Consider the following 112742-nt stretch of genomic DNA (forward strand, 5'->3'; position numbering starts at 1 on the left):
CTCGCTGATCCAGCAGGGCGATGGTCGTCCCACCGTGATTGTGCTCGACAACGCGAGCGTTCACCACAGCATCGATCAGCACACGCTGGACCGCTGGTTTCTCGAACACAAGGCGCTCCTGTTCTATCTACCGCCGTACAGTCCCGAACTCAATTTGATTGAGATCGTGTGGAAGCACATGAAATACCACTGGCGGCGTTTCGTCACCTGGACAAAGGAAACCATCGACGCCGAACTCGCCGCGCTTCTATCCGGCTATGGCACCAAATTTCAAATCAATTTCTCGTGAACACTTATCGGACCCTTTAAAAACAACCAAAAAGCCGCAAATAATTGGTTCCGTTTCTGAAAAAATCTTACTGATGATTGCGATTTCCTGCTTCAGGCGATGGATGCTACGCGTTCGGTAGAGAACTAGCAGACGAGGTACAATACTATTGAGATGTGAGTTTTGATAGATAACTGGGAACTCAGATGCCCCTATGGGCTCTAAGTATTAGCACTCCGCATACGAGAGTGCTAACATCCATCGTGGTCTGGCTTTGCCGGATCTTTGTCTGAATAAAGGAGTTTGCTACGTGAGCAACACATTGACCCTTCCGAGTACTCTGAGCCCGTCGTCGGCCAAGGCCGGTTCGGCAGGTGCACTGACGCTCTCGCATGCTTCTCTTCTGCCCGGCCACCTGGGCAATATCGACGCCTACATCCAGGCCGTGAACCGGATTCCGATGCTGACGCCGGCAGAAGAGCGCCAGTTCGCCACCGAATACCGCGAGGACAACAATCTCGACGCCGCGCGCCGGCTCGTTCTGTCGCATTTGCGGCTGGTCGTGTCGATCGCGCGCAACTACCTCGGGTATGGTCTGCCGCACTCCGACCTGATCCAGGAAGGCAACATCGGCCTGATGAAGGCCGTGAAGCGCTTCGACCCGGAGCAGAACGTGCGCCTCGTGTCGTATGCGATGCACTGGATCAAGGCTGAGATCCACGAGTACATCCTGCGCAACTGGCGCACGGTGAAAGTGGCGACGACCAAGGCGCAACGCAAGCTGTTCTTCAACCTGCGCAGCCACAAGCAAGGGTTGCAGTCGTTCACGCCGGACGAGATCGACGGTCTCGCGAAAGAGCTGAACGTGAAGCGCGAGGAAGTGGCCGAGATGGAAACACGTCTGTCGGGTGGCGATATCGCGCTCGAGGGACAGGTCGAGGACGGCGAAGAAGCATTCGCCCCGATCGCCTACCTGGCCGATTCGCACAGCGAGCCGACGGCCGTGCTGGCTGCGCGCCAGCGCGACCGTCTGCAAAGCGACGGTATCGCGAGCGCGCTGGAGTCGCTCGATCCGCGCAGCCGCCGCATCATCGAAGCGCGCTGGCTGCAGGTGGAAGACGACGGGTCGGGCGGCTCGACGCTGCACGAGCTCGCCGATGAATTCGGCGTGTCGGCTGAGCGCATCCGTCAGATCGAAGCAAGCGCGATGAAGAAGATGCGCGCCGCGCTAGCCGAGTACGCGTAACGTCGGAGAAACAGTCAGAGAAGCATCGGGTGGCCGAAAGCCGCATCGAACCTGCACCGAGCCCTGCCTTTCGAAAGAAGGCAGGGCTTTTTCTTGGTTCTTCGAAAGCTGCGTCACTGCGAGTCACCCGCGAGCGCTCGCCTTGACCTGATGCGGAACGTGGCCTATTAGTGGTGAATCACCGCCCGGCGGCTCGCGACGCGATGACGCGCCACCAGCCGACAGACTATTCCTACAATCGTTATGCATGCGCCAGTGCGGCTGTCTTGGGCACTGGGTCCTGCCGGAACATCCGGCGCGATGTCGTTACCAATCGATCATGGCCATAACGCTCAATCATAGGAATCCTTCACGCCGCGCGCTCAGCAGCCGCATCGTCGCGTGGGCCCGCGGCCCGACCTTCGCACGCGACATCGCTATCGTCCTCGCCGTCAAATTCGCACTTCTGCTCGCGCTCAAGTTCGCGTTCTTCGATCATCCGCAGGCGCAGCACATGTCGCTGCCGCCCGCACAGGTCGCTCAGGCACTGCTTTCCGTGCCCGTCTCGCCTCCGTCCCAAGGTGACAACCATGCCCGCTAGCGATGTCGTCGACCTTTCGCGTCTGCAGTTCGCCGTCACGGCCCTGTATCACTTTCTCTTCGTACCGTTGACGCTCGGATTGTCGTGGCTGCTCGTCATCATGGAGAGCGTCTACGTGATGACGGGCAAGCCCATCTACAAGGACATGACGCAGTTCTGGGGCAAGCTGTTCGGCATCAACTTCGCGATGGGCGTCACGACGGGGCTCACGCTCGAATTCCAGTTCGGCACCAACTGGTCGTACTACTCGCACTACGTCGGCGACATCTTCGGCGTACCGCTCGCCGTCGAAGGGCTGATGGCGTTCTTTCTCGAATCGACCTTCGTCGGCCTGTTCTTCTTCGGCTGGAACCGGCTGTCCCGCGTCCAGCATCTGATGGTCACGTTTCTCGTCGCGCTCGGCTCGAATCTGTCCGCGCTGTGGATTCTCATCGCGAACGGCTGGATGAACAATCCCGTCGGCGCTGAGTTCAACTACGAGACGATGCGCATGGAACTGTCGAACCTCTTCGCCGTGATCTTCAACCCGGTCGCGCAGGTGAAGTTCGTGCACACGGTATCGGCGGGTTACGTGACGGCGTCGATGTTCGTGCTGGGCTTGTCGTCGTGGTATCTGCTCAAGCGCCGCGACACCGAGTTCGCGCTGCGCTCGTTCGCGATCGCAGCGGGCTTCGGCCTCGCGTCGACACTGTGTGTGATCGTGCTCGGCGACGAATCGGGCTACACGACAGGCGAAGTCCAGCAGATGAAACTCGCCGCGATCGAATCGGAATGGGAAACGGCACCGCCGCCCGCGCCGTTCACGATTTTCGGCATCCCGAATCAGCAGGAAGAGCGCACCGACTACGCGCTGCGTGTGCCCTACGCGCTCGGCATCATCGCGACACGTTCGCTCGATGAACCCGTCGTCGGGCTCAAGGAACTGATGGCGCGCAACGAAGCGCACATCAGGAACGGCATGATCGCGTACGGCGCGCTGCAAAAGATCAAGCAGGGCGACACGAGCGACGAAACGCGCGCGTCGTTCGACGCGCACAGGCAGGACCTCGGCTATGGCCTGATGCTCAAGCAGTTCACGCGGAACGTCACCGACGCCTCCGCCGATCAGATCAGGCAGGCCGCGAAGAAAGCGGTCCCGCCCGTTCTGCCCGTGTTCTGGTCGTTCCGGCTGATGGTCGGTCTCGGCCTGCTGTTCCTCGCGACATTCGTGCTCGCGTTCTTCTTCTGCGCGCAGCGCACGCTGCTGCGCGACAACCGCCGCTGGTTCCTGCGCTGGGCCGTGTGGGCGATTCCGCTGCCGTGGCTGGCGGCGGAATTCGGCTGGGTCGTCGCCGAACTGGGACGCCAGCCGTGGACCATCGCGGGCATTCTGCCGACGTCGCTCTCCGCATCGAGTCTGACGGCGAGCGACCTGTATCTGAGCCTCGCCGGTTTCGTCGTGTTCTACACCGCGCTCTTCATCATCGAGATCACGCTGATGTTCAAGTACGCGCGGCTCGGTCCGTCGTCGTTGCACACGGGGCGCTATCACCACGAGCGGACCGCGACGGCGACAGTCGGCGCAAACACGGCCGCATGAGCGGCATCGGCACGCTTGCATCAAGGGATATCACGCTATGGATTACGCAACTCTCAAACTGATCTGGTGGGCGCTCATCGGCGTGCTGCTGATCGGCTTCGCGCTCACCGACGGCTTCGACATGGGCGCCGGCATGCTGCTGCCGTTCATCGGCAAGACGGACGCAGAGCGGCGCATCGTCGTGAATACCGTCGGCGCGACGTGGGAAGGCAACCAGGTCTGGCTCATCACGGCTGGCGGCGCGATGTTCGCCGCGTGGCCGCTCGTCTATGCTGCGTCGTTCTCGGGCTTCTACTTCGCGATGCTGCTCGTGCTGTTCGCGCTGTTCTTCCGCCCCGTCGGCTTCGACTACCGGGGCAAACGCGACGATCCGCGCTGGCGCAGCGCGTGGGACTGGGCGCTGTTCGCCGGAGGTTTCGTGCCCGCGCTGGTGTTCGGCGTCGCGTTCGGCAATCTGCTGCAAGGCGTGCCGTTCGCCTTCGATCAGGAACTGCGCGTCGCCTATCACGGCAGCTTCTTCGCGCTGCTCAACCCGTTCGCGCTGCTGTGCGGACTGTTGAGCGTGTCGATGCTCGCGGCACACGGCGCGGCGTTCGTGAAGATGAAAGCGGATGGCATCGTCGCGCGGCGCGCGTCCGTCGCGTTGCGCATCGCGTCGCTTGTCGCCGTCTCGCTGTTTCTGATCGCGGGCGTGCTGGTCGCGACGCTGATCGGCGGCTATCAGATCAGCGAGCCGGCCCCGTTCGATACCGTCGCAAATCCGTTGCTGAAAAACGTGATCGGCGCGCCAGGGCTGTGGCTCACGAACTACTCGCTGTATCCGTGGATGACCGCAGCGCCTTTGGCCGGCATCATCGGCGGCGTGCTCGCGCTGGTGCTCGCAAGCTCTCGCTTCGAGCGCACGGCGTTTCTGTCGACGTCGCTAATGGTGATCGGCGTGATCCTGACGGCGGGCTTCTCGATGTTTCCGTTCATCATGCCGTCGTCGCTCGATGGCCGCAGCAGCCTCACCGTCTGGGATTCGACGTCGAGCCAGATGACGCTGCAGATCATGCTCATCGCCGTCATCGTGTTTCTGCCCGTCGTGCTCATCTACACGAGCTGGGTGTATCGCGTGCTGCGCGGCAAAGTGACAGCCGAAGCGATCGAGCAGAACTCTCATTCGATGTACTGACGCACGACTCGCCAGGAGGAGCCGACCATGTGGTACTTCAGCTGGATTCTCGGGATTGGCCTCGCGCTCGCGTTCGGCATCATCAACGTGATGTGGCTCGAAGCGAACCATGTCGTCGATGGCGACGCGAACGAGAGTTGATTCGACGAGAGCCGCGTGCCGTAAACGCGAATCGGCGCCCCGAGGGGCGCCGATTTTTTATCGCAAGACGCTCAGACGGCCAGGCGCTTCAAGCCGTTGCCGTCAGACGCGTCGACAGTTGCTGCGCGTAACGCTGTGCCGAATCGCCGACGACGATATGGAACGTATCCGTCGATACCCACGCGACGTTCAGCGTATCGAGCCGCTGGCGATCGACAGCCGACGGATCGCGCACGACGATGCGCAGGCGCGTCGCCGCCACCGCTTCGAGCGAGGCAATATTCGTCGCGCCACCGAGCACAGCGAGCCAGCGCAGCGGGTCCGGATCGAGCGGACCGTTGCCCGCCGCATAGGAAGCATCGGCAGCCGTAGCCGTGTTGCCCATCGAAGCCGCCGACGAAGCCGCCGAAATGACCGCCGCCGTCGTATCGCCGTTCGCGATCGTTGCGCGGATTTCATCGGCGATGATGTCCGCTTCCGGCCCGATGATGACCTGCACCGCGCCCGCGCCGCGCTTCAATACGCCGCGCGCGCCGATCGACTTCAGTTCGTTCTCCGACACCTTGTCCGAATCGACAACCGACAAACGCAGACGCGTCGTGCAAGCATCAACCACCGACAGATTCGCCGCGCCGCCCAACGCAGCGATATAGCGCTGCGCGCGCGTCGACGACTTCGCCGCCGCGCCTTGGACGGGCGCCACATAACCGGCCGGCGCGTACGATTCCGTGGCGGCGTCAGCCGTTTCCGACTCGCGGCCCGGCGTCGCCATGTTGAACTTGCGGATGAAGAAGCGGAACAGACCGTAGTAGACGACGGCATAGGCGAAGCCGATGAGAATCGCTTCCCAGCCCTTCGTCGACAGGCCGTAGTTCAGCACGTAGTCGATCGCGCCCGCCGAGAACGTGAAGCCGAGCTTGATGCCGAGCGCCGAGCAGATCGCAAGCGACAGGCCCGTCAGCACCGCGTGGATCGCATAGAGCACGGGAGCGAGGAACATGAAGCTGAATTCGATCGGCTCCGTCACGCCCGTCAGGAACGACGTCAGCGCCATCGAGAACAGCAGGCCGCCGACCACCGCGCGGCGCTCCTTTGGCGCTTCATGGAGCATCGCGAGACACGCGGCCGGCAGACCGAACATCATGATCGGGAAGAAACCCGTCATGAACGTGCCCGCCGTCGGATCGCCCGCGAAGAAGCGGTGCAGGTCGCCCGTCACAGCCGCGCCGCCCGGTGGCGTGAAGGTGCCGAACACGAACCATGCGAGCGAGTTCAGGATGTGATGCAAGCCCGTGACGAGCAACAGACGGTTCAGCAGACCGAACACGAACGCGCCGATCGCGCCTGCCGTCGTCAGCCAGTGGCCGGCGGTGTCGATTGCACCCTGCACGGGCGCCCACGCGTATCCGAAGACTATGCCTAGCACCAGACACGCGACCCCGGTGACGATCGGCACGAAGCGCTTGCCACCGAAGAACGCGAGGTAGTCGGGCAGCTTGATGTCCTTATACCGGTTGTACAGCATCCCCGCGACGATGCCGGCGATGATCCCCGACAGCACGCCCATGTTGAGCTTGTCGTTGATGTCCTTCATCACGGCGACTTCGATCAGATAGCCGATCGCGCCCGCCAGCGCCGCAACACCGTTATTGTCCTTCGCGAAGCCGACAGCGACGCCGATCGCGAACAGGAGCGGCAGGTTGTCGAAGATCGCGCCGCCGGCGTCGGCGATCATCTTGATGTTGAACACATCGGGCTGACCGAGGCGCAGCAGCAGGCCGGCCACGGGCAGTACCGCGATCGGCAGCATCAGTGCGCGGCCAAGGCGCTGAATCTTCAGAAACGGATTCCCATCCATTGATACCTCCACTCCTTTGTCTCGTGTAATAGAGTCGTTGCTTTATATGCAGGTTGAAATGTCGAGCCGACGGGCTCTGTCCCAAGACGGATTGCGCAAATGTCGCGATCAGTCTTGCGGCCAGAGTTCGCGGCTCAGGGCTCTTACCGCCTGTGCCGATTCGAGCGCCAAGGTGTCCTGAGCGCGCTGACGGCACAGCTGATAATCGAGTTTGCGCACACGCGCCTTGATGCCCGGTACGGACACGGGATCGACCGACAGCTCAGTCACGCCGAGCCCGACGAGCAGCGGCACCGCGAGCGGATCGCCGGCGAGCGCGCCGCACACGCCGACCCACTTGCCATGCTTTTCCGCGCCCTGCACCGCTACCGAAATGAGGCGCAGCACAGCGGGGTGCAGACCGTCCGACTGAGCGGCGAGATCGGCCTGGCAGCGGTCCATCGCGAGCGTGTATTGGGTGAGGTCGTTCGTGCCGATCGACAGGAAATCCGCGTGCTTCGACAACTGATCGGACAGCAGCGCAGCCGACGGCACTTCGATCATCACGCCGACTTCGATCTTGTCGGTGCGGCCTGTTTCGGCAGCGAGTTCGTCGATCCGCTTGCGCAGACGCACAAGTTCACCCACGTCCGTCACCATCGGAAACATGATGCGCACCTTGCCCGCCGGCTGAACGGCCAGCAGGCCGCGCAGCTGGTCTTCGAGCAGATCGGGGCGCACCTGCGCGAGACGGATGCCGCGCAGGCCGAGCGCCGGGTTCGGTTCGGGCGGCAGCGTCAGATAATCGACCTCTTTGTCCGCGCCGACGTCGAGCGTGCGGATGATGGCCGTGCGGCCTTGCAGCGCGTTGACGATCGACTGATAGCTCTGACGATGCTCGTCGACGGTCGGCGCGGCCTGGCGATGGATGAACAGCAGTTCCGTACGCAGCAGGCCGACGGCATCCGCGCCGTTTTCGACAGCGGCCGTTGCGTCGTCGAGCGTCGCGATGTTGGCGGCCACTTCGATCGCGCGGCCGTCGCTCGTCGCCGCCGCTTGCTGCGACGTGCGACGATTCGCTTCGCGCACGCCTGCAAGACGCTGGCGTTCGGTGCGCGCGCGTTCGATATCGAGCGAGCTCGGCGCGTACTCGAAACGGCCCGCTGTCGCGTCGACCACGACCTGCGTGCCGTCGGCGATCGAATGCAGCGCGTCGCCCAGCGCGACGATCGCGGGAATGCCCGCCTGACGCGCGATGATCGCCGCGTGCGACGTCGCGCCGCCGCGCGCCATCACGAGCGCCGTGACGCGCGTGCGATCCAGCGACGACAGGTCCGACGGCGTGAATTCGTCCGCGCTCAGCACGGCCTCGTCGGGCAGCGAGCGCGCGGCCGCGTTCGAGTACCCGAGCGCACGCAGCACGCGCTTTTCGATGTCGCGCAAGTCGGCGGCACGCTCGGCGAGCAGCGCATCGTCGACTTTCGACAGCACGTCGATCTGTGCGCGAATGGTCTCGCGCCACGCGAAGCCCGCGCTCTTGCCGAGACTGATCAGATCGCGCGCCGCGTCGATCAGCGTCGGGTCTTCGAGCAGCACGCGATGCACCGCGAATATGCCCGCTTCGCCGTGCGCGCCGCGTTGCGAAGCGTCACGCACGGTCGTGTTCAGTTCGGCATCGACGGAAGCGAGCGCCTTGTCGAGTTGGCGGCTTTCGGCGGCGGGCGTGTTGCCCGTCGTCTCCGGCGGATCGATGTCGGCATCGTCCCAGCGCACCAGCTTGCCCACGGCGATGCCGGGCGCCGCGCACACGCCCGCGAGCGTGTTCGGCGCGAGCTGCACGCCGCCCGCTGCCGTCGCGGGCGCGACCGCGACGGGCACGGGCGAGATCTCGCGCGCCGGCTTTTCTTCCGCTTCGCCGTGCGCCTCGCGCGTCAGTTCGCGCACGACGGCAACGACCGCCGCCGCAGCCTGCGCGCCGATGCCGACGATCTCGACCGTTGCGCCCTGCCCCGCGCCCAGCCCCAGCAAACCGACCACGCTTTCAATCGCCGCCTTCTTGCCCTCGAAGCGCACTTCGACGCGTGCATCGAGACCGCGCGCCGCTTCGCGCGCACGCGCCGCCGGACGCGCATGCAGACCGCCCGCATGCGTCAGCACGATCGATTGCCGCGCTTCTTCGGTGACGCTCGACGCCTCGCGCGACGCAGCGACGGCATGGCCGTCTCGCGCACGCAGCACGAGCAGTTGCGATTCGCCTGCTTTCAGCGTGCCGCTTTCGGCGCGCTCGACGATTTCGAACGCATCGGAATTGGCGATCGCAACCACCGACACGAGGCTCGGCGCATTGCGCGCGACCGTATCCTGGTCGAACTCGATCAGCACGTCGCCCTTGCGCACCTTCGCGCCCTGTTCGACCATCGGCGCGAAGCCCTTGCCGTTCAGCTCGACGGTGTCGATGCCAATATGCAGCAGCACTTCGGCGCCTTCTTCCGTCGTGATCGTGACGGCATGACCCGTGCGCGCCAGATGCATCACGACGCCGTCGCATGGCGCGACGAGCTTGCCTTCCAGTGGATCAATGCCGATTCCATCGCCGAACATGCCGCCTGAAAACACAGGATCGGGCACGCTCGCGAGCGGGACGACGGGCCCCGTCATCGGCGCTAGCAGAACAATTTGGCCTTCGGAATGGCTCTTCAAAACGGACTCCTCGACACGTCGCATCTGCATCTCTCGATCAGTGAGTTTCGGTGACTTTCATCAGATGGCGCGGCGCATCGGGATTGCGTCCGCGAGCGGCGGCAAGGCCGGCAGCCATCACGTAGAAAGAAAGGATTGCGGCAATCGGATCGAGTGCGGCATGCTCGGTCGATACGAGCGGCAACGCGGCTTCGGGCATGTCGCCTGGCGAGGCGAGCAGCACGCGCGCGCCGCGTGCCTGCATGTCGCGCGCGAGCTGCAGCAGGCCCGCCTGTTCCGGTCCTCGCGGCGCGAACACAAGCAGCGGATAGTCGCGGTCGATCAGCTCCATCGGACCGTGACGCACTTCGGCGCTCGAAAACGCCTCGGCCTGAATGCCCGAGGTTTCCTTCAGCTTCAACGCCGCTTCCTGCGCAATCGCGAGACCGAGGCCGCGACCGATCACGATCATCCGTTCGACGTCGCGCAGTTCATCGACAGCCTTCGACCAGTCGAGCGCGCCCGCGCGCGCGAGCGCATCGGGCAGCGACTTCAGCGCGCCGAGCAGCGCTTCGTCCTTTTGCCAGTGCGCGACGAGGTGCGCGGAGACGGACAGCATCGCGATATAGCTCTTCGTGGCCGCGACGCTCAGCTCGGGACCGGCGACGAGCGGCAAATAGAACTCGCATGCCGCTTCGAGCGGCGAGCCTGGCACGTTGACGGCGGCCACGGTCAACGCGCCCGCTTCGCGCAGCGCCTGCATCGTGCCGACCAGATCGGGGCTCTTGCCCGATTGCGAAAAACCGAGCGCAAGCTGGCCGTGCACTTTCAGCGGCGCCTGCTGGAGTGTCGCGACCGACATCGGCAGCGACGCAACGGGCAGACCGATGCGGCTCATCGTCAGCGATGCGAAGTAACTCGCCGCGTGATCCGAACTGCCGCGCGCGACCGTCAGCGCGACATGGCGCGGCTCTTGCGCGAGCCGTGCAGCTAGCGCTTCGACGCGCGACGTATCGTTGAGTTGCGCGGCGACCACGTCGGCGGACGCCAGCGCTTCCTTAAGCATATTCGACAATCGATTCTCCTTCGACGTAAGTTGCCGTCAGCGCCAGCTCACGGTCGAACACGACGACATCGGCCCACGCGCCACGCGTGAGACGGCCGCGGTCTTCGAGGCCGAGGTAGTCGGCGGCGTAACGCGACATACGGTTTGAAACGTCGGCCATCGGCAGGCCGAGCGATACGAGATTGCGCAGCGCCTGATCCATCGTCAGCGTGCTGCCTGCGAGCGTGCCGTCGGCAAGGCGCACGCCGCCGAGACACTTCGTGACGTGCTGGCTGCCGAGGCGGTACTCGCCGTCGGGCATCCCCGTCGCCGACGTGCTGTCCGTCACCACGTAGAGACGCGGAATCGCGCGCATCGCGGCGCGGATCGCGCCCGGATGGACGTGCAGCAGATCGGGGATGATTTCCGCGTATTCCGCATGCGCCAGCGCCGCGCCGACCATGCCCGGATTGCGGTGATGCAGCGGCGACATCGCGTTGAACAGGTGCGTGAAGCTGCGCGCGCCGTGCTTCATCGCGGCGACGGCGTCGTCATAGGTGCCGAGCGAGTGGCCGAGCTGCACGCGCACGCCGCGCGCGGCGATCTCCGAGATGATGTCCATATGGCCGGAGATTTCCGGCGCGATCGTCACGACGCGGATCGGCGCGATCGACAGATACTTCAGCACTTCGTCGAGCACCGCCGACACGGCCGCGTCGGGCTGCGCGCCGAGCTTGCCGGGATTGATGTACGGGCCTTCGAGATGCACGCCGAGCACGCGCGAGCCGCCTGGCACGCGATTGCGCGCGACATCGCCGAGGCCGGCCACGACGCTCATCAGCTCGTCGCGCGGCGCGGTCATCGTCGTCGCGAGCAGGCTCGTCGTGCCGTAGCGCGCGTGTGTGCGGGTGATCGCCTCGATCGCGTTGCCCGCTTCCATCACGTCGGCGCCGCCGCCGCCATGCACGTGCAGATCGATGAAGCCGGGCAGGATGTACGGCGCGTCGTTCGTCGATGGATCGGCTGCGTCGCCCTTGATAGCCGTGATGCGGCCGTTTTCGAATTCGATCGTGCCGTGGATCCAGCCTTCGGGGGTGAGTATGTTTCCGGTCAGCATGAGTCTCTCTGATGTTGCGTTATCCAGTGCGTAACTGATTCGTGCCGCGTGGGTTTCGTGCGTCTTGCTGTTTTGTACGTCGTGCATCAAGCCCGCTTCCTTTGCATGCGCAGCTCACAGCCGCAGTTCGGCGACGAAGTCGTAGTAGTCGTCCAGGCAATAGGTATCCGTGAGTTCGATCGCGCGCTGGTCGGCGCTATAGCCGACGCGCGTGATCAGCAAAAGCGCGCCGCCCGGATCGATATCCATCAGCGACGCGATCTCGCTCGACGCGTTGACGGCGCGAAAGTGCTGCAGCGCGCGCACGACGGGCGCACCGCGTTGTTCGAGATAGCTGTAGAGCGAACCGCCGATCCCCTGAGGATCGGGCACGATCGAAACGGGCAGCGACGAATGTTCGACGGCCATCACGATGCCGTCGGCGCGCCGCAGACGGCGCAGGCTCGCGACGGAAGCGCCCGGCGACAGGCCCAGATGCACGATCTCTTCGCGAGTCGCCGTGCGGATGTCGCGCTCGAGCCAAACGGAGTCCGGCCGGAAGCCTCGCTGCTCCATCTTCTTCGTGAAGCCCGTGAGGCGCGACAGCGGATCCTCGACGCGCGGCGTGATGAAGCTCCCTGCGCCGCGCGCCCGGCGGATCAGCCCTTGCTCGACCAGCAGCGCGATCGCCTTGCGCGCCGTGATGCGCGAAACGCCGATCGCGTCGGACAACGTGCGCTCCGACGGCAGCGCTTCCCCCGCCGACCATACGCCGCAATGGATCGCCGTCGCCAGGTTGCGGGCGAGCTGCAGGTACATCGGGGTGACGTTGTGGACGTCGGGTGTCAGGGCGGACCAACGGGTTTCCATAGGGCTCGGTCGGGATCGTGAGGAAGGTGTGACCTACGAAATCGGAGCCCATTATATAACCACAATAATACCAGTCAACGAGCTGGTATCTAGCTGGTCTATCTCGGCTAAAGCCTTGTCGCAAAAGGCACTGTGCGAATTAAGCGGATTTCCACTGACACCGATCTGGCATTAGGGCATACCCGTATTTGAGACCAGTTGCCAGATTGGTCTCCATCGATCGTCTGTCAACTTGCGTGCGTTAAGCTGCAAATGTCATACCTCTTAATTAACAATCTGGTGCAAACTTCGGAATTCGGGCGCTATCACCCGATCGACAGACACACAAGCTTGGTGAACAAATGACAGGCCAATACGGGGAACGGACACGGTGAACGATCCCGCTACAGTCCGGGCGGAAGCCGTCCGCCATTTCAATCGCTTTTACACGCAGCACATCGGCGTGCTGCATGAGCATTTGCAGAAAAGCCCGTTTTCGCTGACGGAAGTGCGCGTCATGCATGAGCTTTCGCGCGGCCAGCATCAGACGGCTGCCGCGCTCGCGCGCAACCTCGGCATCGACAGCGGCTATCTGAGCCGTCTGCTCGCGAGCTTCGAGCGGCGTAACCTGATTACGCGCCGCCCGTCGGAAGTCGACGCGCGCCAGTCGCTCGTCTCATTCACCGACGAAGGCCTCGCCGCCTGGCGGCCGCTCGATGCCGCGGCCGTCGACGAAGTCTCCGCCGTGCTGGCCCGGATCGCGCCGCAATCGCAGGATCAGCTGGTCGGCGCGATGAAGCTGATCGAGCGGCTGCTCGACGAACGGCCGCGACGCAGCATCGTCACGTTGCGCGCGCCGCGAACGGGCGATTACGGCTTGCTGATCTCGCGACAGGCGCAGCTGTTCGCGGCCAGCCACGGCTGGGATCACACGTTCGAGGCACTGATCGCGCAGCAGATCGGGCAATTCGCGCAGCGCCACGATGCACAGCGCGAAAACTGCTGGGTCGCGGAACAGGACGGCCTGATCGTCGGGTCGGCGCTGGTAGTGGCTGCGTCGGATGCACAGGCACAGGTGCGCATGCTGTATGTCGAGCCGGACGTGCGGCGGCTCGGCATCGGCACGCAGCTGATCGACGAGTCTTTGCGCTTTGCAAGGCGCGCCGGCTATCGTGCGCTATGCATCGAAAGCGAAAGCACGCTCGACAATGCGCGCCGGCTCTTCACTCAGACAGGCTTCTCGCTCGCCTCGGCGACGCCTGAGCGGCGCTTCGGGCGCGATCTCGTGATCGAGCGATGGGAGCGCGCGCTGTAAGCTCACGCGTGCTGGCCTTTTCCCGGAGCACAAAAAAAGCGCCACGGTTTCCCGTGGCGCTTTGCACATCGACAGGTCGACTGACGCCGCTTAGAACGACGGCACGACCGATCCCTTGAACTCGGTCTTGATGAACTGGCGCACGTCTTCCGACTGGTAAGCGGCGACCAGCCTCTTCACCCACGGCTGATCCTTGTCCTTCGTGCGCACGGCGATCAGATTCGCGTACGGGCTATGCACGTCTTCGAGCGCGATCGCGTCCTTCGTCGGCTGCAGGCCCGCGGCCAGCGCGAAGTTCGTATTGATGGCGGCGGCGTCGACGTCGGCGAGCGAGCGAGGCAGTTGCGCGGCATCGAGTTCGACGAGCTTCACCTTCTTCGGATTGTCGGCGACATCGAGCGGCGTCGCGTTGCTGCCGTTCGTGCCCGCGCCCGCCTTCAGCTTGATCACGCCTTGCGTTTGCAACAGCAGCAGCGCGCGGTTTTCATTCGACGGATCGTTCGGCACCGCGACCTTCGCACCCTGCGGCAGATCCTTCACCGACTTTAGCTTCTTCGAATAGATGCCGAGCGGCGAGATGTACGTCAGGCCGGCGTTGACGATCTTGTAGCCGCGCTGCTTGATCTGGCTGTCGAGATACGGCTGATGCTGGAAGCTGTTCGCGTCGAGATCGCCGGCGTCGAGCGCGGCGTTCGGCTGCACGTAGTCGTTGAACTCGATGACCTTGACGTTCAGGCCTTCGCGCTTTGCGACCTTCTGCACAACCGACCAGATTTGCGCGTCGGGACCGCTGATCGTGCCGACCTTGATGACCTTGTCGTCGGCGCGCGCGCCGAAGCTGGTGACGAGTGCCGCCGAAGCGAGCGCTGCGGAAAAAACCTTGATGAGTGTTCTGCGCTGCATGTGATTCTCTCTTGACTGCCTTGTTTCAGATTCGTGTCAGACGGCGGGCAAACGGGCGCTGCCCAGGGTCCGCCGAGCGTGGGATGGTCTCACAGGCGCGCAGCGATGTGAAATACAGGGATCGCATATGGGTATGCGCATGAAGCGCGCCCGGCCGCGCGCGGAGAATTCCGCTACGCGACAAGAGCACGCGAAGGCGTGTTCGCGAAGAATCACAGCAGCGCGATCGTCGATCGCAACCACTGCCGCCTGCAGGTCGGCAACGATGGTTGCGATCGACGGATGCGCAACTGGTCAGAATGTCGTCCAGTCGTCGTCGGAAGACTGGACCTTTGCCGGACGCGGCGGCTCGGCGGACTTTGCAGCGGACTTTGCAACGGGCTTCGTTGCGACGCGCGGCGCGGCGTCCGGCGCGGCTTTCGTCATGGGAGCAGCCGGCGTGGAAGGCGCGTACGGCGCCTTCGCGACGGTAGTCGCAGAGCTCTTCGCCGCCGATGCAACAGTCTTCGATGCAACGGCTGCTTCGCTGCCGTTCACCCGGAACATGCCGATCGCCTGTCGCAGGCGCGCCGCCTGATCCTGCAACGACGAGGCAGCGGCGGCAGCCTGCTCGACGAGCGCGGCGTTTTGCTGCGTCACTTCGTCCATCTGCGTGACCGCGCGGCCCACTTGCGAAATACCGCTGCTCTGCTCTTCCGATGCCGCTGCGATTTCACCCATTATGTCGGTCACGCGGCGCACGGCCTGCATGATGTCACCCATCGTCGTGCCTGCCTGCTCGACGAGCGTATAGCCGTTGTTGACGCGTTCTACGGATGCGCCGATCAGTTGCTTGATCTCCTTCGCGGCCGTTGCCGAACGTTGCGCGAGGCTGCGCACCTCGCCCGCGACGACTGCGAAGCCGCGCCCCTGCTCGCCCGCGCGCGCCGCTTCGACGGCAGCGTTCAGCGCGAGAATGTTGGTCTGGAACGCGATCCCCTCGATCACGCCGATGATCTCCGAAATCTGACGCGAGCTGTCGTTGATCTCCGTCATCGTGCTGATCACGCGATTCACGACCTCGTTGCCCTTCGTCGCGATCTCCGATGCGTTGTTCGCGAGTCCGCTCGCCTGGCGCGCGTTGTCGGCGTTTTGCTTGACGGTCGCCGTCAACTCTTCCATGCTCGCTGCCGTTTCCTGCAGCGAGGCCGCCTGCTGCTCGGTGCGCTGCGACAGGTCGCCGTTGCCCGCCGCGATCTGCTGCGTCGCCGTTGCAATCGATTCCGCCGACTGCCGGATCTCGCCGATCGCGCGCTGCAAGCGGCTTTGCATCTCGTTCATCGCGGCCATCATGCTCGACGAATCGTCGGTGCGCACGGACACGAGCTGCGTGAGGTCGCCCGTCGCGATACGTGACGCGAGACGCGCCGCATCCTGCGGTTCGCCGCCGAGGCTGGCGCGCACGTTGCGGATGATCAGCAGCATCGCGAGCGAAATCACCGCGCCGATCACCAGCACGACGATGAAGTGCTCGACGAGGTTCGCGTAGTAAGCGGTGTCGATGTCGCGCACGAACACGCCGCTTGTGATGTTCCAGTCCCACGGCGCGAAATGCACAACATAGCTGATCTTGGGCACGGCCTCTTCGCTGTGCGGCAGGCGTCCGCGATAGGCGGCGAAGCCGTTGCCCGTCGCCTTCGCCGCATCGACGATCGTCACGTACAGCAGCTTGCCGTCCGGGTCCTTGAAGTCGCCGACCTGCGTGCCGACCATCTGCGGCAATGTCGGATGCATCAGCACGACGGGCTTCGAATCCATCACGAAGAGATAGCCGGATTCGCCGTAGCGCATCGTCGCGAGCCGCGCGAGCGCGTCGCGCTGCGCGTCGGCCTCGCTCATCTTGCCGGCCTGCGCGAGCGCGTAATAACCGTTGACGACGCCTTGCGCCGCTTCGACGAGATTCACCATGCCGGCCTTGCGCTCGTCGAGCATCGTCGCGCGCGTTTCGACCGCGCTCCACAAGCCGACGCCCAGCAAACCCAGCCATACGAGCGCAAGCGACAGCCACAGCTTGCGGTTCAGACTCATCCTGCTCATTGTGTTGGTCTCTTTTGGTGTGGTCACTTCTTTGGCAGATCGCCGGCTTTGGGTGTGCCGTCAAAGCAAACGATTGCCATCTTGGATAACGGCAGCCTGGCGCACTGACTTGAGATGACTTGTGAGGGACACAACGAGCGGCGTCAGCGAACGGAGCCGGCGCAGAATGAAAAAAGGCCGCACGTCACCGTGCAGCCTTTCATCGTCGAAACGCGGAGTGCAGTTGTCGCGCCGCCGTTCAGCCCAGAAGCAGCTTGAGATCGTGAACCCACGGCGACGCACCCTGGCCGTCCCGCGCAAAGAGGCGCAGCTTGCCGTCGGTATCGAATACGTAGCTGGCGGCCGTGTGGTCCATCGTGTAGCTCTCGGGCGTCTTGCCCGGCACTTTCGCGTAATACACGCGGAAGTCTTTCGTCACTTTCTCGAGTTGCTGCTGATTGGCAGGACGCAGGCCGACGAACGTCGGATTGAAAGCGGGCACGTATTGCGCCATCAGTTCAGGCGTGTCGCGCTCGGGATCGACGGTGACGAACAGCACCTGCACGCGCTTTGCGTCTTCGGGGCCCAACTGCTGAAGCGCCTGTGAGAGTTCAGCCATCGTCGTCGGGCAGACGTCCGGGCAGTGCGTATAACCGAAGAACAGCACGACGACCTTGCCCTTATAGTCGGCGAGCGAGCGCATCTTGCCGCTCGCGTCGGGCAGCGAAAAATCGGCGCCGAACTGCTTGTTGCCCGTGATGTCGACGTTCGTGAACGCGGGCTGTTCTTTCCCGCATCCCGAGATCAGCGCCGCGCCGCCGAGCGCACACGCGACAAGTGCAACGCGCGCCGCGCGCGCGAACCGTTTGGTGAGCATGGTGTTACGCGCCGATCAAGGCACGCGCATAGTGGTCGATCAACAGCGCCGCAAAGAGCAGCGACAGATAAACGATCGAATAACGGAAGGTCTTACGCGCGAGGGCGTCGGAATATTCCCGATAAATCTTCCACGCATACGCGAGGAACACCGCGCCCAACAGAACCGCCGATGCGAGATACACGATTCCGCTCATGCCCGAGATAAAAGGCATGAGTGTGACCGCAAACAGAATGACCGTGTACAGGAAGATATGCAGACGCGTGTACTTTTCGCCGTGGGTGTTCGGCAGCATCGGCAGACCGGCGTTCTCGTAGTCCTTGCGGCGATACAGCGCAAGCGACCAGAAATGCGGCGGCGTCCACACGAAAATGATCAGCACCAGAATCCACGCGTCACCGGGCACATGGCCCGTCACGGCCGCCCAGCCGAGTGCCGGCGGCATCGCGCCTGACGCGCCGCCGATCACGATGTTCTGCGGCGTGGCGGGCTTCAGCAGCAGCGTGTAGATGATCGCGTAGCCGACGAAGGTCGCGATGGTCAGCCACATCGTGAGCGCATTGGTGAACGTGTAGAGCGTCCACATGCCGAGGCCGCCGAGGATCGCGGAGAACAACAGAATTTGTGTGGTGGTGATTTCGCCGCGCGCCGACGGACGCCACGCGGTGCGGCGCATCTTGGCGTCGACTTTCTGCTCGACGAGACAGTTGATCGCGAATGCGGCGCCCGCCAGCAGCCAGATGCCGACGGCCCCGCCGATCAGCACCGTCCACGGGACCATGCCGGGCGTCGACAGGAACATGCCGATTACCGCGCAGAAGACGGCGAGCTGCGTCACACGCGGCTTCGTCAGCGCAATGTATTGGGAAATCCGGCTACCGGGCGAATGGGGGAGAGTTGTGCTGTCCATGAAGATCACGCTGGCGCGGCATCGCGCGCAGGAAAGACGGCGCGGCCGGGACGGCTATAAGCGATTCGAAAGTTTAGCATAACGAGCAGCAGCAGCAGGATTGCGGCCCCGCCGTTATGGGCGACGGCAACGGGCAACGGCCATTGCAAAACGATGTTCGACAGGCCTGTGACGAACTGGATCACGATCACGAGCAGCACGCCGTTCGCGGGACGCCGCAGCGACTCGAAACGGCGCATTCTCAGCGCGAACCACAGCAGATACGCGACGACGACGAACGCGAACGTGCGGTGCGTCCAGTGAATCGCGACGAGCGCGTCCTGCGTGATCACGTCGCCGTCGCCTGTCATGCCGAGCGCGCGCCACAGATGGAAGCCGTGTCCGAAGTCCATCGGCGGAATCCACTGGCCGTTGCAGGTCGGGAAGTCGGTGCAGGCGAGCACCGCGTAGTTCGTGCTGACCCAGCCGCCGAGCGCGATCTGCACGATCAGCAGTGCAAGGCCGAACAGCGCCGCGGTGCGCCAGCGCGCGGTTTCCGGCTCGTATGCGGGCAAAGGTGTCTGACGCGCGGCGAACCAGCCGAGCGTGCCGAGCAGCGCGAGCCCGAGCAGCAGGTGCGTGGTCACGATCACCGGTTGCAGCTTCATCGTCACGGTCCACGCGCCGAACGCGCCTTGCACGCAGATCAGCAGCAGCAGCGACGTCGGCCACCACGGCGACACATGCAGCGGACGGCGCCTTATACGTGCAACCCAAGCGATGATCGTCTGTGCGACGATCAGCACGCCGATTGCCATCGCAAAGTAGCGGTGAATCATCTCGATCCACGCCTTCGTCATGCTGACAGGGCCCGACGGCATGGCCTGAAACGCGGCGCTGATGGCAGCGTGCGCGATGAACGGCGACGATGTGCCGTAACAGCCCGGCCAGTCGGGACACCCCAGGCCCGAATCGGTCAGGCGCGTGAAGCCACCGAACATCACGAGATCGAGCGTCAGGAACGTCGTGACCCAGACCAGCTTGCGGAACTTGTTGTCGTCGGCGTTCACCCACACGTACGACATCGGCAGCAGCGCAATGCACAGTCCGATCAGTCCCAGTTGCAATACGAACATCTATCTTTCCTTCTTCCGCCTCGCGGCGCGATTCAACGTGCCCGGCGCACTCTAGCCGATACTCGAATACTTCAGCAGTTTCGTGACGTCACCCTTGATCTTGCTCGGGTCGGGGTCTTTCGGGAAACGCATCATCAGATTGCCGTTCGGGTCGACCATGTAGATGTGGTCGGTGATCCTCGTGCCGTCGTTGTCGACGGGCAGCCACGCGGTCACGTCCTTCGGATCGGCGATCAGCATCTCGGTGTCCTTGTACGCGTTATCGACGATCTCGGGCACCTTTCCGGCGTCGGTGCGCAGAAACACGTTGACGATGCGCTCGCGCTCGGCCCCTTGTGTCGCGCGCACCTGGCGCATGAAGTACAGCTTTGTCACGCAGGACTTGTCGCACGCACTGCTGTCGACGGAGACCATCAGCCAGTGGCCGCGCAGCGACGCGAGTTTCATCGGCTTGCCGTCTTCGCCCGTCACGACCAGCGATTCGGGAATCGGACGCTGCGGCTCGACCAGCTTGCCGTAGCTCGTCGTGCCGCCCGTCGGCTTGATGACGTAATACGCAATGTAGGCGCCGATCGCGGGCGCCGCGCAGACGAACGCGATCAGCAGCATCATCCAGCGACCGCGCTGCCATGAGCCCTTGCCGGCCGGCTGGCGACGCGTCGCGCCCTGCGTTGGCTTCTGTCCTGCTTGCTGGGAGCGGGGGTTCTGCGTCGACACTACTGATCCTCTTTCAATGATGGTGCTGTTGGCGGCGCCTTCGGATGTCGCCCGAAGCGCCGTCGAGCGTCATGCGTGCGGCGCCTTTTCGTTGCTGGCGCTGCCCTCGGGACTCGCGTTCTGCGCGAGCTTTTCGTGCTTCGCGGCACGTCGGGCCGCATACAGGCCGAACGCGACGGCGGCTGCGGCCATGGTCCACCACTGGAACATATAGCCGTAGTTGCGATCGACGCCCGAAGTCGGCGCGGGCCAGTCGCGCACGAGTCCGTCGCCATCGTCGCTGATCTGCTGGATCACGAAAGGCTGCAGCGTCAGGCCTGTTTCCGCGGCATACGACGCGACGTCGAGGTTCTGACGAATCGTCTGATGCGCGGCCGAGCCGCCCTCTCCGAGTTCGAATGCGCGGGTCGCGTCGGCGCGCGCGATCCCTTCGATTTCGACCTCGCCGTTCGGCGTGCCGTACGGCGCGATGGTCGTGCGTTCGTTCATGTTGCGCGGCAACCAGCCGCGATTGACGAGCACATAGCCGCCGTCGTGCAGTTTAAAGGGCATCACGACGTAAAAGCCCGGTTGGTCGTTATACGGGCGATTATCGAGGTAGACGACTTGCTGCGGCATAAACTGTCCGACGGCCCGCACGCGATGGAACTCGATCGCCTTCAACGCAATCGGCGCGGCGCCGACGGTCTGCGCGGGCGCGTTCTCGAACTGCGTGACTTGCGCTTGCAGCGCTTCCTTCTGATGCGCGCGGTCACGCTGCCAAAAGCCGAGCCGCACCGTCACGGCGACGACAATCAGAATCAGCAGCGTGGGGATCAGACGAATCTTCATCGGGCAATTTCGGCGAACAGACGAACCATTGCTCGCGGTGCGATAATGAGTTCGTTGCCTTCGCTTTCCTGAATTTCAGTTGCTTCCATGCACATTCTCGTTCCCATCGCTTTCGCTCTGATCATCGCCAGCATGGTGTCTGCGCTGTACTTCATGATGCACGACCGCGGCAGGACGAAGCGCATGGTGTGGTCGCTGGCGACGCGTGTCGGTTTGTCGATTTCTCTGTTCCTGTTCATCCTGTTCGCGCACTGGATGGGCTGGATTCAATCGACTGGCATTCCATACGGCCGCTGACGCATCCTGCCGCCAGTCCACGACGCGCTTCTGCAGACGCCGCGACATGCGCTTCATGACGCTTGCGCTGCGGCTGCCAACGCGTGCCGTCTCAATTTGACGGCGAAGTATGCCACTTATTTTCGCGACGATCCGGCAATCCACCCTTTCGCGATCGGCGAAATTTCCACTCTAGCAAACAAAACGCCGCCCCGACGGAGTCGAGGGCGGCGCTGCTGAGACCCTTGCGTGACTGCTTTCAGTGCCGCGCACCCGTCACTCGAGCCGCGTCAGCTACCGGAAGGCTGCGGCGTCTTCTTGCGTCGATATGACGCACGGCGCGCAGGCCCCCGAAGCTCACAAAGCAACGCTTACAGCCAGTACACGACGACGTACAGACCCAGCCATACGACGTCGACGAAGTGCCAATACCATGCCGCGCCTTCGAACGCGAAATGATGGTCCGCCGTGAAGTGGCCGCGGATCAACCGGATCATCACCACAGTCAGCATCGTGCCGCCGAGGAACACGTGGAAGCCATGGAAGCCCGTCAGCAGAAAGAACGTCGAGCCGTACACGCCCGACGCGAGCGTCAGGTTCAGTTCGTTGTACGCGTGGAAGTACTCGAAGCCCTGCATGAACAGGAACGTGACACCCAGCACGACCGTCGCGGCGAGCCATGCGATGGCCTTCGTGCGATGGTTCTCGCGCAGCGCGTGGTGCGAGACCGTCAGCGTCGCGCCCGACGACAGCAGCAGCGCCGTGTTGATGGTCGGCACGGGCCACGGCGTCATCGACTTGAAGTGGGACACCAGATCAGCCGGGCCGATGTTCGGCCACACTGCCGAGAAGTCCGGCCAGATCAGCTTGTAGTCGAGGCTGCCGAGCTGATGCATCGCGATCGCGCGCGCATAGAACAGCGCACCGAAGAACGCGCCGAAGAACATGACTTCGGAGAAGATGAACCAGCTCATGCTCCATCGGAACGACGTGTCGACGCGCTTGCCGTACATGCCGCCTTCCGATTCGGAGATGGCGTCGCCGAACCAGTGATACAACACGAAGAGCAGCCACAGCAGACCAATCAGCGCCGTGATGGGCGCCCACGGCTCGCCGTTCACCCACGACGCAAACGATCCGAGCAGGATCAGCAGCCCAGCCGCCGCGCTGATCGGATGCCGCGACGGATGCGGTATGAAATAGTACGGGCTATCGTTTTGACCGCTCATTCTTGATTCTCCACTTCAGTCCAGTTGTTCCGCTTGGTCCGGTTGGCTCCGCAGCCGCCCGCGCCGCTCTCCGGCTCTCTCTGCAACGTCCGACGGCGCGCTGCGCTGCGCCGCCCCTCTCCGGCCCGTCCGGGCGTCGATACGACCGCCCTTGCTCCACCGCATCGCCTAGCCGACCACCGCGCGCACGATCAGGATCAACACCCCGATAAAGACCGCCGCGCCGATCAGCGCCGCGATGATCACATGCAGCGGGTTGAGCTGCGCTGCGTCCGCTTCCAGGTCGCGCCGCTTGCGCACGCCGAAAAACGACCACATCACGGCTTTCATCGACTGGCCGAAACTGCTCTTCCTGCCGCCGCCACCGCTATCGCTCATATCCTCGCCTTCTTTGGGCAAGCGTTTCTGTTACCTGTCAGGCGGGGTTCGACGCCTTCGCGTTGTCAGCCGCCTGACCTTCCGTGCCGCGCGGCGCCGCCGCCGGCGTGTTCAATTCGAAGAACGTGTACGACAGCGTGATCGTCTTCACGTCCTTCGGCAATTTCGGATCGACGAGGAACACCACCGGCATCCGCTTCGATTCGTTCGCCTTCAAGGTCTGCTGCGTAAAGCAAAAGCACTCGATCTTCCTGAAGTACTCGGTGGCCTGCTTCGGCGCGTAGCTCGGAATGGCCTGAGCCTGAATCGTGCGCCCCTGCTGGTTCGTCACGTCGTACATCACCGTCGTCACTTCGCCCGGATGCACGTCGATGCTGTTCTGCTCCGGCTTGAAACCGAGCGGGCCGCGCGCGTTCGCGTCGAACTCGATCGAAATCGTGCGGCTCATGTCGACCTGCGTGTTCTTCGCCTCGCGCGCCGTTGCGTCGCGCTGCACGAGATTGTTAATGCCCGTGACCTCGCAGATCGCGCGATACATCGGTATCAGCGCAAACCCGAAGCCGAACATCAGAAACGCGACGACGACGAGCTTGAACAGCATCGAACGGTTAAAAGAACGATCGGCCCCAGCGGGCGGTTGCGTCGACATCGAACTTCCTCAACAGATCGCGTGCACGGGTGATCAACTCATCACGACAGGTCACGAAAACCAGACCTGCTTGACGATGGCACCCAGAAAAAAGACGGCGACGATAACAAGCAGAATCTGACCGAGTCGCAGATTGCCAGCGCGAATTTCTTCGGGCGTACGTCTTTTTTGTGGATTCCGGGTCATGCTGAACTTCTCGAACCTTCGTTGCTGCGCAGTGTTTCGGTTCAGCGTTCCGCTCCGGCGCTGCGTTTGCCGGAGCGGAGCTTCGAAGACTGCCTGATCGCTTATTCGACCGTCGGCGGGTTTTCAAACGTGTGGAACGGAGCCGGGCTCGGCACGGTCCATTCGAGGCCCGTTGCGCCGTCCCACGGCTTGTCCGATGCCTTTTCGAGTTCGCCGCCGCCACGGTAAGCGGGCAGCGCGACCGCGAACAGGAAATACACCTGCGCAAGACCGAAGCCGAACGCGCCGATCGTGATGACCTGGTTCCAGTCGGCGAACTGCGCCGGGTAGTCAGCGTAGCGACGCGGCATGCCGGCCAGACCGACGAAGTGCATCGGCAGGAACGCGAGGTTGAAGAAGATCAGCGACGACCAGAAGTGAATCTTGCCCCGCGTTTCGTTGTACATCCAGCCCGTCCATTTCGGCGACCAGTAGTACCAGCCGGCAAAGAGCCCGAACAGCGACCCCGCCACCAGCACGTAATGGAAGTGCGCGACCACGAAATACGTGCCGTGATACTGGATGTCGAGCGGCGCCATCGCGAGCATCAGCCCCGTCAGGCCGCCGAACGTGAACACGAACAGGAAGCCCACCGCGAACAGCATCGGCGTTTCGAACGTCAGCGAACCGCGCCACATCGTCGCGACCCAGTTGAACACCTTCACGCCCGTCGGCACCGCGATCAGCATCGTCGCGTACATGAAGAACAGCTGGCCCGTGACAGGCATGCCCGTCGCGAACATGTGGTGCGCCCAGACCATGAACGACAGGATCGCGATCGAAGCCGTCGCGTACACCATCGAGCTATAGCCGAACAGCGGCTTGCGCGCGAACGCCGGGATCACCTGCGACACGATCCCGAACGCCGGCAAGATCATGATGTACACCTCGGGGTGCCCGAAGAACCAGAAGATGTGCTGGTACATCACCGGGTCGCCGCCGCCTGCCGCGTTGAAGAACGACGTGCCGAAGTGGCGGTCGAACAGCACCATCGTGATCGCGCCCGCGAGCACCGGCATCACGGCGATCAGCAGGTACGCGGTGATCAGCCACGTCCATACGAACATCGGCATCTTCATCAGCGTGAGGCCGGGTGCGCGCATGTTCAGGATCGTGACGACGATGTTGATGCCGCCCATGATCGACGACGCGCCCATGATGTGGACCGCGAAGATCGCGAAGTCCATGCCCGGGCCCATCTGCGTGGATAGCGGCGCGTACAGCGTCCAGCCAGCGGCCGTCGCGCCGCCCGGCGTGAAGAACGAACCGACCAGCAGCACGGCAGCAACAGGCAGCAGCCAGAAGCTGAAGTTGTTCATCCGCGCGAAGGCCATGTCCGATGCGCCGATCTGCAGCGGAACCATCCAGTTCGCGAAGCCGACGAAGGCCGGCATGATCGCGCCGAACACCATGATGAGGCCGTGCATGGTGGTCAGCTGGTTGAAGAACTCGGGACGCATGATCTGCAGGCCCGGCTCGAACAGTTCGGCGCGGATTGCCAGCGCCATCACGCCCCCTGACAGGAACATGATGAACGAGAAAATCAGATACAGCGTACCGATGTCCTTGTGGTTGGTCGCGAACAACCAGCGACGCCAGCCGTGCGGCGTCGCATGCGCGTGATCGCCGTGGACGTGCTCGTGCCCCGCGGTTACATCGTGTCCGATGCTAGACATGACAATCTCCTAAATCGAATGCTGCTTTTCTCTGACCGTGACACGTCAGGCCGCTGGGCTGATCTCGACCCGGCGCGCTTCCTTCGCGTCCGCACCGCCCGTGATCGTCTCCGGCTTCTTCAAAATAATATGGTCTTCGGCGATGCCTGCTGCCTTGAGCGCATCGCGCACGGCTTCGGCACGCGCCTTCGCGAGCTTCGCGTTCTTGTCGGCGGAACCCGTTGCGTCCGTGTAGCCCGACAGCGTGAACTTCGCATCGGGATGCGCCTTCGCGTACGCGGCGGCTGCATCGACGGCGGCTTTCGCGTCGGCGGGCAGCGTGCTCTTGTTCGTTTCGAAGTAGATCGTGGCGGGCAGCGACGCCTGGGGCGCCGATGCCGCTGCATTGTCCGAAGCGCCCGATGCTGCCGCGGGAGCCGATGCGCCCGCTTCGCCGCTAGCCGCTGCCGCGCCGCTTGCGCCTTCCGCTCCGCTCGCAGCCGTTGCATCCGACGCGGCTGCCGCCGCTGCGCCTGCCAGGTGATCGCCACCCGACGGCAAACGGCCGTTGCGCGCATCCGCGACCTGCTTCGGCTGCAGGATGTCGCCCGTGTGGTTGCCCCACGAATTGCGCTCGAACGTGATGACGGATGCGATCTCGACGTCGTTCAGCGTCGGCGCCCACGACGGCATCGCGTTCTTGCCCTTCAGCACGATGCTCACGTGATCGGCGAGCGGGCCGTTCACGACCTTGCTGCCGTCGAGCGCCGGGAACGCACCGCCGCCCTTGCCCGTCGGCTGGTGGCAGACCGCGCAGTTCGACGCGTACACCTTGCCGCCGCGCTCCGTCAGCTCGGCGAGCGTATAGGTCTTGTTCGGATCGTCCTGGCCCGCGGCCATTTTCTTCTTCTCGTCGTCGACCCACTTCGCGTAGTCGTCATCGGACAGCACGTTCACGACGACGGGCATGTACGCGTGCTCCTTGCCGCAGAGTTCCGTACAGAAGCCGCGATACGTACCGACCTTCTCCGCCTTGAACCAGGTGTCGCGCACGAAGCCGGGAATCGCGTCCTGCTTCACGCCGAACGCAGGTACGTACCACGAGTGAACGACGTCGTTCGCAGTGGTGATGATGCGGATCTTCTTGTTGACAGGCACGACGAGCGGGTTGTCGACTTCCTGCAGATAGGTATCCGTGATCGGCTGCTGGCCGTTGACTTCGCTACGCGGTGTGGTGAGCGTCGACAGGAAGCTGATGCCTTCGCCCGGACCCTTCACGTAGTCGTAGCCCCACTTCCACTGGTAGCCAGTGACCTTGACGGTCAGATCGGCATTGGAAGTGTCCTTCATCGCGACGACGGTCCGCGTGGCCGGCAGCGCCATCAGGACGACGATGATGAACGGGACGACCGTCCAGATGATTTCGACGGTGGTGCTTTCGTGGAAATTGGCGGCCTTGTGGCCCTTCGACTTGCGGTGCGCGAAGATCGAATAGAACATCACGCCGAACACGCCGACGAAGATCAACGTACAGAGGATCAGCATCAGCGAATGGAGGCTGTAGAGCTCCTCAGCGATTCTGGTCACTGGCGGCTGGAGATTGATCTCGTTGACGCTGGGGCCGCCTGGACTGTCGCCGACTGCAAGGGCGGCGCCGGCGAAGAGCAGCCCGCTACACGCCAGCACGCCCGTGAGGGCTCGCTTGATTGTTTTCATAGCTTCCTTACCCAAAATTTCCATTCAAACCCTCGACCCCGCTGGAAGGCTGCCCCTCGTCCTCTGGAATGGCGCGTGATTCAATGCGCAACTTTTGACGCCTAACACTGCCTGAGCCACAGACGCAGTTCGTCGGCGAATTGCGCGCGCCGATATTGCGCAAGATGCTGCCCGACCGTGACCGTCTCCCCCCGCGACACCAGCTTGATGTAATCGCGCGGCGTCGCTCCCGGTTCGACCCGCACCCAGCGCGGATTGAATTCGAACTGCGTGAGATGCTCGGCGCTGACCTGTTCGATCACGAGCCGGTCTGGAAACAGCCGGATGCGTTCGTAATCGACGGCATGGCGCGCATAGACCGCAAATGCGGCGCCGACAGCGAGCAACTCGATACCCGTGAACGGCAACACCAGCCACGCGCCGCACAGGACCAGCAGGAATGCTATCAACAGCGAGAATGCCGCGAGCGAGACATAGAAGAACACGAATTGCCGCGGCGACACCGAACAATTGCGCTTCATCGTCCAGTCCTTGAGGACGGGTTCCGACTCAGCAAGCAGATCGGTTGCATTCATCGCTGCCTCCCGCGAACCGCCAGTCATCGCATACCGCCAATGCCATTCACGCCCAGCAACTACGGCTGCCCGAACCGCAAACGCCCCGGGCCTGTCGCTCCAATTGTGGGAACATTGAGCGACAAACTGACGCATTATAGGGCCGATCTATGGCATCCACAAGCAACGCTCTATCGGCCGCCAAGCCAAGCTGCACAAGCCTCTGCGCCGTTTTGACGCAGTTTTTGACGTGGTAATCTCAGACATAACAGATGTCGTCTTTACCGCCTCAACGATTCTTCTGCCGACCCCGCCCTATGTCTTCGATTCGCACGATTCCGTGCCCTTCGGGGGTCATCCGGGGCACGGCCTTCCATGCGTGTCCGTAGATCACCTCGAAGGTCAGCGGGATCGTGCCATCGGCGCGCCGGCGCGCTTCGAGCGCGGCGAGCAGCGCCTTGTGCATGCGCCTCGACGCGACGCCCGGCAACCCTTCACGCTGCAACGGATAAGCGCCCCAACGGCGCACATCGGCAAGCAGCGACTCGGGTGACTTGTAGGTGATGGTCAGCGTCTCCTGGTCCATCACCGGGATTTCGAAGCCACTTTCGACAAGCATATCGCCCAGATCGTGCATGTCTACGAAGTCGATTACATGTTTGTGCGTATTGACGCCGTGCGCCGCTTCGATTTCGGCATAGGCGCCGCGCAGCTCTTTGAGCGTGTCAGGCCCGAGCGTGCTGAACATCAACAGGCCGTTGACCTTGAGCACGCGCTGCCATTCAGGGAATACGAGATCGGGCCGCGAATGCCAATGCAGCGCGAGGTTGGACCAGATGAATTCGAATGCGCCCGATGCAAAAGGCAGCGCGGAGAAATCGGCTTGAGCGAAGCGCGGACCGCGTGAGCCGAGTGCCTTGCCGAGCGACGCAGGCAGAAAGCGCCTCCAGCTGGTATCGGTGGCGTCGTGCCTGACGGCGCGCGCGAGCATCGCTTGCGAGAGATCGGTGCCGAACACGGGCGCTTCGGGAAAGCGCTCGCGCAGCGAAGGCAGGTCGTCGCCAGCGCCGCAGCCCGCATCGAGCACCTGCGCCGGATTCACCTTGATGTAGTCGAGCCGTTCGCGCATGCGCTGCGCGATCTCGCGCGGCAGGAACGCGACGTCGTCGAACGTGGCGGCCCGGCGGTCGAAAATCTTCCGAATGCGGCGCGAATCATAGGCCGGACGGCTAGTTTCGGTGACAGACACGGTCATTGGAGTCGTACGGACGAAGAGTGCGAAGTATACTCGCTCGATTCCGTCCCTTCAGTGTCAGCGGCCTTCGGAGGCGTGTCGATATGCCGAATTGGGCTTTCGGGTGGTCCCGCTCAGGCGGTTCGCGCCACTGGTTTCGCGAACGGTTCGTCCGCGTCGCGCAACGTTCGATCTCGACACTGCCGGCGCTCGCGCGGCTTGCGCTGCCGAATCCGTGCGCTTTGTGCGGCAATATGTCGCATCGAACACTGTGCGGCTTTTGCGACGAATCATGGTGGAACGAAGCGCGGCTGCGCTGCACCGTGTGCGCGGTTCCGCTAAGCGGCTTTCGGCGCGCGAGCGTCACGCGATATCGCTGTGGCAACTGCATCGCGACACCGCCTGCATTCGACGCGACGCTGGCGGTCGCCGACTATCGCACGCCGCTGGACGCGCTCGCGGTCGGGTTGAAGTTTCGCGCGCGGCTTGCGCTCGCGCACGAGTTCGCGCGGCGCCTCGCGTGGTCTGCGGCGGACTTGCTCGACGAACGCGACTGCCCCGATGTCGTCGCGCCCGTTCCGCTTTCGGCACGGCGGCTCATCGAGCGCGGCTACAACCAGGCGTGGGAAATCGCGCGCCCCTGTGCGAAATCGATGGGTGTTCGCAGCGATGCGGCGCTCGTGCGGCGCGTGATCGACACGGCGCCGCAATCGAAGCTCGATCGCGAGGCGCGCAGGCAGAATGTCGGCCGCGCGTTCGAGGTCGTCAAGCCGGTGCAGGACCTGCACGTCGCGATCGTCGACGATGTGATGACGACGGGCGCCACGCTCGACGCCTTGGCCCGCACGCTGAAGGCAGCAGGCGCGCGCCGCGTGACCAATCTGGTCGCGCTTCGGACGCCGAAAAACTAGTTTCCAGTTCACCCGCTTATGTTCAACGTCGTTCTCGTCGAGCCTGAAATTCCGCCGAACACCGGCAACGTGATCCGCCTGTGCGCGAACACGGGCGCGCGCCTGCATCTGATCGAGCCGCTCGGCTTTCCGCTCGACGACGCGAAGATGCGCCGCGCCGGTCTCGACTATCACGAATATGCGCAGATGCACGTGCATCGCGATTGGGATGCGCTGATCGAAAACGAGTCGCCTGACCTTGCGCGCATGTTCGCGTTCACGACGCGCGGCTCAAGTCCATTTCATTCGCACGCGTTCAAGCCGGGAGATTGGTTCGTGTTCGGCGCGGAAACGCGCGGCCTGCCGGACTCCGTACTGAACCGCTTTCCGAACGAACAGCGCGTGCGCCTGCCGATGCGTCCTGGCAATCGCAGCCTGAATCTGTCGAATACCGTGGCCGTCGTCGTGTTCGAGGCGTGGCGTCAGGCGGGGTTCGAGGGCGGCGCCTGAAGGCGTCGTTCGAATTCGGTCCGGTAGCGCGAGAACATCGTTTCGTCGAAACACGCAAAGATCACGCATTCGACGAAAGGCGCTTGCGGCAACATGTCGATCGTGGCTTGAACGGCGATGCGCACCGCGTCGTCAGCGGGGAAGCGGTAGACGCCGCAGCTGATCGCGGGAAACGCGATGCTCTTCGCGCTCGCGTCGTGCGCGAGTTCGAGCGAGCGCCGGTAGCACGAAGCCAGCAGTTCCGCCTCGCCGCGCTCGCCGCCGTGCCACACGGGACCGACAGCGTGAATCACATGGCGCGCCTTCAACCGGTAGCCGCCCGTTATCTTCGCGTCACCCGTCACGCAGCCGCCTAGCCGCTCGCATTCGCGCAGCAAATCGGGGCCCGCCGCGCGGTGAATCGCGCCATCCACGCCACCGCCGCCCAGCAATGACGTGTTCGCCGCGTTGACGATCGCGTCGACGTCGAGCGTCGTAATATCCACGACGCGCGTCTCGAGCGTGCAACTGCCAATGGTGAGCATGGGAAAACCTCCAGATCCGATACAGCATCGATAGGAGGTGGACAGCAAAAGAAGCGAGCCGTTCGGCGCGAAGCTTTACCGGCTGCGTAAAACACTTTCAGGCGTTTTGCAGCGATGAGGCTTCTACACGCCGATCGGCAACGGACACGCTGCGTTTCTATTCGGCCTTGGCGTCGCGGCGCAGCAGCGCGCTGACAGCATCGCGCGGCGCCACGCCGTTGAACAGCACATCGCAGACGGCCGACGTGATCGGCATGTCAATACCGTTGGCCTGCGCAATCGCGAGCACGCTGCGGGCGCATCGCACGCCCTCGGCGACATGCCCGAGCGCGTTGAGAATATCGTCGAGCGAGCGGCCGCTTGCGAGTTGCATGCCGACCGTGCGGTTGCGCGACAGATCGCCCGTCGCCGTCAGGATCAGGTCGCCGAGGCCGGTGAGACCCGTGAACGTCTCGGTGCGGCCGCCGAGCGCCGTGCCCAGACGCGACATTTCGGCCAGACCGCGTGTGATCAGCGCCGCGCGCGCATTCAGACCGAGACCGAGGCCATCGCCGATGCCCGTCGCGATCGCGAGCACGTTCTTCACCGCGCCGCCGACTTCGACGCCAATCACGTCGTCGCCACTGTAAATGCGCATCGCGCCGTGATGGAACGCCGCGACGGTCCGCTCGCGACACGCCGCCGACGCGCTCGCCACCGTCAATGCGACGGGCAGCCCCTTCCCGACCTCGCGCGCGAAGCTCGGGCCGGACAGCGTGCCGTTGCTCGTGTGCCCGCTCAACTCCTGCGCGACGACCTGATGCGGCAGCAGTTGCGTATCCGCTTCGAAGCCTTTGCAGAGCCACACGATATGCGCCGGCACCTTGCCCGAGTCGCGCATCGTGCACAGCATCGCGCGCAAGCCCGCGACGGGCGTCGCGATCACGCACAGTGCGTCATCAGCGAGCGCGTGATCCAGTGCGAGATCGAGATTCGCTTCGAAGCGAAGCGTGGACGGCAACGTGACGCCCGCCAGATAGCGGGTGTTTTCGTGCGATGTGGAGAGTTCGGCGATGAGCGCGGCATCGCGCGCCCAGAGCACCGTATTGTGCCGCGCGGCCAGATGGCCGGCGAGTGCGGTGCCCCATGCACCGGCGCCGAGAACGGCGACCTTCATACCCGGCACCGCCCGCATGCGTCAGTGCTTGGCGGTGCTCTGCGCGCCGCCTTCCTGCGCAGCGATCTGCGCGATGCGCTGCTCGTACAGCGCCTGGAAGTTGATTTCGGCGAGATGGATGGGCGGGAAGCCTGCGCGGGTGATCGCGTCAGCGATGTTCGAGCGCAGATACGGAAACAGGATGGTCGGGCATGCGATGCCGACGAGGGGATCGATCTGTTCGGCCGGGATGTTGCGAATGTCGAAAATGCCAGCCTGCTTCGCTTCGATCAGGAACGCGACCTTGTCGCTGACCTTCGCCGTCACCGTGCCCGTGACGAGAATTTCGAACACCGTGTCCGCGAGGCGCTCGGCCTTCACATCGACTTCGACTTCAACCGATGGCATTTCCTGCTCGAGGAAAATAGCCGGCGAGTTCGGCTGTTCGAGCGACATGTCTTTCAGGTAGATGCGCTGGATATTGAAGAACGGCTGGTTGTTCTCGTCGGACATGGTTCTCTACTCCCTAAATTTCGTTGCGGCGGACGGTTGCCGCCAGATCTCGTTGTACTGCGGGCCGCCCCGAGGGACGGCCTCAAACCGGCCGGTGCAGACGTTGCAGCTGTATTGCCCGACCTTGTGTTGTTCGCGACCGCGTGCCGCGACGGACGTGGCGCGCGAGACGTGCGATTGATGCCTCGAAGCCGCCTTCTTGCAACTGCCTCGTTGCGACTGCCTCGTTACGCGGCAGTTTCGAGCAGCGGCGTCAGACCGCCCGCGCGATCGAGCGCGGACAGATCGTCATAACCGCCGACGTGCGTCTCGCCGATGTACACCTGCGGCACCGTGCGACGACCCGTGCGCGTCATCATTTCCTGACGGCGCGCCGGGTCCTTGTCGATCAGCACCTTTTCGATGTGCTCGACGCCGCGCGACTTTAGTAGACGTTCGGCCATCTGGCAATACGGGCACACCTGCGTGCTGTACATGATCACTTTGTTCACTTCGCAACTCCTTGTTTGACGACGGGCATGCCCGCTTGCTGCCAGGCGTCGACGCCGCCTTCCAGCACATGCACCTCCGCGTAGCCTGCGTCGCGCACGACGCGTGCCGCCTTGTTCGACTGCTGTCCGTTCTGGCAAACGAGCAGCACCGGGTTGCTCTTATTCTTCACGAGTTGGCCGACTTTCGCTTGCAGCTCGCCAAACTCGACGTGACGCGCCGACGGCAGGTGTCCCTTCGCGTAGTCCGCTGCGGAACGCAGGTCGACGACGACAGCGTTACGCCGGTTGATCAGCTGCGTGGCGGCAGCCGCCGAGAGGCCGCCGCGTCCACGGCGCGAGATCGTCGGCCACAGGAGCAACGCCCCGGAGATGAGGGCGACTGCGATCAGTACAAGGTTCGTGTAATCGGTGAAAAACTTCACGGAAGATCCGCCGGAAAAAAGGAAGAAATCGGGTTAAATCGGAAAGGGCAATCCGACCATTATAAAATAACCGTCTGACGCGATGGCGACCGCCAGCCGCTGGCTGCGGTACCGCCCCGATTACCGCTTCCTTACTACCGACCGGCACGACATGTACAAACTCGTTCTCATCCGCCACGGCGAATCGACGTGGAACAAGGAAAACCGCTTCACCGGCTGGGTCGACGTCGACCTGACCGAACAGGGCAACCTCGAAGCGCAGCAGGCAGGCGCGCTGCTCAAAGACTCGGGCTACACGTTCGACATTGCTTACACCTCGGTGCTCAAGCGCGCGATCCGCACGCTGTGGCACGTGCAGGACAAGATGGACCTGATGTACCTGCCCGTCGTGCACTCGTGGCGCCTCAACGAGCGTCACTACGGCGCGCTGTCTGGCCTGAACAAGGCCGAAACGGCGGCGAAGTTCGGCGACGACCAGGTGCTGGTCTGGCGCCGCAGCTACGACACGCCGCCGCCCGCGCTCGAGCCGACCGACGAGCGCACGTCGTACGACGATCCGCGCTACGCGAAGGTGCCGCGCGAGGAGCTGCCGCTCACCGAATGCCTGAAGGACACGGTGGCGCGCGTGATGCCCATCTGGAACGAATCGATCGCGCCCGCGATCAAGTCGGGCCGCAAGGTGCTGATCGCCGCGCACGGCAACTCGATCCGCGCGCTGGTCAAGTATCTGGACAACATTTCCGATTCGGACATCGTCGGCCTGAACATTCCGAACGGCGTGCCCCTCGTCTATGAACTGGACGAAGACCTGAAGCCGATCAAGCACTACTACCTCGGCGATCAGGAAGCGATCGCGAAGGCGCAAGCGGCTGTCGCCAAACAGGGCAAAGCGGGCTGATGCGGCCATCGCCACGGCTCGCCGCGACTCGCGGCGGGCTGTGGTTTTTCCATGGTTTTCCGGCGCTTTCGCGTGATTTCCGCTCTTTCCCACGCTCGCGCGCCCCATGATTCGCGGCTACTGTTTCCTGACGGCATTGCCACGTATGGGCCATGTTCCTGCCATCTCGATGCCGCATGATGAAGCCGTCGCAGACAGCGCTCCGGCAATCGATACCGGTGCGCACGCAACGGTATTGGCAAATGTGGCGCGCGTAAGGCCTTTTTTTGGCTCCGCGGACGTCCGCCAGCGCACATTGCTTCCCGCCCGTGCCAGCGATCCTTAGAACCTGGCTGCGCAATCGCTGTCGAATCCCCATCAACCCTCAGGTACAGGCCGTGCGAGCGTCACGTTATACTTGTCCGTCCTTTTCCTTTGACGCTGCCACCCGCATCCGACCGCAACATACTCTATGCGAAAGAACCTGAAAAACATCGGCCTTATCGCCGCGGGCCTCGCTACCGGCGTTTTTGCAACCCTGCAATTGAGCGCCTCGGCCCAGCAACCCGCGTCCGCGCCGTTGCCCCTCGACCAGTTGAGGCTCTTCGCCGAAGTCTTTGGGCAGATCAAGCATGAGTACGTGGAACCGGTCGACGACAAGAAGCTGCTGACGTCCGCAATCAAGGGCATGGTGTCGAGCCTCGATCCGCACTCGTCGTATCTCGACAAGACCGACTATGAAGAGCTGCAGGAGCAGACCAAGGGCCGCTTCGCGGGCCTCGGCATCGAGATCTCGCAGGAAGACGGCCTGATCAAGGTCATCTCGCCGATCGAGGACACGCCCGCGTTCCGCGCCGGCATCCGTCCGGGCGACCTGATCACCCGCATCAACGACAAGCCCGTGCGCGGCATGACGCTGGATAAAGCCGTCAAGCAGATGCGCGGCGAGCCGGGCACCAAGGTCACGCTCACCATTTTCCGCAAGACCGACGACCGCACGTTCCCGCTCACGGTCACGCGCGCGGTCATCAGGGTCCAGAGCGTGAAGTCGAAGATTCTCGCGCCGGGCTACGCGTACGTGCGCATCACGAGCTTCCAGGAACGCACGACGCCTGACCTCGCCGCGAAGCTGCAGGACATCGCGCGCCAGCAGCCGAACCTGAAGGGCCTGATCCTCGACCTGCGCAACAACGGCGGCGGCCTGCTGCAAAGTGCCGTCGGCGTCGCGGGCGCGTTCTTGCCGCCGGATTCGGTCGTCGTGTCGACGAACGGCCAGATTCCGGATTCGAAGCAGATCTATCGCGACACCTTCGACAACTATCGTCTGCCGTCCTTCGACGGCGATCCGCTGAAGAATCTGCCGCCCATCTTCAAGACCGTGCCGATGATCGTGCTGACCAACGCCTATTCGGCGTCGGCCTCGGAAATCGTCGCGGGCGCGCTGCAGGATCAGCATCGCGCGATGATCGTCGGCAAGACGACGTTCGGCAAGGGCTCGGTGCAGACCGTTCGTCCGATGACGGCGGATACGGCACTGCGTCTGACCACGGCGTACTACTACACGCCGAGCGGCCGCTCGATCCAGAACAAGGGCATCCGGCCTGATATCGCCGTCGACCAGTACGCGGACGGCGATCCCGACGACGCACTCGTCACGCGCGAAGTCGACTACTCGAATCACCTTGCGAACACGCAGGACCCGAACGAGAAGAAGGAACAGGAACAGCGCGAACAGGAGCGCATGGACCAGTTGCGTCAGCTTGAAGAGCAGAACGACAAGAAGACGCCGGAACAGCGCGCGAAAGATCGCGATCGCAAGCCGATCGAGTTCGGTTCCGCTGACGACTTCATGCTGCAGCAAGGCCTGAACAAGCTCGAAGGCAAGCAGGTGGTCGAATCGAAGTCGCTGATGGAGCGGCGTCTCGCGCAGAACAAGCCGGCGCAATCGGCTTCGGCGCCCGTTGCCGTGAAGCCCGCGCTGCCCGCCACGCCGACAGCAACGACCCCGGCAGCGCCCGCTTCGGCAACGGCGCCGGCTTCGCAACCTGCTACGCCGAGCAAGTAAGCGGTACGGTGCATCCCCGGTGTCTTCGCGGCCAACGCCGCGAAGACACCTTCCTCCGCGCGATTAGAATAACGAGAACCGCGCCGCCTTCCGTCTCGAGCGAGCGCGACACATACGACACACGCCGCGCCCCGCCATGAACGACAATCAACTTCTGCGCTATTCCCGTCACATCCTCGTCGACGAACTCGGCATCGAGGCTCAGCAGCGCTTTCTCGACGCGCATGCGATCGTGGTCGGCGCAGGCGGCCTGGGCTCGCCGGCGGCGATGTATCTGGCGGCGTCGGGTGTCGGCAAGCTGACGCTCGTCGATGCCGATACCGTCGATCTCACCAATCTGCAGCGGCAGATCCTGCACGTCACGAAGTCGGTGGGACGGCTGAAGGTCGAATCGGGACGCGATGCGATCGCGCAACTGAATCCGGATGTCGAAGTGAACGCGGTGGCCGAACGCGTCGACGATGCGTGGCTCGATCGCACCGTGCCGCAAGCGACTGTCGTGCTCGACTGCACGGACAACTTCGCGACGCGCCACGCGATCAATCGCGCCTGCGTCGCGCACGGCGTGCCGCTCGTATCGGGCGCGGCGCTGCGTTTCGACGGTCAGATCAGCACCTTCGATTTCCGCAGCGACGACTCGCCGTGCTACGCGTGCGTGTTTCCGGAGGATCAGCCGTTCGAGGAAGTCGCATGCTCGACGATGGGCGTGTTTGCGCCGACGGTCGGCATCATCGGCGCGATGCAGGCAGCGGAAGCGCTGCGCGTGATCGCGGGCGTCGGCGAGCCACTGGTCGGCCGCCTGATGATGCTCGATTCGCTGCGGATGGAGTGGAACACGATGCGCATCGCGCGCCAGCGGGATTGCCCCGTGTGCGGCGAGCGCCATCGTTCATAAGAAAGAACTGCTTCGACGACTCATTTCATTTCGGGCGCTCGATCAAGCCGAAGCGCCCGAATGAACAACCACACATCAGGCCCGCGCGACCCGTTCCAGCGCCGACTGCACCTCTTCCGGCTCGAACGCCGCGAGCACGTCGGCGACAGGCTTTTCCAGCGTCTTCAGATGCGAGCGCAGGATCTCCTGCTTCACGAGCAGCAACTGGCTCGGATGCATCGAGAACTCCGTCAGCCCCATACCGAGCAACAGACGCGTCAGCGCCGGATCGCCCGCCATTTCCCCGCAGATCGACACCGGCACGCCCACCCGCTTCGCCTCGCGCAGCGTGAACGCGATCAGATGCAGCACGGCGGGATGCAGCGGATCGTACAGATGCGCGACTGCGTTGTCGGCGCGATCGATCGCGAGCGTGTACTGGATCAGGTCGTTCGTGCCGATCGACAGGAAATCGAGCCGCTTCAGGAACAGCGGCAACGCGATCGCCGCAGCGGGAATCTCGATCATCGCGCCGACCCGGACGTTCGGGTCGTAGGCGAGCCCTGCATCGTCGAGCTGTCGTTTGGCTTCCTGGATCAGATCGAGCGTCTGATCGATCTCGCGTGCATGCGCGAGCATCGGAATCAGAATCTTCACCGAGCCATACGCCGACGCGCGCAGGATCGCGCGCAACTGCGTCAGGAACATATGCGGCTCGGACAGGCTCCAGCGGATCGCGCGCAGGCCGAGCGCCGGGTTGGGCGCCGTTTCGTATTCGTCGCCGATGGAATCGAGCGGCTTGTCCGCGCCGACGTCGATCGTGCGGATCGTCACGGGCATGCCGTTCATCAGCTCGACCGCGCGCCTGTAGGCGGTGAACTGCTCTTCCTCTTCCGGCATGCCGTGCTTCTGGTTCATGAAGAGGAACTCGGTACGGAACAGGCCGATGCCCGTCGCGCCCGCGTCGAGCGCCGACTGTGCGTCCTCCGGCAGCTCGATGTTTGCGCACAGCTCGATGCGCGTGCCGCATACCGTCTGCGTCGGCGAAAACTTCAGGCGCTGCAGCTTGCGCGCCTCGAGCGCCTTCTCGCTCTGCCGGTACGAATATTCTTCGAGCACGATCGGCGCCGGATCGACGATCACGATGCCGTGGTCGCCGTCGACGATGATCAGATCGTCCTGCCGGATCAGCGCGCTCGCGTGCTGCACACCGACCGTTGCGGGAATGCCGAGACTGCGCGCGACGATCGCCGTATGCGACGTGCGGCCGCCGAGGTCCGTGACGAAGCCCTGGAAGGTCTGCGTCTTGAACTGCATCATGTCGGCGGGCGCGATGTCGTGCGCGACCACGATCATTTCGTCGCAGCGCCCGTGGATGCTGACGAGCGAGCCCGTCGCGCCCGCGAGCGCCTTCAGCACGCGCTCGACCACCTGTTCGATATCGGCTTTGCGCTCGCGCAGATACTCGTCCTCCACTTCGTCGAAGTGGCGCGTCAGGCGCTCGAGCTGTTCCGTCAACGCCCATTCGACGTTGTAGCGGCGGGTGCGGATGAGGTCGATGGTTTCCTGAACGAGCATCACATCGTTCAGGATCATTGAATGTACGTCGAGAAACGCGCCCATTTCGGTGGGCGCGTCGGCGGCAAGATCGGCGCGCAGTTCGTCGAGCTCCTGATGCACGACCTGCTGGGCCGCGCGAAAGCGCTCCACCTCGTCCTCGATCTGGGTGGGCTCGATCAGATAGTGGTCGACGTCCAGCGCAGCCGGGGCGATCAGATATGCTCGCCCGATGGCGATACCGCGTGACACGGGAATTCCATGCAGCGTGAACGACACGCGCACCTCCTCTAGTTGTGTAATGCCGCGGCAAACCGCTGCAGTGCTCTCAGACCCCGCCGATCATTATAAATTCCGAAACGCGCCACAGTGCTGTGCAGCGCAGCATCGCGCGACCTTCGAGCGCTATGCTGTCGCCTGGCTTGTCATGCGCTTGCGCCGGGCATACGTCGGCGCAACATGGTCTTCGGGAATGCGCGGCGGCGCGACGGTGCAGCAAGCCGCCTTCGACGGGCAAAACGCGACCGTCAAAAAGAAAACGCCGCGACATCGCGCGGCGTCTGTTCCAGAACGAAAGCGGGAGCGAATTTTTAAGTTTATTGGCCTTCGCCGAATTTATCGGCAATCAGTTGAAGCAGCGCGTCCATCGCTTCCTTCTCGTCCTCGCCTTCCGTTTCGATCATCACCGTACTGCCGATGCCTGCTGCCAACATCATCACGCCCATGATGCTCTTCGCATTGATGCGCCGGCCGTTGCGGCTCATCCAGATTTCCGCCTGGAAGTTGGCGGCAAGTTGCGTCAGCTTCGCCGACGCGCGAGCGTGCAGCCCCAGCTTGTTCACGATAGTCGTTTCCTGTTGCAGCATGTGTTGTTCCGATGCGCTGGTATTGAAATTATCGAGGTAAGCGGAAAACACGCCGCACGCGGCGCGCTTGCCGTGTCGCAGATGATGCGGCGCTCACGCGTCGTTTGAATTGCAACCGGACCCGCTGCCGGCCTTGCAGGTTTCGGCAAGCGCCTTGTCCGGCGGCAATGCGGGAATGCAATCAGCGGTGCTCGTGACGGGAACGGCAGGCGGCGGCGTCGCCGGTCCGACGGCTTGAATGCCTTTGGTCGCGCCCGCCAGCGCCTTGTCGACGAGCACGTCGAGCGGCGTCGCGCGATAGCAGACGGCGCGCACCAGCATCGGCAGATTCACGCCCGCCAGTACGCGCACATCGGGAAGGGACGCGAGCCGGCCTGCAATGTTCGCCGGCGTCGCGCCGAACATGTCGGTCAGCACGAGCGTGCCGTTTTCTTCCTTGAGCCTGTCGATCTCCGCATACGCGGACGAAACGACCTGTACGGGATCGCAATCGGGCGACACGTCGATGACGCCGATGCGGGCGGGCAAGCCGCCGTAAATGTGCGCGACACACTCGCGTAGCGCCGTGGCGAAGGGAGCGTGCGCAATGATCAGAATGCCTGCCATGTCAGCCTTGCTGCAGAAAACCGCCCGGAAATCGCAGCCCGGCTTCCCGTGCGCCGCGCGTCAGATGGAGAGCCAAACGCGGCAAGCGGGAAACGAGGCCCATCGAACTCACCTGAGATCGGGCCGCCAAGGGGCCGGATCACGCTGACCCTCGCGGGCCGCCATCAGGCGAGCGGGCATTGTAACAGCCTCATTTTCGCGCTTTCGGCCTTTTCACGCCTGGCTGGCCGACAGCGCGAACCTTCATTGCCTTCATTGCAGAACATGGCGGCGCACACGCGCCGCTTCAACCGACGGCCTTCTCCAGCGCATCGATGAACATTGCCGCGACGTCGAACCCCGTCTGATCCATGATCTCGCGGAAGCACGTCGGACTCGTGACATTCACTTCCGTCAGCCAGTCGCCGATCGCATCGAGTCCGACGAGCAGCAACCCGCGCGCGTTCAGCACCGTCCCGAGCGCTTCGGCGATCTCCCGATCACGCGCCGTCAGCGGCTGCGCGACGCCCAGACCGCCCGCCGCGAGATTGCCGCGCACCTCACTGCCCTGCGGAATGCGCGCAAGCGAATACGGCACCGGCTCGCCGCCGATCAGCAGAATGCGCTTGTCGCCCGTCTTGATTTCGGGGATGAACTTCTGCGCCATCACCGAACGCGCGCCGTCGTGGCTCAGCATCTCGACGATCGAGCCGAGATTCATGCCGTCCGCCTTCACGCGGAACACGCCCATGCCGCCCATGCCGTCGAGCGGCTTCAGGATCACGTCGCCGTGCTCCGCATGGAACGTGCGCAGACGGGCCGGATCGCGCGTGACGAGCGTCGGCGCGACGAACTGCGGAAATTCGCCGATCGCCATCTTTTCAGAGTGATCGCGAATCGCCTGCGGCTTGTTGAAGATGCGCGCGCCCGCGCGTTCCGCGAGTTCGAGCAGCCACGTCGACGTCACGTATTCCATGTCGAATGGCGGGTCCTTGCGCATCAGGACCGCGCCGAAACCCGCCAGCGCGCGCGCTTCGACAGGCTGCGGTTCATACCAGACGTCGCGATGGCCGTCCGACTGATCGCCGACGATCTCAAAGCGGTACACGTTCGCCTCGACGCCGGAGCCCGTCCACGCCAGATGCTGCGGCTCGCATGCGTAGAGCGTGTGGCCGCGCTTCGCGGCCTCGGCCATCATCGCGTAGGTCGAGTCCTTGTAGATCTTGAAGCGGGAAAGCGGGTCGGCGATGAAGAGAATATCCATGGAGTTCCTGATGCGCCCTCGCGGGCCGCGCGTTGTTCGTTATAGCGTACGGCAAACGCGCCGATGCCGTGCGTCTGCCTGCCCGTCCGGCGGCATTCGATTCCGCCGGGGCAACAGCCTACCGTGAGTGCGCCCGACGTGCTTGCCGCACGCCCGCTCGCGTCACGTTCTCGCGACGGGCTTGCGCGCCTTGCAGGAAGCAATGGGCGCGCCCGCCGTCAGACCTGGATCGCCTCGGGATCGGTCTTTTCCAGCTCCACCGATGCCGCCAGCAGCCCCAGCCGCCCGACCACGCCATACATGTAGAAGCGGTTCGGCGGCGCGGCGCCCGGCTTCGCGTGCGCATCGGGGAGCGCCGTATGCTCGAAGCCGAGCGGCACGAAATGCATGCCCGGTGCGTTCAGGTTCTGGTCGCGGTCGCGGCTGCCGTGCACGCGATAGAAACCGCCCACCACGTACCGGTCGATCATGTACACGACGGGCTCGGCCACTTCCTCGCCGATGCGCTCGAACGTATAGACGCCTTCCTGCACGATCATGTCGTGCACTTCGAGCCCTTCCTTCGTGGTCGCCATCTTGGTGCGCTCGCGCTTCGTGAGCGCGGCCACTTCCGACGCGTCGTGCACCGTCATCACACCCATGCCGTAGGTACCCGCGTCCGACTTGATGACGACATACGGTTTTTCCGAAATACCGTACTCGCGGTACTTCTTGGCGATCTTCTTGAGCACGCCGTCGATCGCGTCGGTCAGCGCCTCCTCACCCGTGCGCGCCTCGAAATCGACGCCTTCGACATGCGCGAAGTATGGATTGATCATCCACGGATCGATGTCGACCATCTTCGCGAACTTCTTCGCGACGTCGTCGTAGCACGAGAAGTGCGTCGACTTGCGGCGCACGGCCCAGCCTGCGTGCAGCGGCGGCAGCACGTATTGCTCGTGCAGGTTTTCGAGAATCGGCGGAATGCCGCTCGACAGGTCGTTGTTCAGCAGAATCGAGCACGGATCGAAGTTCTTCAGCCCGATCCGGCGCGCCGAGCGCTCCAGTGGCTCCAGCACGATCTTCTGGCCGTCCGACAGCGAAATGGTCACGGGCCCGACGATGTTTTCGTCGAGCGTGCCGAAGCGGACATTCAAGCCCGCCTGACGCATGATCGTCGCCAGCCGCGCGACGTTTTCCAGGTAAAACGCATTGCGCGTGTGACGCTCGGGGATGACGAGCAGATTCTTCGCGTCCGGGCAAATTTTCTCGATCGACGCCATCGCCGCCTGCACGGCGAGCGGCAGCGTTTCCTGCGGCAGATTGTTGAACGCGCCGGGAAAGAGGTTCGTGTCGACGGGCGCGAGCTTGAAGCCGGCGTTACGCAGATCGACCGAGCAATAGAACGGCGGCGTGTGCTCCTGCCATTCGAGGCGGAACCAGCGTTCGATGGCAGGCGTCGCGTCGAGGATCTTCCGCTCGAGGTCGAGCAGCGGACCGTTTAACGCCGTAACTAAATGCGGAACCATTGATCACTCGCAGACTGGAGAAAAAAGATTGTAGAGCAATTGCTCTGCCCATTTGGGGACGCTTTCTCCATTCGCAAGTTATGGGTGGATGCATTCTCCCTATATCAACGATAGCCGGAAAATCTGCTGTTTGTGAGACAAGATTGCGGCGCGGTCCGCGAGGCATGTCGGGGCCCGCCGCGCAGTCGCCGTGCGGCTGGGACGAACTGCCTCGGCACGAAAAAAGCCCGCCGTGAAGGCGGGCCAAAGTCGCTGTGCTTGTACCTTTCGCAAATCCCGTTGCCGGGAGGACGCCTGCCTTACTCGACGTGCTCGCCGTGCAGGATCACGTCCAGACCTTCGCGCTCTTCTTCTTCCGTCACGCGCAGGCCTATCGTCACGTCGATGATCTTCAGCAGAATGAAGCTGATCACGCCGCTGTAGACGAGCGTCGTCAGAACGCCCTTCAGCTGGAGAATGACGCTGCCGTCGAAACCGCCGATGTCCTTGACAGCGAACACGCCCGTCAGGATCGCACCGACGATACCGCCGATGCAGTGCACGCCGAATGCGTCGAGCGAATCGTCGTAGCCCATCTTGTGCTTGAGCCACGTGGCCGACCAGAAGCAGATCACGCCCGCGATCAGGCCGATGGCGAGCGCGCCGCCCACGCCGACGAAGCCCGACGCCGGCGTGATCGCCACCAGACCCGCCACCGCGCCCGACACGATGCCGAGCACCGACGGCTTACCCTTTGCGATCCATTCCGCGAACATCCAGCCGAGCGCCGCCATGGCCGTTGCAACCTGCGTCGTCAGCATCGCGAAACCGGCACGGCCGTCAGCCGCCACTGCCGAACCCGCGTTGAAGCCGAACCAGCCCACCCACAGCATCGAGCCGCCGATCATCGTCAGCACGAGGTTGTGCGGCGCCATCGAGTCCTTGCCGTAGCCCGTGCGCTTGCCGAGCACGAGACAGCAGACCAGGCCCGCGATACCCGCGTTGATGTGCACCACCGTGCCGCCCGCAAAGTCGAGGATGCCCGCGCTAGCCAGCCAGCCCGTCGGTTCCCAGACCATGTGGGCGATCGGCGAGTAGACGATGATCGACCACAGCGTCATGAAGATCAGCATCGCGGAGAACTTCATGCGGTCCGCGAATGCGCCCGTGATCAGCGCCGGCGTGATGATCGCGAACGTCATCTGGTAGACGAAATAGACGGATTCCGGAATGGTCGGGGCGAGGTGGCTGACGGTGAGCGTCGTCGCCTTGTCGCCCTTGATGTAGGCCATGCCGTGCAGCATCACGCGCGAGAAGCCGCCGAGGAACGAGCCGCCCGGCGTGAACGCGAGGCTGTAGCCGAGCACGGTCCAGATCACCGTCACGAGACAGGTGATCGCGAAGCTCTGCATGACGGTCGCGAGCACGTTCTTCTTGCGGACCATGCCGGCGTAGAAGAGGGCGAGACCGGGGATGGTCATGAACAGCACGAGTGCCGTCGAGGTCAGCATCCAGGCGGTGTCGCCGGAGTTGAGCTTCGACGAATCGACCGAGAACGGTGCCGTCGGCGCGGCGGGCGCCGCTTCCGAAGCCGCCGCCGCTGCCGATGCGTCAGCGGGAGCGCTGGCGGCGGGCGCCGCCGAAGCGTCCGCGGCGGGCGCGCTCGCAGCGGGTGCAGCAGCATCCGACGAAGCCGGCGCGCTCGCCGTCGTGTCCGGGGCGGAAGCCGCGGCAGGCGCCGACGCGTCGTCCGCGAGGGCAGCGCCGATGCCGACCGACAGCAGCGAGCCGGCCATCAGCAGGGACATCAATAATTTACGCATCTTCAGTTTCCTCTTGTCGCTGTTTTTTACAGTGCGTCCGCGCCGGTCTCGCCGGTACGAATACGAATTACCTGTTCGATCGGCGTGACGAAGATCTTTCCGTCACCGATCTTGCCTGTCCGCGCCGCCCGCTCGATGGCTTCGATCGCCTGGTCGACGATGTCGTCCGACACGGCCGCTTCGATCTTCACCTTCGGCAGAAAATCGACGACGTATTCCGCTCCCCGATACAACTCCGTGTGGCCCTTCTGACGTCCGAACCCTTTGACTTCCGTCACCGTAATGCCCGAGACGCCGATGGCCGACAGGGCTTCGCGCGCCTCATCGAGCTTGAACGGCTTGATGATTGCGGTAATGAGTTTCATGGAATCCTCGCTGTAGTGACTCAACCCGTTGCGTGACTTGCATTTGCCTTGCGCCCTGCTTTCGGTCTCAGCCCCTGCAACCGAAGCAAAGGCGCATCTCCAGACGGCGTCCCGCCGGTGCGCGCGGCAGTAACAGCAACGTCCATGCCATCTTTGTGGCACACTCCCGCCGGGCCTTATGGCACAAGGGTTTGCGCGTTTACTTGTCCGGATGGCCAGTTCCGTTCGCGAGCGGTAGCGCGCCCTCGGGATCGTTGCTAGAGTGTTTGCAGGCTTGGGCCACGGGCGTGCGCACCAAAGCCGCCCACGCCGGAGCGTGGCGGCTGCGTGTCTGCACCAGAAACGATCATTCAGTGTTACGAGGCACGCACGTAACGACACATGCACATTTTTTGTGCAACAAGGGGAATGAAATGAAACAACCAAACGACGTCTTCAACGACTTTCAGGCGCGCGTGAGCGAGCTGTTCAAGAACTCGCCGGCCAAAGATGTCGAACGCAACGTGCGCGCGATGCTGTCGCAGGGCTTCTCGAAGCTCGATCTCGTGACGCGCGAAGAATTCGATACGCAGACGCAGGTGCTCGTGCGCACCCGCGCGCGTCTCGAGGAGCTCGAGCGGCGCGTCGCCGAGCTCGAACAGAAGCTGCCCGTGACGCAATCTTCCTGAGCACGCGCATCTGATCTGCACATCACAGGCAAGCGGCCCGTGACGTCGTCAGCGCTTTAAGGTGAACGCGCCCCGGTGGCGCGTCTGGACGGGAGACAACATGTCGCTTGCCGTGGTGCGCAGTCGCGCGCCGGCCGCTGGCCGCGCGCCTGAAGTTATCGTCGAGGTTCATCTCGCCAACGGACTTCCTTCTTTTTCCATCGTCGGCCTGCCCGATCTCGAAGTGCGCGAAAGCCGCGAACGCGTACGGGCGGCGCTGCTCAATTGCGGACTGGATTTTCCCGTCCGGCGCATCACCGTCAATCTCGCGCCCGCCGACCTTCCCAAGGAATCGGGACGTTTCGATCTGCCGATTGCGCTCGGCATCCTCGCGGCGAGCGGGCAGATTCCCGCCGAATCGCTTGCGCATCGGGAGTTTGCGGGCGAGCTGTCGCTGACGGGCGCACTGCGGCCGATGCGCGGCGCGTTCGCGATGGCATGCGGCACGGCACGCGGTCATCTGTCGTCCGCCGATGCTTCTTCCGACGTGCAATCTGAGCGGCATGAAGATCGCACACCCGAGCTGTATCTGCCGCTTGCCAGCGCAAAAGAAGCGGCGCTCGTGCCCGGCGTGGCCGTGTATGGCGCGGCGGATTTGCCGTCGCTTTGCGCGCACCTCGCTGGTGAGGCCGATGCGCGCCTGTCGCCCGTCGCGGCACCCACGCTACCCAGCGACGCAGCCGCAACGCCAGCCGACATGGCCGACGTCATCGGCCAACGTGGCGCCCGGCGCGCGCTCGAAGTGGCGGCAGCGGGCGGTCATCACATGCTGATGATCGGTCCGCCCGGCGCGGGCAAGTCGATGCTCGCCGCGCGCCTGCCGAGCCTCTTGCCGCCGATGACCGACGACGAAGCGCTCACGTCCGCCGCCCTGCTGTCCGCCAGCGCCGCTGGGTTCACGCCCGCGCAGTGGCGTCAGCGGCCGTTTCGCGCGCCACACCATTCGTCGAGCGCGGCGGCGCTGGTCGGTGGACGCAATCCGCCGCAACCGGGCGAAATCACGCTCGCGCATCTGGGGGTGCTCTTCCTCGATGAGTGCGAATTCGACCGGCATGTGCTCGAAACTCTGCGCGAGCCGCTGGAAAACGGCCGCATCACCATCTCCCGCGCGGCGCTCCAAGCCGACTTTCCCGCAGCGTGTCAGCTAATCGCGGCGATGAATCCCTGTCCGTGTGGCTGGCGCGGCGACCCGGGCGGCCGCTGCCGATGCACGCACGAGGTCGCCGCGCGCTATTTGCGCAAGCTGTCGGGGCCGCTGCTGGATCGCATCGATATCCAGATCGAGATTCCAGCGCTCTCGCCCGCCGAACTGTCCGCGCGCTCGACGACGCAAGGCGAGGTGAGCGCATCGATTGCGCAACGGGTGGAGGCAGCGCGCGAACGCCAGCTTCGGCGGCAAGGCAAGATGAACCGCGAGCTGAACGGTCGCGAAGTGGACGAAGTCTGCCGGCCCGACGGCGACGGCGAACGGCTCTTGCGTGAAGCGGGCGAGCGCTTCGGCTGGTCAGCGCGCGCTTACTACCGCGTGCTCAAGGTCGCGAGAACAATCGCGGATCTCGCGGGCAACGACATCCCGAACGCCGCGCAGATCTCCGAAGCGGTGCAATACCGCCGGGCGTTCAGCACTCAGTAAAAGCTGCGGAAGACAAAAAACGCATGTCAGGACTTGACTTATGCACATTTTCCGCCCCTTGATAAATTTTGATACATCTGAAAGACCGTTGTGAGGCACATCGAAGATGTCATTGATTTTATTGGACTTTTCAAAATGCCAAGATTCAGGTCAAACTGACGACCTGCCCGTCCGATGGGCATTTGCGGCCTACCGCACAGAGTTACCAACAAAGTTATCCACAGATCCTGTGAGTAACCAAAAAAGTCCCATGTAAACGCGAGATTAGCGGTCTTTTCTACGAAGAAACTTTCACTTGCTTGGGCGTTCGCAGCCGTCTATCAGGCCCCAGATCAGTAAAGTTTGAATGATTCGAAGAATTGCTCGACCTGTTCCGGCGGCGGTTCCTTGCTCGCGATCACGGCTGCCTGATACACGTGTCGCCCCTTGGCGACGAGTCGCGCGTGCATTGTCCGCGCTTCCTGTTTGGGGCCCGCCTTGCCGCTGAATGTCATCTCGAGCCCTTGCGCCTGGCCGCCCGCTGCGAGCGGAATCGCCGTCGCGTGAGCGTTGGGCGCGGTGCCGAGATTGCGCGCGAGCCCCGCGCGCAGATAGTCGAGTGCCATGCGTTGCACCTGCGGATCGTCGCTGGGCAGCATCACCGTGCCGACGGCGAACACGGCGTCGCCGGCCTCGGCGATTTGCATCGCCATTTTCATCGGCGTGCCGTCGATGTCGATTTGCCGCTCGTCCGACGTCGGTTTCGCGGGCAAATCGACCGTGTAGCCGTTGTCGTTGTTCATGATCGTGCGCCAGTCGTAGGTCGGAGAGCACGCGGCAAGCAGCCAGCCGGCCGACAGCATGATGACGACCGCCGCCAGCAGCGAACCCAATGCGGACGCGGAAGTGGACGGATGAACGGAACGAACGGAGCGGCGGACGGATGCGAGAAGAACGGAGCTGAGCATGACGCGGCAAACGGCAATTACTGACGGAAAGCATCATTATCCGCTGTCGACCAGAGTTAGCGCTTCAGCGCTTACTCTGGTCCCATGCAAGGCGGTCGACCAGAGTTAGCGCTTCAGCGCTTACTCTGGTCCCATGCAAGGCGGTCGACCAGAGTTAGCGCTTTAGCGCCTTACTCACGTCCCACGCAAGGCGGTCAACCGGAGTTGGCGCTTTAGCGCCTTACTCTCGTCCCATGCAAGGCGGTCGACCAGAGTTAGCGCTTTAGCGCCTTACTCACGTCCCACGCAAGGCGGTCAACCGGAGTTGGCGCTTTAGCGCCTTACTCTCGTCCCATGCAAAGCGGTCGACCAAAGTTACTGCTTCCGCGCCTTCCCGCCCCCAGAGAACCCCGTTATCCGCCGCTTGACTGCGCCGCCAGCCATGTCACGGGATTGCCGCTACAATATGAGACAAAATCCCGGCCGCTCGTACCCGCAGTCGTTCTCGCAACGTACGGGGCGCCGCAAGGTGTTGTTCCGGCGTGCCTTCCGCGCGTTTCCCGAGGTCCCTTCATGAGCCAAACCATCCAAAGCAACGTCTCCCGGCGCTCGAGCCCGATTCGCTATATCGCGGCGGCTGTCGTTGCAGGCGCGATCGCCGTCGCGGGCTACTTCGCGTTCGGCAGCCAGCAGCACGTGCCCGATGCGACGTTCACGCTGCTGTCCGGCCAGAAAGTGTCGACCGCCGATCTGAAAGGCAAGGTCTATCTCGTCAACTTCTGGGCGACGAGCTGCGACACCTGCATGAAGGAAATGCCGCAGATGGTGCAGACGTACAACCGCTTCAAGGACAAGGGCCTCGAATTCGTGGCCGTCGCGATGAGCTACGACGCGCCGATGTACGTGGCGAACTACACGGAAACGCGCCGCCTGCCGTTCAAGGTCGCGATGGACGACGGCTCGGCCGCGAAGCAGTTCGGCAACGTGCAGCTGACACCGACCACGTTCGTGATCGACCGCAATGGCAAGGTGCTGAAGCGCTATGTCGGCGAGCCGCAGTTCGCGGAACTCGATCAGCTGCTGCAAAAGGCGCTGGGCACGACCTGATCGCCCGAATCTATCTCCCTCGACGGCGGGCCTCGCGTTGAATCGTCGCAACGCATCCGCCGTCAGCAGCACCTCCCGCTTCACCGCTCCCCTTCGCCACGCACAGTCAGGCCATAACGCTTGATCTTCTCGTAGAGCGTCGCCTTGCCGACCTGCAGCCTGTCCGCCGCCACCGCGACCACGCCGGCCGTCTGCTCCAGCGCCTCGGCGATGACGGCGCGCTCGAACTGCTCGACGCGCTCCTTCAACGGCTGCGTAACCGACGTAAGGGCGTCGTCGGCCGTCGTCGCCGTATCGTCGCCGACGCCCAGCACGAAGCGATCCGCCGCGTTGCGCAACTCGCGCACGTTTCCGGGCCATTCGCGCTGCATCAGGTTCGTACGCTGCCGGTCGGTGAGAATCGGCGCGGGCCGTTGATAACGCACGGCCGCGTCGAGCAGAAAATGCTCGAAGAGCGGCACGATGTCCTCGCGCCGCTCCGACAGCGGCGGCAGTGCGATCGTCACGACGTTGAGCCGATACAGCAGATCGCGCCGGAACGTGCCCGCCGCCACGTGCCCGGTCATGTCGCCCTTCGCCGCCGCGACGATGCGGCAATCGACACGTATCGGCTGGTTCGACCCGAGCCGTTCCAGCACGCCGTCCTGCAGCACGCGCAGCAGCTTGACCTGCAACGCGAGCGGCATGCTTTCGATTTCGTCGAGAAAGAGCGTGCCGCCCGATGCGTGCTCGAGCTTGCCGATACGCCGCTTCGCCGCGCCCGTGAACGCGCCCGGCTCGTAGCCGAACATCTCGGATTCGAACATCGGCTCGGGCAGCGCGCCGCAGTTCACCGCAAGAAACGGCTTGTCGCGGCGCGGCGACAGCTCGTGCAGGCTGCGCGCGATCAGCTCCTTACCCGCGCCCGTATCGCCGTTGATCAGCACGGAGGCGTCCGTCGGCGCGACGTTCGCGATCAGCTTGCGCACCTGTTCGATGGCGGGACTGCGTCCGATGATGCGCGGCGCAAGCGTGCCCTGCTCCGCCAGTTCGCGGCGCAGCGCGAGATTTTCGAGCACCAGCGTGCGGCGCTCCAGCGCGCGGCGCACGGTTTCGATCAGCCGTTCCGACGCGAACGGCTTTTCGATGAAGTCATACGCGCCGTCGCGCATCGCCTGGACGGCCATCGAAATATCGCCGTGCCCTGTGACGAGAATCACGGGCACATCGGGCGCGCGCTCGCGGCATTGCGCGAGCAGGTCGAGACCGCTCGCACCGGGCAAGCGGATATCGCTAACGATCACGCCCGAAAACTCCGCGTTGATCAGCCGCGCCGCCGATTCCACCGACGCATGCCCCACCACTTCGAACCCCGCGAGCTGCAGGCTTTGCACGCTCGCACGCCGCACGAGTTCGTCGTCTTCGATATAGAGGACCTGCACGCCCTTGTTCACCATGCTCCCTTCCAATCTAACCATGCGTTGAATCTGCGCCGAATCACGAGCCCGTCGTAACGGAGTCCGCGATATCCGTTGCCTGCGCGCCCGCGCGGCGCAGCGTCAGCACGAACGCGGCGCCGCCCTGCGCGTTGTTGCGCGCGACGAGCGAGCCGCCGCAATCGCGCGCAATCGACGAGCAGATCGCAAGCCCCAGTCCCAGCCCCTGGCCCATTTCCTTCGTCGTGAAGAACGGCTCGAAGAGCTGTGGCAGCACGTCGTCGGGAATGCCGGGACCATTGTCGCTCACGGTGATCGTGAGCAACGCCTGGGCCGTCTCCACGTCGATCACGATGCGCGGCGCAGGCGTGCCCGCCACGGCGTCGAGCGCATTGCCGAGCAGATTGATCAGCACCTGTTCGAGCCGCAAGTCGTCGCAATGCGCGACCAGTTTCGGATCGTCACTCTCGACATCGAGCCGCACGGGCGCCTGGCCCTCGTCGATCAACGATATATCGACCGTCACGCCTTGCAAGCGTTTCTGCAACAGCGTCAGCACGTTGCGCAACGCCCGCGCGACGCCCGCGCGCGCATTGCGTGGCCGCGCACGGCCGACGAAGAGCTTCAGCTGATTCGTGATCTTGCCCATGCGCTCGGTGAGCGCGGCGATCGCTTCGAGGTTGTCTTTCGCCGATGCATGGTCGCCGCGTTCGAGAAACACGCGCGTGTTGTCGGAGAAGCCGCGCAACGCGGCGAGCGGCTGATTCAGCTCATGCGTGATGCCCGCCGCCATCTGACCGAGCGCCGCGAGCTTGCTCGCCTGGATCAGCTCGTCGTGCGCGGCGCGCAATTCCTGTTCTGCGCGCGTGCGTTCGCTCACTTCCTTCTTCAATTGCTCGTTTGCCTGCGACAGATCGGCGGTGCGCTCGGCCACGCGCTGGTTCAGCTCCGCGTAGGCCTTCTGCAACAGCGCGCGGCTGCGCATCACTTCGCGCACACGCGCGCGGCGCATGCGCCAGTAGAACAGCAACAGGCACAGCGACACATAACCGAAGCCCGTCACGATCGTCGCGTAACGCGCGTCCGCATTGACGGGATCGATAGGCGCCATCGTGATGAGCCGCCAGTCCGGCTCGCCGAGCGCGCGCGTCGACGCGAGAAAACGCGGCGCGTAGCGTCCGCCGCCGATGCGCACGATCTGCGCGCCGCCTTCGAGCGTGCGCACGACCGTCATCGGCAGCGGCGCGATCGGCTGGCGCGCGTACTGGCGCGTGTCGTAGATCGACGCGATCACGTCGCTCGACAGCGGCTTTACGGTGTGATATTTCCACGCGGGCACCGACGACAGAAAGATCACGCCGTGATCGTCGGTGACGATCAACGGTTCGGACGCGTCCGCGCCCTGGAACCATTCGAGATTCAGCTTGATGACGGCCACGCCGACAATCTTGTTATCGCGTCGCACCGGCTGCGAAATGTAGTAGCCGGGATCGAGCGACGTCGTGCCGATGCCGAAGAAGCGCCCAACCTTGCCCTTCTCGGCCTCGACGAAATACGGCCTGAACAGATACTCCTGGCCGATAAAGCTGTCGCGCTCGTTCCAGTTGCTCGCCGCCACGCAGCGGCCCGCCGCCGTGATGATGTACGCGACGTTCGCGCGGGCGCGGCGATTGAGGTCTTCGAGATATTGATTGGCGCGCGCGACGTTGTCGGCGTCGGGCGTCACGAGCACGTCCTGCACGAGGGGATGCTCGCCGAGCAGATAAGGAAGTGATTCGTAGCGCTCGAGCGTGCTTCTGAGCGCGTTCATCGTGCGATCGGCGCGCACGGCGGCGTTGCGCCGCAGCGTATCGATGCCGTGCTGCCACGTGATGCTCCACGTGAGCCCGCAGGCTGCCACGAGCCCGGCGACGAGCGCGAACAGGATCAGCAGGCGGCGCGTCACGATGGCAGAAGTCGTTCGATGGGGATCGCCTATTGTGGCATATCGCGCCGCATCGTCGCGCACGTCTGGCTGGTCGAGCCCATCGAGTCCATCGCACGCGTCGAATCCGTCGGGTGCCTCGGCGCCCGCAAGACCGTCGGATGCATCAGGCGGCGATCCATCGGACGCCGCCGCATTCGTTGCGAGCGGCGCCGCGCCATGTTGCCGCGGCGCCGCCTTCATGGCTCAGACCTCAGCCGTTTCGTTGACCGACACATCGCGGCGCAATGCGGCGCGCAGCTTCGAGCGGTCCAGTTCCTTTTCCCATGCCGACACCACAACCGTCGCCACGCCGTTGCCAACGATGTTCGTCAGCGCGCGGCATTCGCTCATGAAGCGGTCGATGCCGAGAATCAGCACCATGCCCGACAGCGGAATCGTCGGCACGACGGCGAGCGTCGCAGCGAGCGTGATGAAGCCTGCGCCTGTCACGCCGCTTGCGCCCTTCGACGTCAGCATCGTCACCGCGAGCAGCGTCAGCTGCTGGCCCCACGTGAGGTCGGTGTTGGTCGCCTGCGCGATGAAGAGCACGGCCATCGTCATGTAGATGTTGGTGCCGTCGAGGTTGAACGAGTAGCCCGTCGGCACGACAAGACCCACCACCGAGCGCGAGCAGCCGAGCTTTTCGAGCTTCAGCATCAGCTGCGGCAGCGCCGCTTCCGACGAGCTCGTGCCCAGCACGATCAGCATTTCTTCCTTGATGTACGCGACGAAGCGCAGGATGTTGAAGCCGACCGCGCGCGCGATGACGCCGAGCACGACGACCACGAACACGATCGACGTCAGATAGAACGTGCCGATCAGCTTCAGCATCGGCAGCAGCGAGCCGATGCCGTACTTGCCGATGGTGAACGCCATCGCGCCGAACGCACCAATCGGCGCGAGCTTCGTGATGATGCCGACCATGCCGAACAGGATGCTCGACAGGCTTTCGATGAAGCTCGTCACCGGTTTGCCGCGCTCGCCGATATGCGCGAGCACTGCGCCGAACAGCAGCGCGACCAGCAGGATCTGCAGGATTTCACCTTGCGAGAACGCCGACGCGAGCGTGTCCGGAATGATGTGCATCAGGAAGTCGACCGTCGTCTGGCCATGCGCCTTCGCGGCATACGACGCGACTTCCTTGCCGTTGAGCGTGGCGGGATCGACGTTGAAGCCGACACCCGGCCGCAACAGGTGCGTCGCGGCCAGGCCGAGAAGCAGCGCGAACGTCGAAACGATTTCGAAGTACAGCAGCGCCTTGCCGCCCACGCGCCCGACCTTCTTCATGTCTTCCATGCCGGCGATACCCGTCACGACGGTACAGAAGATGATCGGTCCGATCACCATTTTGATGAGCTTGATGAAGCCGTCGCCGAGCGGCTTCATGTCGGTGGCGAGCGACGGATAGAAGTGCCCCAGCGCAATGCCGATGATGATCGCGACGATCACCTGCACGTAGAGGACTTTATAAAAAGGTTTCTTCACGATGATGTTCCTGCAATGGAGTAAAGCCGGGGTGGACCGAAGGCCGGCCACGTCGCGCATGAGGTACGGTCAGACGTGCGTCATGCGCGGTGAGCAAGCCCGCGACAAGACGACGAAATCAGAGGGACCAGAACAGGAACTCGGGCATCGTTGTCTCCTATCGACCAGAGTTGGCGCTTCAGCGCGTTACTCTGCTTTGTAGTGGATGGGCCATTGCGGCCGCAGGTCTCTTTCGCAAGGTCGATGCCAGCGCGCATAACGAGCATAGCGCGTTGATTTACAAGGCCATTTCACTTAGTGACGAAACGATGCTTCCGGGTTTCCGGAAATCCGGAATCAGGACGTCCGGAATCCCGAACGCCTTAGTTCCGCAAACCCAGGGCTAACCCTGAGCCCCTTCTTCGAGCACGAGCAGGTTCTCATGCGAGAAACCGAGCGCAACGGGTTGGCCGCGTTCGGGCAAATGGCGGTTCGGATCGTTGAAGATGTCGAGCGAGATCACTTCGTCTTTAACGCGCGTCCGGATGCGCACGATCGCGCCGAGAAAGCTCACCTCTTCGACGGTCGCCGTCAGCGTATTGCGGCCCACGGCAGGCGCTTCGAGCACGATCGCCTCGGGACGCAGCGCGAGCATGCGCTTCTTGCCGGCATCGCCGACGGGCAGCGTTTGCGTCGTGCGCAGCTCCTGGCCGTCGACGGCCATGCGCCCCGTCGACGGATCGATCACATGCCCCGACAGGATGTTCAGCGTGCCGACGAACGACGCGACAAAACGCGTGCGCGGATAGTTGTAGATCTCGAGCGGCGTGCCGACCTGCTCGACGCGCCCTTCGTTCATCACGACGATGCGGTCGGAAATCGACAGCGCCTCTTCTTGATCATGCGTGACGAAGATCGACGTGATGCCGAGTTCGCGTTGCAGCGCGCGAATGTCCTGCCGCAGCGAAATGCGGATCTTCGCGTCGAGCGCCGATAGCGGCTCGTCGAGCAACAGCACTTGCGGCTTGCCCGCGAGCGCGCGCGCCAGCGCAACGCGCTGCTGCTGCCCGCCCGACAGTTGCCACGGATAACGCTCGCCGAGATGCGGCAGCTTGATCAGTTGCAGCATCTCGTCGACGCGCTGTGTGATTTCGCTCTGCGGACGATGCGCGACCTTGAGCCCAAAGCCGATGTTCTCGGCAACCGTCATGTTCGGAAAGAGCGCATACGCCTGAAACACCATGCCGACCTTGCGCTGACGCGTGCGCAGATGCGTGACGTCGCGGCCGTCGAGGCGGATCGTGCCGCGCGTCGGCGTCTCGAAGCCGGCGATCATGCGCAGCACCGTCGTCTTGCCGCAGCCCGACGGCCCAAGAAACGTGATGAATTCGCCGCGCTCAATCTGCATGTCGAAGTGATGCAGCGCCGTGTTCGCGCCGAATGTCTTGTGCAGGCTGTCGATTTCAAGAAACGCCATGACGATGCCTCGATTTAGGGCTTTTGCGAAGCGAGCGTGCGCGCGGAGCCGAACACCTGGATCAGTCCCATCGACGCCCACGTGACCGCAAACGCGATGATCGCGAGCGCGGACGGCTCGTAGGCGCGGTTTGCGCCGATCAGTTGCAGATACGGACCGAACGCCGGGCGGTCGAGCAGGCTCGCGATCGTGAACTCGCCGATCACCACAGCAAAGGTGAGAAACGCGCCGGACAGAATGCCCGAGCGGATGTTCGGAAAGATCACCTTGAAGAGAATGGTCGGCCAGTTCGCGCCGAGGCATTCGGCTGCTTCCGTCAGCGACCGGATGTCGACGGCGCGCAGGCCGGCATCGACGGCGCGATACATGTACGGCAGCGACAGCGTCACGTAGCCGAACACGAGCAGCAGATCGGTCGCGCGTTCGTTCGACGTCAGCGGCAGAATCGAGCTGCTGTTGTAGATGCGCAGATAGCCGAACACGATCACGATCGCGGGCACGACGAGCGGCAGCAGCGTGATGAACTCGACGATGCCGCGCAGCTTCGGCAGACGCAACTGCACCCAGTACGCAGTCGGCACGACGAGCAGCACGCCGACGACGATCGTCAGCAACGCCATCAGAATCGAATAGCCGAACGACGCCTGAAAATGCGAATCGGAGAGCACGACCTGGTAGGCATCGAAACTATACGTGCCGCGCCGCATGCGCAGACTGAATTCGAAAGTCGCGAGCAGCGGAATCAGAAAGTACAGGGACCCGACGATCATTGCGGTCCATGCGCCCACGCGCGATTGCGCGTTCGTTTGCGCGTGCGATTGCATGTGCGACTGGCTGCCAGATTGCTTGCTCATCTGCGTCCCCTTTCGACACGCGAGCGCAGCCAGATATAGCCGCCGTTCGACAGCCCCGTCACGAGAATCATGCCGAGCGCGAGCGCATAGCCGAGGTTCTGGTTGTGCAGCACGTCGCCGCGAATCTGCGCGTAGAGCAGAATCGTCACGATGTTCAGCGAACTGCCCGTCAACGCATACGCCGTCGCGACCGCGCCGAACGAGTTTGCGAACAGCAGCAGCGTCGCGCCCAGCACGCTCGGCCACAGCACGGGCAGGGCCACATAGCGCCAGTACTGATACGCGGTGCCGCCGAGGCAATCGCACGCTTCGCGCCACTCGCGCTTGAGGCCGTCGAGCGCAGGCGTGATGATCAGCACCATCAATGGAATCTGGAAATACAGGTAGGTGATCGTCAGGCCCCAGAAGCTCAAAATGCTGAAGCCCGTCGAATAGAGATTGATGCCCGTGTACTTCTTCAGCAGCACCGTGACGAGCCCGACGCGTCCCAACGTGCAGATGAACGCGAACGCGAGCGGCACGCCCGCGAAATTCGATGCGACGCCCGAGAACGTCAGCAGCGTCGGACGAATCCAGCCCGGCAGCTTGCCATGCACGGCCGCCCATGCGAGCAGCGAGCCGAGCACCGCGCCGCCGAACGCCGATGCCGCGCTCACCTTGAAGCTGATCCAGTACGCGTCGAGCGTGCCTTCCTGGAACAGGTCGCGCAGGTTGGCGAGCGTGAAGTGGCCTTGCGCGTCCTGAAACGCGCCGACCATCAGAAAGCCCGTCGGCAGAATCAGGAACAGCAATGCAAAGACGAAGAACGGCATCACGCCGATCCACGTCCATAGCGGCGACGACCGGCCCGGGCCGTCGACCTTCGGCGCGGGCGCCGGCACGGACGGAACCATCAGGTCCGCCTGGCCGCCCGGCCCGGCTTCCGATGAAGCGCTCATCAACTCACCCTCGCTCACCCTCGAACAGACACGCGTGCCCTGCGTCGCGTGGCGTCATCGACGTCGCGGCAGGCGATGCGGGCAACGCAGCGCGGCCCGCATCGCAACGTCATGCCGTGCTTACTTGACGTTCGCGCCGACGACCTGGTCCCACTGCTTCGTCACGACGTCCTTCGTCGCGTCCTGTTGCTGCAGAGTCGGAAACACGGCGCTCTTGTACGCGGACGCGGGAGGCAGCTTGTCGAGCAGCGCCTGCGGCACCTTCTTCTGCGAGACCAGCTCGTTGTAGCGGATGGGATGGCAGTAGCCCGTCAGCCAGCCGATCTGGCCTTCGTCCGAGTACAGGTATTCCATCCACAGCTTCGCCGCGTTCGGATGCGGCGCGTATGCGCTGATCGCCTGCACGTAGACGCCCGCGACGACACCCGTCTTCGGCACGACCACCTGCACCTTCGGGTTGCCCTTCAGCGTGTCGCGGTCGGCGAGCGCGTTGTAGTCCCAGCGCACGATGATGGGCGTCGTGCCTTGCGCGAGCGAAGCCGCCTTGCCGATCACGGGCACGAAGTTGCCGCTCTTGTTGAGATCGGCGAAGTACTTGAGGCCGGCCTGCCCCGCCTTGCTCGCGTCGCCCTTCGCGACGGAGAGGCCCGCTGCGTACACGCCCTGGATCGCCTGGTTCGCCGAGCGCGGATCGCCCGCGAGCGACACGGCGTTCTTGTAGTCGGCCTTTTGCAGATCGCTCCAGTCGGCCGGGACCTTGTCGATCATGTCCGCGTTCACTTCGAATGCGAGCACGCCGTAGTAGTCGCCGTACCAGTAGCCTTCAGCGTCTTTCGAATCGTCCGGAATCGACTTCCACGTCGACACCTTGTACGGTTGCAGCAGACCTTGCGCCTTCGCAGCGGGACCGAACGAAAGACCGACGTCGATCACGTCGGGCGCCTGCGGACCCTTGTTGCCCTTGTTCGCCTTGATCGCTTCGATCTCGTCGCCGGAGCCCGCATCCGGATTCAGTTCGTTGATCTTGATCCCGTACTTCTTCTGGAATGCCGCGATCATCGGGCCGTAGCCGCACCAGTCGTGCGGCAGCGCGATCACGGTGAGTTGCCCCTCCTGCTTCGCGGCCGCAACGAGCGCATCGGGAGGCGCCGCTGCCGCATTGCTCGCGGCGGCCACGCCGGCCAGCGACGACATCGAAAGCAAACAACGTAACGTGGTCGGTTTCATCGTCTTCTCATCCTCTGCCGAAAATTGCTACGTTAGGAAAACGGGTTATCGACGTCTGTGTCTCTGCACATTCAGTTGGCGACGTCCTCGCCGATCATATCGAGGCGATCGGTACAAATCATGTCGACGCCCCACTTCGCGAGTTCGCGTGCGCGCGCCGGATCGTTCACTGTGTACGCGAGCACGCGCAGCCCGGCGTCGCGCATCGCGCGGACGTTCTGCTGGGTCAGATGCCTGTGGTTCGCATGCAGCGATACGCACGCGAGTTCGCGCACGATGCGCAGCCAGTCGCCGGGCAGTGCATCGAACAGCATGCCGCGCGGCAGCGATGGCGCCGCATCGCGTGCGGCTTTGAGCGCGTCGAACGAGAATGAAGAAAGCAGCGGCTTTCGCGCGCGCCACAAGTCCTTTGCGGCGAGCGCGACGAGACGCCCCGTGATCTCGTCACGGCCCGGACAGGGTTTGATTTCGATGTTGGCAGCGATCGCTTCGCGTTCGCAGCGCGCCGCCACTTGCGCGAGCGTGGGCAGACGTTCGTCCTTGAAACGCGCATCGAACCACGCGCCCGCATCCAGCGATGCGAGCTGTTGCCACGTGTGTTGCGCGGCGGGGCCGCGGCCATTGGTCGTGCGGTTGAGATTGTCGTCGTGCAGCAGAAAGACCTGATTGTCGGAGGACAGCTTCGCGTCGAACTCGATCATCCTGTAGCCGAAACGGATGCATGCGTCGAAGCCTGCAAGCGTGTTCTCCGGCGCCAGCTTGCCGCCGATTCGATGTGCGACGAGCCGTGGATAAGGCCAGTCTGCGGATAGTGCCTGATCGATCCCGTTGCTCATCGTGCGTGCCTTCACAATGATCTGATGGAACTGCGGCCTTCGTGGTGCGCCCGTCGATTGCGACGGTGTATCTTATTCTGAGGATCGCGAATGTTTGGTTTGTTTCAAGTCAGGCGCAAATACCTCAGAATGCGAAGGCTAAATATAAATACCCAAACTTGCAAGCTCCCAAAAAACTACAACCCAAAAGTACACACGTATCACGTCGTTATGCGCTTTGACATCGGTCCGACACAATGAATTGATAGTCATCCCGTGCATAGAGAGGCGACGGTCGCACAACGTCAAAGAACAGGCGAGGAATATCACGCATGTGGCAGGAAGATCGTCATCAGAGAATACGCGCGCTGCTGTCCACGCTCAATCGCGTATCGACGGAGCGCATCATGGCGGACCTCGGCGTATCGCGAGAAACGGTGCGGCGCGACCTGCTCGATCTCGAAGCGCTCGGTGAACTGCGGCGCGTGCATGGTGGCGCGATCAAGCCCGCCGACGAAGCACCCATCGCCCAACGTGCGCAGACACACGTGAAATCGAAGAAGGCCATTGCAAAGGCCGCGACGATTGTCGTTGCAAGCGGACAGACGCTCTTCATCGATGCGGGCACGACGACGGCAGCGCTCGCCGATGAACTTGCAAAGCTCGCGAACCTCACCATCATCACCAATTCGATCGACGTGGCGATGAAGATGCGCGGCGCGCCCGAGCAGCGCGAATCGTGGGCGAACGAGGTCATTCTGCTGGGCGGTTCGATCAGCGACCGCGCGTTATCGACGACAGGCGATACGACCATTCTCGATATCCAGCGTTATCGCGCGGACATTGCGCTGCTGTCACCCGTCGGCGTCGACCCGAAGCATGGCGCAACCAACTATGATCGCGCGGAAACGGAAGTCGCGCGCGCGATGGTCGGCAACGCGGACAGCGTCGTGATACTCGCCGACTACAGCAAGATCGGGCAGCGGAGCCGCATCGCGTATTGCGCGCCGGAAAAAATCGATCTGCTGATCACCAACCGGAAAGCTGCTGACGTCGCGGCATTCGCGCAATTGAAGCGCAAAGTGGGCAAGGTGGTTCTCGCGTGACCTTGCAGTTGGTCCGGTCTGGTCTCGTGTTGCTTATCTTTGCGTTGTTGTATTTTTGTGCGTTTTGTCCATAGCGCATCAGCAAGTGAGCCGCGTGCACTGCGCCATGAACCGCGCTAAACAAAAAAGCCCGCATTTGCGGGCTTTTCTGCTTCTACCAATTGCTATTGCAACACGCGCTCAAACCACGCCGGCATCGTGCGCCTGCACATCGGCGTGATAGCTCGAACGCACCATCGCGCCGACAGCCGCGTGCGTGAAGCCCATCTTGTACGCTTCCTCTTCGTACATCTTGAACGTGTCGGGATGCACATACGCGCGCACGGGCAGGTGGTGTTCCGACGGCTGCAGATACTGGCCGATCGTCAGCATGTCGACGTTGTGCTCGCGCAGATCGCGCATCACCTGCAGGATTTCTTCTTCCGTTTCGCCGAGACCGACCATCAGGCCCGACTTCGTTGCGACGTCCGGATGCAGCGCCTTGAAGTCCTTCAGCAGCTTCAGCGAATGCGCGTAGTCCGAACCCGGACGCGCTTCCTTGTACAGACGTGGCACCGTTTCGAGGTTGTGGTTCATCACATCGGGCGGCGCGGCGTTCAGAATACCGATCGCGCGATCGAGACGACCGCGGAAATCCGGCGTCAGGATTTCAATGCGCGTTTCCGGCGACAGCTCGCGCGTCTTCTGGATGCATTCGACGAAGTGCGCCGCACCGCCGTCACGCAGATCGTCGCGATCCACGCTCGTGATCACCACGTACTTCAGCTTCAGCGCGGCGATCGTGCGCGCGAGGTTGCCCGGTTCTTCGGGATCGAGCGGATCGGGACGGCCGTGGCCGACGTCGCAGAACGGGCAGCGGCGCGTGCACTTGTCGCCCATGATCATGAACGTCGCGGTGCCCTTGCCGAAGCATTCACCGATGTTCGGACAGCTTGCTTCCTCGCACACCGTGTGCAGATTATGCTCGCGCAGAATCTGCTTGATCTCGTAGAAACGCGAATTGCCCGTCGCCGCCTTCACGCGGATCCAGTCGGGCTTCTTGAGTTTTTCGATCGGAACGATCTTGATCGGAATGCGCGCAGTCTTGGCTTGTGCCTTCTGCTTCGCGGTAGCGTCATAAGGCGCCGGAGCGGCGTTGGAAGCGGCGGGATTCGCGGTAACGTCAGTCATTCGTTCGTTCCAGTCAGGCGGCGATGGCGCCCGCCTGCGGTTGGGCGACGGCTGCGGGACGGCCGTCGATGTTGGCGATGAGGCTTGCTGCCAGGGTCCGGGCTACGTCGTCCCAGCCGGCTGCGACGCCGAGCGTCGCCATGTCGACTGTTTCCAGCCCCGCGTAACCGCACGGATTAATGGCGAGAAACGGCTGCAGGTCCATTTTCACGTTGAGACTCACACCGTGATAGCTGCAACCGTTGCGGATCTTCAGGCCCAGCGCGGCGATCTTCGCGCCAACGTGCAGCCCTGCTTCCGGCTGCTCTGGCGCGACGTAGATACCGGGCGCGCCGGCCTTGCGTTCCCCGGCGAGATTATACGCCGCGAGGGTGTCGATCACGGCCTGCTCGATCCGTGTCACCAGTTCGCGCACCATCAGCTTGCGGCGACGCAAATCCAGCAGCAGATACGCGACCACCTGGCCGGGACCGTGATACGTGATCTGCCCGCCGCGATCGACCTTGACGAGCGGAATGCCGCTGTCGGCGGCGAGCAGATGCGCGGGATCGCCGGCCTGGCCGAGCGTGAAAACGGGAGGATGCTCGACGAGCCAGATTTCGTCTGAGGTTTCGGGCGTGCGGGCGTCGGTGAAGGCGCGCATCGCGTCGAAGCTGGCCTGATAGTCCTCCGAGCCGCGCCAGCGCACCGTCACCGGCTGCGCGGTATAGGCGTGCGCAGCGGTGTCAGGCTGACTGGAACTCGAAGATACGGGGGACGATGAAACCGGCGTGGCACACATGATTCCGGAAGTTTACCGAAAACCTGCGCGCCTCGCCGGCCCGGAGGACAATAAGTGGGATCGAAGAGCGGCGCGATCAGACGGTACGCCATCCCGAGCGAAGCCACGCGCCGAAACGTTCGCTGACGCGAGCAAACCAGTTGAGCGCCTTCTCGTCGGCACGCGTCGGCACGAGGAAGGCCACGCGCGCCTGCGTGCCCCGCTCGACCGACAGCCACAGCCGTTCGCCGCGCCGCAGACGCAGCGTCTTGCCCGGTTCGAGCCAGTAATCTTCGACGTCGTCGCTGCGCGTCACCCACACCGCGCCGCCCGAGACGGCCAGTCGCGTGCTGCGCGTGACCTTCATCGGAACGGTTTCGCCGGCTACGATTTCAAACGTGATGCTAGAGGAAATTTCTCGCATGATGGCCTCGCCAAAAATCGTTTCATGGCTACAATCGTAGGCGGGACAAGGGTTTACGCCAAACGATCATTTTTCACGGCTTTGTGAGAAAAATTGCCATGGATCTTCGTCAACTGCCGGCACTGAACGCGGTCAAGGCCTTCGAGGCCGCCGCCCGTCACGAGAGCTTTTCGCGCGCCGCCGACGAGCTGTTCGTCACGCACGGCGCCGTGAGCCATCAGATCCGCGCGCTCGAGGAAGAACTGGGCGTGAAGCTCTTCGTTCGCGACGGCAAGCGCGTGCGGCTCACCGATGTCGGCCGCCGCTATGCCGCGCAGGTGCGCACGGCGCTGGTGTCGCTCGCGGAAGCCACGCGCGAGATTCGCGCCGGAGACCGCGACCGCCGGCTCGTCGTGTCGATGCTGTCGTCGTTCGCGGCGCGCTGGGTGACGCCGCGCATCGGCAGCTTCATTGAGGCGAATCCGCAATGGGATCTCGAACTGCTGTCGACCAACGCGCTGACCGATTTCGCCCGCGACGACGTCGATGCCGCGATCCGCTTCGGCTACGGCAACTATCCGGGGCTGCACACGGAGCTGCTGCTCGAAGAGGTGTTTTTCCCGGCCTGCTCGCCGGCCTTCAACGGCGGCAATCTGCCGAAAACGCCTGCCGATCTCGCCAACGTGACGTTGCTGCGCTCCGATGACGAGCTCTGGCGCCCGTGGTTCGACGCGGCCGGGCTCACCGACTGGCCCGAGCCGAAGCGCGGTGTGCTGTATCAGGATTCGTCGAATCTGTTGCAGGCGGCCATCGACGGCCAGGGCGTCGCGCTGACGCGCCGATCGCTGGCGATGCACGAAGTCGCGGCGGGGCGGCTCGTGCGGCTTTTCGATATCGACGCTCCGAGCCCGTGGCAGTACTTCTTCATCTGTCCGCCGCAGATGCTGCAGACGGCGCGCGTCAAGGCGTTCCGCGACTGGGTGTTCGACGAAGTGGCGCGCTTCAGGAAGCTCTTCGAAAAGGTGTGCACCGAAAACGCGATGCGCTCGGCAATACAGGGGACGCCGGGAGACAACGAGACGCAGACCGCGCGAGACGCATTGCACGTCCAGCTTCCAGCGGCCGCGCAGACGGAGCGCTAGCGCGTACAGGGGCGACGGCGTGATCGCTTGACGCAATTTGACAACGGTTTGTGCGTTTCGCCGATAGCATTGCCCACGGCGTCTTCACGCTCGCGGAGCTACGCCACGCCATTCACGCGACGCGCGACCTATGGGTTTAAAGGGAGACAAAAAAACGATGCCCGTCTACCGCACTTTCACGCTGAATAATCGCGAAACGTCAACTTTCACCTGCTCCGGCTTTGGGGCAGTCGCAGCATATTCAGGCCACGGCAGGGGCCGCGACAATCCGAACGATGTTGCCGACGTTGGTGTCGGAGCGATCCCGCCGCGAACCTATTACATCATTGACCGGCAATCGGGCGGGCGGCTTGGATGGTTTCGCGACACGTTCGGGCCGTGGTTCGGCACAACCGACCGGCACACGTGGTTCATGTTGTGGAACGCACACGGGGGCGACATAACGAACATCAACAGCATACAGCGCGGCAATTTCCGCTTGCATCCCGACGGGCCGATGCACGAGAGCGACGGATGCATAACCGTGCTGCATCATATGACTTCGACCGGCTGCAACGCTACATCAGGACATACAAGCCCGACATGCCGGTGCCAAGCAGTGACATGAAGGCATACGGCAGGGTCGAGGTTCGATGAAACGCGCCGCGTTCATTGGCTGGTGCACCGCGTCGGTCGCCCTATGGTTCGTTGTTGCTTTTGGGATAACCCGGTTCTCTTACGTCCACACGTATTTCGAAATACCGATTTGGTTTCGCGTGGCCGTTACCTGGGTCTGGCATCGATTCGATGCCGGATTACAACCCCGATGCGCTCGACATGGGAGACGCCGCCGCGCTCGTCCTCTTCATCGCGGCGCATCTGTTTTCTGCAGTCGTCGTCACGCCTGTCAGCGTCTTCGGGTGGCGGCGGATTTGCTCATTATTTCACTAGCGCGCCGCCGCCTGCCCGCCGCGATCGGCTTTACAGCACGACCTTCACCATCGGGTGCCCGGTCAGCGCCCGATAGATGTCGTCGAGATGCTCGCGGTTCAGCGCGCGCACCGTCACCGTCAGGCCGGTATAGTTGCCGCCGCTCGACGGCCGCACTTCGATGCGCGTCGCGTCGAAACCGCCGTCGAACTTGCGGATCACCTCGACGATCGTCGTCTGGAACTCCGGGTGCGACTTGCCCATCACCTTGATGGGGAAATCGCAGGGAAAATCTATCAATGATTCGTTCACGGGACTCATCCTCGACTCCTTCACTCACCGCACGCAATCACCCACATATGATTGCGCGCGGAGAAAAAGCAAGCCGCAGACTTTCTCCTTGCTGCCGGCTTACTTCTTCTTGTTGAACATCAGCATCATCGAATCCCACACGCGGCCGACGATGCCCGCCTGCGGCACAGCCTGTAGCGCAACAAGCGGAACCTGCGCGAGCGTCTTGCCGTCGGCGACGAACTTCACGCTGCCGACCTGTTGGCCCTCCGTGATCGGCGCGATCAGCGGATCGGCGTGCTCGACCTGCGGCTTGACCTTGTCGCCCATGCCCTTCGGCAGCGTGATGTACTGATCGGACTTCACGCCGAGCTTCACCGTATCCTGCGAGCCCTTGTAGACGCGCGGCGTCTCGATGACCTGGCTGGCCTTGTACAGCCGCACCGCGTCGTACGCGGAGTAGCCGTAGTTCAGCATCTTCAGGCTGTCCTGCACGCGGTCGTGCTCCTTCTGCTCGCCCATCATCACCGTGACGAGACGGCGCGACGCATCGGGCACGCCCGCCAGCGGACGCTTCGCGGTCGCGATCAGGCAGTAGCCGGCCGCCTGCGTGTGGCCCGTCTTCAGGCCGTCGACGGTCGGGTCGATCCACAGCAGACGGTTGCGGTTCGGCTGCTTGATCTTGTTATACGTGAATTCCTTGACCGAGAAGATGTTGTAGTAGTCCGGGTAGTCGCGGATCAGGCGCGCGGACAGGATCGCCAGGTCGCCCGCCGTCGTGTAGTGCTGCGCGTCGGGCATGCCGTTCACATCGGAGAAGTGCGTGTGCGTCATGCCGAGCTTTTGCGCTTCCGCGTTCATCATGTTGACGAACTGCGATTCGCTGCCGCCGACCAGCTCCGCCAGCGCGATCGCCGCATCGTTACCCGACTGCACGATCATCCCGTAGACGAGGTCGTGCACCGTGACAGGCTTGTTCGCCTCGATGAACATGCGCGATTCGTCCGTCTTCACGCGGCGCACCGCTTCGCTCGGATTGATCGTCTGATCCATCGTGATCTTCTTCGTGCCCAGCGCCTCGAACACCAGATACGCGGTCATCAGCTTGGTCAGCGACGCCGGCTCGACGCGCTCGTCCGGATTGCCCGATGCGAGCACCTGGTTGCTGGTTGCATCGACGAGCACCCACGAGCGCGCGTTCACGCCCGGCGGCGGCACCTGCGCGAACGCGCTGCTGGCGACAAGCGCCGCGGGCAGAACGAGCCCCAGGGCCAGCTTGCTGGCGACGGTTTGCGGAATAAAAGAAGCGAGGCTGGAATGGCCGGGGTTCGAAAAGCGCATAGGATCGGTTCGGACAGAAGTATGTTCTGGGTGCGCAAGGACGCGCAGTTCGAAGGTTCGCGTGATGCCGGATTCGCAGGCGCCGCCGCGCGCAAACGGTGCGGCGTCGATTTGACTGCTCGTCAGACTATCGGTTCGCGGTCGGTTTGCGCAGCGCGCCTCGCATCTCGCGCCGAATCCGCCATCCAGGCTCATGGACAGGCGATTCGATCCACCAGACGGGCAACGCTGCGCCCAAAAAAAGAGCGCTCATTATACAAGCGGCTGCCTGACAATTTGCCTTGAGTTTGTGGTGCCTCAACGAGTTTTTCCCGCAATTGCGCGGGTTTTATGACGACAAAGGGCGGCACACGGCCGCCCTTGTTTCGCCATGCGTGAACGCGCGCGAATCAGCGCCACGCGTCGACGATGATGCGCTTGAGAATATGCAGCTTGCGATGCAGGAAGTGCTCGGCGCCCGGAATCACGATGACGGGCAGTTCTTGCGGACGCGCCCAGTCGAAAACGGACTGGATGGGCACGGTGTCGTCGGTTTCGCCGTGGATGACGAGCGTGTTTTCCGGCACGGGCGCGACGTCCCAGCGGCTCGCCGCCGTGCCGACGAACACCATCCGCTCGATGTCCTTGCCCTCTTCGCGCAGCCGCGCGGCGACGTGCGACAGCACGAACGTGCCGAACGAAAAGCCCGCGAGCACGAGCGGCAGATCGGCCTGACCTGGCTGCGCGCGCATATGGTCGAGCACGGCGAGCAGGTCGTCGCGTTCGCCGATGCCGGCGTCATGCGTGCCTTGCGTTTCACCTACGCCGCGAAAATTCGAGCGGTACGTGACGTAGTTCAGCTGAACCAGCGTGCGCGCGAGCGTCTGCGCGACCTTGTTGTCCATCGAGCCGCCGAAGAGCGGATGCGGATGCGCGACGAGCGCGATGCCGCGCGGCGCGGCGTTCGCATCGCGATTTGCGTCGGGTGCATCGAGCGCGACTTCGATCTTGCCCACCGGGCCGTCGATCAGATACTTCTTCGTTTGTGCATTCATCTTTTAGTGTCGCTGTTGTCGCTGTCGGGGCGCGGTGAGCATCAACGGTCGATCAGCAGACGCTCGACGATCTTGCCGTTGACGAGGTGCGAATCGACGATCTCGTCGATATCGGCTTGATCGACGTATGTGTACCAGACACCTTCCGGATACACGACGATGGTCGGCCCTTCCTCGCAGCGATCGAGGCAGCCCGACTTGTTGATGCGCACCTGGCCGGGACCGGCGAGGCCGAGCTGCTTCACGCGTTTCTTCGCGTACTCCTGCATTTCCTGCGCGTTGCAGTTCGCGCAGCACGGACGCGACGCGCCCGGCTCGCGCTGGTTCAGACAGAAAAAGACGTGATACTTGAAGAAAGAATCCATGATGACTGGTGAGTGAAATCCGTTGACGGCGCGCCGCGCGCGGATCGTACAGCGCGCCGGGCAGCAGGAGACGAGGTTCTGTCGATTATAACGACGGGGCTCGAACGCCGCAGATCGCACGGCGATGCCCATGCCGATGTTCATGTCGATGTCTATCCGCGCGAGCACGGCGATTCGCAATGCGCGCGGGTCACGCCCGCGACCCGCGTCTTCTCGACAGCAATGCGTGTTCCGCCGACAGCCCGACCCACACGAGCACCGCATACGGCCACATCCACGCGAGCCAACGCGCGAGTCCGTTGAAGTGCAGATAGCGCCCTTGCCGCCAGTCGGCGAGCACGACATCGAAATACGGATTGACGGGCAGCAGATTGACGAACACCAGCGATACGGCGAGCACCATCACCGCGAGCGCGGCACGCGAACCGCGCGGCAGTTTCAGCGCCAGCAGCATCGCAACGAAACCGCTTGCGAGACCGATCAGCGCACCCGGCGTCGCCCAGTTGAACGCGAGACCCGACTGCGATTGCAGGAACGTCGCGCCCGCCTTGACGACGAGCGTCGCCACGACGAACGAAATCAGGAGCCGCGCGCGCGGCGCCCGCTCGCGCATCGGCAGCGACGCAAGCGCGCCCGCCGCCAGCAGATTGAGCGCGGTGATGATGGCTTCCCACGCTTCGTCGGGCAGCCACGACGCGACGAACGCGGGCCACGCCAGCACGTGCCAGGCTGCGGGCGTCCATGCAAGCAGCGCGTCCTGCATCGTCGAATCGAAGCGCAGCCACAGATCGCGCGGCCACGCGCCGAGGCCGAACAGCAGCGGCGACGGATACATCGTCGCAAATGGCCACAAGGCCGCGAGTCCGAGCACGGCCGTGCGATCGCGCTCGAACCACAGAAAACGGATGCGGCGCAGCATCCCGCGATCGAGCAGCGCGCCCGTCAGCGGCGACATCAGCGTCGCGCCGAGCAGCGCGCCAAGCGCATTCGCGGCGAGATCGAGGTTCGACGCGACGCGTGTCGGCAGCCAGGTCTGCACCGCCTCCATCACGCCCGACAGCAGCGTGCCGAGCCCGAACGCGATCGCCACGGCGAGCGCGCCGCGCCAGCGCGGATAGACAGCGAGCACGACGAGCGCGCCGAACGGCATGTAGCCGAGCACGTTCGTCACGACATCGAAGGCCGTCAGGTACTGCGGAAAAGGATCGAAGAGATAGTCGAGCGGACCGATGCCGAGCGAGCGCCAGCCCATGAACGGATACCACGATCCGTAGACGATGAGTGCCGTATAGAGCGCGAGCGCCTGCCTCGCAAACGCCGACGGCCGGCGCTGCCACGGCTTGTCAGCCATCCAGCGCTCCCATGACCGCGCGCCCGCTCGTCATTGCTGCGCGACGAGCGCCTGCACGCCGAGCCACGCGGAAATCTGCGCGACGAGATCGTCGGTGGCGGCTGCGAGCGCGCGCGCGCCGCCCGCCGCGTCGGCCGAACTCGACGGCGCGCGCGCGAGGAACGTGCGCTGCCCGACCACCTTGCCGTCGACGAACAGCGTCGTGCGCGCCGTGACAGAGCCGTGGCTTTCCGACTGGCCGTCGAAGTCCTGTTCGAACTCGTCGAGGTCCACCTTCAGTACGGGAGCGTGCCCGCCGTCGCCGCCCGTCAGCACCGTGCCGCGCGACGACAGCGCATTGCGCAGCCGCTGCGTCAGCAGTTGCGCGGGCGGCATCGTCCAGTGGCTGGTCGCGTACGAGGCCGTCTGCTGTGAGTCCGCATACGAGAGGCGATAGATGAGCTTGTCGGAGTCGAGCGTCGCAGGCGCCGTGACATCGAGCACCTTGATCGCCGGCATCGTGCCCGTGCTCCCCGGCAGCGGCGCCGGGCCGAGGTCGTAGCGGATATCGGCGAGCGCGGCCGGATTGCCCGCGCAACCTGCCAGCACGCCAAGCGCGAGCAGCACGGCGGCGAGCGCAGCGCGCGTGATGAAGAGTCGGTGATTCGAACGTGACATTGCTTATTCCTTTGAAATTCATTTTGCCGCGCGCGCCGCGGGCCATACGAAGCCCGCTTCGCCCGGGCCGGGCGCGGCAGGCGGCACGCCGAACAGCACGCTGTTCGGCGTGCTGCTGAACGTATCGGCAGCGCGGTCGACCGAGCGCACGGCCGTGCGCACGTCTTCCGCCAGCGAGTTGACGCGCGGCAGCGTGTCGTAACCGACGCGCGCCGATACGTCCTGCAGCGTCGCATTCATCGCCGTCAGCGCATCACCCGCCTGCTGCGCGGCTGTGCCGACCTTGTTCAGCGTGACATTGAGCGGACCGTCCGCGCGATTGAGGCTCGTGATCATCCGGTTCGTCGACACGAGCGTCTGATCCAGCTGGTTCAACGTGCCCGGCAGCTTGCCCGCCGCCGGTCCCATTTGCGCCGTGAGCGTCGCGACGCCATCGGCTGCGTGTTGCAGGCTCGCCGCCGTCGCCATCAGCTGGGCGCGCATTTCCGGCGACAGCAGGTCGTCGACGTCGCGCACGGTCTTTTCGAGCTCACGCAGCAGCACGTCGCCGCGCGACTGCAACTGGTCGAGCAGGCCCGGACGCATCGGCATCTGCGCGACGTTCTTCGGCGACGACGCGAGCGGCGTCGTGTCGTGTCCCGTATCGTCGAGCTGGATGAACGCGAGGCCCGTGACACCCTGCAGGCCGAGACTGCCGAACGTCGAATGCGTGATCGGCGCGTTCTTGTCGACGAGGATGCGGATCAGGATCTGTCCCGGATGCGCGCGATCGAATTTGATCGACTGCACCTTGCCGACGTCGAGGCCGCGATATCGTACCGCAGCATCTGGGTACAAACCTGTGACATTGGTCCGCGCGATCAGATCGAAAGGGATGCGCACCGATCGGTCGACGTTGAAGAAAAACACCGCCACGCCGATCGCAATCGCCATCACGACTGTGAAGAGCCCGGCCCAGAAGGCGTGTGATTTATTTTCCATGGTCAGGTTCCCTGGTTCGCAGCGGGTTGGCGGCCGGCGACGCGGGCGCTTTCACTGCCGCGTGTGGTTGCCGGACTCACAGCGCGGTGCGCAGCGGAAGCGCTTCCGCCGCGGGCTCCAGCGCTTCGTGCGGCAGCTTCGCGCGCCGCTCCGGCGACAATCCCTGCAACGCGAGCCGCCCGCGCAGCCCGAGAAAATATTCACGGATGAACGGATGATCGAAGCCCGCCACTTCCTCGACGGGCGCCGCCACGACGACCTTGCGGTCCGCGATCACTGCGACGCGCGTCGACAGCGCGACCATCGTATCGAGATCGTGCGTCACCATCACCACAGTCAGGCCGAGCGCGCGATGCAACGCGCTGATCAGCTCGACGAATTCGTCGGATGCCTGCGGATCGAGACCCGCCGTCGGCTCGTCGAGGAACAGCAACTCCGGTTCGAGCGCGATGGCGCGCGCGATGCCCACGCGCTTCACCATCCCGCCCGACAGCGCCGCCGGCATCTTCGACGCGTGCTTGCACGGCAGCCCGACCATTTCGAGCTTGAGCATCACGATGTCGCGCAACAGGTCTTCGGGCACCTTGCCGAGCTCGCGCAACGGCTGCGCGATGTTGTCGAACACCGACAGCGACGAGAACAGCGCGCCGTGCTGGAACAGCATGCCCGAGCGCACGCGCATCAGCGCGGCTTCTTCGTCGTCGAGCTGAGCGATGTCCTCGCCGAACACCTTGATCGTGCCCGAGGTCGGCTTTTCGAGGCCGAGAATCTGGCGCATCAGCGTCGTCTTGCCCGAGCCCGAGCCGCCGACGATCGACACGATCTCGCCGCGCCGCGCGTCGAAGTCCAGATGCTGATGGACGATGTTGCGGCCATAGCGTTTGGTCAGATTGCGCACCTCGATCACGGTTTCCGCGATCTGCGGCAGCGGCTGGTCCTGTACGGTGGAGGTGAGCGGCGCGATCATGACAGCCCCACGTTCTGAAAGAGAATCGCGAACACGGCGTCGGCGAGGATGACGACCGTGATCGACGTGACAACGGATGTCGTCGTGCCCTCGCCGAGACTCTGCGAATTGGCCTTGATGCGAAAGCCGAAGTGACAGCCGACAATCGCAATCAGCATGCCGAACACCACGCCCTTGCCGAGCCCGATCCACAGGTTCGCGACGGGCACGACGCCCGGCAGCGCGCGCGCAAAGTACGACATGTCGATCTGCAGCACGAGCTTCGCGGCCAGCGCGCCGCCCGTCAACGAGATGATATTCGTCCACATCACGAGCAACGGCATCGCGAGCGACAGCGCGAGCACGCGCGGCAGGATCAGACGCAAGCCGTGCGGAATGCCCATCACGCGCATTGCGTCGAGTTCTTCCGTCACGCGCATCACGCCGATCTGCGCGGTGATCGCCGAACCGGAGCGGCCCGCCACCAGGATCGCCGACAGCACAGGCCCAAGCTCGCGCAGCACCGACATCCCCAGAATGTTCACGATGTACTGGTTCGCGCCGAAGAGCCGCAGCTGCTGCGCGGACAGATAGCTGAGCACGATGCCGATCAGGAACGCGACGAGCGCGGTGATGGGCAGCGCCTGCGTGCCCGCGCTATAGACGTTCGCCGAAAACTCCTTCCACGGCGCGAGCTTCGGATTGCGCGCGATCGACAGCAGATCGAGAATCACGCGCCCGAACATCGCGATACCGCCATACAGATGCTCGAAGAACGCGAAGATGCCGAGGCCGAGCTGCGTGAACGGATCGAAGCGACGCACGGGCTCGGGGTTCTCGCGCACCGTGTCGAGCAGCGCGATGCGCTCGAAAATGTCGCGCTGCGTATCGTTGAGCGCGACGAGATCGGTGGGCAGCCTGTAGCCCCACACGCGCCACAGCGCCTGGCCACCGACATGATCCATCCGTTCGACTTGCGACAGATCCCACTGCGCGACATGCGCGCGGCTGGCGATCAATTCGCGCAGACGCGGCAATGCCCTTTCGTGCACGCGGTCACGCGCCAGCGCGAGCGCCGTCCACTGGCCGGACAGGCGGACGATCTTGCCCTGGCTGCCTGCCGCGACTTCGAGTCCGGGAGGAGTGTCGTAGTTCAAGGATCGCTGGAATAGGATTATCGGATTAACGGGCATTGTAGCGAAGCCACCGATATTGGGCCCTGGTGGTATGCCTCGTTACGGCGCGTGTTCCGGCGTGTTGGCCCGGGAAAGCTGAATGGGTCACGACCCGATCACGATGACAGACTGAGTGGCTAAAATACGGCTCATGAATACCCCTAACTCATCCGGCGCCTCGGGCGACTGGCGAATCGACCGGCAGCGCGCCGTTGCCTTGTTCGGACCGGCCGCGCACGACTGGCCCATCGAGATCGTCGAAGAGACAGGCTCGACCAACGCCGACCTGATGGCGCGCATGAAGGCGCTGCCACGCGAACCGGGCGCGCTCGCGCGGCCTGTCGTGCGGGTCGCCTATCTGCAGACGGCGGGACGCGGCCGCCGCGGCCGCACCTGGTATGCGGAACCCGGCAACGCGCTGCTGTTCTCGGTCGCGTGCGTGCTGCCGCGGCCGCTCGAAGGACTCGCGGGGCTGAGCCTCGCCGTGGGCGTGGCGCTCGTCGACGGCTTGCGCTCGCTGCCCGTCGCGGGCCCCGGCCAGATCGCGCTGAAGTGGCCGAACGACGTGCTGCTCGAAGGCGACAAGCTCGCCGGCATCCTGATCGAAACGGCGTGGAGCACGCCGGACGCGAGCGCTGTCGTGATCGGTATCGGCACGAACGTGAAGGGCGCCGACGAACTGGCCGCGAAAGTCGGCGCGCTCAACGCGGACGTGCCCGCGCAGGCGCGCGGCGCGGCGCCCACGGCACTCTCGCGCGCGCTGCCGAACGCGAATCTCACCGATACCCTCGCAGCCGAGCTCAACGCGCTCGAGCCGGCATTGCAGCGCTTCGGCGCAGAAGGTTTCGCGCCGTTCCGGCAACGCTGGAACGGCTGCCACGCCTACGCGGGACGCGATGTCGTGCTGTTCGAGCAGGGCGTCGAGACCGGGCGCGGCGTCGCGGCAGGCGTCGATGATCTCGGGCAACTGCTGCTCGACACGCCATCCGGCAGGCAGGCGATCGCGACGGGCGACGTGTCGCTGCGCCTCGCGGACGAAGGCAGCGGCGCGGCATGAGTGGCGCACCGTATCTGCTGATCGACGCCGGCAATAGCCGGGTCAAGTGGGCGCTCGTTAAGGCCGATGGTACACAGACACACTCGGGCGCGTTCGCGCATGGTGGCCAGCTGATCAAGGGCACCGGCGATCCCTTGCAGTCGAGGCATGAGCCGGACTGGTCGACGCTGCCCGCGCCGGGTTCTGCATGGTTATCGAACGTCGCTGGCGACGCCGTCGCGCGCCGCATCGACGCATTCATCGACCGATGCTGGCCCGCACTGCCGCGCACGACGATCCGTTCGTCTGCGCGGCAGTGCGGCGTCACGAACCGTTATACGACGCCGTCGCAACTCGGCAGCGATCGCTGGGCGGGCATGATCGGCGCACGTGCGGCATTTCCGGGCGAGCCGCTGCTGATTGCAACGTTCGGCACCGCGACGACACTGGAAGCATTGAACGCCGATGGCGTGTTCGTCGGCGGATTGATCGCGCCGGGCTGGTCGCTGATGATGCGCTCGCTCGGCGAGCATACGGCGCAACTGCCGACACTCGACGCAATCGCCGCGCAAGGCCTGCTCGCCGACGATGGCGACGCTGCAAGCAAAGATGAACATGCGAATCGCGCCGCATGGTTCGCGGTCGATACGCCGCGCTCGTTGTCGTCGGGATGCGCGTTGGCGCAGATCGGCTTCGTCGAGCGGATGTGGAGTGATCTGCAGGATGAATGGAAAGCACCTGTGCGGCTCGTCATCAGCGGCGGCGCCTCGGGTGAACTCGCGCAGGCGCTGTGCGTGCCGCATACGCGTCACGATTCACTCGTGCTGGCGGGACTCGCGCTGATCGCGGCGGAGGCTTCGGCCAGTTCGCCACCGGACGCCCGCCCGTCCTGAACACCGAACCCTGGACAGACAATGGTGGAGACATCAACGATGCTGCGCTGGCTAATCGCCCTGCTCCTGCTCGCCAACATCCTCGCGTTCGTCACGATGCGCGGGCTGTTCGGCCCATCGCCCTCGGCAGGACCACGCGAACCGAATCATCTGGGCCGGCAGGTGCGCCCCGACCAGTTGCGCGTGTATCCGATGTCGGCCGCCGACGCGACGGATCTCGCCATCGTCGGTGGACCCGCGCCCATTACGCCCGTCGCCGCTTCGGCGCTGAACCAGTAAGAGCGGCTTGGTCGAAAGTACGCGGCCCGACCGTCACCGGGTCGTCCTTAGCCCTGCGCGCGCACTTTCTTGAGCAGCGCCGTCGTCGAACGGTCGTGTTCAAACGGAATCGCCAGCGCCTTGCCGCCCCAGCCGCGCACCAGCGCGGATTCCGGCAGCTTGTCCATGTCGTAGTCGCCGCCCTTGACCAGCACGTCGGGGCGCAACGCTTCGATCAGCGCGACGGGCGTCTGCTCCTCGAAACGCACCACCCAGTCGACGCTTTCCAGCGCGGCCAGCAGCGCCATCCGGTCGGCTTCGTTGTTGATCGGGCGGTCGTCGCCTTTGCCGAGCATACGCACCGACGCATCGCTGTTCACGCCGACGATCAGCGTCGCGCCCAGCGCCTTCGCGTCCGCAAGATACGAGACGTGCCCGCGATGGAGGATATCGAAGACGCCGTTCGTGAAGACCACGGGGCCAGGCAGCGAAGGGCGAAGTTGCGCGAGGGCATCACGCGTCGTGAGCTTGCGTTCGAAAGTAGCGGCCATGTGAGAAGTCGTTTAGCGGAATTGCGTCGAGTGTATTTGAATCGCCTTGGTATAGCCGCAGAAGGACTGCACGGTGGCGACGCATGGATTCAAAGCCGAAAAGAAAACGGCCCGGCGGGTTTTCACCTGCCGGGCCGTGGCGTTCCTGTGCCGCGCGCCGTGCGTTCAGCGACGCAGGCGCGCCGCCTCTGTCAGGCCAGTTGCTGATGCGCAGCCGCCGGTTGTTCAGCCTGCAGGCGCGTCACCACTTCCTTGCGATAGCGGTTCAGTTCCTGAGCCGTGCCGAACGAGCGCTCGAACAGGATCGACAGGTTGTGCAGAATGCGTTCGACCACCTTCTTTTCCCAGCCGTCGTCGAAACGGATCTGCTCGTCGAGCCAGCGCTCGAGCCACTCCGGATCTGGCAGACGCGATTGCACGGTGTCGCGCGGGAACAGCGCCTGGTTCACGTGCAGGTTCGTGGGGTGCAGCGGCTTTTCCGTGCGACGCGCAGACGCCATCAGCACGCCGATCTTCGCGAACGCCGCGCGCGCGACATCGCCGAAATTCGTCAGCGCCTTCTTCATGTAGCGCAGATACGCGCCGCCATGACGGGCTTCGTCGCGCGAAATGGTTTCGTAGATGTGCTTGATGACAGGCTCGGTATGCCATTCAGCCGCGCGGCGATACCAATGGTTCAGGCGGATTTCGCCGCAGAAGTGCAGCATCAGCGTTTCGAGCGGCGGCGCCGGATCGAATTCGAAGCGGACTGCGTGCAGTTCCTCTTCCGTCGGCACGAGTTCGGGCTTGAAGCGGCGCAGATATTCCATCAACACAAGCGAGTGCTTCTGCTCTTCGAAGAACCACACGCTCATGAATGCGGAGAAGTCGCTGTCGTGGTGGTTGTCGCGCAGGAACATTTCCGTGGCGGGCAGCGCCGACCATTCGGTGATCGCGTTCATCTTGATGGTCGCCGCCTGCTCGTCGGTGAGCAGCGACGCGTCGAATTTGTCCCAGGGAATGTCCTTCTCCATGTCCCATCGAACGGACTCGAGCGATTTGTAAAGTTCCGGATAAAGCATGGTGTTCATGATCCCACCCCTGTTCTGCGCAAGGCGACGTCTGTTATCTGTTGCTGCTTTTGCTGCGGATGAACGGAAAATTCCGAAGCGTCGGGAACTTTCGCCGTCATCAGCACAGCATTCAATTTTACGCGGTAATCGGCTGCCAAGATGCATGCTTTGGCAAAAGAACTACTGCGGCTCGTGATGCGCACGCGAATTTCATGCCTCGAATGCGCGGCCAACCGTGGGTGAGGGAAAACCTGTGCCTGAGGTCGTGCCAGCTTGCGGCCTGGATGGCGGCATGGGGTCCGCGATGGACGCTCCGGCACCGTATCGGCACCGGCATGGGCGGCGAATCTGTCGTTGATGCGACGTTGTTCGCGCGCTCCCGCAGGCCAGAAAAAGCTTACACGATGATAGCACGCGAGGCCGCACGGCCCTGTTTCCGGGCCGTCGGGACAGGTGTTGAATTGACGTAAAGCAACGCGAGCGCACGCTATCCACACGAATTCAACTGAATGTGCTAGCGCGAAGCACGCGTTTTAAAGCGGTCGTATCGCTTCGCCGCAATACGACCGCCGGGACGTCATTCGGACGCCGACGAAGTTTTCTTCGCAGCCGATCCGCCCGTCGCGCGCTTCGCAGCCGGGCGTTTCGCGGCGGGACGCGGCGCGGCGTCGGCGGATTTCGCTTGTGCTGCAGCGTCGGCTTCGGGCTCGGGCGCATCGTCCGGTTCGAGATCGCTCGGCTCGACTCCCGCGCCCGCTTCCGATGCGCCCGTCGACGTCGTCGCAGCCGGCTGCGCCATCGCGAACTGCGCGATCTGGTTGAACTGCGCCTGCAGCAGATTCCACCAGCCCGACGCGTCGAATGCGGGCGGCGGCGTCGACTCGCTGGCTTCCTGCGCGCTTGCGGCAGGCTGCGGCTCCGGTTGCTTCGGCGGCGCGTCGGCTGCGGGCTGCGTCATCGCCTGCTGTGCGAACGCGCCGAACGCGCGCAGCGTCGAGAGCGTCGCGCGCTGCACTTCGAGCGCCTGAATCGCCGATTGCAGCATGTTCAGGTTGAGCTTGAGCCATTGCTCGACGGCGCGCATGTCGGTGATGCGCTTGTCGAGCTCCTCGACGTTGGTGAGCGGCGCCATCATGTCGGACATCATCGACAGCGACGGCACGATGCCCTGCGCCGCGCCCGGATGCGTGCCCGGAAACGCGGCACCGAACGGCGTGAGACGCATCATGCCCCACATGCGGTCGAGCATTTCGGCGGGCGGGAAACCGGGGAAGCCGGGAAACGGTGGTGTCGAGCCGGGTGTGTCGGTCATTGCGGTTCTCCTTGATTTCCTGAGTTCGGTTCCAGCGTGCGGCATAGGCATGCTGTTCGATCATACCGCGCGCCGTTTGCGGCTGGCCTCGCGAATTGCTGCCGACTGGATGCCTGGTTGGGCGCACCTATCGTGCGCATTTACCGGTGACGGTATCGCGTTCGCCTAAAGCCGGATTCGCTGATTCGCGGCCGCAACGAATGCTCCCGCACCAGCATCACCAACGATCAACCCGGTTGCCGCCGCGCCATCGTCAGAACGGCTCCTTGCCCGAAAAATCCGGCGCGCGCCGTTCGCGCAGCGATGCCACGCCCTCCTGCACGTCCGGTCCCGCGAAGCCCATGAATTCCAACGCCAGCGATGTGTCGAACGCGGGCCCCGCCGAGCGCAGCCAGTTGTTCAACGCGTACTTGGTCCAGCGGATCGCCGTCTGCGAACCATGCGCGAGCTTGCGCGCGACTTCGAACGTCTTCGGCAGCAGATCGTTGTCGTCGACGGCGAGCGATACGAGTCCGATCCGCTCGGCTTCCTCGCCGCTCACCGGCTCGCACAGCATCAGGTAGTACTTCGCCTTCGCCATCCCGCACAGGAGCGGCCACACGATTGCCGCGTGGTCGCCCGCCGCGACGCCCAGACGCGTGTGTCCGTCGATGATGCGCGCCGATTTCGTCGCGATCGAAATATCGGCGAGCAGTCCCGCGACGAGTCCCGCGCCGACTGCCGGTCCATGCATCGCCGATACGATCGGCTTGCTGCAGTTGATCACGTTGTAGACGAGGTCGCGCGCTTCGCGCCATACGCGCGTGCGCACATCGAAGTCGTTGGCCATGTCTTCGACAAGGCCCAGGTCGCCGCCCGCCGAAAAGCCCTTGCCCTCGCCGCGAATCACCGCGACGCGCGTCTCCGGATCGCGATCGATATCGCGCCAGATGTCGGCGAGTTCGCGATGCATGTTCGCGTCAGCCGTCGCGAGATTGCTCTTGTTCGTACCCTCGCCGCTCATCACGATTTCGAGGATGCCGTGCGCATGCCGCCGCACGCGCAACGACTTGTAGTGCGCGTAAAACGCGGGTTCGATCGTTTGCGATTCCGATTCGTGAGACATGGCTGACATCCGTAAGAGCGACGCGTCGGCGTCGGAACACACTTCACGCACGCGGCGCAGCCGACGCTGCGCCACACGAACACACCGCGTTCTAGCGCGGCTGATACATCCACTTCGCGCTGCGAATCTCGACCATCACGCGCGCGCGCTGATCGAGGCCCAAATGATCCGTCGTGCTCATGTTCACGACGCCATTCGTGTCGGCGAGACCGCGTGTCGCTTCGAGTGCATCGCGCAACGCGCGGCGAAATTCGACCGTGCCGGGCGCGGCCGATTTCAGCGCGACGGGAATCGCGCTGTTCAGCAACATGCTCGCGTCCCACGCATACGAGCCGAACGCCGACACGCTGCCCGGCCCGCGCAGCTTCTCGAAGCGCTCGATGTAATCGAGCGCGAGACGCTTCGAAGCATAGTCCGCGGGAAGCTGCGATGCGACCAGCACGGGACTCGCGGGCAGGAACGTGCCATTGCAATCGGCGCCGCACACGCGCAGGAAGTCGTTATTGCCGACGCCGTGGTTGTGATAGATCTTGCCCTTGTAGCCGCGCGAGATCAGCGTCTTCGGCGGCAGCGCGGCCGGCGTGCCCGCCGCGCCGACGACGACGGCATCCGGATTCGCCGCCATGATCTTGAGGATCTGTCCCGTGACGCTAGGGTCCGTGCGGTTGAAGCGCTCGTTGGCGACCACGCTGATGTGATGGATTTGCGCGAACTTCGCGACTTCCGCGTAGAACGTCTCGCCGAGCGCATCCGCCTGGCCGATGTACGCAAGCGTCTTCACGCCGTGCTGGCTCGCGTGCTCGGTGATCGCGGACGCCATCATCGCGTCTGTTTGCGGCGTCTTGAACATCCAGTGCCGCTTCGCATCGACGGGCTCGATGATCTTCGCCGACGACGCCAATGAAATCGCAGGCGTTTCACCTTCGGCGATCACGTCAATCATCGCGAGCGAGTTCGGCGTGATCGACGAGCCGATGATGGCATCGACATGATTTTCGGAGATCAGCTTTTTCGTGTCCTGCACGGCTTGCGTGGTATCGGATGCATCGTCGAGCACGATGTATTCGACCTTCTGGCCGGCGACCTCTTTCGGAAAGAGCGTCGAGGTATCGCGCGCGGGAATGCCGAGCGATGCGGCCGGCCCCGTCAGCGACAGCACGAGTCCGATCTTCACCTGCGCGAGCGCGAGTCCCGGCAAAAGAGAAAGCGTGGCGCCGAGTACTGTGCGCCGGCCTGTGGCGCGAGAGTTGGTAAAGCGCTCGCGCAAAGTTGAAAATGCAAACGTCCCGTATCGCGGCATGCGTTGTCTCCTGTCGACCAGAGTCGGCGCTTTAGTGCCTTACTCTGGTCCCATGCAAAGCTGTCGACCAGAATTGGCGCTTTAGCTGTCGGCTGGAGTTAGTGCTTTAGCACCTACTCCAGCCCCGTGCAGAGCACCTACTCCCGTCCCATGCAAAGCTGTCGACCACAGTTGGCGCTTTAGTGCCTCACTCCGCTCCGATGCAATAGCTCGTGGTTCTTGTACGTTCTGCGATGCTGCGTGGCTTGCGCTGTTCCGCTATCGGAATATCAGCGGCTGCGAGGCTCGATGCCCTCTCGCGCGAGCGTCAGTGTAGCGGCGCGCGCGACGCTACCGGCATCGGGCGAAACCCTTTCGGACCGCTCGACGCGATGCGCCGCCAACGCCGCGCGTGCATGACGCGTCGATGAAACGTCATGCACGATGCCCCTCTCACTACGCGTCTTCGAGCGGCGCAACGGCCTGATCGATCGAGCCGAAAATCGACTTGCCTGCTTCGTCGAACATCTCGATCTTCACCGTGTCACCGAACTTCATGAACTCGGTTTGCGCCGCGCCGTGCTCGATCGTTTCGAGGCAGCGCTTCTCGGCGATGCAGCAGTAGCCGCGCTTCGAGTCCTTGTTCGAGACCGTGCCCGAGCCGACGATCGAGCCCGCGCGCAAGTTACGCGTCTTCGCCGCATGCGCGATCAGCTGGCCGAAGTTGAACACCATGTCGGTGCCCGCATCCGGCTGTCCGACCTTCCTGCCGTTCCAGTGAACGATCATCGGACGATGCACGCGGCCTTCGCGCCACGCATCGCCGAGTTCGTCGAGCGTCACGGCGACGGGTGCGAACGACGTCGCCGGCTTGCTCTGGAAGAAGCCGAAACCCTTCGCCAGTTCGGCGGGAATCAGGTTGCGCAGCGACACGTCGTTGACGAGCGTCACGAGCCGAATGCTCTTCAACGCCTGCTCGGGCTTCGTGCCCATCGGCACATCGCCCGTGATGACGGCAACTTCCGCCTCGAAGTCGATGCCGAACGATTCCGACGCGCACACGATGTCGTCCTTCGGGCCGATGAAGTCGTCGCTGCCGCCCTGGTACATCAACGGATCGGTCCAGAACTCGGGCGGCATCTCGGCGCCGCGCGCGCGGCGCACGAGCTCGACGTGGTTCACATACGCGGAGCCGTCGGCCCACTGGAACGCGCGCGGCAACGGCGCCATGCATTCCTTCGCGCCGAACGAAAACGTGTTGCGCGCGCGGCCCTGGTTTAACTCGTCGTACAGATCGCGCAACTGCGGCGCGTAGAAGGTCCAGTCGTCGAGGACGCGCTGCATCGTTGGCGCGATGGTGTCGGCGACGGCGGCCGTATGCAGGTCGCGGGAAACGACGATCAGTTGACCGTCGCGCGTGCCGTCCTTCAGCGTGGCAAGTTTCATGGCGGGAAAGCGTGTGGATGACGATAAGAGGAATGTATTCTACGATGGTGAATCGGCGCGGCCCAAGCGGATGCCTCATGCGGGCTCTTGCACATGGCGACGCGCCCGGTTTGCGTCGTTTGTCCGCTGCCGTTTTCACGTTCACTCCCCGCCCCGTTGCCTATGTCACCGACCGCCCGCTCAACTTCGATCCGCCAGGATGCCGAATCCGCCGAACCGCTCGATTCCGTCGACGACGATGCCGTCGATCAGCACGAAGCCGGCGAGGAAAAGCTGCGCTCGGGCATCCAGTCGATCGAAGTGGGCTTTCGTCTGCTCGAGGTGCTCACGCACGAACCGCGCGCGATGATGCTGCGCGACCTCGCGCAGCGCGCAGGCATGAGCCCGGCGAAAGCGCACCGCTATCTGGTGAGTTTCCAGCGCCTGGGCGTCGTCGCGCAGGACCCGCTGACGGGCCGTTACGAACTCGGCGGCTTCGCATTGCAACTGGGGCTCGCGCGGCTCGCGCGCGTCGACGGCGTGAAGCTCGCGCGCGTTGCGCTCGCCGAACTGCGCGACCGGCTGGACATGACGGTGGGCATCGCGGTGTGGGGCAACCAGGGGCCGACCGTCGTGCACTGGATGGAGTCGAGCTATCCCGCGAAGGCATCGCTGAAACTCGGCGACGTGATGCCGATGCTCAGTTCCGCGACGGGGCTGCTGTTCGCCGCATATCTGCCGCGCGGAAAGACGGCCGCGATGATCGAACGCGAGCTCGCACACACGCAGCGTTGGGCGACGGCCAACACACCGACCACGCCGGAGGACGTCGAGCGCGTGCTCGAAGACGTGCGCGCGCATGGCGCGGCGCGCGTCGAAGGCATGTTGCTGCCGACCATACACGCGTTCTGCACGCCCGTGTTCGATTCGAACGGCGATCTCGCGCTCGGACTGATCGCGCTCGGTCACGAAGGCGCGTTCGATATCGCGTGGGGCGGCGCAGTCGATACCGCTTTGCGCGAGTGCGCGCAGAAGCTGTCATATGAACTCGGGTATAGTCCGACGCCCCGATAGGCCTTCATTCACACGACAACTCGCGCGCCAAGCCGCACGACGAACCGCACGATGAACGCGTAACGGCGGCGCCCGGTCGAAACGTCTTTAACCGCGTTCCGCGTTCAACACACTGTCTCCGATGTCGTCTCCGTTCGCTGTCCGCACCGTTTCGTCGCATGCGCAACTCGCCGCAGCGCAGCGCCGTTCGTCGCGGCTGCGGTGGACGGGCGTGCTGGCGGCTGTCGCCGGCGCGCACCTGATCGCCGCGCTGTGGTTCGAACGGCATCACGACACGTTCAAGCCGGTTGCGCCGGAGCATGTTCCCGTGCAGGTCGCGCTGCTCAAGCCCGAGCGCATCGAAACGCAGGCGGCCGGCTCTCCGCCGCCCGCCGTCGCGAAGCCCGCGCCGCCCAAACATGGTGCGCGGCCGCTGCGTGAGCATGTGCTGACGGCGACGCGTCCGCAACCGTCAAAAGTACCCGCGACGAACGCAGCCGCCAGCGCGCCTGTCGGTGCTTCGGCCGCTTCGGATTCAGCGGCTGCGTCCGCTGCGGCAGCCCAGCCCGCAGCAAACGCTGGCCCCGGCATCGGCCAGGGCAACGCGCCACAAGCGACGCCGGGCGTGAAGTTTTCCGTGCCGCCATCGGGCGATCTGCAATACGACACGTTCTACAACGGCGTTCGCAATCAGCCTGGCACGATTCACTGGACGAGCGATGGCCACTCGTACGATATGGTCGTTTCGGTGCCTCTACCGTTTGTCGGCACATTCAGCTATTCGAGCCACGGACACGTCGACGCATTCGGCCTCGCCCCTGATCAGTACGTCGAAAAGCGCGGCCGTCGCGGCGAAGACGTAACCATGTTCAATCGCGACACGAAGCAGATCGGCTTCACGCGCACGCCGGCTACATTGGCGCTGCCCGACGGCGCGCAGGACCGCTTCAGCATGGTGATGCAACTGGCGAGTCTGGTGCGCGGCGACCCGGACGCCTATCAGCCAGGCGTCACGCGCCAGTTCTACGTGACGGACAACGATAGCGGCGAGATCTGGCCTATCGAGACGATAGGCGACGAAACGGTGCGCACCGAGCAAGGATCGATCGATGCGCGGCATTTCATGCGGCTGCCGCGCCGCGCAAACGATCGCCGGCGCATCGACGTGTGGCTTGCGCCGTCGCTCGGCTGGCTGCCGGCGCGCCTCGTGCAGACGGAACCGAACGGCACGCAGATCGAACTCGTATGGCGCGGCAAGCTCGCGCCGCCTGATGTCAACGACACGTCTTCTTCGGACGACACCTCGTCGGGCAGCCCCCAACCCTCCGTCACCGATCCCGGCGCGGGGCCCGAAAAGCCCTGATGCAAGCAGGCTCTTGGCGCTGCGGGATACTTGACAATCGAGGCCGTACTCGTCTTCAGAAACTTCTGTCGCGTGCATGAATCGCACGACGAGCAGCGCTCACACGAACGGTTCATGTGCATCCCATGATGCGAATCGAACGACCCGGATCGCATGAACGGTTGATTCACTCGTTCTTTCATTGCGACATCACCTATGGAGTCCGCATGCAAATCAATGTGAATGGCATCGATACGCGTTACATCCTGAGCAATGAAGGTGGAGGCCCCTGGCTTACGTTTATTCATCAGCTAGGCGGCGATCTGTCGGTATGGGATCAGCTCGCCGGTTTTTTCCGCGACGAGTACACGGTCTTGCGCTACGACGTGCGCGGTCACGGTCAAACAGCTGTATCGGACAGGCAGTTCAGCGTGGCGGATCTGTCGCAGGATCTGCGCGCGCTGCTGGATGCGCTTGGCGTAAAGAAGACACATCTCGTCGGCATGTCGATGGGTGGCATGATCGCGCAGCAGTTCGCGCTCGATAACCCGGATCGCGTGGATACGCTGACGCTCACCGATACGCACGCCGCCACGCCATCCGACGGCCGCGCCCTGTGGGAGCAGCGCGCGGCGACGGTGCGCAACGAAGGCGTCGGCGCGCTCGCGCAAGCGACGATGGAACGCTGGCTGACTGCCGGCTTCCGCGATGCGCACCCCGAAGTCGTCGAGCAGATTCGCGAGGTATTCGAGAACACTTCGTCTGAGGGTTATGCGCATGCGTGCCTTGCACTGCGCGATTTCGACGTGAGCAGTAGACTGAGGGGGATCACCCTTCCTACTCTCGCAGTGGCTGGACGCCACGATGCAGGCACGCCACCTGCTGCTACACAGGCGATCGCGGATGCCATCGGGGGAGCGAGATTCGAACTGCTGGACGCGGCTCACCTCGCACCGATCGAGCAATCGCAACGTTTTACTGCTTTGCTTGAATCGTTTCTGCAGAAACTGGTCTAACAGACAGGTCCGGGATCTTAACGCGTCAGGCCGGACCCACCCCTTGAATTCCAAACCATGGGCTCCATCTACGGTGCAACACTGGCCCGGAGCCATCGGAAAGAAGGAGTGTCGCCATGCAAATGATCTACAACAGCCCCAACTATTGTGTCGTCGAATTCCCGCCGCAGGACGGGCATATCGCGATGAGGTCCGGTGGGTATGAGATCGTCGACAAGAACACGCAGCGCGAGATTTACATCGACGGCGTGATGGCAGCCAGTTTTCGCGAGCACGTGCAAAAGCTCATCGAAGACGAACCGACGCTAGACGAAGTGGACGAATTTCTCGGTCAATTCGACAGCCTGATGAATCAGCCGGTCATTCTTCACTGACCCATCGGCGCCGCTGACGCCAACTCCAGGCGACACGTCCCCAATCGACCCCGCCCGGCTTGCCCGGCGGGGTTTTTCGTTTTTGTCGCTGCGCCAGCCTCTCTTGCGACGCGCCACGCCGGGCACGGCAAACGCGCCGCGCAAGCAGCGAAAGATATACTGCCCGCGCTCCATTGCCAGCAACGGGCGGGCCTTGCGCGCAAGCACGGACTGCAAAGCCGCGTCGCGCGGCGAGTTCGCGGCCATCCGGCTACAATATTGAGTTTCCTGAAAAAGTCGGCAGAGCCAGCCGGCACGAGCGCGATCAGACCATGAACCAGCCCGCCAAGTCAGCCCCAACAGTCGCCAACGCCGGCGCCGCCTACACGCGCGGCGCGGCCCTGCCCGCGTTGCTCGAATCGCGCATCCTGATCCTGGACGGCGCGATGGGCACGATGATCCAGCGCTACAAGCTCGACGAAGCCGCCTATCGCGGCGAGCGCTTCAAGGACTATGCGCGCGACATCAAGGGCAACAACGAGTTGCTATCGATCACGCAGCCGCAGATCATCAGCGAGATTCACGAGCAGTACCTGGCTGCGGGCGCCGACATCATCGAGACGAACACGTTCGGCGCAACGACCATCGCGCAGGCCGACTACGGAATGGAAGCGCTCGCCGTCGAGATGAACCGCGAATCGGCGAAGCTCGCACGCGCCGCATGCGACAAATATTCGACGCCCGACAAGCCGCGCTTCGTTGCCGGCGCAATCGGGCCGACGCCGAAGACGGCGAGCATCTCGCCCGACGTCAACGATCCGGGCGCGCGCAACGTCAGTTTCGACGAATTGCGCGCCGCGTACTACGAGCAGGCGAAAGCGCTGATGGAAGGCGGCGCGGACCTGTTCCTCGTCGAAACGATCTTCGACACGCTGAACGCAAAAGCCGCGCTCTTCGCGCTCGACGAGCTGTTCGACGACACGGACGAGCGCCTGCCCATCATGATCTCGGGTACGGTGACGGACGCATCGGGCCGCATTCTGTCGGGACAGACAGTCGAAGCGTTCTGGAATTCGCTGCGTCACGCGAAGCCGCTCACGTTCGGCCTGAACTGCGCGCTGGGCGCCGCGCTGATGCGCCCGTACATCGCGGAGCTGGCGAAGCTGTGCGACACGTACGTGTCGTGCTATCCGAATGCCGGCCTGCCGAATCCGATGAGCGACACGGGCTTCGACGAACTGCCCGCCGATACGTCGGGCCTCCTGAAGGAATTCGCGCAGGCGGGGCTCGTGAACATCGCGGGCGGCTGCTGCGGCACGACGCCGGAACATATCGCCGCGATCGCGAAGGCGCTGAACGAAGTGAAGCCGCGCAAGTGGCCGAGCCAGTATCGTGACGCCGCCTGAAGCACATCGACACTGCGCGGACGGCCGCCCGCAGAACCCATTGAAGCAACGACGAAACACGCACAGACCATGACCGATCACACGATGCGCCTCTCCGGCCTCGAGCCGTTCAACGTCACTTCGGGGACGCTCTTCATCAACGTCGGCGAACGCACCAACGTGACGGGCTCGAAGGCATTCGCGCGGATGATCCTGAACGGCCAGTTCGACGAAGCGCTGGCCGTCGCGCGCCAGCAGGTCGAAAACGGCGCACAGGTCATCGACGTGAACATGGACGAAGCGATGCTCGATTCGAAAGCGGCGATGGTGCGCTTCATGAATCTGATCGCGTCGGAGCCGGACATCGCGCGCGTGCCGATCATGATCGACTCGTCGAAGTGGGAGGTGATCGAAGCGGGCCTCAAATGCGTGCAAGGCAAGGCGATCGTCAACTCGATCTCGCTGAAGGAAGGCGAAGAGAGCTTCCGCCACCAGGCGAAGCTGATCCGCCGTTACGGCGCGGCGACCGTCGTGATGGCATTCGACGAACAGGGCCAGGCCGACACGTTCAAGCGCAAAACGGAAATCTGCAAGCGCTCGTACGACATTCTCGTCAACGAAGTGGGCTTTGCGCCCGAAGACATCATCTTCGATCCGAACATCTTCGCGATCGCGACGGGCATCGAAGAGCACAACAACTACGCAGTCGACTTCATCGAAGCGACGCGCTGGATCAAGCAGAATCTGCCGTATGCGAAGGTGAGCGGCGGCGTGTCGAATGTGTCGTTTTCGTTCCGCGGCAACGATCCGGTGCGCGAGGCGATCCACACTGTGTTCCTCTACCACGCGATTCAGGCGGGCATGGACATGGGCATCGTCAACGCTGGCCAGTTGGGCGTGTACGCGGACCTCGACGCCGAATTGCGCGAGCGCGTCGAAGACGTGGTGCTGAATCGTCGCGAAGACGCAACGGACCGCATGCTCGAAATCGCCGACAAGTTCAAGACGGGCGCCGCGAAGAAAGAAGAGAACCTCGAGTGGCGCAATCAGGGCGTCGAGCAGCGTCTCGCGCATGCGCTCGTGCACGGCATCACGAACTTCATCGTCGAAGACACGGAAGAAGCGCGCGTCAAGATCATGCAAGGCGGCGGCCGCCCGATCAACGTGATCGAAGGCCCGCTGATGGACGGCATGAATATCGTCGGCGACCTGTTCGGCCAGGGCAAGATGTTCCTGCCGCAAGTGGTGAAGTCGGCGCGCGTGATGAAGCAGGCCGTCGCGCATCTGATTCCGTTCATCGAAGAAGAAAAGCGTCTGCTCGCCGAAGCGGGCGGCGACGTGCGCGCGAAAGGCAAGATCGTCGTCGCGACCGTGAAGGGCGACGTGCACGATATCGGCAAGAACATCGTCTCCGTCGTGCTTCAGTGCAACAACTTCGAGGTGGTCAACATGGGCGTGATGGTCCCGTGCAACGAGATTCTCGCGAAGGCGAAAGTCGAAGGCGCGGACATCATCGGGCTGTCGGGCCTGATCACGCCGTCGCTCGAAGAGATGGCCTACGTCGCCTCGGAAATGCAGCGCGACGACTACTTCCGCGTGAAGAAAATTCCGCTGCTGATCGGCGGCGCAACGACTTCGCGCGTGCACACCGCCGTGAAGATCGCGCCGAACTACGAAGGCCCCGTCGTGTACGTGCCGGATGCATCGCGATCGGTGTCGGTGGCGTCGAACCTGCTGTCGGACGAAGGCGCCACGAAGTATCTCGACGAACTGAAGGCCGACTACGACCGCATCCGCCATCAGCATGCGAACAAGAAGGCCCAGCCGCTCGTCACGCTCGCGCAAGCGCGCGCGAACAAAACGAAGGTCGACTGGAGCGCGTATCAACCCGTGAAGCCGAAGTTCATCGGCCGTCGCGTGTTCAAGAACTTCGATCTGAACGAACTCGCGAACTACATCGACTGGGGTCCGTTCTTCCAGACGTGGGATCTCGCCGGTCCGTATCCCGCGATTCTCAATGACGAGATCGTCGGCGAATCGGCGCGGCGTGTGTTCTCGGATGCGAAGTCGATGCTCGCGCGCCTGATCCAGGGCCGCTGGCTGACGGCGAACGGCGTGATCGCGCTGTTGCCCGCGAATACGGTCAACGACGACGACATCGAAATTTACACGGACGAATCGCGCAGCGAAGTCGCGCTGACGTGGCGTAACCTGCGCCAGCAAAGCGTGCGACCCATGGTGGACGGCGTGATGCGGCCGAACCGGTCGCTCGCCGACTTCATCGCGCCGAAGGATTCGGGCGTCGCCGACTATATCGGCATGTTCGCGGTCACGGCGGGCCTGGGCGTCGACGCGAAGGAAAAGCAGTTCGAGCAGGATCACGACGACTACAGCGCGATCATGCTCAAGGCGCTCGCCGATCGCTTCGCTGAAGCGTTCGCCGAAGCAATGCATGCGCGCGTGCGCCGCGACCTGTGGGGCTATGCGCAAGGCGAGAGTCTGTCGAACGACGATCTGATCGGCGAGAAGTATCGCGGCATCCGTCCCGCGCCCGGCTATCCGGCATGCCCGGATCACCTGGTCAAACGCGACATGTTTGCCGCGCTGCAAGCAGACGAGATCGGCATGAGCGTCACCGAATCGCTCGCGATGCTGCCTGCCGCGAGCGTCTCCGGCTTCTATCTCGCGCATCCCGACAGCACGTATTTCTCGGTCGGCAAGATCGGCCAGGATCAGCTCGAGGACTACGCGCGACGCATGTCGCTGTCGAAGGCGGACGCGGAGCGCGCGCTCGCGCCGCTGCTCTGAGCGAAAGCGGCGGACGGCAGGACTATATCGCTGTCCAGAGGCTGAATATTTTCAGTTGAAAGGCCCAGCGAATATTTTCGGCTTTGTAGACTGAAAACGCTTCATCCTGCCCACCCGCCAGACGCGACCGTAAAAACGCGTCGGCTCAACGACTTGCAACCGTCAACGGAGAGAAACCGTATGAAGAAGCTGACGCTGATGTTGATCGCGTTATCGCTCGCCGCCGTCGCGCCGCTCGCCGGGGCCCAGCCTCAGGCTCCGGGCGGATCGAGTGCGGTGAGTTCGTATTCGCCGCCCACCGTCACTCACGTGAAAAAACCGAAAAAGAACAAGATGAAGAAGGGCGCGTCCGCTCCCGCGACCGCGCCGGAAGGCGCGAGCCAGTAACGCGCGAGCGCCGCGTCACAACGAAAAAAGCAACAAAAAAGCCCATCGTGAGATGGGCTTTTTCATGGCCGGAAGCGGCAGATGCGCACTCGGCCGGAATCGATTCCATGTATGTGCCGCCAGGTCCGCGACTGCGCGCACTGCACCGAGCCGGGCACACACGACAAAGCCGCCTCTGCGCGGCCTCACCGGCGCGATCCAAAGCAAAGCCGCTCAGATCCCCCAGACGATGTCCGTATTTTCCTTCTGCGCAGCGCGCAGCATGTCGAGGAACGGAAACGCGCGTTGCGCGAGACCAATCGGAATCTCGTGAGTGTCGTGGCCATCCTCCCCTTCGTGGAAGTGCCCTTCGTGCTCGGCGCGCTCCTGCTTGTCGGTCACGATCGCTGCTTCGAGCTTCGAGATCGCAACGCCGAGTTCGTCGTGGTTGATTACACCGCGTGGGCCGAGCCGCTTGCCGATGATCCCCAGCAGATATTGGGCGAGATTCTCCAACATCACCACATCGGGGGCGGAGCGGCACTTGAAAGTAATCAGCATGACTGTTCCCTTTTCGTTATGTTGGCTTCTCCCACGGGCGGCCGCATGATGCTCATGACGGTCAGCCGCACGGGTTCCGTTGCCGCGCCGGCTGCTTGCTCGGGTGTTGCCGGTGGCCACGGCCCCTGCTGGGCATCTCATTGGACATATTAGCACCTGCTAAAATCTGGCTTGACGGAAAAAGCTCGCCGCCGTGCGTCCGGGCACGCTGCATACGCTGTGCCGCTTCGCCGCCGCGCGTGTCCGGCTATCGGCACGGCGCGCGCCGCGAAGCGGTCGCCGCCCTGGCGCGCCGCAGCGTCACGCTCGCGACGCGCATCCGGCGCTCAAGCGCCTTGCACGCCGTCGACGGCCTGGTTCCGCGCCGTTCCCGGCGCTGCCCGCTTCATCGGACTGCCTCACTGGACTCGCAACAAGCATGCTGCCTGCACACAAACAAACTCTCGAAACCCTGCTGACCGACGTCGTCAAGCAGGTCGCCCAGGCCACTCAAGGTGAATCCGAAGCCGCGTTCGTCGCGCCGGCCATCACGCTCGAACGACCGAAAGTTGCCGCGCACGGCGACGTCGCGTGCAACGTCGCAATGCAGATCGCCAAGCCGCTGCGCAGCAACCCGCGCCAGCTCGCGCAACAGATCGTCGATGCGCTGCTCGTGCATCCGCAGGCCAAGGGCCTCGTCGACAGCGCAGAAGTGGCCGGTCCGGGCTTCATCAACTTGCGTCTGTCGGCTGCTTCGAAACAGGCCGTGATCGCCGCGATCTTCGAGCAGCGCGACGCCTTCGGCCGCTCGACGCGCGACGCGGGCAAGCGCGTGCTGGTCGAGTTCGTGTCGGCGAACCCGACGGGCCCGCTGCACGTCGGACACGGTCGCCAGGCCGCGCTCGGCGACGCAATGTCGAACGTGCTCGCGTCGCAGGGCTATGCCGTGCGTCGCGAGTTCTACTACAACGACGCCGGCGTGCAGATCGGCAACCTCGCGATCTCGACGCAGGCGCGCGCCCGAGGCCTCAAGCCCGGCGACACGGGCTGGCCCGAAGCAGCGTACAACGGCGAATACATCGCCGACATCGCGCGCGACTACCTGAACGGCGAAACCGTATCGGCAAGCGATGGCGAACCCGTCAAGGGCGCGGGCGACGTCGAGGATCTCGACGCAATCCGCCGTTTTGCCGTCGCCTATCTGCGTCATGAGCAGGACATGGACCTGCAGGCGTTCGGCGTGAAGTTCGACCAGTACTACCTCGAATCGTCGCTGTACAAGGAAGGCCGCGTCGAGAATACGGTGAAGGAGCTGATCGACGCCGGCAAGACCTACGAGCAGGACGGCGCGCTGTGGCTGCGCACCACCGACGACGGCGACGACAAGGACCGCGTGATGCGCAAGTCCGATGGCACGTACACGTACTTCGTGCCCGACGTCGCCTATCACGAGACGAAGTGGCAGCGCGGCTTCACGAAGGTCATCAACATCCAGGGCTCGGATCACCACGGCACGATCGCGCGTGTGCGCGCCGGTCTGCAGGGGCTCGGCATCGGCATTCCGAAGGGCTATCCCGACTACGTGCTACACAAGATGGTCACGGTGATGCGCGACGGCCAGGAAGTGAAGATCTCGAAGCGCGCGGGCAGCTACGTGACGGTGCGCGACCTGATCGAATGGTCGGGCGGCGCGCTGCCGGGCCAGGAAGCGGCGCCCGATCTGCTCGACGAAGAGACCATCCGCCGGGGTCGCGACGCGGTGCGCTTCTTCCTGATCTCGCGCAAGGCCGACACGGAGTTCGTGTTCGACGTCGATCTCGCGCTCAAGCAGAACGACGAGAACCCGGTGTACTACGTGCAGTACGCGCACGCGCGCATCTGCTCGGTGATCAGCGAATGGAAGTCGCGCTACGCCGCGGATGAAGCCATGCTGCCGTTCGCCGATCTGTCGCCGCTCGACAGCGAGCGCGCGATGGCCCTGCTGCAGAAGCTCGCCGAATTTCCCGACATGCTGACGCACGCCGCCGACGAACTCACGCCGCACGCGGTCGCGTTCTATCTGCGCGATCTCGCCGGCGAATTTCACTCGTTCTACAATGCCGAACGCGTTCTCGTCGACGAAGAAGCGCAGCGCAATGCGCGCATCGCGCTGCTCGCGGCCACGCGCCAGGTGCTGGCGAACGGCCTCGCCGTGATCGGTGTGTCGGCACCCGCCAAAATGTAATCTCCACGCGCTTTAATTAAAACGTCAGGTGGATGGCCGTCGCTATAATCGACGGTCATTCCAGATTTCCTTTTGCAGGTGAAACAGACGATGGCAAAACCACGCCGCACAACGAAGCAATCGAAACAGACCGGGGGCACTTTTCTCGGTATCGTGCTAGGCCTGATCGTCGGCCTGGCCATCGCGGTGGTGGTGGCGCTCTACATCACGCGCGCGCCCACGCCGTTCGTCGCGAAGGTCGCGCCGCCCGCCGCATCGGATGCCGGTGCAAGCCAGCCTCAGTACGACCCGAACCGTCCGCTGCAAGGCAAGAGCCCCGGCCAGCCGGTGCCGCAAGCCGCGCAGCCCGCGCCGCCCAACACGGCGCCCGGCCAGACCACGAACCAGTCGCAGACTTCGGGCATGCTCGAAGAACCGCAGATCGTCGAAGTGCCGCCGACCAACAACGGCGTCGCCGTCCCGCCGAAGCCCGCTCAGGACAACGGTGCGAACGCGAACAACGGCGCCAGCAACAACACCACGACGGCGATGAACCAGCCGCGCAAGCCGCCGCAAGCGACCAGCGCGCCGAGCATCGCAAACAACGCACCGAATCAGCCGAAGGCCGGTTCGACGCCGAATGGCACGCCGCCCTCCGCCGCCGACGCGAACACGGGCTATCTGCTGCAGGTCGGCGCATACAAGACGTCCGCCGATGCCGAACAGCAGCGCGCGCGGCTCGCGTTCCAGGGCTTCGAATCGAAGGTCACGCAGCGCGATGCGGGCGGTGTGACGTACTATCGCGTTCGAATCGGCCCGTTCTCGAAGTTCGAGGACATGAACACCACGCGTCAGCGCCTGTCCGATGCGGGCGTCGACACCGCCGTCATCCGCTTCACCAAGCAGTGATTCACACGCAGTAACGGGTTGTCACGCGCCGCCGCTGAACCTTCAGCGCGCGGCGCGAGTCTCATGTGCGGCAGACGCCTGCCGTCGAACAGTTGCGGTCGCGGCGCGCCAAAGCCCGCCACCGTTACTTCCCCTGATTGGGTTCACAAGACATGAAAAAACTGCTGAGCATTCTTTTCCTCTCTTTCGGCCTCGTCGCGAGCGCGGCGCAAGCAACGCCCGCCGCGCCCGTCGCCGGCAAGGACTACACGGTGCTGTCCACGCCGCAGCCCGTCGAGGAGCCCGCCGGCAAGATCGAAGTCATCGAGTTCATGTGGTACGGCTGCCCGCACTGCAACGAATTCGATCCGTACCTGGAATCGTGGGTCAAGAAGCAGGGTCCGGACGTCGTGTTCAAGCGCGTGCCCGTCGCCTTCCGCGACGATTTCATTCCGCACTCGAAGCTCTATCACGCCGTCGACGCGCTCGGCCTCGCGAACCAGCTCACGCCGACCATCTTTCACGAGATCCACGTCAACAAGAACTATCTGCTGACGCCGGAAGATCAGGCCAAATTCCTCGCGAAGAACGGCGTCGATTCGAAGAAGTTCATGGACGCGTACAACTCGTTCTCGACGCAGAGCGCGATTCAGCGTGACAAGAAGCTGATCGAAGATTTCCGGATCGACGGCGTGCCGACGCTGGCCGTGCAGGGCAAGTACGAAACGGGCCCCGCGCAGACGAACAGCCTGCCCGGCACGCTTCAGGTGCTCGATTACCTGGTCGGCCAGGTTCGCGCGAAGAAGATGTAATTCCATTCACGCACGACGGCCGGTATGAGTTCACCGTTGAAGGTTTTCATCACCGGCGCGTCGAGTGGCATAGGCGAAGCGCTCGCCGCCGAATACGCGCGGCGCGGCGCGATTCTCGGCCTCGTTGCCCGTCGTGGCGACGCTCTCGCCCACTTCCGGCAGTCCCATCCCCAGAACGCGATTTCCGTGTATTCCGTCGATGTGCGGGACGCGGACGCGCTCGCTCGTGCCGCGCAGCAGTTCATCGCGGAACACGGCTGTCCTGACATGGTGATCGCGAACGCGGGCATCAGCCACGGCGCCGTGACGGGCCACGGCGATTTGCAAGCGTTTCGCGACGTGATGGACGTGAACTACTTCGGCATGGTCGCGACGTTCGAGCCGTTCGCGTCGGCGATGATCGCCACGCGCAAGGGCACGCTCGTCGGCATCGCCAGCATCGCGGGCGTGCGCGGGCTGCCGGGCTCGGGCGCGTACAGCGCGTCGAAGTCGGCGGCGACGAAGTATCTCGAAGCGCTGCGCGTCGAGATGCGGCCGCTCGGCGTGTCGGTGGTCACGATCGCGCCCGGCTATATCCGCACGCCGATGACCGAGCGCAATCCGTACCCGATGCCCTTCCTGATGGACGCTGACCGCTTCGCCGAAAAGGTCGCCGATGCGATCGCGCGCAAGAAGCGCTTCGCGATCTTCCCGTGGCAGATGCGCTTCGCGGCGATGCTGCTGCATGTGCTGCCGCGCTGGCTCTACGACGCCGTCTTCGAAAAGGCCCCGCGCAAGCCGCGCGCCGCCCGCTGAATCATGCCCGCGCGTGCCGTCGATGCAGCCGGTATCGAGCACGCGAAAGCAGGTAGCGGCGCGCGCATCGTGTCGCTGGTGCCGAGCATCACCGAACTTCTCTTTGCATTGAAGCTCGACGCGCAGATCGTCGGGCGAACGGGCTTTTGCGTGCATCCGCGTGACAAGGTGCGCAAGGTGCCGAAAGTCGGCGGCACGAAGGCGGTGAAAATCGATGCCGTGCGCGCGCTGCAACCCACTCATGCAATCGTCAATATCGACGAGAACGAGCGCGAAACCGTCGAGAAATTGCGCGAGTTCGTGCCGCATATCGTCGTCACGCATCCGCTTGCGCCGACCGATAATCTCGCGCTGTACGCGCTGCTCGGCGCGATTTTCGACCGCGAGAACGAGGCGCAACAGTTGGCCTTCGCGTTGCAGACGCAACTCGACGCGGCCTCTTCGCGCGTATGGCCGCAGCAAAACGTGCTTTACGCGATCTGGCGCGAGCCGTGGATGACGGTCGCGCGCGACACCTATATTTCGGCGATGCTGCGCGTCGTCAACTGGCAGACGCTGCCGGACGTACAAGGCGGTGACAAAGGCGCCGCCCGTTATCCGTCGTTCGATTTCGACGCCGCGTGGCTCGATGACGTCGATCGCGTGCTGCTGTCGAGCGAGCCGTATCGCTTCACGCAGCAGCATTGCGACGCGCTCAAACAGAATGCGCGCCTCAAGGGCAAACGGATCGAGCTGATCGATGGCGAGATGGTGTCGTGGTACGGCTCGCGCGCAATCGACGGCATCGCGTATCTTTCTCGCTACGCCAGCCGCTAGCGTGAATGCGCAACCATATCGATATGCGGATTCAATTGTTGTCGCTGCCGTAAGCGTTCGATAAGCTTGCGCCAGAGCCGGCGGAATGTGACGCACTGCACCGGCGCCGAATCCGTATCAGAATGAAAATACGTGAAGCACCTGCCCGGAGCGCGCGCAGTGCACGACAGAATGCACGACGCCGCCCCGCCACGAAGAATTCGAAATTCCGGGAGATCTTATGCGTTTCAAGCTGCTCGCCGCCACGACGCTGACGGCCCTCGCCATCGCACCTGCGCTGACCATCGCAAAACCGCTTACCGTTTGCACCGAATCGAGCCCTGACGGCTTCGACGTCGTTCAGTACAACTCGCTCGTCACGACCAACGCATCGGCGGATGTGATTTTCAACTCGCTCGTGTCGTATGACGAAGCTGCGAAGAAAGTCGCGCCGTCGCTCGCCGACAAGTGGGACGTGAGCGCCGACGGCCTCACGTACACGTTCCATCTGCATCCGAACGTGCAGTTCCAGACCACCGACTACTTCAAGCCGACGCGTCCGCTGAATGCCGACGACGTCGTCTTCACGTTCGACCGCATGCTCGACGACAACAACCCGTGGCACAAGGTGGCGGGCGCGAGCGGCTTTCCGCATGCGCAGTCGATGGGTCTCGTGAAGCTGATCAAGTCGGTATCGAAGATCGACGACAACACAGTGAAGTTCGAACTGAACGAGCCGAACGCGACCTTCGTGTCGATCCTGACGATGGGTTTCGCGTCAATCTATTCGGCCGAATACGCGGACCAGTTATTGAAGGCCGGCAAGCAGGCCGATCTGAACGCAAAGCCGATCGGCACCGGTCCGTTCGTGCTGAAGAGCTATACGAAGGATTCGATCATCCGCTATGACGTGAACCCGTCGTACTGGGGCCCGAAACCGAAGATCGACCGGCTGATCTACGCGATCACGCCCGATGCCGCCGTGCGCGCGCAAAAGGTGAAGGCGGGCGAATGCCAGATCGCGCTGTCGCCGAAGCCGCAGGATGTCGCGGATGCGAAGAAGGACAAGTCGCTCGCCATCGTCGAGACACCCGCGTTCATGACAGCGTTTGTCGCGCTCAACACGCAGAAGAAGCCGCTCGATAACCAGAAGGTGCGCGCCGCGCTCAACATGGCGTTCGATCGCACGTCGTACCTGAAAGCCGTGTTCGACAACACGGCGACGCCCGCGAACAATCCGTATCCGCCGAACACATGGAGCTACGACAAGGCGGTGAAGCCGTGGCCGTACGACACCGACAAGGCGAAGAAACTGCTCGCCGAGGCAGGCTATCCGGATGGTTTTTCGACGACGATCTGGGTGCGTCCGACCGGCAGCGTGCTGAATCCGAATCCGAAGGCGGGCGCCGAAATGCTACAGGCCGACTTCGCGAAGATCGGCGTGAAAGCCGAGGTGAAGGTGATCGAATGGGGTGAGCTGATCAAGCAGGCCAAGCAGGGCCAGCACGACACGCTGTTCATGGGCTGGGCCGGCGACAACGGCGACCCGGACAACTATCTGTCGCCGCTCTTCAGCTGCAATGCGGTGAAGTCGGGGATCAACTTCGCACGCTACTGCGACCCGGAACTCGACAAGCTGATCGAGCAGGGCAAGCAAACCGCGGATCAGAGCAAGCGCACGAAAGCGTATCAGGCCGCGCAGCAGATCATCCACGATGAGGCGCTGTGGATTCCGCTCGGGTATCCGACCGCGACCGCCATCACGCGGACTAACGTACGTGGGTATCACGTCAGTCCGTTTGGTCGGCAGAACTTTGGGGCGGTGGTGGTGCAGTAGTCAACGTCGTTACGAAACGGTCTGCATTTGGCGGCCCGAGCGCAATCGCGTTCGGGCCGTTTTGCATTCGGCAGTGCCTGCTCGATGTGCGTTCACGCAAGCGTGCGAGCGCTAATGGCGCCCGCGATAAGCCAGCGCTCTTATCGCATCTCGAACCGGATGACCCCATCCGCGCCCTGCACGCGCTTCATTTCCCCCGCGAGCCACAACAGGTGCAAGTGCGCGAGCGCTTCGCCCATCGCAAACGTCATCTGATGGATATCGAGCTCGCGTTTGAACATGATGGGCACGATGTCCGCCGCGCTGCACGGCTTCTGCGCGCAAGCGGTGCGCACTTCCGCGAGGCGTGCCGCGTGATGGTCGCGCAGTTGAAGGATGCGCGTATGCAGCCCGCGAAACGGCTTGCCATGCGACGGCAGCACCAGCGTGTCGGCGGCCATCGTTTCGTAGCGGCCGAGTGATCCGAGATACAGCGCAAGCGGATTGCCTTCCGGCTCGATGTCGAACACCGACACGTTCGTCGAAATGCGCGGCAACACCATATCGCCGGAAATCAGCACGCCGTCCGCTTCTGCGTGCAATGCGCAATGCTCCGGCGAATGACCGAAGCCCGTCACGACGCGCCATGTACGCCCGCCGATCGTCAGCGCATCGCCCTCGCGCATACGTCGGTATTGGCGCGGCACCGACGGCACCAGGTTCGAGTAGTAGCTCTTGCGATTGCGCAGCTTGTCCAGCGATGCTTCGTCCGTCAGGCCATGCCGCGCGAAATGCCGCGCCGCGCCCTCGCCGCCCGCGTTCGAGCCGTCGCCTGCCGCCATCACGCGGCCCAGCATGTATTCGCCGAGCGTGATCCACAGACGCACGTTCCAGCGCTTCTTGTCGCCGCCTTCGCACAGCCAGTCCGCGAGACCGAGGTGATCCGGATGACAGTGCGTGACGATCACGCGCAGCACGGGAAGACCTTCGAGCATCGAATCGAACAGCGTCTCCCAGTTCGCGCGGATTTCGTCCGACGCGATGCCGCAATCGACGATCGTCCAGCCCTTCTGTCCGTCGATCTCGTCGCGCAGCAGCCAGAGATTGATGTGATCGAGTGCGAACGGCAGTGGCATGCGCAGCCAGTAGACACCGGGCGCGACTTCCTGCGTCGCGCCGGCGGCGGGCATCCGGTCGGCGAACGGGTATTCGAGTTGGTGTTCGAGAGCATTCATCGTGGGGGTGTCTCCGTCGGCGGCGCGACGCATCGGTGAATCGCGAACCGTGTGCGACGTGCAGCGCGGGTTGCGCTTTGTTCAGGTTGACGATAACGTAAACGTCGATTCTAACGTTCAATCCGGTTTTGTGCCCGGCCGCGCGAAAGCCAGATAGGCCGGACAGGCCGGACGATTCGATGAACACCCGACGATGAACACGCAATACACGACGCAATACACGATCACCGAACTGGCCCGCGAATTCGACGTGACGCCGCGCGCGATCCGTTTCTACGAGGACCAGGGTTTACTCTCGCCGAGCCGCGAAGGATCGAGCGGACTGCGTCGCGTGTACTCGGGCCGCGACCGCACGCGGCTCAGGCTCACGCTGCGCGGCAAGCGGCTGGGCTTCACGCTGTCGGAAATCCGCGCGCTGCTGGATCTGTACGATTCGCCGACAGACACTGTTCCCCAGTTGGAGGCGTTTCTCGCGACGGTGATCAGGCATCGCGAAGTGCTCGAACGCCAGCGCGAAGACCTGAACGCGACGCTCGAAGACCTCGCGCAGTATGAAGCGCAGGCGCGCGTGCTGCTCGAAAGCGGCATGCGCGGCAGCGGCTATGACGAAGCGGAAAAACTCGCGCACGCAGACGCATCGAAAGAAAAAACCTGAGCAGGAGATCGGACGACATACACGATAGTTGGCGCGGCTTTGCGTGAAGATGTGCCGAACGCCCTGCAACACGCTTCAAAAGACGATGCGTCGGCGCTGCGCCCGAAGGCCTGAAGCGGCCTGAAGGCGTCTCGCAAGCTCACCCGGGCGATACAATCGCGGGTGTCTTCACGACATTGAACGAATGCACGGTCGACATGAATCACTTTCCCAAACTGCTGTCGTCACAGATCGGCTTCGACGTCGCGGAGACGCTGCTCGAAGGCTTCGACCGGCATTACCACATCTTCCGTAAAGCCGCGATTCGCGCGAAAGACCTGTTCGAAGCCGGCGACTGGCATGGCCTGCAAAAGCTCGCGCGGGACCGCATCACGTCGTATGACGATCGCGTGCGCGAATGTATCGAAAAGCTCGAAGACGAATACGACGCGGAGAACATCGACGACGACGTGTGGCAGCAGATCAAGCTGCACTACATCGGTCTCTTGACGACGCACCGCCAGCCCGAATGCGCGGAGACGTTCTTCAACTCGGTGTGCTGCCACATCCTGCACCGCTCGTACTTCAACAACGATTTCATCTTCGTGCGGCCCGCGATCTCGACGGAGTACATCGAGAACGACGAGCCCGCCGCGAAGCCGACGTATCGCGCGTATTACCCCGGCAAGGACGGGCTCGCCGTCACGCTGGAGCGCATCGTCACGAACTTCCAGCTGAACCTGCCGTTCGAGAATCTCACTCGCGATGTCGAGTGCGTGATCCAGTCGTTCCGCGACAACTTCGGCACCTTCAACAATGAAGCACCGAATTTCCAGATTCATGTGCTGTCGTCGCTGTTCTTCCGGAACAAGGCGGCGTACATCATCGGCCGTGTGATAAACGGTGACGCGATGGTGCCGTTCGCGCTGCCGATCCATCACGTGAAGCCGGGCCTGCTCGCAGTCGATGCGCTGCTCTGCCGGCGCGACCAGTTGCTGATCATCTTCAGCTTTTCGCATTCGTACTTCCTCGTCGATATGGAAGTGCCGTCCGCGTATATCGAGTTTCTCGGCAGCATTCTGCAAGGCAAGCCGAGGGCGGAAATCTATACGTCGGTGGGTTTGCAGAAGCAGGGCAAGAATCTCTTCTATCGCGATCTGCTGCGGCATCTGAAGCACTCGAGCGATCTGTTCATCGTCGCGCCCGGCATCAAGGGCATGGTGATGCTCGTGTTCACGCTGCCGTCGTTCCCGTATGTGTTCAAGCTGATCAAGGACTCGTTTCCGCCGCCCAAGGACACGACGCGCGAAAAGGTGCAGAACAAGTATCAGTTGGTGAAGCGTCACGATCGGTTGGGACGCATGGCCGATACGCTCGAATATTCGAGCGTCGCGTTGCCGCTGTCGCGCCTCGATGACGCGCTCATTCGCGAGCTGGAAAAGGAAGCGCCATCGATGCTCGAATACGAAGGCGATAATCTCGTGATCAAGCATCTGTATATCGAGCGCCGCATGGTGCCGCTTAATATCTTCCTGCAACACGGCACCGACGCCGACATCGATCACGGCATCAAGGAATACGGCGACGCGGTAAAGGAACTGATGCAGGCAAACATCTTCCCCGGCGACATGCTGTACAAGAACTTCGGCGTGACGCGTCATGGACGCGTCGTGTTCTACGACTACGACGAAATCGAGTACCTGACCGACTGCAACGTGCGCGCCGTGCCGCCGCCGCGCAATGAGGAAGACGAGATGTCGGGCGAGCCGTGGTACACGGTCGGACAGCACGACATTTTCCCGGAAACGTACGGCACGTTTCTGCTCGGCGATCCGCGCGTGCGCGAATCGTTCATGAAGCATCACGCGGATTTCTTCGATCCGTCGCTGTGGCAAAAGAACAAGGACTCGATTCTCAAGGGCGAATTGCCCGACTTCTATCCCTATGACCGCAGCCTGCGCTTTTCCGTCCGCTATCCGGAACGGTTCGCTGCGGATCGCGCAGCCGATACGGATCTGGCGCCCGCCGTGCGCGTCGCGTGAACGCGCGCAGCGTCCACCATTGGATAAACAGACACACGCTATTTACGTCGAAACGATCATGAACCCGAACGCCTCTTCCGCCCCTCATCCTCTCGCGCATCTGTTCAGGAATAACGATGCGTGGGTCGCGCACAAGCTCGAAGAAGACCCTGAATTCTTCTCGCGGCTCGCGCATCAGCAGGCGCCCGAATATCTGTGGATCGGCTGCGCGGATTCGCGCGTGCCCGCCAACGAAATCATCGGCTTGCCGCCGGGCGAAGTGTTCGTCCACCGCAACATCGCGAACGTCGTCGTGCATACGGACCTGAACTGTCTGTCGGTGATCCAGTTCGCCGTCGATCTGCTGAAGGTCAAGCACATCATGGTCGTCGGCCACTACGGCTGCTCGGGCGTCGGCGCGGCGCTGCTCGGACGGCGCGTCGGTCTCGCCGACAACTGGCTGCATCACGTGCAGGACGTGCGCACGAAGCACGCAGCGCTGCTCGAGGAATGGCCGATGGGCGAAGCGCGGCATCGGCGTCTCGTCGAACTGAACACGATCGAGCAAGTGGTCAACGTGTGCCGCACGACGATCGTCAACGACGCCTGGGCGCGCGGCCAGGACCTCACCGTTCATGGCTTGGTGTACGGCGTGCATGACGGGCGCGTGCGCGATCTCGGCATGACGGTGAAAGATCCGGCAGCGCTCGAAGGAATCTATACGAATTGCGTCGCGGCCGTATCGGCGAGCCGCGCGCACACAGCAGACAACGACATGGTCGCCGCCGATGCCGCAAAGCTCGGCGGTGTGGCCGCTGTCGTCCATGGAGTCATCAAGGAGCTGAAACATGAGTGAGACAAACCACGATCCGATCGTCATCGTTTCCGTCGCGCGCACGCCGATGGCGGCGTTCCAGGGCGATTTCGCATCGCTGACGGCGCCGCAGCTCGGCGCAGTCGCGATCAAGGCGGCCGTCGAACGCGCGGGCCTCAAGCCCGAGCAGATCGACGAAGCCGTGATGGGCTGCGTGCTGCCCGCGGGCCAGGGCCAGGCGCCCGCGCGTCAGGCTGCGCTCGGCGCGGGCCTGCCGCTGTCGACGTGCTCGACGACTGTCAACAAGATGTGCGGCTCCGGCATGCGCGCCGCGATGTTCGCGCACGACATGCTGACGGCCGGTTCCGTCGACGTGATCGTCGCGGGCGGCATGGAGAGCATGACGAACGCGCCGTATCTGCTGCCGAAGGCGCGCAGCGGAATGCGCATGGGGCATGGCCAGGTGCTCGATCACATGTGTCTCGACGGCCTCGAAGACGCCTATGACAAAGGCCGTCTGATGGGCACGTTCGCGGAGGAATGCGCAGCGTCGTTCGACTTCACGCGCGAAGCGCAGGACAAGTTCGCCATCGAATCGCTGAAGCGCGCGAAACGCGCGAACGAAGACGGTTCGTTCGCGTGGGAAATCGCGCCCGTCACCGTCGAAGGCAAGAAAGGCAGCGTGACCGTCGAGCGCGACGAGCAGCCGTTCAAGGCGAACCTCGACAAGATTTCGACGCTCAAGCCCGCGTTCAGCAAGACGGGCACGGTGACGGCCGCGAACTCGTCGTCGATCAGCGACGGCGCAGCGGCGCTCGTGATGATGCGCGAATCGACGGCGAAAAAGCTTGGCGTGACGCCGCTCGCGCGCGTCGTCGGCCACTCGACGTTCGCACAGGAGCCGGCGAAGTTCACGACGGCGCCCGTCGGCGCGATCCGCAAACTGTTCGACAAGAACGGCTGGAAGGCGGCGGACGTCGATCTGTACGAGATCAACGAGGCGTTCGCCGTCGTCACGATGGCCGCGATGAAAGAGCACGGCCTGCCGCACGACAAGGTGAACGTGAACGGCGGCGCCTGTGCGCTCGGCCACCCGATCGGCGCATCGGGCGCGCGCATTCTCGTCACGCTGATCGGCGCGCTGAAGAAGCGCGGGCTGAAGCGCGGCGTCGCGAGCCTGTGCATCGGTGGCGGCGAAGCGACGGCGATGGGCATCGAGCTCGTCTAACCCTTGTTCCAACGACAGCGCGCGGCAATCCGCGCGCAAGAGGACACGTCATGAAGACCGTGTTGATCGTAGGCGCGTCGCGCGGCATCGGCCGCGAGTTCGTGAAGCAATACCGGCACGACGGCTGGCGCGTGCTCGCCACCGCGCGCGACGACGTATCGCTCGGCGAACTCGTCGCGCTCGGCGCCGAAGCGTTTTCGCTCGACGTCGCCGATCCCGAGGAAATCGCCGCGCTCGGCTGGAAGCTTGATGGCGAACGGCTCGATACCGCCGTGATCGTGTCGGGCGTGTATGGGCCGCATACGGAAGGCGTCGAGACGGTCAGCGCGGAAGACTTCAACTTCGTAATGGCGACCAACGTGCGCGGGCCGATGCAGCTGATCCCCGTTCTGCTCCCGCTCGTCGAGGACGCGCGCGGCGTGCTCGCCGTGCTGTCGAGCCGCATGGGCAGCATCAACGAGACGACGGGCACGACGGGCTGGCTGTATCGCGCGAGCAAGGCGGCGCTGAACGACGTGCTGAAGGTGACGTCCGTGCAGACGCGCACGGCCACGTGCGTCTCGCTGCACCCTGGCTGGGTGCGCACGGACATGGGCGGCGCCAGTGCCGCCGTCGATCCGGCGCACAGCGTGAAAGGCATGCGCGAAGTGCTCGCGCAGGCGGCAAGCACGCCGCATCTCTTTCATGGCCGCTTCTTCCAGTACGACGGCACCGCGCTCGAATGGTGAGCGTCACACTAACCGGGGAGACATCCGCATGCTGCTCGATCAGGACCATCTGATGATCCGCGACGCGGTTCGCACCTTCGTGCGCGAAGCCGTGACGCCAAACGCCGCGCAATGGGATCGCGACCGCACGTTTCCCGCCGACGTGCATCGTCAGCTTGCAGAACTCGGCGCGTATGGCGTGCTCGTGCCCGAAGAATACGGCGGCGCCGGGCTCGACGCGCTCGCGCTCGCTGTGATACTGGAAGAAATCGGGGCAGGCGACGGCGGCACGTCGACGGCGATCTCCGTCAACAACTGCCCCGTGTGCAGCATTCTGCTGACATATGGCAACGAGGCGCAGAAGCGCGACTGGCTCACGCCGCTTGCGCGCGGCGAGATGCTCGGCGCGTTCTGCCTCACCGAGCCGCAAGCGGGCTCGGATGCGTCCGCGTTGCGCACCACGGCCACGCGCGATGGCGACTTCTACGTGCTCAACGGCGTCAAGCAGTTCATCACGAGCGGCAAGAACGGCAACGTCGCGATCGTGATGGCCGTCACCGACAAGAGCGCCGGCAAGCGCGGCATCAGCGCGTTCATCGTGCCGACGGATACGCCGGGCTATGTCGTCGCGCGCCTCGAAGACAAGCTCGGCCAGCATTCGTCGGACACCGCGCAGATCGTCTTCGACAACTGCCGCGTGCCCGCCGCGAATCTGATCGGCGCGGAGGGCGAAGGGTATCGGATCGCGCTGTCGGGCCTGGAGGGCGGGCGCATCGGCATCGCCGCGCAGAGCGTCGGCATGGCACGCGCGGCGCTCGAAGCAGCACTCGCGTACGCAAAGGAGCGCGAGAGCTTCGGCCAGCCGCTGTTCGCGCATCAGGCCGTGCAGTTCCGTCTCGCCGACATGGCGACGCAGCTCGAAGCGGCGCGCCAGTTGATCTGGCACGCGGCATCGCTGAAAGATGCTGGCCAGCCCTGTCTCACGGAAGCGGCAATGGCGAAGCTGTTCGCGTCGGAAGCGGCGGAGCGGATTTGTTCGGCTGCGTTGCAGATTCACGGCGGCTACGGCTATCTGAGCGATTTTCCCGTCGAGCGCATTTATCGCGACGTGCGCGTGTGCCAGATCTATGAAGGCACGAGCGACATCCAAAAAATCCTGATCGCGCGCGGACTGAACTGAACACCGCTCTTTTATGACTGCATCAGCGAAGCAACGCCCTGTCGATTGCCCTTGCGGCGGCGCCGCGCCGGATCGACGCGACACCGGCAAGCCGCCGCGTTTCGCCGACTGCTGCGGCCGCTACATCGACGGCGGCGCCGCTGCTCCGACCGCGCTCGAACTGATGCGTTCGCGCTATAGCGCCTACGTGCTCGGCGAGTCCCAATACTTGCGGGACACGTGGGCGGCACAAACCTGCCCCGCCGATCTCGACGTCGACGCCGATGCGCCCGATGCACCGCGCTGGCTCGGTCTGCAGATCAGGCGCTACACATCACTCGACGATACGCACGCCGAAGTAGAGTTCGTTGCGCGCTACAAGGTAAGCGGACGGGCGCATCGGCTACATGAATCGAGCCGTTTCATCAGAGGTGAAGATGGGCGCTGGCGTTATGTCGACGGCGATGTGAGCGATCGCTGACACCCAGGCTTCGATAGCCGCGCGATAGCGTCCGCAGCAAGTGTTCACATCACTCAAAAAGGGGCGGATTCCACAACAAAATCAAGGTGTTGGATCGACACCACGTCCCTCAAAAACGCTTTCTCTCCGAATCGGCCGGCGGCCCGCGCAGAGCCGTTGCGCGCACATCGGAAACACTCCCAATTAGTTCCGCAAGGGGTTTGTACTGAATTGCACAAATATAAATTGTCGTGCCAGTATGAGTCTCATAGATGTTGCAGCGCTCCGTAGCGAGGTGGCGGACCACCGCTCCCGCAGGATGTCCAGATGCACCGCCGGCCGATCCTTCGGTATGGCAAGCGATCAGGGACATCGCGAGGCGCTCACACGACGCGTGGGGTCGCGTCTACCGGCTTCGGTTCATCCAAATGCTGTCTGGTCAGTCTGTCTGCGCGAGGAACGCAGCTTGCGTGGCTTTTTTGGCCTTTATTTGGCGTGTAATCGTAGTGCAATCAGCCCGTAAGGGAAGTTTCAGGCGTTTTTGAAAGTAGGTGTTGCGGATGGCGTTCAGCAAAGTTCTGACAGTTTGTGCGATGTCGGCGGCCTTCATGGCCTGCGCTGTTTCGTTCGCGCACGCCGATCCGCTCGCGGAAACCGATGGTCCGCTGAGCCGCGCAAACGTGCAGCGCCTTGCGCTCCTCGACGACGGCTATCTGCCCGTCGTCAAGCTGAACGAGCAGATCATCCGCATTCCCGTCGGCGCCGACGGCAACATCACCCTCGAAACGACAGTCTACAAACCGGACGGCCCCGGCCCGTTCCCGATGGTCGTCTTCAACCACGGCAAGATTCACGGCGATCCGCGCATGCAGACGCGTAGCGATCCGATGTCGCTTGCGCGCGAGTTCGTGCGTCGCGGCTACGTCGTCGTCGCGCCGAACCGCCAGGGTTTCGCCGATTCGGGCGGCACGTACGTACAGGACGGTTGCGACGTGACGCGCAACGGTCTGAGCCAGGCCGCCGACGTCGCCGCGACTGTCGACTACATGTCGAAGCAAAACTACGTCGACGCGCAGCACATCATCGTGGCGGGCACGTCGCACGGCGGTCTCGCGACGATTGCCTACGGCATGGACGCCGCGCCCGGTGTGCGTGCGCTGATCAATTTCTCAGGCGGCCTGCGCCAGGACGCCTGCTCCGACTGGCAAGGCAACCTGGCGCGCGCATTCGGCACGTACGGCGAGAAGACGCGTGTGCCGTCGCTGTGGCTGTACGGCGACAACGATTCGATCTGGCCGTCGTCGCTGGTTTCGCGGATGTACACCGCTTACACCGAACATACGCAGGCGTTGGGCGTCAGCGCGAAGATGGTCGATTTCGGCTCGTACAAGAACGACGCGCATCGTCTCGTCGGCGATCGCGACGGCGTGCACATCTGGTGGCCGTCCGTGGAGGCGTTCCTCGCGCGCGTCGGCATGCCGACGGGCGTCCAGTATCGCGTCGCCGAGCCGCAGCAGCCAAAGGCCACGCATTTCGCGTCGATCGATTCCATCGACGCCGTGCCGTACGTCGACGAAGCCGGCCGCGCCGGATATCGCAACTTCCTGCACCAGTATCCGAGCCGCGCATTTGCAGTGTCGAATTCGGGCGCGTGGTCGTGGGCGGAAGGCGGCGACGATCCGATGTCGGTCGCGGTCGCGAACTGCCAGAAGCAGAGCTCTGACCCGTGCCATCTCTACGCGGTGAACGACAACGTCGTCTGGAAAGACCCGTCGACTCAAACGGCCGACGCGGACAGCGAGTCCACGCCTAAAGACAACGGCAAGCCGGCTCTCGCGAGCCGTTGATTCCGTTCCGCTGCGCGCGTCAGTGACACGCTCTGCGCATCGCGCGCCAGCGTAAATCATCCGACCTGCTCCGTTTTCCCGATGCGCGCCGTCATTGCGTCCAACGTGCGCGTCTCCTCTTGCAGCGGCATAGGCATCGGCGCCTGAATCCGCTCGCGCAGGAATTGCTCGAAGAGGTTCATCGTCGCGTCGCGCGCCGCAGTGGAAAAGAGCGCGTGATCGAGCCTGTCGATGATCGTCACGCTGGTTCGCGCGAGCTTCGTCAGCTCGCTGCCGTGCGGGCCAAAATGCAGCCCGAGCTCGTCGAGCCCCGCATCCATCGCGCCGTACACGAGCGCCGTCTGCACGTTCTTGCGCGCGAGCCCGGCGGCCAGCCGGCGCACTGCCCCCGCCTGCGTCCGCAACCCGAAGATGCGCTCGAACGGTGCCGCGAGCGCCACGGCAAGCCGCTGACCGATGCGGCTCGCGACGTGGCTCGCGATCGTCCCCGCGTCGCTCTTGCCCGTCAGCAGCCGCCGCCATTTCGCGAGGCTGCGCATCGAGCGCGAATACGCGCGCATCGGCGTGTGGCGTACGCGCGAATCCGAGGGCGTCTGCGGCCACAGAAAATACGGCAGATTCACGCCCATGCAGCCGACGACATTCGGATGCGCGAGCGCCGTCTGCAGCGAAACATAGGCTCCCGTGCACACGCCGAACACCACGACACGCGAATGACCTTGCGCGACGAGCCAGTCGACGGCCACGAGCGTGTCGTCGGCAGCGTGGCGCGCGTAGATCTCGTCGAACGTCAGCGAAGGGTCGCGCACACGGCTGTCGCCCAGCCCGCCGATATCGATGCGCAACGTGGGCACGCCAAGGCTCGCGAGACGCAGCGCAAGCCGCACCGAAAGCCGCCCATCGCCGACGTGATGCACGCCGCCCGTATTGAGCAGCAGCACGGCGGGCGCATCGTCGAGCGCGCGGCGCGGACGGCACGACATGCCGAACAATCCGTCGCCGAAAACCACGGGCACGCCGTGCCCGTCGGCGAATGGAAGTTGCAACGGCGCGCGCGCCGGCAGCACGTCGCCCGGAACTGGAGGAGGCCGCGTGGCACGAACGCCGAGCCACGTCAGCACGCTGTCGAACGCGTCGCGCGGTGTCGTGCTGAAGCGCGGATCGACGAGCAGCCGGTTATACGACGCGAACGTCTGCACTTCGGCGTGCGCGCCCAACTGGCGATAGCGCGCGGCGAGCCGCTCGACGCGCGGATTGTCGTACACGTCCTGCAACAGAATGCGCGGCGCGGGCGCGCGTTCGCCGCCCAGCGCGAGGTCCAGCGCGCGCAGCCGTTCGAGCGTGTCGCCGTAAAGGCGAAAGCCATATGCGCCGATCGAGCCGTCGTCGGACTCGCGCACGCTGTCCATACCGTCGGGTGTCGTCAGCCAGGTCTGATGCTGCAATTCGAGTTCACGGATGTACGCGCGTCCCGATATGACGGGCGCGATCAGCACGATCTGCTCGACGCCGCCGATGCGCTGCGCCGCCAGCGCGGCCAGCGCCGCGCCCAGCCGCAGTCCGCACAGCACGAGCCGCTGCACGCCCGTCGCCGCGCGCAGCCGCGCCGCAGCCGCTTCGATGCTCGCGAGCCACGCGCCAAGGCGGTCGGGGTCCTGCTCGACGCCGATTGAATCGCCCGTCCCGGGATAATCGAAACGCAAGGCCGGCATCCCGCATAGCGCGAGCGCTTCGGCGAGCTCACGCCAGCCGCGATGCGCGCACAGCGCGTCATAGCCGAACGGACTGCACAGCACGACGCCGACGCGCGCCGACTGACGTGCGCTCGCATCGGCCGGTTCGTGAAGCCAGCCGAAGCACCCGTCGAACACCACGGGCTGCATGGTATGCGGGCGCATCATCGCGGGCATGCCGTCCGGCGCGAGTGCGAAAGGGGAACGTCTGCGTCAGCGGCCATGTACGGCCGCCTGCTCGCGCGAGGTTTTCGGCAACAGGCGGCCGAGTTCATCGGCCAGCGAGCCGATGCTCTGGAACAGCTCGCGCGATATCGCTTGCGCTGGTATCTGAACGCCGAATGCCTCTTCGACTTCCAGCATCAACCGCACGGCCCCCATCGACGACAGCCCCGCTTCGTAGAGGTCGTCACCATCGCCGAGCGTTTCGACGGACACGTCGAGGCATCCCGTTCGCGCAAGAATGCGGCGCAAAGTTGTCTTCATCGGTGCTCCCAATATTGCAACATCGTCTGCACGCGCGATGCGTCGAGGCATCGGCGAGTATTTCGAGCGGAACTGCTCCCCCGGGTCGTCGGCGGCTGGATGACCACTGCGTACCGGTCGCGCAGCGGTTCTCATGCGCGCATGAAGCTCCGATCGCAGCATCGCGAACCGTTAGCCTGCTTACGACGGCGTAAGCAAAATGATAGGTATCGCTTCCAGCCGCTTATGTACGCTATCCCTCGCAAGAATTTAGGTGCGGATTAACTTCACACGATATTCGTCGACACGCGAAAGAACGCTTCGGCGACTCGATCCATAAAACCGTCAACGGGACAAAAGAAGCCGATGATCAGGATTTCAGATGTCGCTCGGCGTCCATTGCAATCGTCGCTGAACGTCCGACGCGGAAGCCGCACATCGACCCGTTCACTGAGCTTTATCTCACGCCGACCACAGAGCCGTTAACGTGCGCATCTTCCCCCGTATTCCGCGACACCGGCAAAAAATGCATGGACGCAGCCCGGATTTTTTTCGCAGGAGCCTCATGACTTTGCCGTGGCCATCTACGGTCTTCTGCGCGCTTCCTAACGGAACCGTTGCAAGCTGTCGCCAACCGCGGAAAATTGCGTGCGCCCCCCTGAAAACACGGTGTTTTCCGATAGTGCATCGCAGCGGATATCGCGCTAATCTCACTCCCGCTGTCGCAAGGAAGCGCACTGCCGAGGCACCGCAAGCAGGCTGCCACGCATCGCGGCAACAGCACATCCGGCGTACCCAGAACGCCCGCGATCGTCGAGCGCCGACGATGCCGCGGCACTTTCCCGTCGCCGGATTCAAGGCGGACGTTCACCGTCCCGATTCGCCAGCAGCATTTGCATGACCGACACGCGAGACGCGCCGCGCCCGACGCCCGCGCCTTGCCCGGTTCATGGTCGGAGTTGTTTTGAACACACAAGTAACGGAAGACTGGGTCGCCCGCAGCCTGCGCGCCGTGTGGCATCCCTGCACGCAGATGAAACATCACGAGCGTTATCCGCTCGTGCCCGTTTCGCGTGGCGCGGGCGCATGGCTTTACGATCGCGCGGGACATCGCTATCTCGACGCGATCAGTTCGTGGTGGGTCAACCTGTTCGGCCACGCGAACCCGCGCATCAACGCCGCGCTGAAGGATCAGCTAGACACGCTCGAGCACGCGATGCTCGCCGGCTGCACGCACGAGCCCGCCATCGAGCTCGCGGAGCGTCTCGGCGCGCTGACGCAAAACACGCTCGGTCACGCGTTCTTCGCGTCGGATGGCGCGTCGGCCGTCGAGATCGCGCTGAAGATGAGCTTCCACTCGTGGCGCAATCGCGGCTACGACTACAAGCGCGAGTTCGTGTGCGTTGCGAACAGCTATCACGGCGAGACGATCGGCGCGCTCGGCGTCACCGATGTCGCGCTCTTCAAGGATGCCTATGATCCGCTGATCCGCAACGCGCATGTCGTCGCGTCGCCGGATGCGCGTTTCGCGCGCGAAGGCGAAACGGCCGCCGACGTCGCGCAACGCGCGCTCGACGACGTGCGCTCGCTGTTCGAAGCGCGCGCGAACAACATCGCCGCACTGATCGTCGAACCGCTCGTGCAATGCGCGGCCGGCATGGCGATGCACGACCCGTCGTACATCGCGGGCTTGCGCGCGCTATGCGATCACTATGGCGTACATCTGATCGCCGATGAAATCGCCGTCGGCTGCGGACGCACGGGCACCTTCTTCGCGTGCGAACAGGCGCACGTGTGGCCAGATTTCCTGTGCCT

The 112742-nt window shown here is 63.7% G+C and carries 111 protein-coding genes (1 of these 111 running past the window's edge); 46 read left to right on the plus strand and 65 right to left on the minus strand.

What is annotated here, in order from left to right:
- The 6 genes from GCT13_RS21500 to cydX form a co-directional block, all read left to right on the plus strand.
- On the plus strand, positions 1–289 hold a 289-nt coding region (locus GCT13_RS21500; RefSeq protein WP_152761409.1), incomplete at its 5' end, for a transposase.
- 289 nt (positions 290–578) lie between these two features.
- On the plus strand, positions 579–1514 hold the full coding sequence (rpoH, locus tag GCT13_RS21505) for an RNA polymerase sigma factor RpoH (RefSeq protein ID WP_321574519.1): 936 nt from the start codon (positions 579–581) through the stop codon (positions 1512–1514).
- 319 nt (positions 1515–1833) lie between these two features.
- A complete protein-coding gene (gene cydP, locus GCT13_RS21510) occupies positions 1834–2094 on the plus strand; it encodes a cytochrome oxidase putative small subunit CydP (protein ID WP_152761411.1) in 261 nt (86 codons plus the stop codon).
- Positions 2084–3673 carry a cytochrome ubiquinol oxidase subunit I gene (locus GCT13_RS21515; RefSeq protein ID WP_152761413.1) on the plus strand — a complete coding sequence of 530 codons (1590 nt, stop codon included), beginning with the start codon at positions 2084–2086 and terminating at the stop codon, positions 3671–3673. Before cydP ends, GCT13_RS21515 begins: the two co-directional genes overlap by 11 nt.
- Before the next feature lie 37 nt (positions 3674–3710).
- Positions 3711–4847 carry a cytochrome d ubiquinol oxidase subunit II gene (cydB, locus tag GCT13_RS21520; RefSeq protein ID WP_152761415.1) on the plus strand — a complete coding sequence of 379 codons (1137 nt, stop codon included), beginning with the start codon at positions 3711–3713 and terminating at the stop codon, positions 4845–4847.
- Between the two features lie 27 nt (positions 4848–4874).
- On the plus strand, positions 4875–4988 hold the full coding sequence (gene cydX / locus GCT13_RS21525; protein ID WP_152761417.1) for a cytochrome bd-I oxidase subunit CydX: 114 nt from the start codon (positions 4875–4877) through the stop codon (positions 4986–4988).
- A gap of 88 nt (positions 4989–5076) precedes the next feature.
- On the opposite strand, the gene nagE is transcribed toward cydX, so the two are convergent.
- From nagE to GCT13_RS21550, 5 genes are all read right to left on the minus strand, one after another.
- A complete protein-coding gene (gene nagE / locus GCT13_RS21530) occupies positions 5077–6846 on the minus strand; it encodes an N-acetylglucosamine-specific PTS transporter subunit IIBC (protein ID WP_152761419.1) in 1770 nt (589 codons plus the stop codon).
- A 108-nt stretch (positions 6847–6954) separates the two neighbouring features.
- Entirely contained in the window at positions 6955–9549 is a 2595-nt protein-coding gene (gene ptsP / locus GCT13_RS21535) for a phosphoenolpyruvate--protein phosphotransferase (RefSeq protein ID WP_152761421.1), read from the minus strand.
- A 13-nt stretch (positions 9550–9562) separates the two neighbouring features.
- Positions 9563–10570, minus strand: a complete 1008-nt coding sequence (locus tag GCT13_RS21540) for an SIS domain-containing protein (RefSeq protein WP_152761658.1) — start codon at positions 10568–10570, stop codon at positions 9563–9565.
- Positions 10563–11666: an N-acetylglucosamine-6-phosphate deacetylase gene (nagA, locus tag GCT13_RS21545; protein WP_152761423.1), complete on the minus strand. Its 1104-nt coding sequence runs from the start codon at positions 11664–11666 to the stop codon at positions 10563–10565. Before nagA ends, GCT13_RS21540 begins: the two co-directional genes overlap by 8 nt.
- Before the next feature lie 114 nt (positions 11667–11780).
- Complete coding sequence (locus GCT13_RS21550; RefSeq protein WP_152761425.1) at positions 11781–12515, minus strand: GntR family transcriptional regulator; 735 nt, start codon at positions 12513–12515, stop codon at positions 11781–11783.
- Positions 12516–12885: 370 nt separating this feature from the next.
- On the opposite strand from GCT13_RS21550, the gene GCT13_RS21555 reads away from it, so the two are divergent.
- On the plus strand, positions 12886–13809 hold the full coding sequence (locus tag GCT13_RS21555; RefSeq protein ID WP_321574520.1) for a bifunctional helix-turn-helix transcriptional regulator/GNAT family N-acetyltransferase: 924 nt from the start codon (positions 12886–12888) through the stop codon (positions 13807–13809).
- A 90-nt stretch (positions 13810–13899) separates the two neighbouring features.
- Here GCT13_RS21555 and GCT13_RS21560 read toward each other — a convergent pair whose 3' ends face one another.
- The 7 genes from GCT13_RS21560 to GCT13_RS21590 form a co-directional block, all read right to left on the minus strand.
- A complete protein-coding gene (locus tag GCT13_RS21560) occupies positions 13900–14712 on the minus strand; it encodes a MetQ/NlpA family ABC transporter substrate-binding protein (protein WP_152761427.1) in 813 nt (270 codons plus the stop codon).
- A gap of 294 nt (positions 14713–15006) precedes the next feature.
- Complete coding sequence (locus tag GCT13_RS21565; RefSeq protein ID WP_152761429.1) at positions 15007–16788, minus strand: methyl-accepting chemotaxis protein; 1782 nt, start codon at positions 16786–16788, stop codon at positions 15007–15009.
- A 238-nt stretch (positions 16789–17026) separates the two neighbouring features.
- Entirely contained in the window at positions 17027–17644 is a 618-nt protein-coding gene (locus GCT13_RS21570; protein ID WP_152761431.1) for an SCO family protein, read from the minus strand.
- A gap of 4 nt (positions 17645–17648) precedes the next feature.
- Positions 17649–18554, minus strand: coding sequence for a heme o synthase (cyoE, locus tag GCT13_RS21575; RefSeq protein ID WP_152761433.1), 906 nt, complete (start codon positions 18552–18554; stop codon positions 17649–17651).
- A gap of 5 nt (positions 18555–18559) precedes the next feature.
- Positions 18560–19669, minus strand: a complete 1110-nt coding sequence (locus GCT13_RS21580; protein WP_152761435.1) for a COX15/CtaA family protein — start codon at positions 19667–19669, stop codon at positions 18560–18562.
- Between the two features lie 51 nt (positions 19670–19720).
- Positions 19721–20386 carry an SCO family protein gene (locus GCT13_RS21585; protein ID WP_321574521.1) on the minus strand — a complete coding sequence of 222 codons (666 nt, stop codon included), beginning with the start codon at positions 20384–20386 and terminating at the stop codon, positions 19721–19723.
- A gap of 69 nt (positions 20387–20455) precedes the next feature.
- A complete protein-coding gene (locus GCT13_RS21590) occupies positions 20456–21217 on the minus strand; it encodes an SURF1 family protein (protein WP_152761438.1) in 762 nt (253 codons plus the stop codon).
- Positions 21218–21304: 87 nt separating this feature from the next.
- Between GCT13_RS21590 and GCT13_RS21595 the strand changes: the two genes are divergently transcribed.
- Positions 21305–21514: a twin transmembrane helix small protein gene (locus GCT13_RS21595; protein WP_087734172.1), complete on the plus strand. Its 210-nt coding sequence runs from the start codon at positions 21305–21307 to the stop codon at positions 21512–21514.
- A 350-nt stretch (positions 21515–21864) separates the two neighbouring features.
- On the opposite strand, the gene GCT13_RS21600 is transcribed toward GCT13_RS21595, so the two are convergent.
- From GCT13_RS21600 to GCT13_RS21630, 8 genes are all read right to left on the minus strand, one after another.
- Positions 21865–22722 carry a cytochrome c oxidase subunit 3 gene (locus GCT13_RS21600; protein WP_090863278.1) on the minus strand — a complete coding sequence of 286 codons (858 nt, stop codon included), beginning with the start codon at positions 22720–22722 and terminating at the stop codon, positions 21865–21867.
- Between the two features lie 168 nt (positions 22723–22890).
- Complete coding sequence (locus GCT13_RS21605) at positions 22891–23100, minus strand: DUF2970 domain-containing protein (protein WP_152761664.1); 210 nt, start codon at positions 23098–23100, stop codon at positions 22891–22893.
- A 37-nt stretch (positions 23101–23137) separates the two neighbouring features.
- A complete protein-coding gene (locus GCT13_RS21610; protein ID WP_152761440.1) occupies positions 23138–23749 on the minus strand; it encodes a cytochrome c oxidase assembly protein in 612 nt (203 codons plus the stop codon).
- Between the two features lie 51 nt (positions 23750–23800).
- Positions 23801–23935: a cytochrome oxidase small assembly protein gene (locus tag GCT13_RS49410; protein ID WP_227746937.1), complete on the minus strand. Its 135-nt coding sequence runs from the start codon at positions 23933–23935 to the stop codon at positions 23801–23803.
- Between the two features lie 101 nt (positions 23936–24036).
- Positions 24037–25650 carry a cytochrome c oxidase subunit I gene (ctaD, locus tag GCT13_RS21615; protein WP_152761442.1) on the minus strand — a complete coding sequence of 538 codons (1614 nt, stop codon included), beginning with the start codon at positions 25648–25650 and terminating at the stop codon, positions 24037–24039.
- 45 nt (positions 25651–25695) lie between these two features.
- A complete protein-coding gene (coxB, locus tag GCT13_RS21620) occupies positions 25696–27369 on the minus strand; it encodes a cytochrome c oxidase subunit II (protein WP_152761444.1) in 1674 nt (557 codons plus the stop codon).
- A 77-nt stretch (positions 27370–27446) separates the two neighbouring features.
- Positions 27447–27920 carry a DUF2244 domain-containing protein gene (locus GCT13_RS21625; protein WP_152761446.1) on the minus strand — a complete coding sequence of 158 codons (474 nt, stop codon included), beginning with the start codon at positions 27918–27920 and terminating at the stop codon, positions 27447–27449.
- A 268-nt stretch (positions 27921–28188) separates the two neighbouring features.
- A complete protein-coding gene (locus GCT13_RS21630) occupies positions 28189–29154 on the minus strand; it encodes a methyltransferase domain-containing protein (protein ID WP_152761448.1) in 966 nt (321 codons plus the stop codon).
- Positions 29155–29237: 83 nt separating this feature from the next.
- On the opposite strand from GCT13_RS21630, the gene GCT13_RS21635 reads away from it, so the two are divergent.
- On the plus strand, positions 29238–30044 hold the full coding sequence (locus GCT13_RS21635) for a ComF family protein (RefSeq protein WP_152761450.1): 807 nt from the start codon (positions 29238–29240) through the stop codon (positions 30042–30044).
- An 18-nt stretch (positions 30045–30062) separates the two neighbouring features.
- Complete coding sequence (gene trmL / locus GCT13_RS21640; RefSeq protein ID WP_152761452.1) at positions 30063–30533, plus strand: tRNA (uridine(34)/cytosine(34)/5-carboxymethylaminomethyluridine(34)-2'-O)-methyltransferase TrmL; 471 nt, start codon at positions 30063–30065, stop codon at positions 30531–30533.
- Here trmL and GCT13_RS21645 read toward each other — a convergent pair.
- The 5 genes from GCT13_RS21645 to GCT13_RS21665 form a co-directional block, all read right to left on the minus strand.
- Positions 30506–31057 carry an O-acetyl-ADP-ribose deacetylase gene (locus GCT13_RS21645; protein ID WP_152761454.1) on the minus strand — a complete coding sequence of 184 codons (552 nt, stop codon included), beginning with the start codon at positions 31055–31057 and terminating at the stop codon, positions 30506–30508. The two genes, trmL and GCT13_RS21645, sit on opposite strands and share 28 nt — an antisense overlap.
- Before the next feature lie 157 nt (positions 31058–31214).
- Positions 31215–32213, minus strand: coding sequence for an NAD(P)H-dependent glycerol-3-phosphate dehydrogenase (locus GCT13_RS21650; protein WP_152761456.1), 999 nt, complete (start codon positions 32211–32213; stop codon positions 31215–31217).
- A 21-nt stretch (positions 32214–32234) separates the two neighbouring features.
- The gene (gene secB / locus GCT13_RS21655) at positions 32235–32705 is read right to left on the minus strand and encodes a protein-export chaperone SecB (RefSeq protein ID WP_090863249.1); all 471 of its coding nucleotides are present in this window, start codon (positions 32703–32705) and stop codon (positions 32235–32237) included.
- A 227-nt stretch (positions 32706–32932) separates the two neighbouring features.
- Positions 32933–33196 (minus strand): glutaredoxin 3, encoded by a 264-nt coding sequence (gene grxC, locus GCT13_RS21660; RefSeq protein WP_321574522.1) that lies wholly within the window; start codon positions 33194–33196, stop codon positions 32933–32935.
- A complete protein-coding gene (locus GCT13_RS21665; protein ID WP_321574523.1) occupies positions 33193–33618 on the minus strand; it encodes a rhodanese-like domain-containing protein in 426 nt (141 codons plus the stop codon). The genes grxC and GCT13_RS21665 overlap by 4 nt, the downstream gene beginning before the upstream one ends.
- Positions 33619–33769: 151 nt before the next feature.
- Here GCT13_RS21665 and gpmA point away from each other — a divergent pair, with 151 nt between their 5' ends.
- The 4 genes from gpmA to GCT13_RS21685 all read left to right on the plus strand — a co-directional run bounded on the left by gpmA (position 33770) and on the right by GCT13_RS21685 (position 37455).
- The gene (gene gpmA / locus GCT13_RS21670) at positions 33770–34516 is read left to right on the plus strand and encodes a 2,3-diphosphoglycerate-dependent phosphoglycerate mutase (RefSeq protein WP_152761458.1); all 747 of its coding nucleotides are present in this window, start codon (positions 33770–33772) and stop codon (positions 34514–34516) included.
- Positions 34517–34622: 106 nt separating this feature from the next.
- Positions 34623–34841 carry a hypothetical protein gene (locus GCT13_RS21675; RefSeq protein ID WP_152761460.1) on the plus strand — a complete coding sequence of 73 codons (219 nt, stop codon included), beginning with the start codon at positions 34623–34625 and terminating at the stop codon, positions 34839–34841.
- 126 nt (positions 34842–34967) lie between these two features.
- Entirely contained in the window at positions 34968–36560 is a 1593-nt protein-coding gene (locus GCT13_RS21680) for a S41 family peptidase (protein WP_152761462.1), read from the plus strand.
- Between the two features lie 136 nt (positions 36561–36696).
- On the plus strand, positions 36697–37455 hold the full coding sequence (locus tag GCT13_RS21685) for a HesA/MoeB/ThiF family protein (RefSeq protein WP_152761464.1): 759 nt from the start codon (positions 36697–36699) through the stop codon (positions 37453–37455).
- A gap of 75 nt (positions 37456–37530) precedes the next feature.
- On the opposite strand, the gene ptsP (GCT13_RS21690) is transcribed toward GCT13_RS21685, so the two are convergent.
- From ptsP (GCT13_RS21690) to GCT13_RS21720, 7 genes are all read right to left on the minus strand, one after another.
- Complete coding sequence (gene ptsP / locus GCT13_RS21690; RefSeq protein ID WP_321574524.1) at positions 37531–39270, minus strand: phosphoenolpyruvate--protein phosphotransferase; 1740 nt, start codon at positions 39268–39270, stop codon at positions 37531–37533.
- Between the two features lie 317 nt (positions 39271–39587).
- Positions 39588–39857: an HPr family phosphocarrier protein gene (locus tag GCT13_RS21695; protein ID WP_152761466.1), complete on the minus strand. Its 270-nt coding sequence runs from the start codon at positions 39855–39857 to the stop codon at positions 39588–39590.
- Positions 39858–39950: 93 nt separating this feature from the next.
- A complete protein-coding gene (locus GCT13_RS21700) occupies positions 39951–40463 on the minus strand; it encodes a PTS sugar transporter subunit IIA (RefSeq protein ID WP_152761468.1) in 513 nt (170 codons plus the stop codon).
- A 286-nt stretch (positions 40464–40749) separates the two neighbouring features.
- The gene (gene gshB, locus GCT13_RS21705) at positions 40750–41706 is read right to left on the minus strand and encodes a glutathione synthase (RefSeq protein ID WP_152761470.1); all 957 of its coding nucleotides are present in this window, start codon (positions 41704–41706) and stop codon (positions 40750–40752) included.
- 218 nt (positions 41707–41924) lie between these two features.
- Positions 41925–43214 carry a glutamate--cysteine ligase gene (gshA, locus tag GCT13_RS21710; RefSeq protein ID WP_152761473.1) on the minus strand — a complete coding sequence of 430 codons (1290 nt, stop codon included), beginning with the start codon at positions 43212–43214 and terminating at the stop codon, positions 41925–41927.
- 299 nt (positions 43215–43513) lie between these two features.
- Positions 43514–45016, minus strand: a complete 1503-nt coding sequence (locus tag GCT13_RS21715) for an ammonium transporter (RefSeq protein WP_152761475.1) — start codon at positions 45014–45016, stop codon at positions 43514–43516.
- 26 nt (positions 45017–45042) lie between these two features.
- A complete protein-coding gene (locus GCT13_RS21720; protein WP_020566534.1) occupies positions 45043–45381 on the minus strand; it encodes a P-II family nitrogen regulator in 339 nt (112 codons plus the stop codon).
- A 413-nt stretch (positions 45382–45794) separates the two neighbouring features.
- Here GCT13_RS21720 and GCT13_RS21725 point away from each other — a divergent pair, with 413 nt between their 5' ends.
- Positions 45795–46049 carry an accessory factor UbiK family protein gene (locus GCT13_RS21725; RefSeq protein ID WP_087734194.1) on the plus strand — a complete coding sequence of 85 codons (255 nt, stop codon included), beginning with the start codon at positions 45795–45797 and terminating at the stop codon, positions 46047–46049.
- 100 nt (positions 46050–46149) lie between these two features.
- Positions 46150–47721: a YifB family Mg chelatase-like AAA ATPase gene (locus GCT13_RS21730; RefSeq protein ID WP_152761477.1), complete on the plus strand. Its 1572-nt coding sequence runs from the start codon at positions 46150–46152 to the stop codon at positions 47719–47721.
- Between the two features lie 332 nt (positions 47722–48053).
- On the opposite strand, the gene GCT13_RS21735 is transcribed toward GCT13_RS21730, so the two are convergent.
- Positions 48054–48668 carry a hypothetical protein gene (locus GCT13_RS21735; RefSeq protein ID WP_407670834.1) on the minus strand — a complete coding sequence of 205 codons (615 nt, stop codon included), beginning with the start codon at positions 48666–48668 and terminating at the stop codon, positions 48054–48056.
- Between the two features lie 552 nt (positions 48669–49220).
- On the opposite strand from GCT13_RS21735, the gene GCT13_RS21740 reads away from it, so the two are divergent.
- Positions 49221–49754 (plus strand): TlpA disulfide reductase family protein, encoded by a 534-nt coding sequence (locus GCT13_RS21740; protein ID WP_152761479.1) that lies wholly within the window; start codon positions 49221–49223, stop codon positions 49752–49754.
- Positions 49755–49834: 80 nt separating this feature from the next.
- On the opposite strand, the gene GCT13_RS21745 is transcribed toward GCT13_RS21740, so the two are convergent.
- From GCT13_RS21745 to ugpQ, 8 genes are all read right to left on the minus strand, one after another.
- On the minus strand, positions 49835–51190 hold the full coding sequence (locus GCT13_RS21745; RefSeq protein WP_152761481.1) for a sigma-54-dependent transcriptional regulator: 1356 nt from the start codon (positions 51188–51190) through the stop codon (positions 49835–49837).
- A gap of 40 nt (positions 51191–51230) precedes the next feature.
- Entirely contained in the window at positions 51231–53336 is a 2106-nt protein-coding gene (locus tag GCT13_RS21750) for a sensor histidine kinase (protein ID WP_152761483.1), read from the minus strand.
- A gap of 3 nt (positions 53337–53339) precedes the next feature.
- The gene (locus GCT13_RS21755; RefSeq protein WP_321574525.1) at positions 53340–54620 is read right to left on the minus strand and encodes a dicarboxylate/amino acid:cation symporter; all 1281 of its coding nucleotides are present in this window, start codon (positions 54618–54620) and stop codon (positions 53340–53342) included.
- Between the two features lie 382 nt (positions 54621–55002).
- Positions 55003–56076: an ABC transporter ATP-binding protein gene (locus GCT13_RS21760; protein WP_152761487.1), complete on the minus strand. Its 1074-nt coding sequence runs from the start codon at positions 56074–56076 to the stop codon at positions 55003–55005.
- Between the two features lie 14 nt (positions 56077–56090).
- A complete protein-coding gene (locus tag GCT13_RS21765; protein WP_152761674.1) occupies positions 56091–56900 on the minus strand; it encodes an ABC transporter permease in 810 nt (269 codons plus the stop codon).
- 26 nt (positions 56901–56926) lie between these two features.
- A complete protein-coding gene (locus tag GCT13_RS21770; RefSeq protein WP_152761489.1) occupies positions 56927–57868 on the minus strand; it encodes an ABC transporter permease in 942 nt (313 codons plus the stop codon).
- Positions 57869–57988: 120 nt separating this feature from the next.
- Positions 57989–59095, minus strand: a complete 1107-nt coding sequence (locus GCT13_RS21775; RefSeq protein WP_152761491.1) for an ABC transporter substrate-binding protein — start codon at positions 59093–59095, stop codon at positions 57989–57991.
- Positions 59096–59166: 71 nt separating this feature from the next.
- Positions 59167–59931, minus strand: a complete 765-nt coding sequence (gene ugpQ, locus GCT13_RS21780) for a glycerophosphodiester phosphodiesterase (protein WP_152761493.1) — start codon at positions 59929–59931, stop codon at positions 59167–59169.
- A 311-nt stretch (positions 59932–60242) separates the two neighbouring features.
- Between ugpQ and GCT13_RS21785 the strand changes: the two genes are divergently transcribed.
- On the plus strand, positions 60243–61016 hold the full coding sequence (locus GCT13_RS21785; protein ID WP_152761495.1) for a DeoR/GlpR family DNA-binding transcription regulator: 774 nt from the start codon (positions 60243–60245) through the stop codon (positions 61014–61016).
- 180 nt (positions 61017–61196) lie between these two features.
- Here GCT13_RS21785 and lipA read toward each other — a convergent pair whose 3' ends face one another.
- The 3 genes from lipA to GCT13_RS21800 form a co-directional block, all read right to left on the minus strand.
- Complete coding sequence (lipA, locus tag GCT13_RS21790) at positions 61197–62186, minus strand: lipoyl synthase (RefSeq protein ID WP_152761497.1); 990 nt, start codon at positions 62184–62186, stop codon at positions 61197–61199.
- A gap of 13 nt (positions 62187–62199) precedes the next feature.
- Positions 62200–62967 carry a lipoyl(octanoyl) transferase LipB gene (gene lipB / locus GCT13_RS21795; RefSeq protein WP_152761499.1) on the minus strand — a complete coding sequence of 256 codons (768 nt, stop codon included), beginning with the start codon at positions 62965–62967 and terminating at the stop codon, positions 62200–62202.
- Between the two features lie 76 nt (positions 62968–63043).
- Positions 63044–63370, minus strand: coding sequence for a DUF2917 domain-containing protein (locus GCT13_RS21800; protein ID WP_087734210.1), 327 nt, complete (start codon positions 63368–63370; stop codon positions 63044–63046).
- A 98-nt stretch (positions 63371–63468) separates the two neighbouring features.
- On the opposite strand from GCT13_RS21800, the gene GCT13_RS21805 reads away from it, so the two are divergent.
- From GCT13_RS21805 to GCT13_RS48485, 3 genes are all read left to right on the plus strand, one after another.
- Entirely contained in the window at positions 63469–64491 is a 1023-nt protein-coding gene (locus GCT13_RS21805; RefSeq protein WP_152761501.1) for a transcriptional regulator GcvA, read from the plus strand.
- A gap of 157 nt (positions 64492–64648) precedes the next feature.
- Complete coding sequence (locus tag GCT13_RS21810; protein WP_227746938.1) at positions 64649–65098, plus strand: DUF2778 domain-containing protein; 450 nt, start codon at positions 64649–64651, stop codon at positions 65096–65098.
- A 179-nt stretch (positions 65099–65277) separates the two neighbouring features.
- A complete protein-coding gene (locus tag GCT13_RS48485) occupies positions 65278–65421 on the plus strand; it encodes a hypothetical protein (RefSeq protein WP_193727724.1) in 144 nt (47 codons plus the stop codon).
- Between the two features lie 30 nt (positions 65422–65451).
- Here the strand turns inward: GCT13_RS48485 and GCT13_RS21815 are convergent, their stop codons facing one another.
- The 9 genes from GCT13_RS21815 to GCT13_RS21855 all read right to left on the minus strand — a co-directional run bounded on the left by GCT13_RS21815 (position 65452) and on the right by GCT13_RS21855 (position 73523).
- Positions 65452–65721, minus strand: coding sequence for a DUF493 family protein (locus GCT13_RS21815; RefSeq protein WP_152761503.1), 270 nt, complete (start codon positions 65719–65721; stop codon positions 65452–65454).
- 90 nt (positions 65722–65811) lie between these two features.
- Complete coding sequence (locus GCT13_RS21820) at positions 65812–67032, minus strand: D-alanyl-D-alanine carboxypeptidase family protein (RefSeq protein WP_152761505.1); 1221 nt, start codon at positions 67030–67032, stop codon at positions 65812–65814.
- 389 nt (positions 67033–67421) lie between these two features.
- Positions 67422–68066 carry an alpha/beta hydrolase gene (locus GCT13_RS21825; protein ID WP_152761507.1) on the minus strand — a complete coding sequence of 215 codons (645 nt, stop codon included), beginning with the start codon at positions 68064–68066 and terminating at the stop codon, positions 67422–67424.
- Positions 68067–68107: 41 nt separating this feature from the next.
- Positions 68108–68431: a (2Fe-2S) ferredoxin domain-containing protein gene (locus tag GCT13_RS21830; protein WP_152761509.1), complete on the minus strand. Its 324-nt coding sequence runs from the start codon at positions 68429–68431 to the stop codon at positions 68108–68110.
- Positions 68432–68621: 190 nt separating this feature from the next.
- Complete coding sequence (locus GCT13_RS21835; RefSeq protein WP_152761511.1) at positions 68622–69782, minus strand: VanZ family protein; 1161 nt, start codon at positions 69780–69782, stop codon at positions 68622–68624.
- Positions 69783–69812: 30 nt separating this feature from the next.
- A complete protein-coding gene (locus GCT13_RS21840) occupies positions 69813–70439 on the minus strand; it encodes an ABC-type transport auxiliary lipoprotein family protein (protein WP_152761513.1) in 627 nt (208 codons plus the stop codon).
- A gap of 18 nt (positions 70440–70457) precedes the next feature.
- Positions 70458–71420 (minus strand): MlaD family protein, encoded by a 963-nt coding sequence (locus GCT13_RS21845; RefSeq protein ID WP_152761515.1) that lies wholly within the window; start codon positions 71418–71420, stop codon positions 70458–70460.
- Positions 71421–71496: 76 nt separating this feature from the next.
- A complete protein-coding gene (locus GCT13_RS21850; protein WP_152761517.1) occupies positions 71497–72387 on the minus strand; it encodes an ABC transporter ATP-binding protein in 891 nt (296 codons plus the stop codon).
- Positions 72384–73523: an MlaE family ABC transporter permease gene (locus tag GCT13_RS21855; RefSeq protein WP_152761519.1), complete on the minus strand. Its 1140-nt coding sequence runs from the start codon at positions 73521–73523 to the stop codon at positions 72384–72386. Before GCT13_RS21855 ends, GCT13_RS21850 begins: the two co-directional genes overlap by 4 nt.
- A gap of 169 nt (positions 73524–73692) precedes the next feature.
- Between GCT13_RS21855 and GCT13_RS21860 the strand changes: the two genes are divergently transcribed.
- Genes GCT13_RS21860 through GCT13_RS21870 form a run of 3 tightly spaced genes read left to right on the plus strand, consistent with a single transcriptional unit; the run spans position 73693 to position 75749 of the window.
- Positions 73693–74598 (plus strand): biotin--[acetyl-CoA-carboxylase] ligase, encoded by a 906-nt coding sequence (locus GCT13_RS21860; RefSeq protein ID WP_152761521.1) that lies wholly within the window; start codon positions 73693–73695, stop codon positions 74596–74598.
- The gene (locus tag GCT13_RS21865; protein WP_152761523.1) at positions 74595–75470 is read left to right on the plus strand and encodes a type III pantothenate kinase; all 876 of its coding nucleotides are present in this window, start codon (positions 74595–74597) and stop codon (positions 75468–75470) included. Before GCT13_RS21860 ends, GCT13_RS21865 begins: the two co-directional genes overlap by 4 nt.
- Positions 75471–75509: 39 nt before the next feature.
- A complete protein-coding gene (locus GCT13_RS21870; RefSeq protein WP_152761525.1) occupies positions 75510–75749 on the plus strand; it encodes a hypothetical protein in 240 nt (79 codons plus the stop codon).
- A 47-nt stretch (positions 75750–75796) separates the two neighbouring features.
- On the opposite strand, the gene rfaE2 is transcribed toward GCT13_RS21870, so the two are convergent.
- The 7 genes from rfaE2 to GCT13_RS21905 form a co-directional block, all read right to left on the minus strand.
- Entirely contained in the window at positions 75797–76279 is a 483-nt protein-coding gene (gene rfaE2, locus GCT13_RS21875) for a D-glycero-beta-D-manno-heptose 1-phosphate adenylyltransferase (protein ID WP_152761527.1), read from the minus strand.
- Between the two features lie 191 nt (positions 76280–76470).
- A complete protein-coding gene (locus tag GCT13_RS21880) occupies positions 76471–77349 on the minus strand; it encodes a ferritin family protein (RefSeq protein WP_152761529.1) in 879 nt (292 codons plus the stop codon).
- Positions 77346–77534 carry a hypothetical protein gene (locus GCT13_RS21885; protein ID WP_152761531.1) on the minus strand — a complete coding sequence of 63 codons (189 nt, stop codon included), beginning with the start codon at positions 77532–77534 and terminating at the stop codon, positions 77346–77348. The genes GCT13_RS21880 and GCT13_RS21885 overlap by 4 nt, the downstream gene beginning before the upstream one ends.
- A 374-nt stretch (positions 77535–77908) precedes the next feature.
- Positions 77909–78643, minus strand: a complete 735-nt coding sequence (locus GCT13_RS21890) for a PhaM family polyhydroxyalkanoate granule multifunctional regulatory protein (RefSeq protein ID WP_152761533.1) — start codon at positions 78641–78643, stop codon at positions 77909–77911.
- 253 nt (positions 78644–78896) lie between these two features.
- Complete coding sequence (locus tag GCT13_RS21895; RefSeq protein WP_407670836.1) at positions 78897–79748, minus strand: enoyl-CoA hydratase/isomerase family protein; 852 nt, start codon at positions 79746–79748, stop codon at positions 78897–78899.
- Between the two features lie 91 nt (positions 79749–79839).
- Entirely contained in the window at positions 79840–81048 is a 1209-nt protein-coding gene (locus GCT13_RS21900; RefSeq protein ID WP_152761537.1) for an ABC transporter substrate-binding protein, read from the minus strand.
- Between the two features lie 435 nt (positions 81049–81483).
- Positions 81484–82473: a fumarylacetoacetate hydrolase family protein gene (locus GCT13_RS21905; protein WP_152761539.1), complete on the minus strand. Its 990-nt coding sequence runs from the start codon at positions 82471–82473 to the stop codon at positions 81484–81486.
- 162 nt (positions 82474–82635) lie between these two features.
- Between GCT13_RS21905 and GCT13_RS21910 the strand changes: the two genes are divergently transcribed.
- The 7 genes from GCT13_RS21910 (at position 82636) to GCT13_RS21940 (ending at position 90796) form a co-directional block, all read left to right on the plus strand.
- Complete coding sequence (locus GCT13_RS21910) at positions 82636–83526, plus strand: IclR family transcriptional regulator (protein ID WP_152761541.1); 891 nt, start codon at positions 82636–82638, stop codon at positions 83524–83526.
- 121 nt (positions 83527–83647) lie between these two features.
- Positions 83648–84868: a DUF3108 domain-containing protein gene (locus tag GCT13_RS21915; protein ID WP_152761543.1), complete on the plus strand. Its 1221-nt coding sequence runs from the start codon at positions 83648–83650 to the stop codon at positions 84866–84868.
- A gap of 206 nt (positions 84869–85074) precedes the next feature.
- Positions 85075–85863 carry a 3-oxoadipate enol-lactonase gene (pcaD, locus tag GCT13_RS21920; RefSeq protein ID WP_152761545.1) on the plus strand — a complete coding sequence of 263 codons (789 nt, stop codon included), beginning with the start codon at positions 85075–85077 and terminating at the stop codon, positions 85861–85863.
- A gap of 116 nt (positions 85864–85979) precedes the next feature.
- Positions 85980–86237: a BTH_I0359 family protein gene (locus tag GCT13_RS21925; protein ID WP_087734231.1), complete on the plus strand. Its 258-nt coding sequence runs from the start codon at positions 85980–85982 to the stop codon at positions 86235–86237.
- Between the two features lie 311 nt (positions 86238–86548).
- Positions 86549–87622: a homocysteine S-methyltransferase family protein gene (locus GCT13_RS21930; RefSeq protein WP_152761547.1), complete on the plus strand. Its 1074-nt coding sequence runs from the start codon at positions 86549–86551 to the stop codon at positions 87620–87622.
- A 39-nt stretch (positions 87623–87661) separates the two neighbouring features.
- Positions 87662–90409 (plus strand): methionine synthase, encoded by a 2748-nt coding sequence (gene metH / locus GCT13_RS21935; RefSeq protein ID WP_321574530.1) that lies wholly within the window; start codon positions 87662–87664, stop codon positions 90407–90409.
- A gap of 180 nt (positions 90410–90589) precedes the next feature.
- Positions 90590–90796: an acid-shock protein gene (locus tag GCT13_RS21940; protein WP_152761551.1), complete on the plus strand. Its 207-nt coding sequence runs from the start codon at positions 90590–90592 to the stop codon at positions 90794–90796.
- Between the two features lie 213 nt (positions 90797–91009).
- On the opposite strand, the gene GCT13_RS21945 is transcribed toward GCT13_RS21940, so the two are convergent.
- Positions 91010–91336: a DUF1840 domain-containing protein gene (locus GCT13_RS21945; protein WP_152761676.1), complete on the minus strand. Its 327-nt coding sequence runs from the start codon at positions 91334–91336 to the stop codon at positions 91010–91012.
- Positions 91337–91754: 418 nt separating this feature from the next.
- On the opposite strand from GCT13_RS21945, the gene argS reads away from it, so the two are divergent.
- The 6 genes from argS (at position 91755) to GCT13_RS21975 (ending at position 98645) form a co-directional block, all read left to right on the plus strand.
- Positions 91755–93539, plus strand: a complete 1785-nt coding sequence (gene argS / locus GCT13_RS21950) for an arginine--tRNA ligase (protein WP_152761553.1) — start codon at positions 91755–91757, stop codon at positions 93537–93539.
- Between the two features lie 90 nt (positions 93540–93629).
- Positions 93630–94427 (plus strand): SPOR domain-containing protein, encoded by a 798-nt coding sequence (locus GCT13_RS21955; RefSeq protein WP_152761555.1) that lies wholly within the window; start codon positions 93630–93632, stop codon positions 94425–94427.
- A gap of 152 nt (positions 94428–94579) precedes the next feature.
- A complete protein-coding gene (locus GCT13_RS21960) occupies positions 94580–95218 on the plus strand; it encodes a thiol:disulfide interchange protein DsbA/DsbL (protein ID WP_152761557.1) in 639 nt (212 codons plus the stop codon).
- A gap of 24 nt (positions 95219–95242) precedes the next feature.
- On the plus strand, positions 95243–96013 hold the full coding sequence (locus GCT13_RS21965) for an SDR family oxidoreductase (RefSeq protein ID WP_152761559.1): 771 nt from the start codon (positions 95243–95245) through the stop codon (positions 96011–96013).
- A 3-nt stretch (positions 96014–96016) separates the two neighbouring features.
- Positions 96017–96829 (plus strand): helical backbone metal receptor, encoded by an 813-nt coding sequence (locus GCT13_RS21970; RefSeq protein WP_152761561.1) that lies wholly within the window; start codon positions 96017–96019, stop codon positions 96827–96829.
- 220 nt (positions 96830–97049) lie between these two features.
- Positions 97050–98645: an ABC transporter substrate-binding protein gene (locus tag GCT13_RS21975; protein ID WP_152761563.1), complete on the plus strand. Its 1596-nt coding sequence runs from the start codon at positions 97050–97052 to the stop codon at positions 98643–98645.
- A gap of 140 nt (positions 98646–98785) precedes the next feature.
- Here GCT13_RS21975 and GCT13_RS21980 read toward each other — a convergent pair whose 3' ends face one another.
- A complete protein-coding gene (locus tag GCT13_RS21980) occupies positions 98786–99859 on the minus strand; it encodes an MBL fold metallo-hydrolase (RefSeq protein WP_152761565.1) in 1074 nt (357 codons plus the stop codon).
- Positions 99860–100052: 193 nt separating this feature from the next.
- On the opposite strand from GCT13_RS21980, the gene GCT13_RS21985 reads away from it, so the two are divergent.
- The 7 genes from GCT13_RS21985 to GCT13_RS22015 all read left to right on the plus strand — a co-directional run bounded on the left by GCT13_RS21985 (position 100053) and on the right by GCT13_RS22015 (position 106903).
- Positions 100053–100514 carry a MerR family transcriptional regulator gene (locus tag GCT13_RS21985; protein WP_152761567.1) on the plus strand — a complete coding sequence of 154 codons (462 nt, stop codon included), beginning with the start codon at positions 100053–100055 and terminating at the stop codon, positions 100512–100514.
- A gap of 197 nt (positions 100515–100711) precedes the next feature.
- Positions 100712–102535: a bifunctional isocitrate dehydrogenase kinase/phosphatase gene (gene aceK / locus GCT13_RS21990; RefSeq protein ID WP_152761569.1), complete on the plus strand. Its 1824-nt coding sequence runs from the start codon at positions 100712–100714 to the stop codon at positions 102533–102535.
- Positions 102536–102593: 58 nt separating this feature from the next.
- On the plus strand, positions 102594–103370 hold the full coding sequence (gene can, locus GCT13_RS21995) for a carbonate dehydratase (RefSeq protein WP_152761570.1): 777 nt from the start codon (positions 102594–102596) through the stop codon (positions 103368–103370).
- On the plus strand, positions 103363–104556 hold the full coding sequence (locus tag GCT13_RS22000; RefSeq protein ID WP_152761572.1) for an acetyl-CoA C-acetyltransferase: 1194 nt from the start codon (positions 103363–103365) through the stop codon (positions 104554–104556). The genes can and GCT13_RS22000 overlap by 8 nt, the downstream gene beginning before the upstream one ends.
- A gap of 50 nt (positions 104557–104606) precedes the next feature.
- The gene (locus tag GCT13_RS22005) at positions 104607–105284 is read left to right on the plus strand and encodes an SDR family oxidoreductase (protein ID WP_152761575.1); all 678 of its coding nucleotides are present in this window, start codon (positions 104607–104609) and stop codon (positions 105282–105284) included.
- Positions 105285–105312: 28 nt separating this feature from the next.
- The gene (locus GCT13_RS22010; RefSeq protein ID WP_152761577.1) at positions 105313–106443 is read left to right on the plus strand and encodes an acyl-CoA dehydrogenase family protein; all 1131 of its coding nucleotides are present in this window, start codon (positions 105313–105315) and stop codon (positions 106441–106443) included.
- 13 nt (positions 106444–106456) lie between these two features.
- Positions 106457–106903, plus strand: coding sequence for a YchJ family protein (locus GCT13_RS22015; RefSeq protein ID WP_152761579.1), 447 nt, complete (start codon positions 106457–106459; stop codon positions 106901–106903).
- 418 nt (positions 106904–107321) lie between these two features.
- Here GCT13_RS22015 and GCT13_RS48490 read toward each other — a convergent pair whose 3' ends face one another.
- Positions 107322–107492 carry a hypothetical protein gene (locus tag GCT13_RS48490; RefSeq protein ID WP_193727728.1) on the minus strand — a complete coding sequence of 57 codons (171 nt, stop codon included), beginning with the start codon at positions 107490–107492 and terminating at the stop codon, positions 107322–107324.
- Here GCT13_RS48490 and GCT13_RS22020 point away from each other — a divergent pair.
- Complete coding sequence (locus GCT13_RS22020; RefSeq protein WP_152761581.1) at positions 107443–108729, plus strand: dienelactone hydrolase family protein; 1287 nt, start codon at positions 107443–107445, stop codon at positions 108727–108729. The genes GCT13_RS48490 and GCT13_RS22020 overlap by 50 nt on opposite strands.
- Positions 108730–108785: 56 nt before the next feature.
- Here the strand turns inward: GCT13_RS22020 and GCT13_RS22025 are convergent, their stop codons facing one another.
- Together GCT13_RS22025 and GCT13_RS22030 are read right to left on the minus strand one after the other, a co-directional pair.
- Positions 108786–110630 (minus strand): alpha/beta hydrolase family protein, encoded by a 1845-nt coding sequence (locus GCT13_RS22025; RefSeq protein WP_227746939.1) that lies wholly within the window; start codon positions 110628–110630, stop codon positions 108786–108788.
- Between the two features lie 45 nt (positions 110631–110675).
- Positions 110676–110948, minus strand: coding sequence for an acyl carrier protein (locus GCT13_RS22030; RefSeq protein WP_152761585.1), 273 nt, complete (start codon positions 110946–110948; stop codon positions 110676–110678).
- Positions 110949–111876: 928 nt separating this feature from the next.
- Here GCT13_RS22030 and bioA point away from each other — a divergent pair.
- Positions 111877–112742, plus strand: the 5' portion of a protein-coding gene (gene bioA / locus GCT13_RS22035; RefSeq protein WP_193727725.1) for an adenosylmethionine--8-amino-7-oxononanoate transaminase. Its footprint extends 496 nt past the window's final position; the window shows 866 of its 1362 coding nt (coding positions 1–866); it begins with the start codon at positions 111877–111879; the stop codon falls past the right edge of the window.

Origin of the sequence: Paraburkholderia franconis (genome assembly GCF_009362735.1) — a bacterium.
GTDB lineage: Bacteria > Pseudomonadota > Gammaproteobacteria > Burkholderiales > Burkholderiaceae > Paraburkholderia > Paraburkholderia franconis.

Bases quoted from the DNA above. Each gene is read 5' to 3' on its own strand.
- GCT13_RS22005 (WP_152761575.1), top strand. From the start codon at position 104,607: ATGAAGACCGTGTTGATCGTAGGCGCGTCGCGCGGCATCGGCCGCGAG.
- GCT13_RS21635 (WP_152761450.1), top strand. From the start codon at position 29,238: ATGCCGAATTGGGCTTTCGGGTGGTCCCGCTCAGGCGGTTCGCGCCAC.
- GCT13_RS21815 (WP_152761503.1), bottom strand. From the start codon at position 65,721: ATGAGTCCCGTGAACGAATCATTGATAGATTTTCCCTGCGATTTCCCC.
- GCT13_RS21760 (WP_152761487.1), bottom strand. From the start codon at position 56,076: ATGGCGTTTCTTGAAATCGACAGCCTGCACAAGACATTCGGCGCGAAC.
- GCT13_RS22000 (WP_152761572.1), top strand. From the start codon at position 103,363: ATGAGTGAGACAAACCACGATCCGATCGTCATCGTTTCCGTCGCGCGC.
- nagA (WP_152761423.1), bottom strand. From the start codon at position 11,666: ATGCTGACCGGAAACATACTCACCCCCGAAGGCTGGATCCACGGCACG.
- GCT13_RS21725 (WP_087734194.1), top strand. From the start codon at position 45,795: ATGAAACAACCAAACGACGTCTTCAACGACTTTCAGGCGCGCGTGAGC.
- GCT13_RS21560 (WP_152761427.1), bottom strand. From the start codon at position 14,712: ATGCAGCGCAGAACACTCATCAAGGTTTTTTCCGCAGCGCTCGCTTCG.
- lipB (WP_152761499.1), bottom strand. From the start codon at position 62,967: ATGTGTGCCACGCCGGTTTCATCGTCCCCCGTATCTTCGAGTTCCAGT.
- GCT13_RS21730 (WP_152761477.1), top strand. From the start codon at position 46,150: ATGTCGCTTGCCGTGGTGCGCAGTCGCGCGCCGGCCGCTGGCCGCGCG.
- GCT13_RS21800 (WP_087734210.1), bottom strand. From the start codon at position 63,370: ATGCGAGAAATTTCCTCTAGCATCACGTTTGAAATCGTAGCCGGCGAA.
- GCT13_RS22025 (WP_227746939.1), bottom strand. From the start codon at position 110,630: ATGATGCGCCCGCATACCATGCAGCCCGTGGTGTTCGACGGGTGCTTC.
- GCT13_RS21825 (WP_152761507.1), bottom strand. From the start codon at position 68,066: ATGAATGCACAAACGAAGAAGTATCTGATCGACGGCCCGGTGGGCAAG.
- GCT13_RS21805 (WP_152761501.1), top strand. From the start codon at position 63,469: ATGGATCTTCGTCAACTGCCGGCACTGAACGCGGTCAAGGCCTTCGAG.
- GCT13_RS21515 (WP_152761413.1), top strand. From the start codon at position 2,084: ATGCCCGCTAGCGATGTCGTCGACCTTTCGCGTCTGCAGTTCGCCGTC.
- GCT13_RS21565 (WP_152761429.1), bottom strand. From the start codon at position 16,788: ATGAGCAGGATGAGTCTGAACCGCAAGCTGTGGCTGTCGCTTGCGCTC.
- cydP (WP_152761411.1), top strand. From the start codon at position 1,834: ATGGCCATAACGCTCAATCATAGGAATCCTTCACGCCGCGCGCTCAGC.
- GCT13_RS21675 (WP_152761460.1), top strand. From the start codon at position 34,623: ATGATTCGCGGCTACTGTTTCCTGACGGCATTGCCACGTATGGGCCAT.
- GCT13_RS21770 (WP_152761489.1), bottom strand. From the start codon at position 57,868: ATGAGCGCTTCATCGGAAGCCGGGCCGGGCGGCCAGGCGGACCTGATG.
- cyoE (WP_152761433.1), bottom strand. From the start codon at position 18,554: ATGGACAGCACAACTCTCCCCCATTCGCCCGGTAGCCGGATTTCCCAA.
- GCT13_RS21910 (WP_152761541.1), top strand. From the start codon at position 82,636: ATGTCACCGACCGCCCGCTCAACTTCGATCCGCCAGGATGCCGAATCC.
- GCT13_RS48485 (WP_193727724.1), top strand. From the start codon at position 65,278: ATGCCGGATTACAACCCCGATGCGCTCGACATGGGAGACGCCGCCGCG.
- trmL (WP_152761452.1), top strand. From the start codon at position 30,063: ATGTTCAACGTCGTTCTCGTCGAGCCTGAAATTCCGCCGAACACCGGC.
- GCT13_RS21870 (WP_152761525.1), top strand. From the start codon at position 75,510: ATGCTGCGCTGGCTAATCGCCCTGCTCCTGCTCGCCAACATCCTCGCG.
- GCT13_RS21905 (WP_152761539.1), bottom strand. From the start codon at position 82,473: ATGAAACTTGCCACGCTGAAGGACGGCACGCGCGACGGTCAACTGATC.
- GCT13_RS21960 (WP_152761557.1), top strand. From the start codon at position 94,580: ATGAAAAAACTGCTGAGCATTCTTTTCCTCTCTTTCGGCCTCGTCGCG.
- GCT13_RS21715 (WP_152761475.1), bottom strand. From the start codon at position 45,016: ATGCGTAAATTATTGATGTCCCTGCTGATGGCCGGCTCGCTGCTGTCG.
- GCT13_RS21550 (WP_152761425.1), bottom strand. From the start codon at position 12,515: ATGGAAACCCGTTGGTCCGCCCTGACACCCGACGTCCACAACGTCACC.
- GCT13_RS21830 (WP_152761509.1), bottom strand. From the start codon at position 68,431: ATGGATTCTTTCTTCAAGTATCACGTCTTTTTCTGTCTGAACCAGCGC.
- GCT13_RS21720 (WP_020566534.1), bottom strand. From the start codon at position 45,381: ATGAAACTCATTACCGCAATCATCAAGCCGTTCAAGCTCGATGAGGCG.
- nagE (WP_152761419.1), bottom strand. From the start codon at position 6,846: ATGGATGGGAATCCGTTTCTGAAGATTCAGCGCCTTGGCCGCGCACTG.
- GCT13_RS21900 (WP_152761537.1), bottom strand. From the start codon at position 81,048: ATGCCGCGATACGGGACGTTTGCATTTTCAACTTTGCGCGAGCGCTTT.
- GCT13_RS21765 (WP_152761674.1), bottom strand. From the start codon at position 56,900: ATGCAATCGCACGCGCAAACGAACGCGCAATCGCGCGTGGGCGCATGG.
- GCT13_RS48490 (WP_193727728.1), bottom strand. From the start codon at position 107,492: ATGAAGGCCGCCGACATCGCACAAACTGTCAGAACTTTGCTGAACGCC.
- GCT13_RS21740 (WP_152761479.1), top strand. From the start codon at position 49,221: ATGAGCCAAACCATCCAAAGCAACGTCTCCCGGCGCTCGAGCCCGATT.
- GCT13_RS21610 (WP_152761440.1), bottom strand. From the start codon at position 23,749: ATGTCGACGCAACCGCCCGCTGGGGCCGATCGTTCTTTTAACCGTTCG.
- GCT13_RS21605 (WP_152761664.1), bottom strand. From the start codon at position 23,100: ATGAGCGATAGCGGTGGCGGCGGCAGGAAGAGCAGTTTCGGCCAGTCG.
- GCT13_RS21570 (WP_152761431.1), bottom strand. From the start codon at position 17,644: ATGCTCACCAAACGGTTCGCGCGCGCGGCGCGCGTTGCACTTGTCGCG.
- GCT13_RS21880 (WP_152761529.1), bottom strand. From the start codon at position 77,349: ATGAACACCATGCTTTATCCGGAACTTTACAAATCGCTCGAGTCCGTT.
- GCT13_RS21985 (WP_152761567.1), top strand. From the start codon at position 100,053: ATGAACACGCAATACACGACGCAATACACGATCACCGAACTGGCCCGC.
- argS (WP_152761553.1), top strand. From the start codon at position 91,755: ATGCTGCCTGCACACAAACAAACTCTCGAAACCCTGCTGACCGACGTC.
- GCT13_RS21540 (WP_152761658.1), bottom strand. From the start codon at position 10,570: ATGCTTAAGGAAGCGCTGGCGTCCGCCGACGTGGTCGCCGCGCAACTC.
- GCT13_RS21745 (WP_152761481.1), bottom strand. From the start codon at position 51,190: ATGGTGAACAAGGGCGTGCAGGTCCTCTATATCGAAGACGACGAACTC.
- GCT13_RS21600 (WP_090863278.1), bottom strand. From the start codon at position 22,722: ATGAGCGGTCAAAACGATAGCCCGTACTATTTCATACCGCATCCGTCG.
- cydX (WP_152761417.1), top strand. From the start codon at position 4,875: ATGTGGTACTTCAGCTGGATTCTCGGGATTGGCCTCGCGCTCGCGTTC.
- GCT13_RS21750 (WP_152761483.1), bottom strand. From the start codon at position 53,336: ATGAAGGCGGCGCCGCGGCAACATGGCGCGGCGCCGCTCGCAACGAAT.
- GCT13_RS21700 (WP_152761468.1), bottom strand. From the start codon at position 40,463: ATGGCAGGCATTCTGATCATTGCGCACGCTCCCTTCGCCACGGCGCTA.
- GCT13_RS21860 (WP_152761521.1), top strand. From the start codon at position 73,693: ATGAATACCCCTAACTCATCCGGCGCCTCGGGCGACTGGCGAATCGAC.
- GCT13_RS21965 (WP_152761559.1), top strand. From the start codon at position 95,243: ATGAGTTCACCGTTGAAGGTTTTCATCACCGGCGCGTCGAGTGGCATA.
- GCT13_RS21955 (WP_152761555.1), top strand. From the start codon at position 93,630: ATGGCAAAACCACGCCGCACAACGAAGCAATCGAAACAGACCGGGGGC.
- GCT13_RS21940 (WP_152761551.1), top strand. From the start codon at position 90,590: ATGAAGAAGCTGACGCTGATGTTGATCGCGTTATCGCTCGCCGCCGTC.
- rfaE2 (WP_152761527.1), bottom strand. From the start codon at position 76,279: ATGGCCGCTACTTTCGAACGCAAGCTCACGACGCGTGATGCCCTCGCG.
- GCT13_RS21785 (WP_152761495.1), top strand. From the start codon at position 60,243: ATGTGGCAGGAAGATCGTCATCAGAGAATACGCGCGCTGCTGTCCACG.
- GCT13_RS21850 (WP_152761517.1), bottom strand. From the start codon at position 72,387: ATGATCGCGCCGCTCACCTCCACCGTACAGGACCAGCCGCTGCCGCAG.
- GCT13_RS21645 (WP_152761454.1), bottom strand. From the start codon at position 31,057: ATGCTCACCATTGGCAGTTGCACGCTCGAGACGCGCGTCGTGGATATT.
- GCT13_RS22020 (WP_152761581.1), top strand. From the start codon at position 107,443: ATGGCGTTCAGCAAAGTTCTGACAGTTTGTGCGATGTCGGCGGCCTTC.
- GCT13_RS21890 (WP_152761533.1), bottom strand. From the start codon at position 78,643: ATGACCGACACACCCGGCTCGACACCACCGTTTCCCGGCTTCCCCGGT.
- aceK (WP_152761569.1), top strand. From the start codon at position 100,712: ATGAATCACTTTCCCAAACTGCTGTCGTCACAGATCGGCTTCGACGTC.
- GCT13_RS21630 (WP_152761448.1), bottom strand. From the start codon at position 29,154: ATGACCGTGTCTGTCACCGAAACTAGCCGTCCGGCCTATGATTCGCGC.
- gshA (WP_152761473.1), bottom strand. From the start codon at position 43,214: ATGGTTCCGCATTTAGTTACGGCGTTAAACGGTCCGCTGCTCGACCTC.
- GCT13_RS21580 (WP_152761435.1), bottom strand. From the start codon at position 19,669: ATGTTCGTATTGCAACTGGGACTGATCGGACTGTGCATTGCGCTGCTG.
- ctaD (WP_152761442.1), bottom strand. From the start codon at position 25,650: ATGTCTAGCATCGGACACGATGTAACCGCGGGGCACGAGCACGTCCAC.
- GCT13_RS21970 (WP_152761561.1), top strand. From the start codon at position 96,017: ATGCCCGCGCGTGCCGTCGATGCAGCCGGTATCGAGCACGCGAAAGCA.
- GCT13_RS21685 (WP_152761464.1), top strand. From the start codon at position 36,697: ATGAACGACAATCAACTTCTGCGCTATTCCCGTCACATCCTCGTCGAC.
- GCT13_RS21845 (WP_152761515.1), bottom strand. From the start codon at position 71,420: ATGGAAAATAAATCACACGCCTTCTGGGCCGGGCTCTTCACAGTCGTG.
- pcaD (WP_152761545.1), top strand. From the start codon at position 85,075: ATGCAAATCAATGTGAATGGCATCGATACGCGTTACATCCTGAGCAAT.
- GCT13_RS22030 (WP_152761585.1), bottom strand. From the start codon at position 110,948: ATGAAGACAACTTTGCGCCGCATTCTTGCGCGAACGGGATGCCTCGAC.
- GCT13_RS21820 (WP_152761505.1), bottom strand. From the start codon at position 67,032: ATGCGCTTTTCGAACCCCGGCCATTCCAGCCTCGCTTCTTTTATTCCG.
- GCT13_RS22010 (WP_152761577.1), top strand. From the start codon at position 105,313: ATGCTGCTCGATCAGGACCATCTGATGATCCGCGACGCGGTTCGCACC.
- GCT13_RS21925 (WP_087734231.1), top strand. From the start codon at position 85,980: ATGCAAATGATCTACAACAGCCCCAACTATTGTGTCGTCGAATTCCCG.
- ptsP (WP_152761421.1), bottom strand. From the start codon at position 9,549: ATGCGACGTGTCGAGGAGTCCGTTTTGAAGAGCCATTCCGAAGGCCAA.
- GCT13_RS21695 (WP_152761466.1), bottom strand. From the start codon at position 39,857: ATGCTGCAACAGGAAACGACTATCGTGAACAAGCTGGGGCTGCACGCT.
- GCT13_RS21975 (WP_152761563.1), top strand. From the start codon at position 97,050: ATGCGTTTCAAGCTGCTCGCCGCCACGACGCTGACGGCCCTCGCCATC.
- GCT13_RS21915 (WP_152761543.1), top strand. From the start codon at position 83,648: ATGTCGTCTCCGTTCGCTGTCCGCACCGTTTCGTCGCATGCGCAACTC.
- can (WP_152761570.1), top strand. From the start codon at position 102,594: ATGAACCCGAACGCCTCTTCCGCCCCTCATCCTCTCGCGCATCTGTTC.
- GCT13_RS21835 (WP_152761511.1), bottom strand. From the start codon at position 69,782: ATGGCTGACAAGCCGTGGCAGCGCCGGCCGTCGGCGTTTGCGAGGCAG.
- cydB (WP_152761415.1), top strand. From the start codon at position 3,711: ATGGATTACGCAACTCTCAAACTGATCTGGTGGGCGCTCATCGGCGTG.
- GCT13_RS21980 (WP_152761565.1), bottom strand. From the start codon at position 99,859: ATGAATGCTCTCGAACACCAACTCGAATACCCGTTCGCCGACCGGATG.
- GCT13_RS21775 (WP_152761491.1), bottom strand. From the start codon at position 59,095: ATGAAACCGACCACGTTACGTTGTTTGCTTTCGATGTCGTCGCTGGCC.
- GCT13_RS21625 (WP_152761446.1), bottom strand. From the start codon at position 27,920: ATGAATGCAACCGATCTGCTTGCTGAGTCGGAACCCGTCCTCAAGGAC.
- secB (WP_090863249.1), bottom strand. From the start codon at position 32,705: ATGTCCGACGAGAACAACCAGCCGTTCTTCAATATCCAGCGCATCTAC.
- gpmA (WP_152761458.1), top strand. From the start codon at position 33,770: ATGTACAAACTCGTTCTCATCCGCCACGGCGAATCGACGTGGAACAAG.
- GCT13_RS21680 (WP_152761462.1), top strand. From the start codon at position 34,968: ATGCGAAAGAACCTGAAAAACATCGGCCTTATCGCCGCGGGCCTCGCT.
- gshB (WP_152761470.1), bottom strand. From the start codon at position 41,706: ATGGATATTCTCTTCATCGCCGACCCGCTTTCCCGCTTCAAGATCTAC.
- GCT13_RS21865 (WP_152761523.1), top strand. From the start codon at position 74,595: ATGAGTGGCGCACCGTATCTGCTGATCGACGCCGGCAATAGCCGGGTC.
- GCT13_RS21590 (WP_152761438.1), bottom strand. From the start codon at position 21,217: ATGAAGATTCGTCTGATCCCCACGCTGCTGATTCTGATTGTCGTCGCC.
- lipA (WP_152761497.1), bottom strand. From the start codon at position 62,186: ATGACTGACGTTACCGCGAATCCCGCCGCTTCCAACGCCGCTCCGGCG.
- GCT13_RS21810 (WP_227746938.1), top strand. From the start codon at position 64,649: ATGCCCGTCTACCGCACTTTCACGCTGAATAATCGCGAAACGTCAACT.
- GCT13_RS21895 (WP_407670836.1), bottom strand. From the start codon at position 79,748: ATGTCTCACGAATCGGAATCGCAAACGATCGAACCCGCGTTTTACGCG.
- GCT13_RS21735 (WP_407670834.1), bottom strand. From the start codon at position 48,668: ATGCTCAGCTCCGTTCTTCTCGCATCCGTCCGCCGCTCCGTTCGTTCC.
- GCT13_RS21930 (WP_152761547.1), top strand. From the start codon at position 86,549: ATGAACCAGCCCGCCAAGTCAGCCCCAACAGTCGCCAACGCCGGCGCC.
- GCT13_RS21650 (WP_152761456.1), bottom strand. From the start codon at position 32,213: ATGAAGGTCGCCGTTCTCGGCGCCGGTGCATGGGGCACCGCACTCGCC.
- coxB (WP_152761444.1), bottom strand. From the start codon at position 27,369: ATGGAAATTTTGGGTAAGGAAGCTATGAAAACAATCAAGCGAGCCCTC.
- GCT13_RS21945 (WP_152761676.1), bottom strand. From the start codon at position 91,336: ATGCTGATTACTTTCAAGTGCCGCTCCGCCCCCGATGTGGTGATGTTG.
- ugpQ (WP_152761493.1), bottom strand. From the start codon at position 59,931: ATGAGCAACGGGATCGATCAGGCACTATCCGCAGACTGGCCTTATCCA.
- GCT13_RS21595 (WP_087734172.1), top strand. From the start codon at position 21,305: ATGCACATTCTCGTTCCCATCGCTTTCGCTCTGATCATCGCCAGCATG.
- GCT13_RS21840 (WP_152761513.1), bottom strand. From the start codon at position 70,439: ATGTCACGTTCGAATCACCGACTCTTCATCACGCGCGCTGCGCTCGCC.
- GCT13_RS22015 (WP_152761579.1), top strand. From the start codon at position 106,457: ATGACTGCATCAGCGAAGCAACGCCCTGTCGATTGCCCTTGCGGCGGC.
- GCT13_RS49410 (WP_227746937.1), bottom strand. From the start codon at position 23,935: ATGACCCGGAATCCACAAAAAAGACGTACGCCCGAAGAAATTCGCGCT.